Source organism: Arthrobacter sp. B3I4, from assembly GCF_030816855.1.
Taxonomy (GTDB): domain Bacteria; phylum Actinomycetota; class Actinomycetes; order Actinomycetales; family Micrococcaceae; genus Arthrobacter.
Window position 1 is genome coordinate 2545438 of record NZ_JAUSYK010000001.1, and the last position, 113469, is coordinate 2658906.

The window sequence follows — 113469 nt, forward strand, 5'->3', positions numbered from 1 at the left end:
ATCGGCGGTGCGCTTGGCGGCCTAAATCCGGACCTGCACCCGGATCCACGCGCGGACGCCGCACCCGGCACCCCGGACACCGCCGTCTCTCCCCAGATCTAGGCCCGACCGCGCCCCGCCCCCGGCGCCCCGGCTTTACCTGGGCTCCGGAACCCGTATACTTGAGTATTTGTCCGGACGGTTCAGCCAGCCGGAACAATTACTCTTCGCGGGGCGTTGTATCCATTGACGATTTGTGCAGTGGGGAATGCACCGCAAACAGCAGCCGGGTGGTCCTCGCGGACCTCCGGCTGACGCAGGGTCCGGCCCTGCGAACCGATTCTAAGGGAGAAATGATGAGCGATCGCAGCCTGCGGGGTATGCGCCTTGGCGCACAGAGCATGGAGACGGAATCGGGCGTTGAGCCCGCTCCGCGCCAGCGGGTCGAGTACCGCTGCGCGGACGGCGAGCAGGTTTTCGTCACCTTCTCCTCCGAGGCGGAGATTCCCCCGGTATGGGTTTCCAAGACCGGCAAGGAAGCGCTGCTGGTAGACGGCGAACGCCCGGTCAACAGCAACGAGAAGGCCGTCCGCACGCACTGGGACATGCTCCTGGAACGCCGCTCGCTGCCTGAGCTGGAGCAGATCCTCGAAGACCGCCTCACCATCCTGCGCGAACGCCGCGGAGAGCGCCGCTCCGCTTAAGCGCCCGGCAGCCAGCAACGCAAAGAGCCGGTCCCGCGCCTTAGAGAGGCGCCGGACCGGCTCTTTTTTGCGTCCGCGGGCTCCTGCCCGCCGCGGTTTCCTACTTGCGGCCGAGTTTACGGCTCAGGGTGTTCCAGCGCGCGGTAAGGCCCCACCGGGTCACGTTGATCATCGCTTCGATGACGATGTTGCCGCTCATTTTCGAGGCACCGAGTTCGCGTTCCACGAACGTGATGGGGCGCTCCACGATGTTCAGGCCGAGCTGGGCCACGCGCCAGGCGAGATCCACCTGGAAGCCGTAACCGACCGAGTCGACCGAATCCAGGTTGAGTTTTTCCAGCGTGCTCCGGCGGAAGGCGCGGAAACCGCCGGTGACGTCCTTGATGCTGACGCCGAGCATGATGCGGGCGTAGGTGCTGCCGACGCGTGAGATGGCCTGGCGGTACAGCGGCCAGTTCACCACGCTGCCGCCCGGGACCCAGCGGGACCCCATGGCGAGGTCCGCGCCCTGCTCCACGGCTTCGATCAGCTGCGGCAGCTGCTCCGGCTTGTGGGAGCCGTCGGCGTCCATCTCGACCAGGATGTCGTAGCCGGCCTCCAGCCCCCATTTGAAGCCGGCGATGTAGGCGGCGCCGAGACCGGCCTTGCCTGCGCGGTGCAGGACGTGGACCTGGCTGTCTTCGGCGGCGATGCTGTCCGCCAGCTGGCCCGTGCCGTCGGGGCTGTTGTCGTCAACGACCAGCACGTCGGACGTCGGCACGGCAGTGCGGAGGCGTCCAAGCGTCTTGGGCAAGGATTCCAGCTCGTTGTAGGTCGGGATGATCGTGAGGACACGCACAGCGGGGCCTTTCCTTAAAGGGAGCGTCGAACGGCCGGGACGGCCGGCGGTTAGCCGACGGCAGGCACAGCTTCCCATTATAGACAGCCGGCTGCGCGCCGCCCGGCGGCACCGCGTCGCCGGTGGAGCGGTTAGCTTCCCAGCGAACCGCTGGAGAAGAGCTCGACGCCGTCGCGCACCGTTTGCAGGCAGACAGGGTCGTTGCCGGTATCCAGCGCCGGCAGCAGGGGCGTGCGGGCGCGCGGGTCGGTGCTCCAGGACTGGACCCTGCCGTCGGCCACCTGGACCATGAGCTCTTCGACTTCCCAGACCGCGAAGCTGGCCGGGGCGCCGGGAACCAGCTGGCCCGCCATCGGATTGCGGTACCGGGCGGCGCGCCAGCCGGCCCGAGTGTGGCCCAGGAAGGCTGCGCGGGCGGAGATCCGCTCCGCCGCGTTGGAGTGCTCCAGGCAGGCGCGCACCCCCGCCCAGGGCCGAAGCGGCGTGACCGGGCTGTCGCTGCCGAAGCAGACCGGCACGCCGGCGGAGTAAAAGGAACCGAAGGGGTTCATGGCAGCGTGACGGGATCCGAGCCGCCGGGCATAGAGGCTGTCCTCCCCGCCCCACAGGGCGTCGAAGACAGGCTGCGCACTGACCGTGACCGAGTATTTGGCCAGCCGCGCGATGGCGTCCGGGTCGGCGAGCTCCACATGTTCCAGCCGGTGGCCGGCCGCGCGTACGCGCTGTTCCCCGACCTCCGCGGCGGCCCGGTCCAGGGCGTCGAGGGCGGCGTCGAGGCCGGCGTCGCCAATCACATGGAACCCCGCCTGGATACCGAGCAGCGAGCAGGCCGCCAGATGCGCGGCGGCCTCGTCGACGGAAAGGTACCGGTTGCCCCGCTCCCCCGCCGCGTCACTGTAGTCCTCCCGCAGCGCCGCCGTGCGGGACCCGATCGAGCCGTCCATGTTCAGGTCCCCGGCCAGGCCGAGCACCGGCACACCCAGCCCGTCAAGGATGGAGCGGGCCTGTTCCTCCGACGCCGCCAGTTCACCCCAGTACGGCAGGATCTCCGGGGCCGCCGGTCCGCTCCGCCCGGGGGCGTTCCATCCGGCCGCGAGCCGCAAATCCTCGACCCCGCCGATGTGCGGAGCCGCCATTTCAGCCAGTGCCACGTAACCGTTGGCGGCAGCTTCGGCCAGGGCTGCCTGCTGGTAGCGGCGCAGCTCCCCGGCGGGAAGTTTGCGTGCCGCGAGCCGCGCGGCGATGTGGGCGTCCCGCTTGACCTGACCGTCGCCGGCACAACCGTCCAGGCCGTCAAGGCTGGAGGCGGCCGCGAGGGAGGACGAGACCAGCGCCGAATGTACGTCCACCCGGGACAGGTACACCGGCCGGCCGCCGGCCGCGCGGTCCAGTTCTTCCCGGCTGGGCAGGGCCGGATCGGTCCAGAGGGTTTCGTCCCAACCGTGCCCCAGCACGGTGCCGCCGGTGCCGGCGGAGGCGCTGTACCGGGCGATGGCGTCGAGCAGTTCGGCGGCCGAACGCACCCCGCCCAGCTGCAGCGAATCCAGTGCGATGCCGGTTTCGGTCAGGTGCACGTGGGAGTCGACGAAGCCGGGGGCAAGGAGCGCGCCGTGCAGGTCAACGATGTCCATCGTGGCGTCCGCGATGGACGTGGCGGCCTGCTCGGAGCCGACCCAGGCCACCGTGTCGCCGTCCACCAGCATGGCGGTCGCGAACGGGTCCGCCGCCGTGTAGACGGAGCCGTTGCGGTACAGCGTCACCTTGCGTTCTGCCTGGGCTGCGTTGGCTGGCTTGGGTGCCCCGGACGGTGAAACGGTCATCGTGGAAAACTCCTTGTGCTGAAAGTACGGGGGTTGCGGGCCGGGTTACGCCGGGCCGGGTCAGGCCACGGCCGAGTAGGCGACGACGCCGCGCTTGACCAGGTTGATCGCGTCGGAGCAGAGCCGCGCGACCCGGGGGTCCAGGCCCGGAATCTTGGCCAGCTGGTCAAGCAGGTCGATGACCTGCTTGACCCACCGGACAAAGTCGCCGGCCGCCAGGTCCGTGCCGCTGAGGACCTCCTGGAGGTGCCGGCCCTTGGCCCACTTGAAGACCGGCCAGACCAGGCCCAGCTCCGGCTCGCCGGTGAGCGGCAGCTTGCTGGCTTCTTCGATGTCCTCCAGGGCGGACCATTCACGCACGACGATGTCGACGGCGGACTCGAGCGAAACGCTCGGCATCTTTGGCCGCAGGCCCCGGTCCTCACGCTTGGCCTGGTACACCAGGACGCTCGCCAGCGCCGCGATCTCCGCGGCGTCGAGGTCGTTGAAGGCGCCGAGCCGCAGCGACTGCGAGATCAGCAGGTCCTTTTCACCGTAGATCCTCCGCAGCCGCTGGCCGTCAGGGCTGATGGAGAGTGCCCCGGACTCCGTCGCCTCAAGGTAGCCGTAGCCGGACAGGACGCCGCAGACCCGGTCGAAGGTCTTGGCGATGGTGTTGGTACGGCCCTGGATCTGCCGGATCAGGCCGTCGGTTTCCTGCCGGAGCTTCCACCAGCGCTCGGACCAGCGGGCGTGGTCCTCACGTTCGCTGCAGCCGTGGCACGGATGGGCCCGGAGCTCACGGCGCAGTTCGGTGATCTTTTTTTCCATGTTGGGCAGGGCCGCGGCCCGGCCGAAGTCCTCGTTCCGGCTCGGAGGTGCCGGTGGCCGGCTCTCGCGGATGGCGTTGCGGACCGAGGACGCCAGGTCGCGGCGGGACTTCGGCACCTTGGCGTTGAAGGATTTCGGGATCCGGATCCGGGTGATCGGGGCCAGCGGGCCCTCAACGTCCTGCAGGCCGATGCGGCGCAGCTGGTTGTCCAGCGTCATGACGGCCGGCCGCGGCTCGCGGGAGTGGTGGTCGGAACTAAGCACGACGGCGAGTCCTGGCGCCCGGCCGGACGGGACCTCCACAACGTCGCCGGGCAGCAGCCGGCTCAAGGAATCCTCGGTCAGTGACTTCCGGGCGCGGGAGGTGCCCTTCGAGGCGTTGCGTTCGGCGTCGGACAAGGCCCGCCGCAGCCTCGCGTACTCGGTGAAGTCGCCCAGGTGGCAGCTCATTGCCTTGCTGAAGCCGGCGAGTGACTCTTCGCGGCTGCGGACCTGCTTCGCCAGTCCGACGACGGAGCGGTCCGCCTGGAACTGGGCGAAGGACGATTCGAGGATCTCGCGGGCACGGGACCGGCCGAACTGCGCGACCAGGTTGATGGACATGTTGTAGGTGGGCCGGAAGCTGGAGTTCAGCGGGTACGTGCGCCGGGAGGCGAGGCCCGCGACGGCCGCCGGATCGGTCCCCGGCTGCCACAGGACTACAGCGTGGCCCTCGACGTCGATTCCCCGGCGCCCGGCCCGGCCGGTCAGCTGGGTGTACTCCCCCGCGGTGATATTGACGTGGGCCTCACCGTTGAACTTGTCGAGCTTTTCCAGCACCACGCAGCGGGCGGGCATGTTGACGCCCAGGGCGAGGGTCTCGGTGGCGAAGACGGCCTTGACCAGGCCGTCGGCGAACAGTTTCTCCACCACTTCCTTGAAGGTGGGCAGCATGCCGGCGTGGTGGGCGGCGAGGCCGCGCAGCAGCCCGTCACGCCAGCTCCAGAAGCCCAGCACGTCCAGGTCGTCGGAGGGAATGTCCTGGGCGGCCTCGTCGACCCGGCGGGCGATGATGAGCTGCTCCTGCTCGGTGGTCAGCCACAGCCCGGCGGAGACGCACTGCGCCACCGCGGCGTCGCAGCCGGCGCGGGAGAAAATGAAGGTGATGGCCGGCAGCAGGTCCATCCGGTCGAGGCTGGCGACGACCTGCGGCCGGCTGGCTTTGCGGACAGGGCTGCGCTGGCCGCGCTGCGGTGCCTCGTCCCGCTGGTTCCGGTGCCGGCGCTGGCTGCGGCCGCCGTGGCCGAAACGGCCGCTGAAGTTCATCTGGCTCTCGGCCCGCGCCATCGAGAGCAGCTCCGGGTTGACCTCGAAACCGGCCCGCTCGGTGATCACCTTCGCGGTTGCCGTACCCGGTGCGGCGGCGGCGGCCAGGGCGCCGGCGGTGGCGGTGGCGTTGTCCTCGCCCGCGGGGGCGATCTCGTCGAAGGTGGTGTCGCCGGCGAACAGGTCCACTATTTTGCGGCCCACCATGACGTGCTGCCAGAGCGGGACGGGACGGTGTTCGGAGACGATGACGTCGGTCTGGCCGCGGACGGTGTCCAGCCAGGCGCCGAATTCCTCGGCGTTCGAGACGGTGGCGCTTAGTGAGGCCACCTGGACTTCGCTGGGCAGATGGATGATGACTTCTTCCCACACGGCGCCGCGGAACCGGTCAGCCAGGTAGTGCACCTCGTCCATCACCACGAAGCCCAGATCTGCCAGGGTGTCCGAGCCGGCGTACAGCATGTTGCGGAGCACTTCGGTGGTCATCACCACCACCGGGGCCTCGCCGTTGATGCTGGTGTCACCGGTCAGCAAACCCACCTGGGCTGCACCGTATTTCTCCACCAGCTCGGTGTACTTCTGGTTGCTCAAGGCCTTGATCGGCGTCGTGTAGAACGCCTTCAGGCCGCGCTGGAGGGCCAGGTAGATGGCGAACTCCCCGACGATGGTCTTTCCGGCGCCGGTGGGCGCCGCAACCAACACGCCGCGCCCGGCCTGGAGGGAAAGGCACGCCTCACGCTGGAAGGGATCGAGGTCAAAGGCGAGCGTGCGGGTGAATCCACCCAGATAGGTTTTCGCTTCCGCCGCCCGCTCGGCGCTGGCACGGTAGCGCTCGGACGGCGACTCGGGCCCGGGTTGGAAAGACATGATCCCAGCCTAGTGGGCGCAGGCCTAGAGATTCTCCAGCTCGGAACTGGGAGTGCCCTGGTCGGCGGTGGCTTCGGTCTCGGCGGCCACCTTCGCGGCGCGCTTCTCGCGCCGGCGGTCGTTGAGCAGGCACAGCCCGATGGCGGCGAAGAAAAGCGCGAGCATGGGCACCGCGAGGTAGAACATGCTCATCGCGTCGGCGCCGGGCGCGGCCATGGCCGCGAAGAGACAAACGAGGAACACGGTGATCCGCCAGCTCTTCAGCAGCTGCTGGCCCTTGATCAGTCCGGCCAGGTTCAGCCCGAACAGCACCACCGGCAGCAGGAACGCGATCCCGAAGGCAAGCAGCAGGCGCAGCACGAACGACAGGTACACCTGGGCGCTGATGAAGTTGGAGCCGCCCGAGGGGGTGAAGTCCGTGAGCACGCGCACGGCGTTGGGCAGCACCAGCCACGCGAGCAGCACGCCGCCCACGAAGAGCGGAACGGCGGCGGCGACAAAGGACAGCGCGAGGCGCCGTTCGTTCTTGTGCAGTCCGGGAACGATGAAGGCCCACAGCTGGTAGAGCCAGACCGGGCTGGCGACGATCAGACCCAGGAACACGGAAACCTGGATCATCAGGTCAAAGGAGCTTGCCACGCCGTCGAAGTTCAGCGACGCCTGCCGGCCCTCGTGGACGTTGAGGTCCCGGATCGGCTTGATCAGGGCCGCGAGCATGGGCTGGTAGACGAGGAAACCGACGACTGTCCCGAGGACGACGGCAATGGCCGACTTAAAGAGCCGGGTGCGCAGCTCCTTAAGGTGATCGAGCAGGGCCATCCGGCCCTCGGGGTTCGATCGGCGGCTCATGGTTGCAGCCATGTGGTTTTAGGCGCGGTTCGGCGGCGGAACGTCGGTTCCCTCGCCCGGGCGGCTTTCGGTGCCGGCGGACCGGGGGTGGTTCACGACTTTGCCTTCGACGGCGTCGGAGTCGGCGCCCGCCTCGGGCGTACCGTCCTTCTTCATTTCGCGGACCTCGGACTTGAAAATCCGCATCGACTGGCCCAGACTGCGGGCCATTCCCGGCAGCTTCGGCGCAGCAAAAAGCACCAGTGCCAGGACGATGATGATGATGAGATGCCAGCCTTCAAGCCTCATGCTGGGTGGTCCTTTCGTTTGTATACATCCTATGGCTAACGCGGATCGATGTCGCGCAACGCCTGGGGCTGCCCGCGTTCGGCTTTACGTTCGACCCGGCGGATCCGGCGGGCTTCCTGCCGGGCCGCCTTGGATGCATGGTAATTCTGTCGCATCGTTTCGGGCGGAGCAAAAACCGCCGACCCCGGTTCTGCCGGAGCGCCGGTTCCGCTGCTCCCGGCGCCGCTGTCCGAACCTACCGAAGCGGCCTGAACAACAGCTGAACCGGAGGTGGCCGGCACCGAACCAAGGGTTGAGAAGCGGTCCCCGGCCTGCGCGAGTTCTTTGGTCACCGCCATGAACTGCCGGAACAACCGGACGCCGAGCACGCCGATAAAGAGCAGGGACAGTGCGACGAGCGCTATCCAGATTACGATCCAGGACCACCAAGGCATGCTGACCAGTCTAACGGGGATGCTGCCTGGTCCCCGTACCGGCGCCTGTAGCTGTCGCCGTACCGGCACCGTACCGGTTCAGGGCGGCGGCGAGCCACTCCCGGGTGGCGTCCGCCAGAGCCCGGGGCTCCAGGACCCGGATCGCACCCCCGTGCTGGGCCACAAACATCGGCAGCCAGTCCGCGCTGCCGAACCGGATCTCGGCGAGCATATGCCCGTTCGGAAGCAGCGCGGTCCGCTCCGCGTAGTACTCGTCCGCCAGCCCGGCGCCCTGCCTGGTCAGCTCCAGCACCACGACGGCGTCATCATCGTTGGGCGTGAACAGTTTCACCGGGAAGTCCCCGGCAGGGTCCGCGGCCGAGGACGGCGGAAGCCCGTTGGGCTGCAGGCTCTGAATCCGGTCCAGCCGGAAGTTCCGCAGGCCGCCGGCGGTGTGGCAGTACGCCTCGAGGTACCAGGTGCTGTCCAGCGAGTAGAGCCGGTGGGGGTCGATGTCGCGTTCGGAGACGGCGTCGCGTTGCGGCGCGAGGTAGCTGAGCCGCAGTTGGGCGCCGGTTCGGATGGCCTCGCGTGCGGTGGCGAGGACCGCGGAGTCCTCGGGAGCGACTTCGGGTCCAGACAGGGCGGCGGCTTTGAGGCCTTCCTCCCCCGCTGCGGCCATGAGTTTAAGCGTGACGGATTCGAGGTCACCGCCCTCGGCGAGTCCGGGCAGGCCGTTGAGGGCTTCCAGGCCGGTCAGCAGCGCGCATGCCTCGTCCACCGTGAAGCGGACCGGCCGGTTCAGGTCGAGGTCCTGGATGATGTAGACGTGGTCGTCGTCCCACCGGATGTCCAGCAGGTCGTCAGGGTAGCCCTCGGGCAGGCCGGAGCAGATCAGGATCCGCAGGTCGTCCTCGAGTTCTTTGCGGGTAATGCCGAAGCGCTCGGCCACCTCGCTGATGTGCAGCCCCTGGTGGTGGACCAGGAACGGGACCAGCTGCAGCATCCGTTTGAGCTGGTCCTCGGACGTGCGCTTACGGCTGCGCTTTGCCGGACCGGTACGGGGGAAGTCGACCGGCGGAGCCGGTGCCGCGGCGAAGTCGGCTGCGGCAGCCAGGCGGCGCAGCACGGCTGCGTGCAGGCCGGGCGGCGCCACCACCACGGCTTTCGGTCCGTAGGAGGCAAGTTCGGCGGCGAGGGTCTCGGCGTCCCGGTAGGGCACGGTGAGCCGGTCAAAGCCGGCACGGGCTGGTACCGGGGCGCCGCCGCCGTCGTTGCCGTCAGCGCTACCTCCGTCGTTGCCGCTGGCGGCGGAAGTGCCGGCGGGCACGGCGTGCTTGCGCAACCCCAGGAGCGCACCGCCGGCGACGTCGACGATAGCGTGCTGCACGGGCAGTTCGGGCAGGGCGGCAAGTTGTTCCCGGACGTTGAAGGACGGCGGCGGCGTAAAGCTCTCACCGTCCAGCACACTCACCGCCGAGGTGAAGCGTGAAAGCCGGAAGAAGCGTTTGTCCCCGCGGGCCCGGTCGTAGCCCACGAGGTACCACTGACCGAAGCGGCTGCCCAGGCCCCAGGGCTCGACGGTGCGCAGTTCCTCCTGGCCGGTGCTGCCGGCCAGGTAACTGAAACTCACCGGATGCTGGCGGTGAATGGCGCCGACCAGGTCCTCGAAGGCCTGCCCTGCCGGCCGAATCCGGGGCTGGACCCCGGCCGGCAGTTCCGCCTCGGCCAGACCGCCGGCCGCCTGCAGCTTGCGCACGGCGTTCCGGGCCGCGGAGCCCAGGGCGGCCTGTTCCCACAACTGGGCCGCGAGGATCAGGACCGTGCACTCCGCCGGGGTGAGACTGACGTCCGGCAGACGGTTGGATTCCTTGCCGATCCGGTACCGCGTGGTCGCCGGGTCATCGGAGCCCCAGCCCTTGTCGGTCACGGTTTCGACCTCGAAGCCGAACTGCCGAAGCTCGCCCTTGTCGCGTTCAAACATCCGGCCAAAGGCAGCCTCGGAGCTCGTGGTGTCGTGGTAGACCTTCTGGCGCAATTCGCTGCGGCGCAGGCCGTACCGGGTGTTGAGCAGCGCGATGAGCAGGTTCAGGAGGCGTTCAGTACGTGAGGCGGGCACCCGGCAAGGTTACTAAAGTTCCAGGCGTCGAAACGGCGAAAGCGCGGCAACAGCCGGAAGAACTTTCCGATTGTTACCGCGCTTCACTTGACGGGGCGTCAGCCGCGCTGCCGCCCCGCGCGGGGGCCCACGCCCGCGGGGTTCCCTGTCCGAGCTTGCGAGGATAGGGGGCGGGTGGGGATCAGCGGACGGCGACGAGGTCGACGACGAAGATCAGGGCTTCGTTCGGGCCGATCGCTCCGCCGGCGCCCCGGGAGCCGTAGGCCAGCTCGGAGGGGATCTCCAGGCGGCGGCGGCCGCCGACCTTCATGCCCAGCAGGCCCTGGTCCCAGCCCTGAATGACCTGGCCGACGCCGACCCGGAAGTCCAGCGGAGCGCCGCGGCCCCACGAGGCGTCAAACTCTTCGCCGGTGGACCAGGCGACGCCAACGTAGTGCGTGGAGACGGTGTCGCCGGCTTTGGCTTCGGGGCCGTCGCCTTCGATCAGGTCAGTGATCACGAGTTCGGTGGGAACGTCGCCCTGCGGGAAGTCAATTTCGGGCTTTTCACGGTCGAGGTTGCGCTGTCCAAATGACATGGTTGCTCCTTCTTGGGGTGGCTGGGTTGGTGATGTTTACTTGACGCCGAGAATATCGACGACGAAGACGAGGTCGCCCTTGGCGTCGCCCTGGCCCTGGTCGCCGTAGGCGAGGTCCTTGGGGATGACCAGGAGGACGCGGGAGCCGACGGTCTTGCCGGCAAGTCCCTGGGTCCAGCCCTTGATCACGCCGTTGAGCGGGAATGTCGCCTTCTTGCCGCTGTCGTAGCTGGAGTCGAACACCTTGCCGCTGGCAAGCGCGACGCCGACGTAGTTGACGGTGACGGTGTCGGTTTCCTTCACGGCCTGGCCCTTGCCCTTGATCAGGTCCTGGGAAACCAGTGCCGTGGGGGCGGCTACGCCCTCGACGGAGATAACCGGAACACCCTTGTCGTTTTCCTTCACGGTCGGCAGGCCGGCGGGCGGGGTCACGGCGTCGCCCTCGGGCTTGTCCAGGACCTTGGGAGCATCCTTGGCCGCGAGGATCTTGATGACGATCAGCTGCGAGGGCTGGGCGGGAGTTTCCGGGGCGCCGGCGCTTGCCGGGGCCGCGGCCTTGCCCGGAACAGCCAGGGCGAGGTGGGAGCCGACCTTGGCACCGACGAAGGCGTTGTAAATGACGGCACTGCCGGTCTTGAGCTCATCATTCAGCTCGAGTTTCTCGGCATCCTTCGGGAAGGTGTCCTCGACGGTGGAGCCGTCCTTGCCGTTGAACGCAACGATCGAGATGTCCGCGACCTGGTTGGCCTTCACGCGGTCGCCGTCGCCTTCCTTGACCACCTTAATGGTGGGGTCCTTGACCTCAAGCGGCTTGGTGAATTCGACGCCGGGTGCTTTTTTGTCGCCGTTCTCGGTCAGCTTCAGGGAGTCGAGTTTCGCTGTTTCACCGGCGGACTGGCTGGTGGGCTCCGGGGCCGCCGGTTCGCCGCCACCACAGGCGGTGAGCAGCAGCAGTCCGGGAAGAAGAATTGCTAATAGTCGGCGCACGTAAGAACTTTCGTCGGGGCAGGATGGACGCTTCGCCGGACCGTGGCCAGCGGCAAAGCAGGCGGTAGCCGGGAAACGGCACCTTTCCCAGCGTAACCCGGAAAGCTGGGTATCAGCCCATAGAGTCCAGCAGCGCGTCAACGCGGTCATCGACGCTGCGGAACGGATCCTTGCACAGAATGGTCTGGTGGGCGCGGTCGTTGAGTTTCAAATGGACCCAGTCCACGGTGTAGTCGCGGCCCAGTTCCTGCGCCCGCCGGACAAAGTCGCCGCGCAGCTTGGCGCGCGTGGTCTGCGGCGGGGCGTCGACGGCGTCCTTCACCGCGGTGTCATCGACGACCCGGCGGGCCGCGCCGCGTGCCTGGAGCAGGTAGAACAGTCCGCGGCTTCGTGAAATGTCGTGATAGGTAAGGTCAAGCTGGGCCACCCGCGGCGCATCGAATTCCAGGCCGTGCCGCCTGCAGTAGTTATCCATCAGCTTTTTCTTGATCGCCCAGTCCACTTCAGTGTCGATGGTGCTCGTGTTGCCGCTCTCAATTGCGTCGAGTGTGCGTTCCCAGAGATCCAGGATGAGCGGGACGTGGGCGTTGTGCGCGCCGCGGTCTGCCACGAATTCGGTGACTTTATTCAGGTACTCCCGCTGGATCTCCAGGGCGGTGAGCTGCCGGCCGTTGGCGAGCCGCACCACCGCACGCCCGGTCAGGTCGTGGGAGATCTCGCGGATGCTGCGGATGGGGTTTTCCATCCGCATGTCGCGCATAATGACTCCGGCTTCGATCATGCGCAGGATCAGGTCGACGGTGCCCACCTTGAGCAGTGCCGTGGTCTCGGACATGTTTGAATCCCCCACGATCACATGCAGCCGCCGGTAAAACTCGGCGTCGGCGTGCGGCTCGTCGCGGGTGTTGATGATCGGCCGTGAGCGGGTGGTGGCGGAGGAGACGCCTTCCCAGATGTGGTCCGCCCGCTGGGAGAAAGCGAACGTGGCACCGTGGGGTGTCTTGAGGATCTTGCCGGCGCCCGCAATCAACTGCCGCGTGACGAGGAACGGGATGAGAATTTCAGCCAGCCGGGAGAACTCGCCGCGGCGGGGTATCAGGTAGTTCTCGTGGCTGCCGTAGGAGTTGCCGGCCGAGTCGGTGTTGTTCTTGAACAGGTAAACCGTTCCGTTGAATCCCTCGCCCCCGAGGCGTTCCTGCGCCTCGTCCACGAGGTCGTCCAGGATAAGCTCGCCGGCCCTGTCGTGGGCGATGAGCTGGGCCAGGTCGTCGCATTCGGCGGTGGCGTACTCGGGGTGCGAACCGACGTCCAGGTAAAGCCGGGAACCGTTGGTCAGGAACACGTTCGAGGAGCGGCCCCAGCTGACCACCTTGCGGAAGAGGTAGCGGGCCACCTCCTCCGGCGCCAGCGGCCGGGACTCCGGGCTGGAGTAGGAAATTCCGAATTCGGTTTCGATGCCGAAAATGCGCTTGTCCATCTCAACTCTCCTCAGCCAGCAATGCCGCTACGTCGGCGTCGTCGAGCCGGCGGAACGCCCGCCGCGTGCCGCGGCTGCTTTCCGAGCCGCGGTCCAGCACGGCGACTTCAACGGCCGACACGGGCAGCGTAGCGGTCTCCTTGTCGGCGACCAGGCCGGCCAGGGCCAGCCGGACCGCCCCGGCAAAATCAAGGTCACCGCGCCAGCCGTCGGCGACGGCTTCGGAGACCTTGTCGGCCTGGCCGCCCATCACAATGAATTCCTGTTCGTCCGCGATGGAACCGTCAAAGGTGAGCCGGTAGAGGTGGTCCGTTTTCGGGCCGGGACCCACTTCAGCGACTGCCAGTTCGACCTCGAACGGTTTCTGTTCGGCCGTGAACACTGCTCCCAGACTTTGTGCGTAGACGCTGGCCAGGCCCCGGGCGGTGACGTCCTCACGGTCGTAGGAGTAGCCGCGGACATCGGCGTACCGCACCCCGGCCTGGCGGAGGCTTTCAAATTCGTTGTATTTCCCGACGGCCGCGAAAGCAATCTTGTCGTAGATCTCACCGATTTTGTGCAGCGAGGGCGACGGGTTCTCGGCCACCAGGGCAATCCCGTCCCGGCAGCTGATCACCACCACTGAGCGGCCGCGGGCAATTCCTTTCCGGGCGAAGTCCGCCCGGTCCTTCATCAGCTGTTCGGGAGAGACATAGAACTGCTGGGTCATGTCAGGCCTCCCGCTGGGCCGCGGCCCGTGCTTCGATGATGGCGCCGGCCACGCCCGCGAGCTCGAGCTCAGGCACCCGCGCGGCACCGGCCCGGCTGACCGTGTAGACCACGGGCCACAATTGCCGGACCGGGTCCGGGCCGCCGGTGGCGGAGTCGTCGTCGGCGGCGTCGTACAGCGCTTCAACCGCCACCCGGACGGCCTCCGCTTCGGAGAGGTTGGGCCTCCACAGCTTTTTCAGCGCACCACGGGCGAACATGGAGCCCGAGCCGACCGTGTGGTGCTCCTGTTCCTCGTAGCGGCCGCCGGTGACGTCGTAGGAGAACAGCCTGCCGGTGCCGGTGGCCCGGTCGAAGCCTGCGAACAGCGGGATCACGGCGAGGCCCTGCATCGCCATGGGCAGGTTGCCGCGGATCATGGCGCCGAGCCGGTTGGCCTTGCCGTCCAGGCTCAGCTGGGTGCCTTCGATTTTTTCGTAGTGTTCCAGTTCGACCTGGAACAGCCGGGTGATGTCCAGCGCTACGCCGGCAGTCCCGGCGATCCCCAGGACGGAGTACTGGTCTGCGGGAAACACCTTCTCGATATGCCGGCTGGCAATGATGTTGCCCATGGTTGCGCGCCGGTCACCGGCCATCAGTACTCCCCCGGCGTAGGCCAGTGCGACGATGGTGGTGGCGTGCGGCGTCGGTGGCACCGGGGTTCCTGCACCGGTGCCGGGACCGCCGCCTGCGCCGGGCTGCAGGGCGTTGTAGGGCAACAGTTCGGGCCGTGAGCGTTGCAGGTGCTCGGTGAAGGATGACGTCGCGTTCGCCGCTACCTGGTTGGCTGATGTTTCCTGCACTGGTGCACTCCCTCAACGTAGTGGATCAACGGCTTTCGACGCTCAGCCCTGTGTCTGCTCAGTGGGTCTCCTAAGTGTGCTCCTCGCCTGCGCCGGTTCGGCGGGTGCGCCTACTGGCCGCCCTTTTGCACGAAGGCGCGGACGAACTCCTCGGCGTTGGATTCCAGGACACCGTCGATCTCGTCGAGCAGATCGTCCACCCCCTGGGTGGAGGCGGAAGCCTGGGCTTCGGGCGGCGCCGGCGGGGCGGCAACTTCCTCGTCGACTTCGGTGTCGCGGGACTGCGGCTGCTGCTGCTCCTGGCCTGCCATCATCTTCTCCTTGTCGCTGTCTGTCCCATCGTGCACAGGACATCCTGTAAGCCATATTGCCACGCCCGGGCCCCGCGCGGGGGTCTTTCCAGCTACGAACCGGGGCTTAGGCCCAACAGCTCAGCCAGGAACGGTCCGGCCTCCCGGTGCCGGGCGAACAAGCCGCCGGTGAGAGCCTCGGTGCCGCGCAGCGGTTCGCGTGTAGGTACCCGCTGAAGCTTGCCGCGGCCGGGCAAATCGAAGATCACGGAGTCCCAGCTTGCGCCCACCAGGTCCTTGCCGAAGCGGCTGACGCAGCGGCCGCGGAAGAAGGCCCTGGTGTCCGACGGCGGTTCCAGGACCGCGCGGGCGATGGCCCCGTCGTCGGCGATGCGCTGCATCCGGCCGCGGGCCAGCAGCCGGTGGTAGAGGCCCTTCTCGGGGCGGATGTCCGCCCATTGCAGGTCTACCAGTCCCAGCCGGGCGTCCGACCAGTCCAGTCCGTCCCGCTGCCGGTAACCCTCCAGCAGGGTGAGTTTTGCGAGCCATTCAACAGTTGAGGCGGCCGCCGCGCGGTCGCCGCCCAGTTCGGTCAAAGTCGCGGACCAGCGTTCCAGCACGGCGTGCGTGTGCCCGTCGCCGTCGACGGCGTCGGCGACCCCGGTGTCCTGCGCGAGCTTGGCGGCCGCTTCGAAGTACATCCACTGCAGGTCCAGCGCGGTGACGCGCCGGCCGTCGACCAGGCGCAGGGTGGCTGTCAGGGAGGTGTCGTGGCTGACCGTCTGGAGGGCCGCCACCGGCTCGTGGACTTCCACTTTCGGAGTAAGGCCCGCCTCGATCAGGCTGAGAACCATCGCCGTGCTGCCAAACTTGAGGAAGTTGGCTACCTGGCTCAGGTTCGCATCGCCGATGATGACGTGCAGCCGGCGGTACTTGTCCGCGGTGGCGTGCGGCTCGTCCCGGGTGTTGATGATGGGGCGCCGGATGGTGGTTTCGAGGCCGACTTCGGTTTCAAAGAAGTCGGCCCGCTGGCTGATCTGGTAACCGGGCCGGGAGCTGTCCTGGCCCAGGCCGACGCGGCCGGCGCCGCACATGATCTGGCGGGTGATGAAGAACGGTGTCAGGCCGCGGGCGATCTCGCCGAACGGCACCGAACGGGGCATCAGGTAGTTTTCGTGCGAGCCGTAGGACACGGATTTGTTGTCCGTGTTGTTTTTGTAGAGGTTGATCGGCGGGAGGTCCGGATCCGCGGCCAGCCGCCGGACCGCGGCAAGGGCCACCAGGTCTCCGGCAGCATCCCAGATGACGGCGTCGCGCGGGCTGGTGACTTCCGGGCTGGAGTACTCCGGGTGGGCGTGGTCGACGTAGAGCCGTGCGCCGTTGCCCAGCACCATGTTCATCAGCAGCGAGCCGGACTCATCCTCGCCGTCGTGGTCCAGTTCAGCGCGGCCGTAGGCCAGGGCGACGGCCTCGGCGTCGAGCACCGGGGGACGGTCGGTGAGCTGCTCTGGATCGGCCGAAGCCCGTTCCAGCGTCCAGCCGCGGGCATCGTGCAGCGGCTCTTCGTCGGTGTAGTCCCAGCGTGTCTCAGCACCTCCGGCGGCCCGCTGCCGGGTTACCTGGGCGTAGGCCTGGATGACGCGGGCGGACATCATGGTGGCGTTGGCGCCCGGTGCGGAGGGCGCGTGGATGCCGTACTCGGTCTCGGAGCCCATCACCCGCATCGCACCGCCGGTGGGAAGGCCTCCGGAACCGGCCGAAGGACCGGCCGTCACAGGTACTGGCCCGTGCTGGGCATCGTCTCGATGGACTTCCCGGGCTCCTGGCCGGCCTTACCTTGAACGATGGTGCGGATGTAGGTGATGCGTTCACCCTTCTTGCCCGAAATCCGTGCCCAGTCGTCGGGGTTCGTGGTGTTCGGCATGTCCTCGTGCTCACGGAACTCGTCCACCACGGCGTGCAGCAGATGGTCGATGCGCAGCCCCTTCTGGCCGGTGGTCAGCAGGTCCTTGATGGCGGATTTCTTGGCGCGGTCCACGACGTTCTGCACTACGGCACCGGAGTTGAAGTCCTTGAAGTACAGCATTTCGGTGTCGCCGTTGGCGTACGTCACCTCGAGGTACTCGTTGGACTTCTCGGTGGAGTACATGGCCTCCACCGTCCGCTGCACCATGGCATCCACGGTGGCCTGGATGTCGCCGTTGTGCTCGGCGAGGTCCGACTCGTGGAAGGGCAGGTCCCTGGTGATGTACTTGTTGAAGATGTCGGCCGCGGCTTCGGCGTCGGGACGCTGGATCTTGACCTTCACGTCCAGCCGCCCGGGCCGCAGGATGGCCGGATCGATCATGTCTTCGCGGTTGGACGCGCCGATCACGATGACGTTGTCCAGCCGCTCGACGCCGTCGATCTCACTGAGCAGCTGCGGCACGATGGTCGTTTCGACGTCCGACGAGATGCCGGTGCCGCGGGTGCGGAACAGTGAGTCCATCTCGTCGAAGAACACCACCACGGGGCTGCCCTCGGAGGCCTTCTCCCTGGCGCGGGCGAAGATCAGCCGGATGTGCCGTTCGGTTTCGCCGACGTACTTGTCCAGCAGTTCCGGTCCCTTGATGTTCAGGAAGTAGCTCTTCATGTCGGTCTTGCCGGCCCGTTCGGCGGCGCGGGCCGCCAAAGAATTGGCCACCGCCTTGGCGATCAGGGTCTTGCCGCAGCCCGGCGGGCCGTACAGCAGGATGCCCTTGGGGGCCTTGAGCCCGTGCTCCCGGTACAGGTCCGGGTGCAGGAACGGCAGTTCTACGGCGTCGCGGATCTGCTCGATCTGCGGTCCCAGGCCGCCGATGTCCTGGTAGGTGATGTCCGGGACTTCCTCGAGGACGAGGTTCTCGACCTCGGAACGGGGAATCTTCTCCAAGGCGTAGCCGGTGCGGGTGTCGACCGAGAGCGCGTCGCCCACGCGAAGCTTTTGCGCGAGCAGAGCCCCGGAGAGCCGGATGACCCGTTCTTCATCGGCCCGGCCCACCACGAGGGCGCGGTCCGAACCCAGCAGCTCCTTCAACGTGACAAGGTCCCCGGCGCGTTCATAGCCGAGCCCGGCAACCACCATCAGGGCCTCATTGAGCAGGACTTCCTGCCCGGCGGCGAGCTGGTTGATGTTCACGAGCGGGCTGATGCCCACCCTCATCTTGCGGCCGGCATTGAAGATGTCCACGGACTCTTCGGTGACGGCCTGGCCGCTGCCGGGGGCTGAGTGCCGCTTGGGGTTCAGCTGCAAAACGGTGCCGAAGCTGTACGGCGGCTGCCCCTCCTGGTCCAGGGCGTTTTTCAGCCGCAGGATCTCCGCTTTGGCCGTCTCGAGCATCCCGACGAGCTTGGCGTTGTTCTGCGTGGCCGCCGCGAGCTGGCGGTCGATGTGGCGGAGTTTGTCGCGCAGAATATTGACCTGCCGTTCCGCGACGGAAAGTTCGTTGGCCGCGTAACGCTCGGCGTCGGCCGTGCGCTCGGGCACACCGGCAGCGGCTACCGGAGCATCGTTGTCCGCGCCCGTGCGGCCGTGGTCGTTGTTCGGAGTCTCCATCATGCATCAGCCCCTTCAGTCCATCTATTAAGACCATAGCCCCAAGAGGGCGGGTGCTGCTGAAGACTTCCGAAATACGGACTAGTTCGTGACGTCCGGAGCGTCGACGACGTTCGTCCCGGCAAGCGCGTCGCGGGCCGCCCGCCGAAGCTTCTTATCGGACACCGCCCGTTCTCCCACCGCGCCGGGCGTCCAGGCATTGACATCCTCGGCGTCGAACTCGGTCTTGGAGGGCCGGCGCTTAACGGAGATGCCGGTGACGCCGTCGGCGAGCCTCCGGGTGACCAGCAGGAAGCCGGTGTGCGCCACCATCCGGTGGTCCGGGCGGACAGCCAGGCCTTCAAGGTGCCAGCCGCGGACCATGGATTCCCAGCCGTCCGGCTCCGTGAAACGGCCGTCGGCGCGGATGGCCTCGGCGGTGCGCGACAGCTGCGTCACGGTCGCGACGTAGTTGATCCAGACGCCGCCGGGCGCCAGCACGGTGGCCACGGCGTCGAGGCACTCCCAGGGGGCGAGCATGTCCAGCACCACGCGGTCCACCGAGCCAGGTTCTTCAGTCTGCAGGACCTGCTCCTGGAAGTCGCCGAGCGTGATCTGCCAGGCCGGGTGCGGGCCGCCGAAAATTGTCTCGACGTTGCCGCGGGCAATGTCGGCAAACTCGGCCCGCCGCTCGAAAGAGTGCAGGTAGCCGTTGTCCCCCACGGCACGCAGCAACGAGATGGACAGCGCGCCGGAACCGACGCCGGCTTCGACGACCCGGGCGCCCGGGAAGATGTCCGCCATCGTGACGATCTGCGCGGCGTCCTTGGGGTAGACCACGGCCGCGCCGCGCGGCATGGAGAGCACGAAGTCGGAGAGCAGCGGCCGCAGCGTCTGGTACTGCTGGCCGACATTGTTGACCACCACCGAGCCGTCCGGTTTCCCGATGATCTCGTCGTGGTTGAGGAAACCGCGGTGGGTGTGGAAGGCCCCGCCTGCCTCAAGGCTGATGGTGTTCATCCGGCCGCGCTCATCGGTGAGCTGCACCCGCTCACCCTCCCGGAACGGTCCGCGTCGCCGGTTGGCGCCGGTCGGTGCGGCCGCTGTTGCCGGGACGGCAGGCGCTGGGGCGGCAGCCGTGGCTGGGGCGCCATGTTCGGTGGCGCTGTCCACGCTGTCCACGCTGTTCCCTGCCGTGCTGTTCCCGGCGGTGGTGTTTCCCGCTGGCGTGCCGTCGGCGGCAGTGTCGTTCGCGGCAGTGTCGCTGCTCATGGAATGTTCCTCGCTCCTGTAAAGCTTCGGTTGCCGCGGATACGGCGGCGGGTAGCCGGCCGTGCCGGTGTGCCGGGGAATTCACGGCCGGCAGGTAACTCTACCGGTTTTCGTCCCGCTCATGGTTCTCACGGCGGCGCATGGCAGCGGTCCTAGCGCTCCGGCCGGGCGCCGGCGCGGCGGAGTTGGCGCTTGCCGGTGATGGTGTTCAGGACGGTGAGCTGGCGCAGCAGGCCGGTGATGGCTCCGGCGTCGTTGACCACCGCGTAGTCGGATCCTTCGAGCTGGGCGAGGTACGCGAGCAGTTCGGCGCCACGGTCGGAGTCCTTGACGTAGGCGCCGGCTGCGAGCGGGTAGGCCACCGCCGTTGCCGGGGTTCCGGGGGCCAGCTCGGGACGAACTTCCGCGGCGGATGATGCGTCGACGACCGCCACCGGCCGCCCGTCCTCGCTGCAGAGCAGGACCGCGGGCACGCCGGCCGGGGAGTGCCGCAGCACGTCCGCGACGCTGGCGGTATTGGGAAGGCCGACGGCGGGCTCGGCCAGTGCGGCCGCGTCGACCAGGTGCAGCCGGCTCCGGTACCGGGCCTGCTGGATGGAGGCTGTGGCGCCCAGCCAGAGGAAGCTTCCCACCAGGACCGTGATCAGCATCAGCGAGGTGTCCGGCCGGTTGCCGCTCAACAGGGGCAGCACCACGAACCAGACGGCGAGGGCGATGACGATGATCCTGCCGGCCCAGCCGGCCGCGATGGTGCCCCGCTCGTGGCTGCCGGTGGCCTTCCAGACCGCGGACTCCACCAACCGTCCGCCGTCGAGCGGCAGCCCGGGCAGGACGTTGAAGACGCCGATCAGGAGGTTGGCCCAGACAAAGATGTTCGCCAAGGGGTCCGCAAGGCCGGGAAGCGGGCCGGGCGCGACTACGAGCCAGCCCGCCCCGGCCAGGACCAAGTTCGCGGCCGGGCCGGCCATGGCCACCAGCACGGACTTCCCAGGCGAGGCGGTGAAGTTCTCGAACTGCGTGTGGCCGCCCCAGAGGTTCAGGACAATCTTGCTGGTGGGCCAGCGGTACAGCCGGGCGGTCAGGGCGTGAGCCAGTTCGTGGACCAGCACGGAGAGCAACAGCAGCACGGCGTACGCGAACGCAGCGAGGTAGGCGGTGGCCCCTGTCCCAGGGTAGTTATGGGTGAGGACCGGACCGTAGGCGACCACGGTGAATGCGGCGATGACGAACCACGAGTAGGCCAGGATGACGGGGATGCCAGCGATCCGGCCGAGCGGGATGCCGCCCCGCAGCGAGAACGGCTTGTCCTCGGCAGGCTTGTTGGTCCGCTGTCTTCCCGCTGCGCTGCCCGAGGGTTCAGTCATTGCGGCCACCGCCACTAAAGGGCGGGGGCGGCGCCGGGGCGGGTTCGTGGCGGAGCGTCAGGAGCTCTTCGAGGTCCGCAACAGTTCGCCCGGCCAAGGTCTCCCAGGTGGCGCGGCGCGGGTCGTGCGGCAGCGGAACAATGTGCGGAATGGCCACCGTGGCCACGCCGGACGCGACCGCCGCCGCAACCCCTGGAGCTGAGTCTTCGAGCGCGACGCAGTGCCGGTGCTCCAATTCCGGGTCGCTCTGCTGCAGGAGCTCCACGGCCGTCAGGTAGGCCTCGGGGTGCGGCTTGCCTTCCAGGACGGTGTCCCCGGTGACCAGGAATTCGAAATAAGGCTTGGGCAGGCTGGCGACGATTTCGCGGGCCAGCGGGGCCTCTGACATCGTCACGAGGGCGCAACGGATCCCTGCGGTGTGCAGCTCTTCCAGCAGTTCGCGGGCTCCGGGCCGCCACGGCACGGATTCCCGGACCAGGCTGACGACATGCCCGGTAAGGGTGTCGATGATCTCCCGGACTTCCAGCCCGACACCGGCCTCCTGCAGGATGCCGGCTGAGAACACCAGGGACTGGCCCACCAGCTGCATCGCCTTCTCGTGCGACCACTCGCCGCCGTGGGCTGCCACGAGGGCGTGTTCGGCTGCAATCCAATACTGTTCGGTGTCCACGATCGTGCCGTCCATGTCCCACAGCGCGGCTTTGAGCAGGGGCTGGGAAGCTGGCGATCGCATGCCCTCCAGTCTACGGTGCTGCGCCGGCGGGGCGCCCGGGGCTACGCCCGTGGCGAAGTTCAAGGGACTTGCGGCGCCCGCCTGCCTGCGCTCCCCCGGGTCTTCGTCGTAGGGTGAACACATGAATAGCTTCGAGCCAGAGTCCACGGAAACGGGCGCCGTGCCCGAGCCCGAGCGGCTGTTGCAGCCCGTGCCCGAGGGCCAGCGCATTACGGTAATGCTTGCGGCGTTCGAAGGCTGGAACGACGCCGGTGAAGCCGCGAGCGATGCCCTGCGCTACCTCAACAAGCTGTGGGGCGGGAAAAAGGTCGGTTCGATCGACGCCGACGAGTACTACGACTTCCAGTTCACCCGGCCCATGATCCGCCGCACGGCCGCGGGCGAGCGGAAGATCAAGTGGCCGTCGACCCGGATCTTCAAGGCCAGCGTCCCGGGCTCGAATGTGGATGTGATCTTCGTCCAGGGCACGGAGCCGTCCTACAAGTGGCGCGCCTACACAGCCGAACTGCTGGTCCACGCCGAAGCGCTGAAGGTCGATTACGTCATCCTGGTCGGCGCCCTGCTGGCCGATGTGCCCCACAGCCGGCCGATCCCGGTCAGCGCCTCGACGGACGACGCGGCCCTGCGCGAGCGGATGGATCTGGAAACTTCGCAGTACGAGGGGCCGGTCGGTATTGTCGGTGTGCTGGGGGAAGTGGCCCTGCTAGCCGGGTTGCCCACCATTTCGCTGTGGGCGGCGGTACCGCATTACGTGGCCCAGGCGCCGTCGCCGAAAGCCCAGCTGGCCCTGCTCCACCGGATCGAGGAACTGCTGCAGGTGCCACTGGACACCCAGGAACTGGTCGAGGACGCCGACGCCTGGGAACGGGGCGTTGACGAACTTGCTACCGAAGATCCCGAGATCGCCGCCTACGTGCGCCAACTCGAGGAAGCAAAGGACACCGTTGACCTGCCCGAGGCCAGCGGCGAATCAATTGCGCGCGAATTCGAGCGCTACCTCAAGCGCCGGGGCAAGGACAAGCCCTAAGAAGGGACACTTGCGGACGCTCGTCTGCCCAGGCGCTACGCAAGCGCTGGCGCCCCCGGAATTCCGGTATCGCCAGCGCTTTTTCGTGTCGCCGGGGAGTTTGCGCCTCGCCGGGGCCTGCCTAAAGTTCGACGCCGAGCAGCGCGTTGACGGCGTCGCCCACAAGGGCGGCGTCAGCGGCGGAAGCGGCGGAGGGCCCGGATGCAAGCGCGGCGGCAGCCCAGGCGTCCACGGCCGCGAGGGCGCGCGGGGCGTCCAGATCGTCGGAGAGGGCTGCCCGGAGCTCCTCGACGAGCGCTGCGCCCGAGCCCGACCGGGCCCGGTCCAGGGCTGAGCGCCAGCTGCGGAGCCGGTCCTTTGCCGCAGTGAATCCGTCCTCGGTCCAGGACCAGTCGCTCCGGTAGTGGTGCGCCAGAATCGCCAGCCGGATCGCGGCGGGTTCTTCGCCGGCAGCGCGCAGCTTGGACACCAGGACCAGGTTGCCCTTGGACTTGCTCATCTTTTCGCCGTCGAGACCCACCATGCCGGCGTGCGCGAAGTGCTTGGCCAGCGGGACGCCGGTCAGGGAGTAGGCGTGGCCCGCTCCCATTTCGTGGTGCGGGAAGACGAGGTCGGATCCGCCGCCTTGGACCGTGAAGGGCGCAGGCAGGTACTGCTGGGCGATGACGGTGCACTCGATGTGCCAACCCGGGCGGCCGTCGCCCAGTTCGCCGCCGGGCCAGCTCGGCTCACCTTCGCGGGCCACGCGCCAGAGCAGCGGGTCCAGCGCCTGCCGTTTGCCGCTGCGGCCGGGATCTCCGCCGCGCTCTGCGAACAGTTCGAGCATTTCGGCGTCGGACAGGTGCGAGACTGACCCCAAGGTCCAGGCGTCCCGGGCCTCCGCTGAGTGCTTGCCGGCCGCTTCGACGTCGTAGTAGACGTCGCCGTCGGACTCTCCAGCGGTACCGGAGACCCGGTACGCGAGGCCGCTGCGCACGAGAGATTCGATCGCGGGGACAATGCGCGGGATGGCCTCGACGGCGCCGACGTAGTTGTCGGGGGCCAGGACGTTCAGGGCTTCCATGTCGGTCTGGAACAGCTCGATCTGGCTCGCGGCGAGGTCACGCCAGTCCACGCCGGTGGCTGCTGCGCGCTCCAGCAGCGGATCGTCGACATCGGTGACGTTCTGGACGTAGGCAACCTGCTGCCGGCCGTCCCGCCAGGCCCGGTTGAGGAGGTCGAAGGCGACGTAACTGGCCGCATGTCCCATGTGGGTTGCGTCGTACGGGGTGATGCCACAGACGTACATGGACTGCTCCCCCGTCGCTTCAAGGGTGGCGAGGCCGCCCTGGGCGGTGTCGAAAAGTCGCAGCGCGGGCATGCGGCCCGGCAGCTGGGGAACAGGGCGGGAGGTCCAGGATTTCACCCTCCAAGCCTAGTGCTAGGCGCTGATGACATTGAAACCGAGCAGCAGATACAGCGCAAGGCCCAAGAAGATCCGGTACCAGACGAACAGGCGGTAGCTGCGGGTGGAGACGTACCGGAGGAACCAGCCGATGATGATGTAGCCCACCACGAAGGCAATCACCGTGGCGAGGCCGGTCTCGGGCAGGCCGTAGGGACCGGTGATCCCTTCCTTGCTGACCACCTTATACAGCTGGTACAGACCGCTGCCAAACACCGCCGGAATGGCCAGCAGGAAGGAGTACCGGGCTGCGGCTTCGCGGGTGTAACCCATCAGCAGGCCCGCGGTGATCGTGCCGCCGGAGCGGGATACCCCGGGGACCAGAGCCAGCGCTTGCGCCAGGCCGTAGAGGATGCCGTGCTTGTAGCTGAGCCTGGTAAGGTCGCGTTCCTGGCGGCCGACGGCGTCGGCGACGGCGAGAATCATGCCAAAGGCGATCAGCGTCGTGGCGACGATCCACAGGCTCCGGAGCACCGATTCGATCTGGTCCTGGAAGAGCAGGCCCAGCACGATGATGGGGAGGCTGCCCAGGATCACGAGCCAGCCCATGCGGACGTCGGGATCCTGCCGGGACACCTTGCCGGTGAGCGAGCCGAACCACGCTTTGACGATCCGCACAATGTCGCGCCAGAAGTAAACGATCACCGCGGTCTCGGTGCCCAGCTGGGTAATGGCTGTGAATGCTGCCCCGGGGTCTGCGGCGTCCGGCAGGAACGCCCCCACGATCCGCAGGTGGGCGCTTGAGGAGATGGGGAGGAATTCTGTCAGTCCCTGCACAAGGCCCAGAAAGGCCGCTTCTAACCAGTTCACGCTTATAGACCCTACGTTATGGAGTTCCGAAGCATCGTAAGCTTGCAGGCATGCAGCAGCGTTATGTCGGCAACAGTGGTTTGCGTGTCTCGTCCGTGTCCCTTGGCACCATGTCGTGGGCCGGTGAGACCGATGAGCAGGATGCCTCGGCCTTGCTCCGGGCGTTCCTCGACGGAGGCGGTACGCTCATCGACACCGCGGCCTCCTATGCCGGCGGCCGGGCTGAGGCAATGCTCGGCAGCATGCTCGGCGACGTCGTCGCCCGCTCCGAAGTTGTGGTCTCCACCAAGGCCGGACTGACGACGTCGGCGGGGCGCCGCAGCGTTGATACTTCGCGCAACGGAATGCTCTCCGGTCTGGATGCGAGCCTGGCACGGCTTGGGACCGACTACGTGGACATCTGGTTCGCCCACGCCTGGGACCCCAACGTGCCGTTGGAAGAGACACTCTCCGCCCTCGAGTACGCGGTCCGTTCAGGCCGCGCCCGCTACGCCGGCGTCTCCAATTTCAACGGCTGGCAGACTGCCAAGGCAGCCGCCATCGCCGGTTTCCCGCTGGTCGCCTGCCAGGCGGAGTACTCCCTGGTGCAGCGCAAGGCGGAGGCAGAGCTGATTCCCGCCGTGGAAGACGCGGGGCTCGGTCTGATGGCCTGGGCGCCACTGGGTCGCGGCGTGTTGACGGGCAAGTACCGCGGACACATCCCCGCCGACTCGCGGGCTGCGGACCAGAAGCTGGCCAGCTACGTGGAACCGTACCTTGAGGGCAGCGCGTCCAGGGTGGTTGAGTCCGTCGCGATGGCGGCCAAGGGGCTGGGCCGGAGCGCCTTGGACGTGTCGTTGAGTTGGCTGCTGTCACAGCATGGAGTCGCCACCGCGGTGGTCGGCGCCCGGACGCCCGTCCAGTTGAAGGAGATCCTGGACGCGGTGCTGACGCCGTTGCCGCCGGAGATCGCCGTGGCACTCGAGGACGTCTCAAGCCCAGCCTGATCAAGGCGGCACCGGCTGCCTCCGCCCGAGGAGCCTCGAGCGCGGCGTGAGAACTCCGCCCACAGGCCCACGGCGCGCTGCCCGTCATGAGCGGAAGTAGTGGTTTTGTCTTGGTGTTTGGCGTGGGTCGAGGTGGGGTGCGGGATGAACCATGGGACGCCGCTTCTTAGTTGGATGGTCCAGGCTTCTTTGTGGATTAGATGGTCGTGGTGGGAGCAGAGGAGTGTTCCGTTGTCGGTGCTGGTGGTGCCGCCGCGGGACCAGTAGGTGATGTGGTGGGCTTCGCACCAGGACGCGGGGATGGTGCAGCCGGGGAAGGTGCAGCCCTGGTCGCGGGCGGTGAGGGCTTTGCGGATGTGGGGCGGGAAGACCCGGCTGGTGCGGCCGATGTCCAGGACCCGGCCCTGGGAGCCGAGCAGGACGGGGATGATGTCCGCGTCGCACGCAATTTTGCGGATGGTTGAGGCGGCGACGGGTCCGGTGAAGGCCAGGGTCCCGGTTCCGGTGAACCCTAACGGCCCGGCCCCGCCGCAGCTGACCCGGGGCCCCAAGCCGGTGGTGTTGCCGCCGTTGCGGAAGCTGAATTCCTTACCACCCTCGGCGCTTTGGCCGGTGACCCACCCGAAGCCTTGGCCGAAGCTGAATCCGTTACCGCTCTCCGCGTTGGTGGTGGTGACGCTGTTGCCGAAGCTGAATCCGTTAGCGCCGGTCTCGGCGTCGGCGCCGCCCCAGGCCCCTGTCCCGGCTGTGGCTGTTGTGGCGGCAGCTGTATTGGTGGTGGTGTTTTGGAGGCGGTCGAGGAGGTCGCGGTAGTCGATGGTGACCATGACCTGGGGTCGGAGTCCGCCGGTCGCGGGCATGCCGCCGGAGGCGAGGGCGACTTTGGATGCGCCGACGAGGCCGTCGAGGAGTTTCTGCGGCCGGGACCGCCAGTCCAGACCCGGAACGAATACCTCCTGCTCGGCCGCGTCACCCGGGTTCCCGGCCGCGAGGGTTCCCCCGCCGTTGCTCCCCGCAGTGACGGTTGCGGCGGTGCCTTCTGTGGCGGCGCCCTGGCTGCCAACTCCTGCTGTTCCCCTGGTGCCGGGGGTGCTGGTGGCGGGGTTGGGGGTGCGGGGGTTGGTGGCGGTGTTCATTGCGGTGAGGAGGTGTTCGAACTGTTCGTTGGTCGCGAAGATTTCCAGGTGCTGCAACCCGTGGCGGGGCCGGCGGATGAACACGCCCTGAAGCTGGCGCAGGAGCTCCTCGGAAGGTTCTCCGCCGTCCTGGTCGATGCCGTCCACCCAGCGCCGGGCCAGCCGGGACAGGAAGTCCGGGTCATGCTCGGCCGCGGCCAGGGTCAGGGAGTGTTCCATCCGCGCCGCGGTCTCCGCATCGCAGAGGGGCCGGACCCGTTCCAGGGCCTGGTTGATGATCGTCGCTGACCGGGTCGGGACATCCCCGGCAGCGAACGCGTCGGCGAGTTCCTCGTGCACCGGCGGCAGCCGGTCCCCGGTGATGCCGGTGCGCGGCAGCACGGTGCGGGCCAGGGACAGGCGGCGGTGCGCTTCGGCGGCGCTGATCTGCAGCCGGTCCCGCAGGAAGTCCTCGGTCCGGCGGTACCCGTCTTCCCCGGCCGGGACCGCGTCCGGGGCGGACGTCCGGGTCCGGTCCACCGCGCCGGCGGCCATAACCTGCAGGTACTCCAGGGCACGGCCGGCTTCCTCGATCTGCCCGGCGTACGCCGCCGCGTCGCGGAAACCCAGCCCCGCGGTGTCCGTGGCAGCGGTTGCCGTCAGCTCACGCAACTGGCCCAACACATCATCCAACAATGGAGTCGTCGGCCCGGTCTCCAGCGGCGGGGCGCATCGGCCATCAGCGTCCGGCCGGGTGGCCGGTGAAGAGGTGACCGCTGCGCTGGTTCCCATGAACTAATCCTGCCGCAGACCTATGACAATTAACTGTGCTGCAGAATGATCGGCCGCCGGCACACCGGGTTCGGCGCCGGGCAACGGAACCCGGCGGCCGTCAGCGTCCGGCCGGGTGGCCGGTGAAAAGGTGACCGCTGCGCAGGTTCCCATGACCTAATCCTGCCAGGGACCTCAGACAATCATCGCCGAACAGGAGGCCGGACATTTGATGGGGTGAACGGGCAGTGGCTGAAAGTAACGCCGAGTCCCGGAAATGACGCTGCGGCCAGGGGGCGCGAAAGTAACCGGCCGATCCCCCATGTGGCTTTAGTCCTGCAGCAGTTCGAGGTCTTCCTCGTCGTCGACCTCTTCGCTCTCTTCTTCGTCATCTTCTTCATCGATGACCTGAAGCGGCGTCACTTCGCCATACGCTTCGTAAAGAGAGTCGTCGTAGACTTCAAAGGCATCGGCCACCGCAAAATAGGCCGCTTCGACCGCGGGGTCGCCATCGCTGCGCCGCGCCGCCGCAGCAGCGAGGTGTTCCTCCATGGCGGCGGTGAGAGACTCAAGCGCGACACGCGGATCGATGCTCATGACTTCACGTTAGCCCGAATAAGACGAAAATGGAGAGCAATGAAGGAACATTTTCTCAGCAGCTCAGTCCGTCGGGAACGGGACTATGCCAGGCAGTACGAGTACCTCGTGCTGACCGTCAGCCCTGAAGATTCCCTGCCCGAGGCTCGCCGCCTCCTGGCCGCCCACTCCGAGTACGGCAAGTGGGAACTGGAGCGCAGCGTGCTCTACGTAGGCGGCGGGCGACGCTTTTGGCTCCGCCGAAAGGTGATCCAAGTCCAGCGCACCGTCTAGACCGCTGCAGGCCCCCGGAGGCCCCGAATCGCGGGAGACGCCGAAGCGCAAGCCCTCAGGGCTCGATGGGACCCAGCCACGCGTTGGCCACTGTTCCGTGCGCCGACTCGTCGTCGGACGGGTGGAACATGCCAGCGAGCACGTCCCGGTAGAGGCGTTCAAGTTCGGCGCCGCGGAAATAACTGGAGCCGCCGGAGACCCGGATCGCGAGGTCCACCACCGTGCGCGCGGTTTCCGTGGCGCGCACCTTGACCCCGACGAGCTTCGGGAACCACTGCCCGCCGTGGTCGGCGAGGGCGTCGACGTCGGCCGTTACTGCCGCGAGATAGGGATAAAGCGCGTCCATGGCCATGGCCGCCTCTGCAACCTTCCACCGGATGTCCGGGTCCTGGGCGTAGCTGCGGCCGCCGTTCTTGAATGAGGTGCGACGCTTGACTGCCGCCACACCGAGCTGCAGCGCGCGTTCCCCGATCCCTGTATAGACCGCCGCCAGCAACGTTTCGAAGCACGCGAAAATCGCGAAGATCAGCGGGTCGGCGTTCGGCCCGACCGGCAGCTTGCGGAAGATCCGCTCGGGCGGCACGACGGCGCCCTTCAGCAGCGTGGTGTTGGACTGGCTGGCCCGCATCCCCAGCGTGTCCCAGTCGGAGAGGATTTCGTACCCGGGTGTTTCGCGGTCGATGAACCCGTGGACGAGTTCGCCCTGGCCGTTCCGGGCGTCGCCGTCCTTGCCGAAGATCCCCAGCCTGGTCCAGGCGGGCGAAAGGCTCGTGAAAATCTTCCGTCCGGTGAAGCGGTAGCTTCCGTCGGGCAGCGGTGCGGCCTCGGTCCGGGAATCGAAGAGCACGGAATCGTTCCCGGCCTCAGAGTTGCCGAAAGCGAAGATCTCCCCCTGCGCGGCCTCCTTCAGGACGAAGTCCAGAGAGGTGTCGCCGCGGGCGGCCAGGACATGCGCGACGCCGGTCCAGACCAGGTGCATGTTGATGGCCAGTGCCGTGGCCGGGGCTGCGGTGGCCAGCCGCCGCTGCAGCTGCGCCGCTCCGGCGAGTCCGAGGCCCAGGCCGCCGTCGGACTCCGGGACGAAGATCTTCAGGTAGCCTGCTTCGTCCAGTTCGTGGAGGTCGTCGGTAAAGAAGGCGTTGTCACGGTCGTAGCCGGCGGCGCGGCCGCGGATCCGCTCCATCAGCTCAACGGGCAGGATCTCTTCGGGCGTCATGTCGTGGGGAACCGTTTCTTGTTGCGTTCTGCTCAGTAGTTGGTGAGGAGGGTGTTCAGCACGCGCGCCCCGAACTTCAGCGAGTCGGCCGGCACCCTCTCGTCGACGCCGTGGAACATGCCGGTGAAGTCCAGCTCATCGGGCAGCATGAGCGGTGCGAAGCCGTAGCCGGTGATGCCGAGCCGGCTCAGGGACTTGTTGTCCGTGCCGCCGGAGAGCGTATACGGAAGGACCTTCGCTTCCGGGTCCTCGGAGTGCAGCGCGTCGATCATGGAGTCGACGAGGTTGCCGGCGAACGGGACCTCCAGTGAAACGTCCTGGTGGACGTAGCTGACGTCGACGCCGGTGCCTGCCAGTTCGCGCACGATCTCCAGGACCTGCTCCTGCTGGCCTGGCAGTGTCCGGCAGTCCACCAGCGCCTCGGCGGACTCGGGGATGACGTTGTGCTTGTAGCCGCCCTTGAGCAGCGTGGGGTTAGTGGTGTTCTGCAGGGTGGCGCCGACGAAACGGGCCACCGTCCCGAGTTCCTTCAGGATCTTGTCCGGGTCGTCGGGATCGAATTCCACGCCGGTCAGTTCCGTCACGCCGTCGAGGAACTGCCGGGTGGTGGGGGTCAGCTCCACCGGCCAGCGGTATTCGCCGATCCGGGAGACAGCGCTGGCGAGCCGGGTTACGGCGTTGTCAGTGTTGATCTGGGAACCGTGCCCTGCCCGGCCGTGCGCCACCAGGCGAAGCCAGGAAAGACCCTTCTCGGCGGTTTGCAGCAGGTAGGTGCGCTGGCCGCCGATGGTGGCGGAGAAGCCGCCCACTTCCGAGATCGCTTCCGTGGCGCCGTCGAAAAGTTCGCGGCGGTGCTCGACGGCGTAGCCGGCGCCGAACTTGCCGCCAGCTTCCTCGTCGGCAAAGAAGGCAAAAATGATGTCGCGCTTTGGCTTGCGTCCGGTGCGGGCAAAGTCGCGTAGCACCGAGAGGATCATGGCGTCCATGTCCTTCATGTCGACGGCGCCGCGGCCCCAGATCAGCCGCGTCCTTAAGTTCGGCACCGAAGGGATCCACCGACCACTGCTCACGCAGCGCGGGAACGACGTCGAGGTGACCGTGCACCACCAGGGCGCTGGCCGAGGGATCCTCGCCCGCCAATCGCGTGACGACGTTGGCCCGCCCCGGCGCCGACTCGAAAATTTCGGCCTCGAGTCCGACTTCCGTGATGAGTCCGGCCGTGTACTCGGCGGCTGCGCGCTCCCCCGGGCCGGAGCCGTCACCGTAGTTGGAGGTGTCGATCCGGATCAGTTCCTGGCAGATCCGAACGACTTCATCTTCGGGCCGAACTTCAGTCATAGCGCTCCTCGTGGCAGTGGCTCAGTGCTACTTCAGCCTACCCACTCGCCCCGATTATTTGTTTCCCGAATCTCCGTGCTAGAGTCTTTCTCGCTGCTTCCGAGAAAAGCAAAACGCTGAAAGGCGAAATTCTTCCCGGAAATACCACCTGCGCGGGTGGCGGAATGGCAGACGCGCTAGCTTGAGGTGCTAGTCCTCGAAAGGGGGTGGGGGTTCAAGTCCCCCTCCGCGCACAAGGGAAAGGCCCCGGAATTCAACGATTCCGGGGCCTTTTGCGTGTCCCGGCTGGTCACACCGCGGTGTATCCCCCGTCGATCAGGTAGTAGCCGCCGGTGACGAAGGAAGCCTCCTCGGAGAGGAGGAAGCACACTACATGGGATACCTCCTCGGCCGTCCCAAGCCGGCCAAGCGCATGCTTGCCGGCGAGTGCGTCCATGATGTCGGGCGTGAGGTTGTTCTCCAAAAGCGGTGTCCTGATGTAGCCGGGACCAACACAGTTGATGCGCAGGCCCTGCAGACCGTACTCAGCGGCGGCATTCTTGGTGATACCCACGACCCCGTGCTTGGCGGCAGTGTAGGCTCCGTTGCCCGGAGCAGCGACGGTGCCGTGGATCGAGGCCATGTTCACAATGGCGCAGTTCTGCGCACCGGCCTGGAGCATCTGCGGGATCTGGTACCGCATGCCGTAGAGCACACCGTTGAGGTTGATACCGATGACCTTGTCCCACTCATCGAGGTCTGTTTCGCCGGCCGGGGCGGCCTTCCCGCCGATGCCGGCGTTGTTGACCGCCAAATGCAGTCCGCCGTAGGTGTCCACGGCGTGCCGGACCGCCATCTCGGAATCCTCCTTCCGAGCGGTGTCCTGCCGTACCGCGGACGCGGTCCCGCCCGATGCGCCGATCTCCTCGACGACCCGCTGGGCGGCATCAAGGTTGATGTCCGTGACGACCACGCTGGCACCTTTGGCGGCCAACTCCTTGCTGATGGCTTCGCCAAGACCGGACCCTCCCCCGGTAACGAGCGCGACCTTATTCGTGAACTGAGCCATGTTTGTACCTCCCGGTCCGCACCGCGGCGGCGCCGCAGTGACCACGGCTTACGCTACCGCTGCGCCCCTGCCGGGTGAAGTGCCTGCTGGACCGTCCGCAGCAGGGAACAGAACCTGGCGTTCTCCGGCAGTTCGTCCAAGAGGACGACGCCGTCCGGTCCGGCAAGCGGGATGCGCCAGTTGGGGTACTCCGTGCTGCTGGTCCCCGGCTGGTTCTGGGTGCGGGTCTCCCCCACGGCATCAACCAGCGCCACGCCCAGCAGCGATGATGGCGTGAGGGCGGTGAACGCATACAGGGCTTCGACGGTTTCCTGCACCCCTGCCGCCTTCGGCGACGCGCCCTGAGGCGCGCCCAGCAGCCCGCGCTGCCGGACCAGTGCCAGCACCGCTTCCTGCTCCACGGCGTCGGCGGCCCGTTCTTCCTCGACCGGACGCCGCAGCAGGCCCAGGGATTCGCGCAGGGTGACGTGTTCGCCGGCCAGGTAGCCGGCGGTGGGCGGCAGATCGTGGGTGTTCACGCTCGTGAGGCATTGCTGCCGGTAGCGCTCCGGGGCCAACGGGCCGGCGTCGTCGCGCTCAAACCACAGGATGGAGGTGCCGAAGACCCCCCGTTCGGCCAGATAGTCCTGTACCCACGGTTCGAAAACCCCGAGGTCCTCTCCGATGACTATCGCCCCTGCGCGCTGCGCCTCCAACGCGAGGATGCCGATCAGGGCTTCGTGGTCGTAGTAGACATAGGTTCCCTCGCCTGGTTCCCCGCCCTCGGGAATCCACCACAGCCGGAACAGACCCAGGATGTGATCCACCCGGATGCCGCCGGCATGGCGCAGGACGGTGCGCAACATGTCCCGGTAGGCGGCATAACCGGAGTCGGCCAGCTTCGCCGGGTGCCAGGGCGGCTGGGTCCAGTTTTGGCCCTGCTGGTTGAACATGTCCGGCGGCGCACCGACGGTGATGCCCTGGGCGAGGACTCCGGACAGCGTCCAGGCATCGGCGCCGGCGAGCTGGACCCCGACGGCCAGGTCCTGAATGACGCCGATGCCCATGCCGGCCCGCTGCGCCTCGTGCTGGGCCGCCTCAAGCTGCTGGTCACAAATCCACTGCAGCCAGCGGTAGAACTCGATCCGGTCCCCGAGCGCTGCCCGTTGCGCTGTGCAGAACCCGGTATCCGGGGACGTTGCGGCTTCGGCCCACTCCGGCGCCGAAGGAGAATATTTCTCCGTCAGCGCGCACCACAGGGCGAAGTCGTCGAGTCCTTTTCCCTGGGTGGCGCAGAAGTTCCGGAACCGGCGTTCGCGGGCCGGACCGCGGCGGACGAGGAACACCTGCTCAAGGGCGGTCAGCTTGGCCGCGTAGCTGGCGTTCCGGTCCAGCAGTCCCGCGTCCCGGTTCGCAGCCTGCAGGCGGGATGCTTGTTCCTGCGTGCCCGCCAACGCCGCTGCATCAAGATAGGCGTATTCCGGTATGTCCTCCACGCGGATGTACAGCGGGTTGAAAAACCGTCTCGTCGTCGGCAGGTAGGGCGAGTCCTCGACCGGTGGTGTGGGTTCGGCGGCGTGCAGGGGGTTGACCAGCACGAATCCTGCGCCCTCCGCAGCGGATACCGCTGCCAGATCGGCCAGATCGGCGAAGTCGCCGATCCCCCACGACCGGGAGGACCGCAGCGAGTAAAGCTGCGCCGTGAGGCCCCAGCTGCGGCGGCCGGCCAGTTCTTCGGTGGTCCGCAGCCGCTGCGGAGTCACGACCAGCGGGCACTCGGCGCGGCCTGCGTCCGTCTCCGCGACGATCGTATGCCAGCCAAGGTCAAGAGCGCCGGGAACGGTGAAACCTGCGCGGGCGGTGGTGACGCCGTCGACGTCCCTCGGCTCCGCCGGGCTCTCCACCTGGCGGACCTCGTGACGGGTTCCGTCTTCCGCGACGACGGTGACACTCACCGCTGCCCCCTGCGGTGCATGGACGTTGAACGAGGCCGGCATGCCCTCCCGTGCCATCACGACGGGCGGCAGGAGCCGGCGCCAGGGTGCCAGGCCGGCGTCTGTCAGCGAGCGCCGGAGCTCGTCCGGGCCTGCGCACGGCATGTCCAAGGCGCTGAGGACGTGCCGCAGCGTGGCGGCCGATACTGCTCGTTCGGACCCGTCCCAGCCTCGGTAGGAGGTGCCCACCCGGTGCGCCGCGGCCAGCTCACGCAGCAGCGTGTCGGCGTCGTTCGCCGTACCGGGAACGATGGTCGGGCTGTCCCCTGCTTCTTCCCCGCCCGTTTCCCTGACGAACTCTCCCCGGGGCGCGTCAGCCATTGACCGCGCCGGGCTTGTGGCGGTGGGCGTCATGGACGTGGGCTTCCCCGACCAGTTCGTGCAGACCCGCGACGGCGGTGGCAAGGCTCAGGTCGGGTGACTCGACGATGAATGGCATCAGCAGCCGGTTCTCCTTGTCCAGGTGCAGGGCGAAGATCTGGCCGATCGCTCCGGCGGCGACGGCAGCATCGACGCCCGCCGAGGCCCGCAGCTTTTCCACCAGCCCAACGATCACCTGATGCTCGGCCAGCATGCCCGCCACCAGCAGCCGACCTTCCGGAGCGGCGGCCGGTCCGCCGTACAGCGGGCCTTCCTCGGCGAGCGCATGGGGAACGAGCTCCGTCTCGCACCACTCGACCAGCACGCCGTGGGCGTCATGTTCCGCTACGGCGTCGCCGGCTTTCACTGCATGGGTGAGGGCGGCGACGAGCGCGTTGAGGCGGGTGAGCATCCCCGCATGGTGTGCCTCAACCGCGGCGAGCGCGTGCGCTTCCTCGCCGGCGTCCTTGGCATTGGGCGTGGTCATGGCGTCTCCTGCCCCGGGGAAATTCGGTCCCGTTAGATCTAGTTGCCACCGTATGCGCTTCACACTACTGGCGGTCCGGCCGCAGGCATAGGCCCGGTCCAGCCGGAGCGCCCGGCCCCGGGCTGGCGGAGGCAGGCGTTTCGTCTCTGCGCGGGACGCCGCGCTAGCCTTGCACCCTATGGTTGACGTCGAACGGTTCCGGGACCTGCTGTTGCAGGAGCGGGAACGGAAACTTGCCCTGCTGCCCGCCCTCCGCCGGGACATCACCTCGGTGAACGCCGCCCGGCAGGACTCGAACGTCGACGACGAGCACGATCCCGAAGGCTCGACGATCGCTTTCGAACTCTCGCAGGCTGCCGCGTTGCTGGCACAAAGCAGGGCCGGACTCACCCAGATCGAGGCCGCATTGGCCCGGATCGACGCCGGTACCTACGGCATCTGCGCGGTCTGCGGCGGCCAGATCGCCGAAGGCCGGCTGGAAGCACGGCCGTCGACCCCGTACTGCATCCTCCACTCCGCCGGAAAGGCTTAGAGCAACGATGAGCACCGGCTCGTGAAGAGCGCCGTGATGACACTGTCCGCTGAGGACCTGGCCGGGACGTGGTGGCAGCGTATTCTCGCCGGCTTCAGCCACGCCCCCGTCCCGGTCGTGACAGGCACCGAGTTGCTGGTGGTGGCCGGCCTCGCGGTGGCCCTGTCTTTGCCCCGGGCCAGTTGGCGGTATTTCGGGCTGCTGGCCACCGTGACCCATGAGCTGGGCCACGCCTTCGCAGCGCTTCTCACCGGCCAGCGGCTTGGCGGCATCCGGCTCAGCCTGGACCACTCCGGGACGACCACGAGCTACAGCCGGCGTCCGCTCGCGGCTGCCTGGTCCACGTTCTGGGGCTACCCTGTTCCCGCCGTGGTCGGCGCAGCCATGGTGTGGTCCGGCTTCAACGGCTGGGGCCCCGCGGCCATGTCCATCGGCACGCTGGTCCTGCTGGCCTCGTTCCTCTTCCTGCGCAACGGGGTCGGCGTGCTCATCACGGCAACGGCAGTGCTGGCGGCGGCACTCCTGGTGTTGTTCGTCCCGGCCGGCTTCATCGGGCACGTGATGATCGGCCTGGGCCTGGCGCTGCTGGTGGCGGCGGTGCGGGACCTGGCCAAGCTGGTCGCTGTCCATACCCGGCACCGCAGCCGGCTGTCGACGTCGGACGCGTACCTGCTGTCACGGTCGACGCGGCTGCCGGCGTTCGTCTGGATTGCCCTGTTTACCGCGGTCGTCGGTGCCGCCTGGTGGGTTGCGTGGCAGCCGATGGCAGTCGTCGTCGCCGGCCTGCTCGGTTAGCGGCGGTTGCGTTGCGGCCCTGGCCGCTCCGGGTTTGGTGTTCGGCATAGGCTGGGAGCATGAGCGAGCAAACGAACACGGACCAGGCTTTCAGCACCCGCGGCGCCTACGTCACCGGCGGGGCGGAGTTCAACCGGGACACCAACTACATCGAGGACCGGATTACCCGCGACGGCGCCCCGGGCGCCAGCGGTGAACCCGGCTGGCCGGTGGAGCCGGGACGCTACCGGCTGATTGCGGCCCGCGCGTGCCCCTGGGCCAACCGCACGGTGATAGTGCGGCGGCTCCTGGGCCTCGAGGACGTCATCTCGCTCGGCCAGCCCGGCCCCACCCATGACGCCCGCTCCTGGACGTTCGACCTTGACCCCGACGGCAAAGACCCGGTTCTGGGCATTGAACGGATCCAGGAAGCCTACTTCCGCCGGTTCCCGGACTATCCGCGCGGCATCACGGTGCCCGCCATCGTCGACGTCCCCACCGGCGCGGTCGTGACCAACAACTTCCCGCAGATCACGCTGGACTTCTCTACCGAGTGGAGGGAATTCCACCGCGAAGGCGCCCCTGACCTGTACCCCGAGGCGCTCCGGGAGGAAATCGATGCCGTCAACAAACGGGTCTTCACCGAAGTGAACAACGGTGTCTACCGCTGCGGGTTCGCCGGTTCCCAGGAAGCCTATGAAGCGGCCTACGACCGGCTGTGGACGGCACTGGACTGGCTGGAGGAACGGCTCACCGGGCAGCGCTACCTCGTGGGTGACACGATCACCGAAGCAGATGTGCGGCTGTTCACCACGCTCGCACGCTTCGACGCCGTCTACCACGGTCACTTCAAATGCAACCGGCAAAAACTCAGCGAAATGCCGGCGCTGTGGGCCTACGCGCGGGACCTGTTCCAGACCCCCGGCTTCGGGGACACCACCGACTTCGTCCAGATCAAGCAGCACTACTACATCGTCCACGAGGACATCAACCCGACCGGTATCGTCCCGAAGGGACCGGACCTGGCCAACTGGCTCTCCCCGCACGGACGCGAGGCGCTGGGTGGCCGGCCGTTCGGCAACGGCACACCGCCCGGCCCGGTCCGGCCCGGCGAAGAGGTCGCTGCCGGGCACGGCGCGCGGTAGGCAGGGGTGATGGGTCTTTCGACCGGTCCGTGCACCGACACGCCGGCCCCGGCCCTGTCAGTCGGAACGGCCGCCCCGGAGTTCGAAACGGTCCGCAACCTCTTTGACTCGTTCCTGGCCCAGGACCGGCAGTACAGCGCGCAACTTGCCGTCTATCGGAACGGCAGCAAGGTGCTGGACCTCAGCGGCGGTCCCGGCCTCGGCCCGGGGGACATTACCGGGACCTACTCCTGTTCCAAGGGTGCCGCCGGCTTGGTTATCGCCTTGCTGGTCCAGGACGGACTGCTCGACCTGGACGCCACCATGGCGTCCTACTGGCCCGAGTTCGGGGCGCACGGCAAGGACCGGGTCACCGTCCGCGAGGCGCTCGCCCACCAGGCCGGCGTGCCGGGCATCGCCGGCGGCCTGGCGCTGGAGGAGTTCCCGACGCCGGAGGCCGCCCGCCGCCTCGCCGCCCTGACCCCGCTCTGGCGGCCCGGCAGCGCTTTCGGCTACCACGCGCTGACGATGGGCATCCTGATGGAGGAGCTTTGCCGCAGAGTCGCTGGCCGCAGCCTGCAGGAACTGTTTGATGAACGCCTCCGCCAGCCGTACGCGGTCGACTTCTTCCTGGGCCTGCCGGAAGACGAGGAACCGCGCTTCCGGGGGGTGCTGTTCACCACGGTTCCGGACAGTGCGTTCCCCGACAGTGAGGTGCCGGACAACGGCTGGCTGGATCCGCTCAGCCTGGCCGGGGTGTCCGGCAACGCGCCGGTGAGCAGCATCCTGGAACTCCCCAACCACCGCGTGATCCGGGCCGGCGGAATGAGCAGCGCCGGCGGGATCGGTTCCGCGGACGGACTCGCACGGCTGTACGCTGCCGCCACCACCGGGGTCGAGAAACTGCCCGCCTTCCTGACACCGGCCACCATCGACGCGATGACCGAGGAACAGGTCTGGGGCCTTGACCGCTGCTCCGGGCAGGACGACGCCTTCGCCGTGGTCTTCATGAAGCCGCACCCGGGCCGCGATTTCGGCAGCCACCTGGCGTTCGGCCACGAAGGAGTCAACGGCGCCCTCGGCTTCGCCGACCGGGGCTACGGAATCGGCTTCGGCTACGTACCCCGGCGCAGTGAGGAAGGACGCACCAACGGCAGGGCGCAGCGGCTGTCCGCCGCGGTGCGCCAGGCCTGCGCGGAGTCCGCGTGACCCCTGCCCGGCGCCGCAACTGGGGCCGCGGCAGGGTTCGTCCAGTTGTAGCAGCAACGCCGCGGCCCTAGGGTGGGCCGGATGGCTAACGATACTGAACACGACGGCGCTGGCCATCCAGCCCGGCTGCGCAGGCTGACCCGCACCGTCGGCGCAAGAGTCTCATCGGCCTTGTTGTGGCCGCGGCTTCAGCTGGCCACCAAAGCCGCCCTCGCAGCGGGCATCGCGTTCTACATCGCGCCCTTCATGCCGGGCTCCGCGTCGAACTATCCGTACTACGCCCCGCTCGGCGCCCTCGTGGCCATGTATGAAAACGTCTCCGGCTCCATGCGGCAGGGCTTCCAGACGCTTGTCGGGCTCGCGATCGGCATCGGGCTCGCGTTCATGTTGTTCAGCCTCGGCGAACCGTCCCCGGTGACCGTCGCCATTGTGATGGGGCTCGGCGTTATCCTCGCCGGCCTGCCCCGGATCGGCTCCGGCAGCGACTGGATCCCGACCGCGGCCCTGCTCGTCCTGCTGGTCGGCGGACATAACCCGGACCAATTCTCGTTCGGCTACCTGCTCCAAATGGGCGTCGGCGTCACCGTCGGGATCGTGGTGAACCTGCTGGTGTTCCCGCCGCTGCATTTCAAGGCGGCGGCGCTTAGCCTGGCGGAGCTCCGGCTGACGCTCGCCCGGCAGCTCGGGGACATGGGTATGGCCCTGCAGGAGAACTGGCCGCCGGAGCACGAGGATTGGTCGCGGCGTTCGGAATCCCTGACGGCGCACACCCGTTCGGTCCGTGCCGCGGTGGAAAAAGCGGACGCGAGCCGGCGGGCCAACCCGCGGCGGCGGTTGCATCCGCGCGACGTCGAAGAGGATTACCGGAACCTGCGGGACCTGGAACGGCTCACCTTCCACATCCAGGACGTGACCCAGGTGCTCTCTGACGTCATCTGGGCCAGTGACCACCCGTTCGTAATCCCGGACGGACAGTCTGAACCGCTCGCCCGGGCCATGACCCTGGTGGGCGACCTGCTGCGCGCCATCGAAGAGGACACACCCGAGCGGCAGGCCGAGCTTCTCAAGGAGGCCGAAGCCGCCGTCAAGGACCTCAGCGTCCTCGCCGCCTCCGGACATCAGCCCGGATCGGCCCCGAGCGCCGTGGAGTCGATCTCACTGAGTCTGCACCGCATGCTGCGGGTGGTCAAGAAAGTTGACCCCACCCGCGAACCGGATGCCTCATCCACCGGCGCGAACTAGGCGGACCGCATCCCAGCGCCACGCCCCACGCGACAAGGGCCGTCTCCGGTACTTCCCGGAGACGGCCGTTGCCGCGCGCGGACGAGTCCTACTTCAGCGGGGAAACCGACCCGCTGAAGTGTTTGCGCCCCGCGTGCGGGCTCCAGGCGACATACTCGGAGCCCCGCCACGCACCGTCCTCGCCCTGGACGGTGCTGATGTCCAGTGCCACCCGGGCAGGCAGGAAGACCGGCGCATCAAAGGCCACCTCCCACCTGAACGCCTCCCCCTTGGCGGCCCCGACATCGGCCAGGGCGCGGGACGCCAGATACATGCCATGGGCGATGGAGCGTCGCAGGCCGAGGGCCTTGGCACTGAGGACACTGAGGTGGATCGGGTTAAAGTCACCGGAAACGGATGCGTAGGCCCGTCCGGTGTCGACGCCGAGCTGCCACAACGCCGTCGGATCGGGGGCCGTGAAAGGACCCGGCGCCGCCGCGACGGAGGGCTTGTCGATTCCGGGAAGGAACACCGCCTTGGCGAGGTAAGTGGAGACGCCGCGCCACCGGACCAAGTCTTCTCCCGCGCCGCGGACCTCGGCGACGAGGTCCAGCTGGGTGCCGGACCGGTGGCCGCGCAGGTTCTCGGCCCAGGCTCGGATGTCCAGCGCCTCCGTAAACAGCACCGGAGCGGACTGCACGACGCTGTTGTTGAGGTGGATCATGCCCAGCAGCGGCAAGGGAAAGTCATCCCGGTTCATGACCGACATGGACAGTGGAAAGGCCAGGGCGTGGAGAAAACCGGCGGGCAGGATATCGCTCGCCGTTTCACCGATCAGGTGCTGGTAGGCCGTCAGGTTCTCCACCCCGGCCCGCACGCCGCGGACCTCGTGCGCGCTGCCGGGCAGTTCCGTGCCGGCATGGTCGCCAAGCAGCCGCCGGCGGGCCGCCATGGCGGCAGCATTGACGTAAAGCTTGGAGAGCGACGGCATTTCAGCCAGCAGAACAGGTTCGGGAACGCTCATGCGCCCACCAGGTTCTGGCCGCAGACGCGCAGGACCTCTCCGGAGATGCCGCCGGCCGCGTCGCTGGCCAGGAAAGCAATCGCCTCGGCCACGTCAGCGGGCCGGCCGCCCTGCTGCAGCGAGTTGAGCCGGCGCGCCACCTCCCGGGTGGCGAACGGGATCTTGGCGGTCATCTCGGTTTCGATGAAACCCGGAGCGACGGCGTTAATAGAGCCGCCGTGCGCTGCGAGCAGCGGGGCGGTTGCCCGGACCATGCCCATGACGCCGCCCTTGGACGCGGCGTAGTTCGTCTGGCCGCGGTTGCCGGCGATACCGCTGGTGGAGGCGACGGAGACAATCCGCGGTGAGTTCCGGAAATGTTCCGAGGCCAGCAGCGCCTCATTGATCCGCAGTTGCGCTGCGATGTTGACGGCAATCACCGAGTTCCACCGGCCCTGGTCCATATTGGCCAGCAGCTTGTCCCGGGTGATGCCGGCGTTGTGGATCACAATGTCGAGCCTGCCGTGGCGCTCCACGGCGTGGTCGATAATCCGCTGCCCGGCGTCTTCCCGGCTGATGTCGAGTTGCAGGGCGGTGCCGTGCACTTCGTTGGCGACGTTGGCGAGGTGGTCCCCCGCGGCGGGGATGTCGACAACGACGACCGTAGCGCCGTCGCGGTAGAGCGTGCGGGCGATCGCCGCGCCGATCCCCCGGGCGGCACCGGTTACGACTGCGACCTTGCCGGCGAGCGGCTTCTCCACGTTCGGCGGCAGCGACCCGGACTCCGAGGTGACGGTGAGGAACTGCCCGTCGACGAACGCCGAACGCCCGGACAGGAAGAACCGCAGCGCGCCCAGGGTGCTCGGGCTCGTGGTCGTGGCGCCGTCAGCGAGGACGATGCCGTTGCCGGTGGCACCGGCGCGCAGTTCCTTGGCGAGGGAGCGCAGCAGTCCGTCCACGCCCTGCCGGGCCGCCGCGGCCGCGGGGTCCGGCGCGCCGGCTGCGTCGCGGGAGACGGTGATGACGCGGGCGTTGGCGGACAGGTCGCGGAGCGAGGCCGCGGCTGCCAGCACCGGCTTTTCGAGGTCCTCCGGCCGGCCGGCCTCGTCCAGCACCAGAATGATGGCACCGAGTTTCTCGCGCGGCACTGCGTGGCGGCGGACGTCGACGTCCCAGGACAGCAGCGTGGCGGCAAGCTCCTCGGCGCCGCTGCCGATGCCCTGGACCAGGATGGGTCCCCGTACCAGCGGCTGGCCCGGTTCGTACCGCCGGAGCGCGACGGGCTGCGGCAGCCCGAGCTTCCTGGCGAGGTCCCGGCCGAAGCCCTTGCTTACGAATTGGGTGTATTTGTCAGTCATCCGGTCCCCCTAGTGTGCTTCGAGAATGGCCACGACGCCCTGGCCGCCGGCAGCGCAGATGGAGATGAGCCCGCGTGCGGGGCGGCCGTCCACCTGCCCCTTGGCGTGCAGCATCTTTGCCAGTGAGGCCACGATCCGGCCGCCCGTTGCGGCGAAGGGATGCCCGGCGGCGAGCGAGGAACCGTTGACGTTGAGTTTGGCCCGGTCGATGGTGCCCAGGGCGCCGTCGAGGCCGAGCCGGGTGCGGCAGAATTCCTCATCCTCCCAGGCAGCCAGCGTGCTGAGCACTGTGCCGGCGAAGGCCTCATGGATTTCGAAGAAGTCGAAGTCCTCAAAGCCCAGGCCGTTCCGGGCGAGCAGGCGCGGAACGGCGAAGGCCGGAGCCATCAGCAGGCCGTCCTTGCCGTGGACAAAATCGACGGCGGCGGCCTCGCCGTCGAGCACGGTGGCCAGTTTGGGCAGGTCGTGCGCGTCGGCCCACTCCTCCGAGGCGAGCAGCACGGCGGCGGCGCCGTCCGTGAGCGGGGTGGAGTTGCCGGCCGTCATGGTGGCTTCTGCTCCGAGGTTCTTGCCGAAGACCGGCTTGAGGGTGGCGAGTTTCTCCAGCGTGGTGTCGGGGCGCAGGTTGGAGTCCCGGCTCAGCCCGCGGTACGGCGTGAGCAGTTCATCGAAGAAGCCGGCGTCGTAGGCGGCGGCGAGGTTGCGGTGGCTGTTGTAGGCCAGCTCGTCCTGGGCTTCGCGGGTAATTTTCCATTGCGCCGTGGTCAGCGCCTGGTGTTCGCCCATCGACAGGCCGGTGCGGGGCTCGCCGGTGTTCGGGGCGTCGGGAGCGAGGTCCTTGGGCCGGATCCGGCTGAGCACCTGGAGCCGCTGCGGCAGGGTCTTGGCCCGGTTCAGGTCCAGCAGGATTTCGCGCAGACCCTCGCTGACAGCAATCGGGGCGTCGGAAGCGGAATCGACGCCGCCGGCGATGGCGGAATCGATCTGGCCCAGCTTGATCTTGTTGGCCAGGCCCAGCACGGTCTCGAGTCCGGTGGCGCAGGCCTGCTGGAGGTCGTACGCGGGGGTCTCGGCGGAGAGCGCCGAGCCGAGGACCGCTTCGCGGGTGAGGTTGAAGTCGCGGGAGTGCTTGAGCACGGCGCCGGCGGCAACTTCACCGATCCGTTCGTCCTGCAGCCCGAAGCGGGCGATCAGCCCGTCGAGCGCCGCCGTCAGCATGTCCTGGTTGGAGGATTTGGTGTAGGCGCCGCCGGTGCGGGCGAACGGGATGCGGTTGCCGCCGACGATCACGGCCTTGCGGAGCTGCGGCGCTGCGGCGGATCCTGCGGCCGGCGTGGCGGTGTCTTTCGGTCCGGGCGCTGGCGTTCCGTTTTCAGGCATGTGCTGTCTCCTTTGATCCAACCGATGGGCGATCGGTGCGGTTACTGATACTTAGCGTACCTGATACGCTGGGTATCGTGAACATCCTCAAGGCGGCCCCGTCCGCAGCCGACAGTACTGTCCGCGCTGCAGTTGACGGCCGCGCCTCGCGCTGGCAATCACACCGCGAGGAACGGCGTCGTGAACTGATCAAGGCGGCCCGGAAAGCGGTCCACGCGCTCGGCAGCGAAGCCTCGATGGAAGACATCGCTGCGGCCGCCGGGACCTCCAAGTCCGTCTTCTACCGCTACTTCGGCGACAAGGCCGGGCTCCAGCAGGCAGTAGGCGAAGTGGTGCTCAGCCAGATGCAGCGCCGGATCCAGGAAGCCGCGCAGAGCGCCCAGAGCCCGCGGGAAGGGCTGTATGCCATGGTCTCGGCGTATCTGCAGATGGCCGAGACAAGCCCGAACGTCTACACCTTTGTTACCCGCTACGCACCCGGAGAGCCGGAGAGCCACAACGGCGCGATCGCCGCGGCCGGAGCGCTGGGCCACTTCTTCGATTCGATCAGCGACATGATCGCCATGCCCATGCGGCAGCAGCTGCGGGCCGCCCCGGGCAAGGAAGCCGTGATCGGCTTCTGGCCCAATGCCGCGATCGGACTGGTCCGCAATGCCGGTGAGCAATGGCTCGCCAGCCCCGACTCTGCCGCCAAGCCCGGGCAGGAAGCCATGGCACGCCAGATCACGGACTGGCTGTGCTTCGGCATCGCCCCGGAACTCCAAGAACCACCGGTCCCCTGACCGGACCGCTGTCCCCCGACCCCTTGCCAGATATCCAATGTCAGTGCCAACGAAGGAATCGACATGACTGAATTAGCGGACCGCACCGCGGGCCACACCACTTCCCCGGCAGCTAAGCCGGGAACCGCAACGGCGCCGGCGCGCGCGGGCGGCACCCCCGCCGTCGACGTCGCCGCCCTGGGCGAACAGCTGCTCGGCAAATGGGCAGCGGTCCGCCGGCAGGCCCGGGAACTCGCCGGCCGGCCGGAACTGCACAAAATTGAAGGCCTGACCCACACCGAGCACCGCGAGCGTGTCTTCGGCCAGCTCAAGGTCCTCGTCGACAACGGTGCCGTGCACCGCGCCTTCCCCGCGGAAGTCGGCGGTTCGGACGAGCACGGCGGCAACGTGGCCGGTTTCCAGGAGCTGGTGATCGCGGACCCCTCGCTGCAAATCAAAGCCGGTGTGCAGTGGGGCCTCTTCGGCTCCGCCGTGAACCACCTCGGCACCGAGGAGCACCACCGCAAGTGGCTCCCCGGCATCATGAGCCTGGAGATCCCGGGCTGCTTCGCCATGACGGAGACCGGCCACGGCTCGGACGTCGCCAGCATCGCCACCACCGCCACCTACGACGCCGCGACCGAGGAATTCGTCGTGCACACACCGTTCCGCGCGGCCTGGAAGGACTACATCGGCAACGCCGCCAACGACGGCCTGGCCGCCGTCGTCTTCGCCCAGCTGATTACCAACGGCGTCAACCACGGCGTGCACGCCTTCTACATGGAGCTCCGCGACCCGGACACCAAGGAGTTCCGGCCCGGCATCGGCGGCGAGGACGACGGCGTCAAGGGTGGACTGAACGGCATCGACAACGGCCGGCTGCATTTCAACCAGGTGCGGATCCCCCGGACGAACCTGCTCAACCGCTACGGCAATGTCGACGCCGACGGCACCTACAGCTCACCCATCGCCAGCCCGGGCCGCCGCTTCTTCACCATGCTCGGCACCCTGGTCCAGGGCCGCGTGTCGCTCGACGGCGCCGCGGTGACGGCATCCAAGCTCGCCCTCAAGACGGCCATCCAGTACGCCTCCGAGCGCCGGCAGTTCAACGCTTCCTCGCACACCGAGGAGGAAGTCCTGCTGGACTACCAGCGGCACCAGCGCCGGCTGTTCACCCGGCTCGCCACCACCTACGCCGCGAGCTTCGCCAGCGAACAGCTGCTGCAGAAATTCGACGACGTTTTCTCCGGCCGGGCCGACACCGACGAGGACCGGCAGGACCTGGAAACCCTCGCCGCGGCGCTGAAACCGCTCAGCACCTGGCACGCCCTCGATACCCTGCAGGAATGCCGCGAGGCCTGCGGCGGCGCCGGTTTCCTGATCGAGAACCGCTTCGCCTCGCTGCACGCCGACCTTGACGTCTACGCCACCTTCGAAGGTGACAACACGGTGCTGCTGCAGCTGGTCGCCAAGCGCTTGCTGGCCGACTATGCCAAGGAGTTCCGGAACGCTGACTTCGGCGTGCTGGCGCGGTACGTCGTGGGGCAGGCAGGCGGAGCCGCGATCCACCGCACCGGCCTTCGTGGCGTCGCGCAGTTCGTCGCCGACTCCGGTTCGGTGCAGAAGGCCGCCAGCGCCATCAAGGATGAGGCGGGCCAGCGGGCCCTGCTCACGGAGCGCGTCCAGGCCATGGTGGCCGAAGTCGGCAGTGCCCTCAAGGGTGCGAACAAGCTGCCGCAGCAGCAGGCGGCCGCGCTGTTCAACAGCCACCAGAACGAGCTCATCGAAGCTGCGCAGGCGCACGCTGAACTGCTGCAGTGGGAGGCCTTCACCGAGGCGCTGGGCAAGGTCGCCGATCCGGGCACCAAGGCCGTGCTGACCTGGCTGCGGGACCTGTTCGGCTTGTCCCTGATCGAGAAGAACCTGTCCTGGTACCTGATGCACGGCCGGCTCTCGATGCAGCGCGCCCGTACCGTCGGCGACTACATCAACCGGCTGCTGGTCAAGATCCGCCCGCATGCCCTGGACCTGGTGGACGCGTTCGGCTTTGCCCCTGAGCACCTTCGGGCCGCGATTGCCAGCGGAGCGGAAAAGTTCCGCCAGGACGAGGCCCGCGAGTTCTTCCGGCAGCAGCGTGCCAGCGGCCAGGGGCCGGTGGATGAGAAGATCCTGCTCGCCCGCGCGCCCCGCGGTGACAAGCCGCATGCCGGCAAGTCCGGTAAGTCCGGTAAGTCCGGCAAGTCCGGCAACCCACAGAAGGGCCGGTCCCCGCGCGGCTGAGGCCTTCGGCTGGCGCCCGCGCCGGACACGACGACGGCGCCGCCTCCCACGGGGGCGGCGCCGTCGTCGTTACTGCCAGCCGGCGTCGATACTGCGGCCAGCGTCGTTACTGCGGCAGCACTGAGCGGTAGACCTCGAGCGTCGTTTCCGTGATGGATTCCCAGGAGAAGTGCTCCTCGGCGCGCTGCCGGCCGGCCCGGCCCATCGCCCGCGCCCGCGCCGGGTCGGAGACGACCTCGGTCAGGGCGGCGGCGAACTCGGTCACGAACTTCTCCGGATCCAGCGGGGTGCCGGTTCCGTCGGTGACCTGCTCGAGCGGCACCAGCAAACCGGTCTCGCCGTGCTGGACGACCTCCGGGATGCCGCCGGTGGCGCTGGCCACCACTGCGGCCCCGCAAGCCATGGCCTCCAGGTTCACGATGCCGAGCGGCTCATAGATGGAGGGGCAGGCGAACGCGGTGGCGTGGCTGAGGACCTGGATCAGTTCATGCCGTGGCAGCATCCGTTCCACCAGGATGACGCCGCTGCGTTGCGCCTGCAGTTCCTCGATCAGCCGGGCGGTCTCCGCGGCGAGCTCGGGCGTGTCCGCAGCACCCAGGCACAGCACCAGCTGGACATCGGCGGGCAGCTTGGCTGCGGCGCGGAGCAGATAGGGAACGCCCTTTTGCCGCGTGTTCCGGCCCACGAAGACGACGCTGGGCAGCGACGGGTCCATTCCGAGGGCCCGGACGGCGTCCTCGCCCTCGTCCCGGTTCCAGAGGCTGACGTCGATGCCGTTGTGCACTACCCGGACCTTCGCGGGGTCCACGTCGGGGTAGCTGCGGAGGATGTCCTGCCGCATTCCTTCCGACACGGCGATGATCGCGGCGGCAGCCTCATAGGCGGTTTTTTCCACCCAGGAGGACAACGCGTAGCCGCCGCCGAGCTGCTCGGCCTTCCACGGCCGAAGCGGTTCCAGGCTGTGCGCGCTGAGCACGTGCGGAATGCCGTGCAGCAGGGCGGCGATGTGCCCGGCCATGTTGGCGTACCAGGTGTGCGAGTGCACGAGGTCAGCGCCCGCAACGTCGGGGACGATCCTCAGGTCCGTGCCGAGGGTCTGCACCGCGGTGTTGGCCCCGGCCAGATCCTCCGGTACGGCGTAGGACGTCACGGTAGCGCCGTGGTAGTCGGGATCGCGTGGCGCACCGAAGGCCCGCACCTTCAGGTCCACCTTCTGGGCCAGCACCCGGCTGAGTTCGGCCACGTGGACGCCGGCGCCCCCATAGATTTCGGGCGGGAATTCTTTCGTCACTATGTCTATTCGCACAAACCCCAAGGTAGTCGTTCCAGCTGATCTGTTCTAGTGTGAAGAGGTCCGGGCACACCGGACGGTTTTGGGGAGATACGAAGGCGTTCAGGAGCGATCATCATGCCGCAGCAGAAAAAAGTCTTGGCCATCGTCCTTGCAGGTGGCGAGGGAAATAGGCTGATGCCGTTGACGGCCGACCGGGCCAAGCCCGCCGTACCGTTCGCCGGCAGTTATCGCCTCATTGATTTCGCCCTTTCCAACCTGGTGAATTCGAATTACTTGCAGATTGTCGTCCTGACGCAATACAAATCCCACAGCCTGGACCGTCACATTTCCGAGACGTGGCGCATGTCCACGCAGCTGGGCAACTACATTGCCTCCGTTCCCGCCCAGCAACGTGTCGGTAAGAGCTGGTTCCTGGGCAGTGCGAACGCGATTTACCAGTCCCTGAACCTGATCCATGACGCCAACCCCGACATCGTCGTCGTCGTCGGCGCGGACCACGTCTACCGGATGGACTTCGCGCAGATGGTCAGCCAGCACGTTGCCAGCGGGGCCAAGGCAACAGTTGCGGCAGTCCGGCAGCCGCTGCACATGGCGGACCAGTTCGGCGTGATCGAGGTGGACCCGGACAACCCGGAGAAGATCGCGGCGTTCGTGGAGAAGCCGTCCTCCACACCGGGGCTCGCGGCGGACCCCAGCCAGTTCCTGGCCTCCATGGGCAACTATGTCTTCGACGCCGATGCCCTCGTCGCGGCGCTCCACGTCGACGCCGAACGGCTCGACACCAAACACGACATGGGCGGTGACATCATTCCGTACTTCGTGGACCAGGGCGAGGCGGGGGTCTACGACTTCACCCTCAATGACATCCCCGGTTCCACCGAGCGGGACCGCACGTACTGGCGCGACGTCGGCACCATCGATTCCTTCTACGACGCCCACATGGACCTGATCTCCCCCGTGCCGGTGTTCAACCTCTACAACTCCCAGTGGCCCATCTACACGCGCCAGAGCATCTCCCCGCCGGCCAAGTTCGTCCGCGGCGAGGGCAACACCGTCGGCACCGCGCTGGACTCGATCGTGGCCGGGGGCGTCGTGATCTCCGGCGGCATCGTGGAGGGCTCGGTACTCGCCAACGACGTCTACGTCAGCACCGCCAGCCGGGTCCTCGACTCCGTGCTGATGGACAAGGTGCAGGTGGGGGCCGGGGCCGTCATCAAGCGTGCCATCATCGATAAGAACGTGCGGATCCCGGCCGGTGCCGCGATCGGCCTGGACGCCGAACTGGACCGTGCGCGCGGCTTCAAGGTCACCGATTCCGGCATCACCGTCCTTGCCAAGGGACAGCAGGTGCCCGAGCCCGGCGATGACGAGCGGGCCCTCTCGGCCGCAAACCTCTACCTGGTGCCCGATGCCGTGCGCACCGCCACCGAGAACTGGCCCGCCGGCAGGGAGTCCGTGGAAAAGGTGGGCGAGGTGCACGCCGCCGCCGTCGGCGTCGAGCTGCCCGGCAAGGCCACTACCAAGGCGGACTAACCGGCCCGGCGCAGGCGTCGTGGCGCGCGCCGGGCAGACTGTAAAATTGGGCCAATGAGCTCTCCCCATCTGCCCAACGAACCCGCGCCTGCGGCCCCTGCACTGACCCCGGCAGAAATCGCAGCCTGCCTCAAGGTGCTGAACAGCATCCACGTCTACGACGAGGAACACCCTGACTACGTCTCCATCCGGCGGGCGACCGGCAAGATGTTCAAAGCGGTTAAGCGCCACCGCAGGGTCACCAAACGGGATCTCATCGCCGAGGCGGACCGCGCCGTTATAGCCCAGACCGCAACCGCGGCACCGGACCGGATCGACGATGAGACGCGCGGCAACAAGCTGGCGCCGTCCGCCACCGGTGAAGTGGCCGGGCACCTGCTCCGCTCGCGGCCGTGCTACATCTGCAAGCAGCACTACACCCAGGTGGATGCCTTCTACCACCAGCTGTGCCCGGAATGCGCGCACTTCAGCCACAGCAAGCGCGACGCCCGCACCGACCTGAACGGCCGCCGCGCCCTGCTGACCGGCGGCAGGGCCAAGATCGGCATGTACATTGCGCTGCGGCTGCTCCGCGACGGCGCCCACACCACCATCACCACCCGCTTCCCGAAGGACGCCGCTCGGCGCTTCGCCGCGATGGAGGACAGTGCCGACTGGCTGCACCGGCTGCGGATCGTCGGGATTGACCTGCGCGACCCCTCGCAGGTGATGGCCCTGACGGATTCCCTCGACGCTGCGGGGCCGCTGGACATCATCATCAACAACGCCGCCCAGACCGTCCGCCGCTCAGGGAACGCCTACCAGCCGCTCGTGGACGCCGAAGATGAGCCGCTGCCGGCGGAACTGCAGGTGGCCAACGGCGGGCCGGAGCTTGTCACCTTCGGGCACGCCCACGACAAGCACCCGCTGGCTCTGGCCAGCTCCGTGCTGGACCACCCGGTCCTGGCCGGTGACGCGATCACCTCGCTGGCGCTGTCGACCGGTTCCGCCTCCCTGGAGCGGATTGCGTCCGGTACCGCCATCGACGCCGGGGGCCTGGTTCCGGACCTCGCCACGATCAACAGCTGGACCCAGGTGGTGGACGAAGTCGATCCTTTGGAGATGCTCGAGGTGCAGCTGTGCAACGTGACCGCGCCGTTCCTGCTGGTCAGCCGGCTGCGCGGGGCGATGAAACGGTCCACGGCGCGGCGGAAGTACATTGTCAACGTCAGTGCCATGGAAGGCCAGTTCTCCCGGGCCTACAAAGGGCCCGGGCACCCGCACACCAACATGGCCAAGGCCGCGTTGAACATGATGACCCGCACCAGTGCCAAGGAGATGCTGGAAACCGACGGCATCCTGATGACCGCCGTCGACACCGGCTGGATCACCGACGAGCGGCCGCACTACACCAAGGTGCGGCTCATGGAGGAAGGCTTCCACGCCCCGCTGGACCTCGTTGACGGGGCTGCCCGGGTCTATGATCCGATCGTCATGGGCGAGGCCGGCGAGGACCAGTACGGCGTCTTCCTGAAGGACTACAAGCCGAGCCCCTGGTAGGCCTCTGCTTAGCAGGCCGGTGGCGGTCCGGCCACGGGCCGATTGGCCCTAATGTGGCCGGGGGGCGGTCCGTAACGTGGAGTTGTGACTACGACGACGCCTCCCCCCAATTTCCAGCTGTCCATGGACCAGTGCTGGGTGCTGCTCGATAGCGAAGTCGTCGGCCGGATAGCGCTGATCGTGGACGGCCACCCGGAGGTTTTTCCGGTGAACTTCGTGCTGCAGCGCCGGTCGATCGTGTTCCGCACCGCCGGGGGCACGAAACTGTGGGGCGCCATCACCGCCAAGCCGGTGGCGTTTGAGATCGACGGTTATGACGAGCACGAGCAGACTGCCTGGAGCGTCGTCGCCCGCGGCGAAGCGGAACTGGTCGAGGACCAGGCGGAGAAGGACGCGGTGGACGAGCTGCTCCTGGAGCCGTGGCAGCCCGGTGAGAAAAACTACTATGTGCGGTTGGCCCCCAAGGCCCTCACGGGCCGCCGGTTCAAGGTCAACAGTCCGGACGTCTGGCGGACCAGGCTTTCAGACCCGCGCCGGTCCTCGTTCGAGTAGCCGGTTCTCTTGGTCGGCACGCCGTCGGGCACGCAGGCACCGTCGGCACAGAGACGCAGTCGAGCACAGGCGCCGCTTTCCGGTGAACCGGTGTAACGGCCTACCGCTGCTCCGGCTGCTCGGGCGTGTGGACCACCAGAACGGGGCAGTGCGCGTGCGCGACCAGGGCTGAGCTGACCGAACCCAGCAGCAGGCCGCCGAACCCGCCGTGGCCGCGCCGGCCCAGGACGATCATGTCGGCACGGCGGCTCTCATCGATGAGGACCCGCCGCGGATGACCCTGGACCAGCCGGGTCTCGACATAGTCGGGCATGCTCTCGCCGAAGGCCTTATCCACGGTTTCCTGCAGGATCTCCGACGCCCGGACATCGAAGTCGTCGATGCCCATCGCCACGTAGCCGTCGTAAACGGGCGGGATATCCCAGCATGCCAGCGCCACGATTTTGGCCGACAACGCAACTGCCAACTCCCGGGCCCGGCGGAGCGCCTCCACCGAAGCATCCGAACCGTCCACTCCGACCAGTATCGTCCGGATGCCCGTTGCCTCGCCCATGTGTAGTCCCTTCGTGTGCCCCGCAGCTAGCCTCAACCCTTGTGCCCGTCCCCGGGGGTGGCTAGGGCCGAAAGTCACGGCCTTGGAGCGGAAACCGCCGGGAATCCTCCGGGGCCCAACGGCCCTTCCCCGGCGCCGCGCCTGGGACAGAATATTGCTGTGCGCCGGAAAGAAATATCCGGATTTCGCGGCCATTAAGGGCGTGGGGGTTTCACAATGGAAGAACGATGTCGAAGGGGAGAAACATGTTCGCCTGGTCAGATGCCGGTCTTACACCGGCCGAGGAGCACCACGCGGTGATCCGGGTCTTTATCCTCGATGACCATGAGCTGGTCCGCCGTGGCCTTCAGGAGCTTTTGGAAGGCGAGGGTTTCTTGGTGGTGGGCAGCTCAGGGTCAGCGGTGGAGGCGACCCGCCGTATTCCTGCCCTGCACCCCGATGTCTGCGTGCTTGATGCCCGGTTGCCGGACGGCACCGGAATCGAGGTCTGCCGGGACGTCCGCTCGGTTGATCCGGCGCTGAACTGCATAATACTGACCAGTTACGACGACGAACAGGCGCTGCGCGGGGCCGTCCTCGCCGGCGCTTCAGGCTACGTTCTGAAGGAAATCGGTGGGACCGACCTGATCGGCGCGTTGCGGCGTGCGGCTGCTGGCGAAAGCCTGTTCGACGACGGCGTGGCCGCGGGCATCGTCGACAGCATGGTCGAAACCCAGGAGCTGGATCCGCGGACCGCAGCCCTTACACCGCAGGAACGCCGGGTGCTGGAACTGGTCGGCAACGGCCTTACCAACCGCCAGATTGCGGCCGAGATGTTCCTCGCCGAGAAGACGGTCAAAAACTATGTGTCATCCCTTCTTGCCAAGCTGGGCTTCGAGCGCCGCACACAGGCGGCGGTCTTCATCGCCAGCCCGGCCGGGCCGGCGACCACACCCCTGCCCGTGACAGCTGAGGCCGGGCGTCAACACGAAGGCCGGCAGCACAGCGTCCGCTAGGACGACAACGAGGAGCGGAACGGGCTAGAGCGGAACTGACCACTCCACGCTCGTGCCCTCATCCGGCGCCGACACGATGTTGCACTCGCCGTCGAGCATCCGCGCCCGGTCCTCCAGGTTCGCCAGCCCGTTGCGTGGTGTAGCCGCGGGAAACCCCGACCCGTTGTCGGTAACCACCACCGTGATCCGGCCGTTGATGGCGGCGACGGAGACCGAGATGGCGTCTGCCCCGGAGTGCCGGACAGCGTTGCTCAATCCCTCAGAAACAACGGCCACAACATTGTCCGCTTTCTCCGAGGGCACGGCGTCCACCGGGCCGGTTAGGGTCAGCCGCGGGGTGAAGGGCATCGACTTGGCGGTACTGCGGGTGACCCGCCGGATCCGGCCGCTGAGGAGTTCAGCTTCACCACTGCTGCTGCGCAGCGAGTAAATCGTGTCACGCAGGCTGCGGATCGCTTCGTCCAGCTCACCGGTGATGTTGCGGATCCGCTCGGTGGCGAGGTCATCCTTCGTGAAGCGGGCCAGGCTTTGGACGCTCAGCCCCGCGGCGAAGAGCCGTTGAATGACCAGGTCGTGCAGGTCACGGGCGATCCGGTCGCGGTCCGTGAACACCAACAGTTCTTCCCGGAGCCGGTGCACCCGGGCCAGCTCGAGGGCCAGGGCGACGTGCGAGCCGTAAACAGCGCCCATCTCAACGTCGGTGCGCGCGTAGTGGCGGGCTTCCGGCGTGCGGGCCAGCAGGAGCAGGCCGTGGTGTGCGCCCTGCGTGCTCAGGGCGACCGCGAGCAGGGGCCCCGAGCTGCCGGCGTCGAGCACGTCCAACACCGCGGCGGCGTTGTCAAAGGTGACGGGTTCGCCACCCGCGAGCACTTCCTGCAGCTCACTTGAGTCGAGAGTCAGCGTCCTACCTCTGAACTCCCTGGCCATACCGCCCGCAGCGCCTGCGACGATGTGGCCCTCCCCCGACGGGGCGGGCGCCACAATGAGTGCCAGCTGCGACTCGGATTCCTGAAGTGCCCGGGCGGCGACGGGATCCAGCCCGACGGCGGTGTAGTCCCGGTCGCTGGCCAGCATCAGACCGGCGACGTCCATGCAGGCTTCCAGCCACCGTGCACGGCGCCGCGCGTCGTCGTACAATTTCGCGTTTTCGACCGCGACGCCGGCAGCTGCCGCCAGCGCGACCGCAAGTCCCTCGTCGGCGTCGCTGAAGTCACCGCCGTCCTCCTTTTCGGTGAGGTACAGAATACCGAACACCGTGTCGCGGATGCGGACCGGTACGCCGAGGAAGGAACGCATGACCGGGTGGTGCTCGGGAAACCCCTGAAATTCCGGATGAGTGCGCAGGTCCCGCATCCTCAACGGCCGTGGCTCGGCGACCAGCAGTCCCAACACGCCCTTGCCGGTCGGCACCAGGCCAATCTTGTGGCCGAGTTCGTCATCGATTCCGACGGTGATGAAATGGCTCAGGGCGCCGTTGTCCCCCATCACGCCCAGGGCTCCGTAGCTGGCGTGCAGGAGATCGCAGGCGGAGCGAACCACCCGCTCCAGGACGGCCTCCAGGCTAAGGTCCTCGGCCAGTGCGACGACAGCTTCCAGCAGGCCGGCCATCCGCTCCTGGGACTGCAGCAGCTCACCTCCCCGGGACACGAAATCCCGCAGCAGGTCCTCCACTTTGGGGGTGCCCGGCCTGACTGGGCCCGGGTCGTTGTCTATCGACTGCACTATGCCCCCCCCAACTCCATGACGTTCATCCGCACCGATGACGTGCTGTCAGAATACGCCCGTTCGGGCCGCTGGGACCCTCCCGGCGGCAGGATTATTACGCCGGCAGGCCGTTATGCCCTATCTCTTCGGACGCTGGCTGCCGTAAGCTCGGCGCCATGAGTGATCCGAAGCCGGTCGGCAACCCGCCCCACGACGTCGAGAACCTGGACAACCACGAGTGCTGGCGGATGCTCCGCACCGTCAGCGTGGGCAGGCTGGCGGTCTGGGTGGACGACCATCCCGATATCTTCCCGATCAACTACAAGGTGGACCACGGGACGCTCGTGTTCCGTACCGCGGACGGCACCAAGCTGCAGGCCGCGACCGGTGACACCCCGGTGGCCGTTGAGGCTGACGGCGTCGACTCGGACACCGGTGTTGCCTGGAGTGTGGTCATCAAGGGCCAGGCCGCCGCGGTGAAGAACCAGGAAGAGGTTCTGGACACGGTGGGTCTGTTGCTGTTCCCCTGGCAGGCAGGCAAGAAGGAGCACTTCGTCCGGATTACGCCGGAGTCCGTGACCGGCCGGCGCTTCAAGATCGTCCCGCCGTTGACCTGGTGGACGCCGCTGGACGACGCCACCCGCTCCGGGCTCGAATAACCGCAGAAGCCGGGAACGCGCCCCCGCCGGCGGGAACGCGCCCGGGATCAAGCCGGGGATCACCAGGCGGAATCAGGCCAGCCGGGTGATCTCCACCGTGACGGACAGCGTGGAGCCGCCGCCGCCGGACAGGATGCCTTTCAGCGGCGGCACATCGCGGTAATCGCGGCCGCGCGCCACCGTCACGTGGAAGTCGCCGGCCGGTTTGTGGTTGGTCGGATCCCAGCTGCGCCACTCGCCGTCCCACCATTCCAGCCACGCGTGCGACTGTCCGGCGACCGTCTCGCCAAGCGCCGCCGTCGAACGCGGGTGCAAGTACCCGGACACATACCGTGCCGGGATACCGCAGCTGCGCAGGGCCCCGATGGCGAGGTGCGCGAGGTCCTGGCAGACCCCCTGGCGCTGGTTCCAAGCCTGCTCGGCGTTGGTCGTCACGCCGGTGGAGCCCTTCATGTACGTCATTTCGCCGCGCATCCATTCAAAGACCGCCATGGCGGCCTCGTGCGGGTTGCGCCCTTCCACGACGTCTGGCACGAGGCCCAGCACTTCGGCGCCGGGGCCGGTCAGCTGGGACTGCGGGATCCAGTCGCTGAACTGGTTGAGGGTCTCGGGCGCGGACAGCACGTCCCAGCCGACGATGTCGGCCTCTGCGGGAATGCGCTCCACCCGGTGCACCTCGACGGTCGTGGTGGAAAGGACCTCAAGGTGCTCGTGCGGCATCTGCATGTCGAACGCGGTGACGCGGGTGCCCCAGTAGTCGCGGTAGCTGCTGAGTGCCGCCTGCGTGGGCGAGACCTTCATCGAGGATTCCAGCACCACCTGCTGCGGATCGGTCAGCGGCGTCATCCGCGCCTCGTTGTAGGAGAGCGTCACGCGCTTGTTGTACTTGTACGCGGTTTTGTGGGTGATGCTGAGCCGGGTCATGAAACTTCTCCCACCCAGGCCAGTTCGTCTGCCTGATTGAAGTACTTACGGGAAATAGCATCCGAGGCCTGGGAGACGGCTTTCTGCACCCGTTCCATGTGCTCGGGCAGTTCGGACATCAAGTCATCGGTGCGGTGGAACTCCAGGAACGTCCGGGCCTGGCCCACGATCCGGCGCGCATCGTTGATGAATCCGACGCGCTGGGCTGAGGGGTCCAGTTTGGCGAGGCAGTCGTCTGCGTCACGCAGTGCGTAGACGATGGAGCGCGGGAAGAGCCGGTCCAGCAGCAGGAACTCGGCTGCGTGCTGGTCGCCGAACGCTGCCCGGCGGGTCCGCAAAAAGGACTCGTAGGCGCCGGCGCAGCGGAGCATGTTGACCCAGGACATGCCGGCGGAGAGCACGTCCCGGGTGGAGAGCATCCGCGCGGTCATGTCGGCCCGCTCCAGCGAACGGCCCAGCACCAGGAACAGCCAGCTCTCGTCGTGGCTGACCGTGGTGTCCGCCAGGCCGCTGACCATCGCGGTGCGCTCGAGCACCCAGTTGCAGAAGCGGTAGGTTCCCACGACGTCCTTGCGGTGCTGGTTCAACCCGTAGTACGTGGTGTTCAGGCTCTCCCACAGGCCGGAAGACACGGTTTCGCGGGCCCGCCGGGCGTTCTCCCGGGCGGCGCCGAGAGAGCCGGCGATGGAGGTGGCGCTGGTCTTGTCGTAGGCCAGGGCGTGCAGCAGCTCATCGAGGCCGAAGTCCTCGGACTGCGGCCGGGCGCCCATGACGGCGAGGAGTTCCCGCGCGACGCTGCGCTGCTCCTCCATCGGCAGGTGGTTCAGCCGTTCCAGGTGGACGTCCAGGATCCGGGCGGTGCCGTCGGCCCGCTCCACATAGCGGCCGATCCAGAACAGTGATTCGGCAATACGGCTAAGCATGCGCGGCTACCTCCTGCGCGTCGGAAATCTGCTGCTGTTGCTGTTCTTTCTGGCTGTCCCGCCAGTTGCTCTCCACCGGCCAGACCGACACGCGTTCGCGGACCGCGATGGCGGGACGCGGGAGGACCTCCACCGGCACCTGCGGGGAATCGGCCAGCACCCAGGTGTCCTTGGAACCGCCGCCCTGGCTGGAGTTCACGATCAGGGAACCCTCTTTCAGCGCCACCCGGGTGAGGCCGCCGGGCAGGACCCAGACGTCGTCGCCGTCGTTGACCGCGAAGGGGCGCAGGTCCACGTGCCGCGGACCGAACTTGTCGCCGCTAAGCGTCGGCACCGTGGAGAGCTGCAGCACCGGCTGGGCGATCCAGCCGCGCGGGTCCGCGATGATGCGCTTGCGCAGGGCATCGAGTTCGTCCCGGGACGCGTCCGGACCAATCACCAGGCCCTTGCCGCCGGAACCGTCGACCGGCTTGACCACGAGTTCGTCGAGGCGGTCCAGGACGTGTTCCCGGGCGTCCTTTTCCTCAAGCCGGAAGGTGTCCACGTTCGCGATCACCGGCTCTTCGTTGAGGTAGTAGCGGATCAGGTCGGGCACGTAGCTGTAGACCAGTTTGTCGTCAGCGACGCCGTTGCCGACGGCGTTGGCGATCGTGACGCCGCCGGCGCGCGCGGCATTGACCAGCCCGGGGCAGCCCAGCATCGAGTCGGAGCGGAACTGCAGCGGGTCAAGGAACTCATCGTCGATGCGCTTGTAGATCACGTCCACGCGCTGCTCGCCGGCGGTGGTGCGCATGTAAACGCGGTTGCCGCGGCAAATCAGGTCACGGCCCTCGACCAGCTCCACGCCCATCAGACCGGCCAGCAGGGTGTGCTCGAAGTAGGCGCTGTTGAACACACCCGGGGTCAGGACCACCACGGTGGGATCGTCGACGCCGGACGGCGCGGTTTTGCGCAGTGCCGACAGCAGCCGGCGGGGGTACTCCTCCACCGGGCGGATGAGTTGCTGCCCGAACGCCTCGGGCAGGCCTTTAGCCATCGCGCGGCGGTTCTCGAGCACGTAACTGACGCCCGACGGGACCCGCACGTTGTCTTCCAGGACCCGGAACGTTCCCGCCGCATCCCGGACGACGTCGATGCCGGAGATATGGACCCGCACCCCGCCGGCGGGCTCGAAGCCCTGGACCTGGCGGTGGAAGTGCGCGCTGGTGGTGACGAGCTGGCGCGGGATCACACCGTCGGAGACCACGGTCATCTTGTCGTACACGTCGTTGAGGAAAGCCTCAAGAGCCTTGACCCGCTGCGCGACGCCGCGCTCCAGGACGGCCCACTCGTCGGCCGGGATCACCCGGGGCACGATGTCCAGCGGGAAGGGCCGCTCCTCCCCCGCGAAGTCAAAGGTGACGCCCCGGTCCAGGAAGGTCCGGGCCATGGAATCGGCGCGGGCGGTGACGTCGGCCAGCGACAGCTCCCGCAGCGCACCGGCGACCTGGCCGTAGGAGCGCCGGGCCTGCTGGCCCGGCGCAAACATCTCGTCGTAGGCGCCGCTGCGGCCGGCTGCCTCTGAGTAATCCTGGAAAAGGTCAGACATGCCCACTAGCCAACCATATTTTTCCGTGCGAAATCACCTCCGTCCACCCGGCGGGGCGTGTTGCGGCGCACGCCGGAACCCCCGGGTACGGCAGAGTAGAAAGCGTGCCTCCTTCCCACCCAGCGCTCCTGCCAGCGTTCCTGCCACGAGCCCGCCGGCTGCGGCCGTTGCTGCCTGGCCTGCTCGCCTGCGCCGCCGCGGTCGGCGTCGCCCTCGCCGTCCACGCCGCCCTGCCCGCGCTGCCGGCCATGACAGTGGCGGTCCTGCTGGGCCTGTTCACCGCCAATGTGCCCGGGCTGTCCGCTTGGAGCGCCGGTCCCGGCCGGGCCGGATTGGGCTTTGCCGGCAAACACCTGATGCGCAGCGGCATCGTGGTGCTGGGACTCAAAGTCAGCGTGGTCGACGTGCTGGGCCTGGGCTGGCCCGCGCTGCTGCTGATCACGGGGGTGGTGCTGGCGGCGTTTGCGGGGACCTACGGCATCGGCCGGTTGTTCCGGCTGCCGGCTCCGGTCCCCCTGCTCATGGCGACCGGGTTTGCCATCTGTGGGGCCTCTGCGATCGGGGCGATGGCCGCGGTGCGCCGCATCAAGCCGCAGGACACCGTGTTGCCGGTAGCGCTGGTCACGCTCTGCGGCACGCTCGCGATCGGGGTGCTGCCGCTCGTGGCCGTGCCGCTGGGGCTGGGGGCCGAGACGTTCGGTGCGTGGGCCGGGGCCTCGGTGCACGACGTCGGGCAGGTTGTCGCCACCGCCCAGACCGCGGGGGCGTCGGCGCTCGCCGTCGCCGTCATCGTCAAGCTCACCCGCGTGCTGCTGCTGGCGCCCATGGTGGCCGCCGCCGGCGTCCACCACCGGGCGGGCGCCGCTGCGGACGGAAAACTCCCGCCGGTGGTGCCGCTGTTTGTTGTCGGGTTTCTTGCCGCGGTGGTCCTGCGGTCCACCGGCTGGCTCTCCCCCGGGGCGCTGGAGGCCGCCGCCGTGCTGCAGGACCTGCTGCTCGGCATGGCCCTGTTCGGTCTCGGCTCGGCGGTGCGCGTGCGGCACCTGCTCCGCACCGGCACCCGTTCCCTGCTGGCCGCGCTGGCCGCCTGGGCTCTGATCGCCGCGCTGGGCCTGGGCGCCGCCGTCGTCCTGGTCGCGGGCCGCTGATTCCGCTCCGGGGCGTGCCGGACCGCGCCACGGGCAGCGCCGCCGTCCGGCGGTGCTGCCCGTGGTTAGATAGCGGAGTGCCGAACCAGAACCTGAGCCGCGACGAAGCGGCGACCCGCTCAGCCCTGATCACCACCCACAGCTACGACGTCACCCTGGACGTCCGGCAGGCGGCTGATCCCGGCGTCGCAGGCTACCCCAGCCGCAGCGTCATCACCTTCTCCGCGAGCGAACCGGGCACGTCCACGTTCCTTGACTTCATCGCCGGCGAGGTGCACAGCGTCGTCCTCAACGGCACCGACCTGCCGGTGGCGGACGTGCTGGACGGTTCCCGGATCCGGCTGGAGGACCTGCAGTCCGAAAACCAGGTCATGGTGACCGGGACGGCCCTGTTCAGCACCTCCGGGGAGGGCATGCACCGGTTCTTCGACCCCGCCGACGGGCAGTGCTACCTCTACACCCAGTATGAGCCCGCCGACGCGCGCCGCGTCTTCGCGAACTTCGAACAGCCCGACCTCAAGGCCGAGTTCACCTTCCACGTTCTGGCACCCTCCGGCTGGCAGGTGGCCTCCAACGGCGTCGAATCCCAGCGGACCCAGCTGGGCAGCGACCCGGAAACCAGCCGCTGGGACTTCGCCCCGACGAAGCCGATGTCCACCTACGTCACCGCTGTCCTGGCCGGGCCGTACTTCAAGGCCGAAGACACCTGGCACGGCACGCTCGCGGACGGCTCTGCACTGGAGGTGCCCCTGGCGCTGTACTGCCGCGCCTCGATGGCGCCGTCCTTCGACGCTGAAGAACTGTTCCGGCTGACCCGGAACGGCCTGGCCTTCTTCAATGAACTCTTCGATTTCCCATACCCCTGGGGCAAGTACGACCAGGCGTTCGTGCCGGAATACAACCTGGGTGCGATGGAGAATCCCGGCCTCGTCACCTTCACGGAAAGCTACGTCTTCACCTCCCGCGCCGCCGACTCCCAGTACCAGGGCCGCGCCAACACCCTGCTGCACGAAATGGCGCACATGTGGTTCGGCGACCTCGTCACGATGCAGTGGTGGAACGACCTGTGGCTCAAGGAGTCCTTCGCCGACTACATGGGCACCCTGGGGGTGGACCGCACCACCGGCTGGGAAACCGCGTGGGTTAACTTCGCCAACAACCGCAAGGCCTGGGCGTACGTCCAGGACCAGCTGCCCACCACGCACCCAATCGTCGCCGACATCCCGGACCTTGAGGCCGCGAAGCAAAACTTCGACGGGATCACCTATGCCAAAGGTGCCTCGGCGCTCAAACAGCTGGTCGCGTACGTGGGATTCGAAGCCTTCATCGCCGGGTCACGCCAGTACTTCCGGAAGCACGCCTACGGGAACACCACCCTGCAGGACCTGCTCGCCGCACTGAGCGACGCCTCGGGCCGGGACCTTGGCACCTGGGCGCGGCAGTGGCTGCAGACCTCCGGCATTTCAACGCTTTCGGCTGATATTGCGGAACACGACAGCGTACTGGGCTCCGTGGCCGTGGTCCAGCAGGCCGAGGACCCGATCACCGGCCGGCAGGAACCGCGGCCGCACCGGCTGCGGATCGGCCTCTACAACGTCGACACCGCCGGCGCGCTGGTCCGCACGGACAGCGTGGAAACCGACGTCGAAGGGGGCCGCACCCTCGTCCCCGGGCTGGCCGGCAAACCGCGGCCGGCGCTGCTGCTGGTCAATGACGATGACCTGAGCTACGCCAAGGTCCGGCTCGATCCGCAGTCCGAAGCCACCGTCCGCAGCTCGCTGGGCAGCATCAGCGACCCGATGGCCCGTGCCCTGTGCTGGACCGCGCTGTGGGATTCCGCCCGGGACGCCGAGACCCCGGCGGCCCGCTACGTCGACGCCGTGCAGCGTTTCGGCCCGGCCGAATCAGGCATCGGCGTGCTCTTGAACGTGCTGGGCAACGCTTCCACCGCCATCGAGCGCTACGTCCCCGCGGACCGGCGTGGCGCCGTACGCCGCGGCTTCCTGGACACCGCCGCCGCAGAACTCGAAAAGGCCGGCCCGGGTTCCGACCAGCAGCTGGCCTGGGCCCGTTCGGCCGCCGCCACCAGCCGGTTCGACGACGGACGGCTTGAGCTCCTGAAGGGCCTGCTGGACGGCAGCACCGTGGTCCAGGGGCTCTCGGTGGATCCCGAGCTCCGCTGGAACCTCTGGCACGCCCTCGCCGCGAACGGACAGGCCGACCCGGAAGACCTGCATACCGAACTGGCCAGGGACAACACCGCTTCGGGCAGGTCTGGGCACGCCACAGCCATGGCGGCCCGGCCCGACCCGAAGGTCAAGGCCGCCGCCTGGGACGCCGCCGTCGAGGGCACGGCGCTGTCCAACCAGCTGCTCAGCGCCACCATCGCCGGCTTCACCACGGCCCCGGCCGACCTGTTGTCGGGCTATGTGGAGCCGTACTTTGACTGCCTCGAGCGGGTCTGGGCGGACCGCAGCATCGAAATCGCCAGCCGGATCGTCCGCGGGCTCTACCCGTCCGGCCAGGACCTCGACGGCGGCGTCCCCGCGGAGCACCCGGTCATCGTACGCACCGACGCCTGGCTGGCGGAGCACCCGGGGGCACCCCGGGCGCTGCGGCGCATCATCATCGAACAGCGCAGCCAGCTGCTGCGCGCCCTGACGGCACAGGCCCGCACCGCGTAGCCCATCGGCTGCTGAGTCCCGCCCGCGGCCCGGCTCCGGCGCCAGTTACGGGACGCGGTGCAGCCACTCCTGGGTGCCGAACTTGGCCTGCACCCGTTCGCGGGCGGCATCCAGTTCGGCCTCAGTCAGCTCCGCCGGCGTGGCCGCGTAGCGTTCGGTGAAGACCTCCATCATGGCCGCGACGATCTCGGCGCGGGCCAGGCCGGTTTGCCGGCGGAGCGGGTCGACGCGTTTCTTGGCGCTCGTGGTGCCCTTGTCGGAGAGTTTCTCCTTGCCGATCCGCAGCACCTCGACCATCTTGTCGGCGTCGATGTCGTAGCTCATGGTCACGTGGTGCAGCATACCGCCGTTGGCGAGGCGTTTCTGGGCGGCGCCGCCGATCTTGCCCTGGTCGGTGGCGATGTCGTTCAGCGGCACGTAAAACGCGTTGATCCCGACCTTTTCAAGTGCCGCCATGACCCAGGCGTCCAGGAAGCCGTAAGAGTCGGCGAAGCTGAGCCCGTCCACGAGGGTCTGCGGCAGGTAGAGCGAATAGGTGATGCAGTTGCCTGCCTCCATGAACATCGCGCCTCCCCCGCTGATCCGGCGGACGACGCTGATGCCGTGCCGGCTGACGCCCTCGGGCTGGACCTCGTTGCGGACGGACTGGAAACTGCCGATGACGACCGAGGGTTCCTCCCAGTCCCAGAACCGCAGAGTCGGGTTGCGGCGGCCGGCGCCGACCTCTTCGGTGAGCAGCTCGTCCAGCGCGACGTTGACGTGGGTGGGCAGCACCGAGGGGCCGATGATGTTCCAGTGGTGGTCGCCCCAGCCGGTCGCTTTGGCCAGCGCCCGGCGGACCGCGACGGCGACCGCGTCGGCGGAAAAGCCGAAGAGCACGGCGTCCTCCGGAAGCGCTGCCCTGACGGCGGCGGCCAGGTCGGCGGCGCCGGTGTCCGCGGGAAGGCCGGTGAGGCTGCGGTTAATATCCAGCAGGGCCTCGTCGGGTTCCAGGAAAAAGTCCCCGCTGATTGAGACGGCCGCCAGCGCACCGTCCACGACCTCGACGTCGGCCACGATCAGTTTGCCGCCGGGGACCTTGTACTCGCCGTGGCGGCGGCCGCCGTCGTCCTCTGGAATCGCTGCGGGGGAAGGGAAGGAAGTCATACCGTCAATCCTGCCCCACTGCCCGGGTCAAACCTAAGCCGGGCCCACAGCCGACGGCGGCAACGGAAACCGGCCGGAATGCAAAAAGCCCGCACCGTTGCCGGTGCGGGCTTTTCCAGATGACTTGGGGAAGAAGTTACTTCTTGCCGCCGAAGCCCTTGAAGCGAGCGTTGAAGCGCTCGACGCGGCCTGCAGAGTCCATGATGCGCTGCTTGCCCGTGTAGAACGGGTGGGACTCGGAGGAGATTTCGACGTCGATGACCGGGTAGGTGTTGCCGTCTTCCCACTCGATGGTCTTCGAGGAAGACACGGTGGACTTGGTCAGGAACTTGACGCCGGAAGCCAGGTCGTTGAAAACAACAGCTTCGTACTTCGGGTGGATATCAGACTGCATAATTGGACCTTTGTTCGCGCAACTGGATTTTGCCAGCTGCCAGGTATGAGTGGGATGGCTGACTGCGCCGAAAGACGCAGAACGGCCAGCTACCAATAGTAGCCCAGATCCGCGGGCGGGACGAACCGCCGCGTCCGCGTCCCTCGCGCTTTGCCGGCCGTCGCCCGGTTGCCGCTAGTCGCGGGGCCGCAGCTCCCAGAACGCGACGGCGGAGGCGGCGGCCACGTTCAGCGAGTCGACTCCGGGGCGCATCGGGATCTTCACGGCGAGGTCGACGGCGGCCAGGGTCTCGTCGCTCATCCCGGCGCCCTCGGTGCCCAGCACGAGCGCGAGTTTCTCCGGATTGCGGGCGGCGAGCTGGTCGACGTCCACCGCGTCGCCGGTGAGTTCCAGGGCTGCCACGACAAAGCCGTGCTCCTTCAGCACCGGCAGGTCTGCGGGCCATTCCGCGAGCCGCGCCCACGGCACCTGGAAGACGGTGCCCATGCTGACCCGCACGCTGCGCCGGTAGAGCGGGTCACCGCAGCGCGGGGAAACCAGCACGGCGTCGACCCCCAGCGCGGCTGCGGAGCGGAAGATCGCCCCTACGTTGGTGTGGTCCACGATGTCTTCCAGGACGGCCACCCGGCGCGCCCCGGCGAGCAGCTCCGGCAACGGGACAGGGGCCGGCCGCTGCATGGCGGCCATGGCTCCGCGGTGCAGGTGGAAGCCGGTGATTTCCTCCAGCAGTGCGGCCGAACCGATGTAGACCGGCACGTCCGGGTGCTGCTCGAAGACATCGGCGAGGTCCGCCAGCCATTTCTCGGCCAGGAAGAAGGAGCGCGGCCGGTGCCCGGCGGCCAGGGCCCGGCGCAGTACCCGGGAGGATTCGGCAATGTACATGCCCTCGGCGGGTTCGCGGAGCTTGCGGAGGTGGACGTCGGTGAGCTGGGTGTAGTCGGTGACGCGCGGGTCGGCCGCGGATTCGAGGTAGTGGAAGTTCACGGCGCGGTCACTGCAGCAGCTTGGCGATCATGAAACCCAGGGCCACGAGTCCCAGGGTGAAGATGACCCCGCGGAGCACCGGGGGTGAGAGGCGGCGGCCCACCTTGGAACCGACCAGCCCGCCGATCAGCGAGCTCACCGCGATCAGCCCGACGGCGGTCCAGCTGATCCGTTCGAAGGCGAAGAGCAGGTAGGAGACGGCCGCGACGATATTCACGCCGAGGACCAGGATGTTCTTCATGGCGTTGGCGTTCTGGATGGTTCCGGCCATGAACACCCCTAGGATGCCGACCAGCAGGATGCCCTGCGCCGCAACGAAGTAACCGCCGTAGACGCCGGCGAAGTACACCAGCACCACGAGCAGGACGCCGTGCCGTTTGTCCCTGATGGCGTGCTCCGGGTTTTCCTCCCGGTTCTGCACCCAGCGCTGCAGCCGGGGCTGGAACACCACCATGAGCAGGGCGACGACAATCAGGACGGGCGCGGCGTAGTGGAAGACCGTCTCCGGCAGGTGCAGGAGCAGGTAGGCGCCCGTGATCCCGCCGAGCAGCGAGGCGGGAAGCAGGCGGAGGAGCTGGCTGCGCCGCCCGGCGAGTTCCTTACGGTACCCCCAGGCACCCGCCGCGCTGCCGGCCACCAGGCCCATGGCGTTGCTGATGGAGGCGGTGACGGGCGCGTAGCCGAGGGCGATGAGCACCGGAAAAGTGACCAGCGTGCCGGAACCCACCACGCTGTTGATGGTGCCGGCCCAGAGCCCGGCGAAGAAAATGAGGACGCTGCTGAAGAACTCCACGTGCTGTCGGGAGCCTCTAGCGGCGCGCGGTGGCGCTGTAGCGGCCGGCGGACTCGCTGACGTCCAGGTCAACGCCGAACGTCTTGCTGAGATTCTCCGCGGTCAGCACTTCCTGCAGCGGGCCGGAGGCAACCACACCGCCGTCGCGCATCAGCAACGCGTGGGTGAAGCCCGGCGGGACCTCTTCGAGGTGGTGGGTGACCAGCACGATCGCGGGGGCGGTCTCGTCGCGGGCCAGCTCACTGAGCCGGTGGACCAGGTCCTCACGGCCGCCCAGGTCAAGGCCGGCCGCAGGCTCGTCGAGGAGCAGCAGTTCGGGGTCCGTCATGAGGGCCCGTGCGATCTGCACCCGCTTGCGTTCGCCTTCAGAGAGCGAGGCGAACGGACGGTTGAGCAGCGGCCCCATGCCCCACTCGTTGAGCAGGGCGAAGGCGCGGCGCTCGTCGTCCTTTTCGTAACCCTCACGCCAGCGGCCGGTGACACCGTAGGCGGCGGTAACGACGACGTTAAGCACCTTTTCGTGCTCCGGAATCTGGTTCGCCAGGGCGGCGGAGGACAGCCCGATCCGGGGGCGGAGTTCGAACACGTCCACGGCGCCGAGGATCTCTTCAAGAATCCCGGCCATGCCGGACGTGGGGTGCAGGCGGGCGGCGGCTACCTGCAACAAAGTGGTCTTGCCGGCGCCGTTGGGACCCAGGATCACCCAGCGCTCACCCTCCTTGACCTGCCAGTCAACCTTGTCGAGGAGCGTCTTCGCCCCGCGTACAACGCTGACGGCGGCCAATTCAAGAACATCACTCATAGGAGTAGACACTAGGACAAAAAAGCTGACGACTGATAACCGCCAGCCGTGGGCCTGCCCGGCCGGCCCTGGACGGTGTCACCGGCGGGTCACCGGCGCGTCACCGGCGCGTCACCGGCGCGCAACGAATTCCGGGCCGGATGCCGCCGCTCGCTAGGATTGGGCCCATGAGTTCGAACGTGACCGCGGTCAGTTATGGCGTGCATCTGTCCGCTCCCGACGTGCAGCAGCTGCGGCAGATGCTTACCGGCGCGGGGCTGGCGGTCGGTGCGGAGAGCACCGCCGGCGACGGCCGCTTCTCGGTCCACACCGCCGAGTGCACCATGCCGGGGTCCCTGACCGGGGCCGGGCTGGCCGGGCTGCGGGAGGCTGCCGCCGCGGCCGGCGTCGAAGGCGTTGATACGGTGTTTGTTCCGGCGGCCTTGCGGCAGGCTCCGCGGAAGTTCCTCATCATGGACGTGGACTCCACGCTGATCCAGCAGGAAGTCATCGAACTTCTGGCGGCGTACGCCGGCAAGCGCGAAGAAGTGACGGCCGTGACCGAGGCGGCGATGCGCGGCGAACTGGACTTCGCCCAAAGCCTGCACGCCCGGGTGGCGGTGCTCGCCGGGCTGCCGGCAGGCGTCGTCGAATCCGTCCGCGCCGAGGTGGTTTTGAGTGAGGGCGCTGCTGACCTGGTCGCAGCGTTCAAGGCCGCAGGGCATGTGGTGGCCGTGGTTTCCGGCGGCTTCAACCAGATCCTGGCGCCCATCGCGGAGGGCCTGGGGCTGGACTACTGGATTGCCAACGAACTGGAAATCGTCGACGGCGCCCTGACCGGCAAGGTTTTGGGTGACGTGATCGACCGGGCCGCCAAGGAGAAGTACCTGCGCGAGTGGGCCGCCGCCGAAGGTATCCCGATGGAACACACCATTGCGGTGGGCGACGGTGCCAATGACCTGGACATGCTGGGCGCGGCCGGGATCGGCATCGCGTTCAACGCCAAGCCGGCCGTCCGCGCGGCGGCGGACGCGGCCATCAACATGCCCTACCTTGACGCCGTCCGGCATATCGCCGGCGTCTAAGGCCTTTTGACGCGCTTTTGACGCGAAAAGGCATTGGACGGCAGTGTCAGCCGGCGACACTGCCGTCAAATGCGCACTCGTTCGTCCTAGTTGCTGGTGCCGCTGGCCTTGTCGAAGTAGTCGGCGCCGCCGACGTACTCGGTGTGGCCGGTCTCGACGTCGGCGGTGGCCATCTTGGCGACCTCCGCGGCGAATTCCTTGACCGAGTAGAGCTTGCCTGCCTCGGCGCGGCGGGCCTCGATGGCTCCGGGGTTGGAGCGGTCCAGCAGGGTGGCGGTGACCGTGCCTTCGATCATGTCGCCGGAGACGACGACCAGCGAGATGCCCTTGTCCGCCAGGGCCGGCACGAGCTCGCGGAGCGCATCCTCGCCGGCGCGCTTGCTGCGGGCGACGGGTTCGTACTCGGGCATGGTGGGGACCGAATCGATGAAGTGCGCCTGGTGGCTGGTTACGAAGACCACCCGTGAGCCCTCGGGCATGAGCGGCACCGCGGCGTTGAGCATGTTCACCTGGGCGTCGCGGTTGAGCTTGAGCGCGTAGCCTTCTTCCATGCCGGACTCCATGCCGCCGGAGGCGTTCAGGACCAGCAGGTCCAGCGAGCCGAAGTTCTCCATCGCTGCGCTGGCGAGAGCCTGAACGCCTTCCTGGGTGGTCAGATCCGCGCCCACAGCGGCTGCACGGCCGCCGGCGGCTTCGATTTCGGTGACAACCTTGTTGGCCCGCGGCGCCTTCTGGCGGTAGTTGACGACGACGGCTGCCCCCTCTGCAGCGAGGAATTTGGCTACTTCAGCGCCGATACCGCGCGATGATCCGGTGACAATCGCGGTCGTGTTATCCAGCATTCCCATACGAGCTCCTTTGTTCCATTCATCCAAAACCGGTGGGGTCTGCTGTCCATCATGCCAGCGGACTGCGGCATTTCAGTTGTTCAGGAGCCACAAAGAAGCCGCGGGGAGGTAGTTTTGTTAAGGTCCGCCGGAAAGCGGCGACGTAGGCTCGCCGGATGGGGAGCAAGGGTAATGCGCCGACGCTGGAAGCTGGCTGAACGGCGGGAGGGGCGGTGCTTGGTGCGGTGACGCTCACGCTCAGCTGGCTCCGCCCCTGCCCTGCCGCGTCAGCCGCGGTCGACCCGAATCTTCTTGGAGGTCTCGCCCGCCGGCGCGGCGGCCGGGGCTGGTGCGCGGACTTCGAGGACGCCGTCCTTGTAGCTGGCCGTGATGTCTTCTTCCTTCGCGCCGGGCGGCAGGGCGACGCTGCGCGTGAAGGAGCCGTAGCGGAACTCGGAGCGGTAGCCGTCCTTGCTCTTGTGCTCCGATTTTTCTTCCCGCTCGGCCCGGATGTGGAGCATGCCCCCGCTGACCGACACGTCGACGTCCCGGTCCGGATCAATGCCGGGAACTTCGGCACGGACCACCAGCGTGTTTCCGTCCTGGAACTGCTCAACCTTGATGGACGACGCCATCGTGAGGTCGCCGTCAAGGAACCGGCGGACAGGCTCCAGCATGTCCGAAGGCGCCCATTTGCTCAGATCAGCCATGATTAATCCTCCTCGGTCCACGCCCCCGCCGTGGCGTGGCCAGGGCTGTGGCTCCATTACACGCCTCCGCCGCAGACGCCGCCTAGGGCCAAAGGCCCGCCGTCGCGGGCCTCCGCGTCAGTGCCCCATGCCGAGACCGCCGTCAACCGGGATCACAGCACCGGAGATGTACGCCGCCTCGTCGCTGGCGATCCAGCGCACGACGTCGGCGACCTCGGATGCTTCGGCGAACCGGCCCGCCGGGACCTTCGACAGATAGTCCTTCTGGGTGGCCTCCGGCAGTTCGGCGGTCATGTCAGTGTTGATGAAGCCGGGCGCCACGACGTTCGCGGTGATGCCGCGGCCGCCGAGTTCCCGGGTCAGCGAACGGGCGACGCCGACGAGGCCGGCCTTCGAGGCCGAGTAGTTGATCTGCCCGGGTGCACCGTAGAGTCCGGACACCGAGGAAATCAGCACCACGCGCCCCTTGCGCGCCCTGATCATCCCCTTGGACGCTCGCTTGATTACGCGGAATGCGCCGGTGAGGTTGGTGTCGAGAACCGAGGTGAAGTCGTCCTCACTCATCCGCATCAGCAGCGTGTCCTTGGTGATCCCGGCGTTGGCCACCAGGACCTCGACCGGGCCGTGCGCCGCCTCGACCTCGGCGAAGGCGGCGTCGACGGAGGATTCGTCGGTCACATCGGCCTTGACGCCGAGGATGCCTTCCGGAAGGGCCGTCTCGCTCCGGTAAGTGACAGCCACCTTGTCGCCGTTGGCCAGGAACGACTCCGCGATGGCCAGGCCGATGCCGCGGTTGCCGCCGGTAATGAGGACGCTGCGGCCGGTGCTCTTTGGCGTAGGGGAGGTTGCGTCAGACATGGTGGGCTCCGGGATTCTGCGGCTCAGTCGCGCCGCGCTGGGGGCTGGATTTTCCTGCCTCCGATCTTAGCGTCCGGCAGCACCTCCTCCGCCCGGGCCGGCCCGCCGTTTGGGCGGCTCCGCCGATGGTGAGAGAATTGGAGGAAGCCTATGGAGCGTGATCTGACAGCTGTGACTAACAAGAACCGACCCGGTGAGCGGACGTCCGGGGAGTATGCCGGCGACACCGAGATCCACAGCATTACCGACGCCGCCGCCGCGCACTCCGAAGAGATGCGCCAGCGGATGATCAAGTACGCCGTGGCCATGGGCATCCGCATGGTCTGCCTGGTGCTCGTGTTTGTGGTGGACGGCTGGTTCAAGGTCCTCCCCGTCATCGGAGCGGTCTTCCTGCCCTGGTTCGCGGTCATCATCGCCAACGGCGGCGACCACGCCGAAGTCCACAGCGAGTCGCTGATCGACTACGTTCCGCTGGCTGAGCTGGATGCACCGAGGCCCGACGTCGACTCCGGCCAGGGCCCCCCAACGTCGGGCGAGGAGCCAGTGACCCTGCTGCAGGGTGAGCTTGTTGATGACGACGACGAAGACCAGAGACGGGCAGCTTCATGAACCTTTTCGACCTGGCCGGCTCCGCTGCCGCGCCGGCCACAGCCGTCTGCTCCCGCAAAGCCTGCCGCGCCGACGCGCAATGGCAGCTGCTGTGGAACAACCCCAAGATCCACGCCCCGGAACGCCGCAAAATCTGGCTCGCCTGCCCCGAGCACCGCGCCTGGCTGGAGGACTACCTCCAGACCCGCGGGCTGTGGAAGGAAACCGTCGCACTCACCGAGGCTACGGTAAGGTCCGAGTCGGGCATCGGGCCGGGCAGGGCCGGCTGAATGTACCGCTTTCTCTTTTCCAGCAAGTGGCTGGGCTATCTGTTGCTGGCCGCAATCTTCGCCACCGGCTGCGTGCTCCTGGGCCGCTGGCAAATGGACCGCCGCGCAGAGACACTCGCCGAGATCAACCGGGTCGTCTCCAACTACTCCGCCACCCCGGTTCCGTTCGCCGACGTCCGGGACCAGTTCGTCCGCCTCGACCCGCAGCGGGAATGGACCCAGGTGGAACTGCGCGGCAGCTACGACGTCGCCGGCCAGCGGATCGTCCGCAACCGCCCGCTCAACGGCCAGCCCGGCTACGAAGTCGTGGTCCCGTTCAGGCTCGAGTCAGGCGAGACGGTGGTGATCGACCGGGGCTGGCTCCCGATCGGCAACAAAACGCCCGGCAGCCCGGACCTGATTCCGGCACCGCCGACGGGGAAGGTCACGGTGGTGGCCCGGCTCAAGCATTCCGAGCCCGAACTGCAACGCGGCGCCCCGGACGGCCAGTTGGCCTCCATCGACCTCGACGCCTACTCGGCGCAGCTCGGTTATCCGGTGCTCACCGGAGCCTACGGCCAGCTTGCCTCAGAGACCCCGCCGGCGGCGGACATGCCCATCGGTTTCCCCAAACCGTCCACCGAAGAAGGTACGCACCTGTCCTACTCGCTGCAGTGGTTCGCCTTTGGCGTGCTGATGTTCGTCGGCTTCGGCTACGCGGCGCGCCAGCAGGCCCGGAACGCCGCAATCGACGCCGAAGACGCCGAATATGAGGACACGGGGGCCGCGGACGTGGAACCCGGCGACGCCGGGTACCTGCACACCAGCCGCGCCGTGCCCCGCCGTCGTCCGGCTCCCCGCAAGCGGAAGACCGCGACGGCGGAGGAAGAGGAAGACGCCATCCTCGACGCCCAGGGATTCTGAGCGGGCACCGCATGGATTCTGACGCCGTAGCGACCGTCCGGCACGCCCTGCTCGCGGCGGGCGCCGCGGACACCGTGGCTACCTTCGACACGGCCGTGCCGACCGCGGCGGCGGCAGCGGCCGCGCTGGGTTGCGACGTCGCGGCGATCACCAACAGCCTCATCTTCGAACTTGACGGCGCTCCCCTGCTGATCCTGGCCAGCGGTGCGGCAAGGGTTGATGTCGGGAAAGTCGCCGCTCAGCTGGGCACGGGCAAAATCCGCCGCGCCTCCCCCGGCTTCGTGCTCGAACACACCGGCCAGGAAGTGGGCGGCGTGGCCCCTGTCGGCCACCCGGCGAAGATCAGGTCGCTGCTGGACGAGTCCCTGTCGGTCCACCCCGTCCTCTGGGCCGGCGCGGGCGACCACCGCTCGATGTTCTCGATCAGCTACGAACAACTGCAGCGCATCACCGAAGCCGAGGAAATGCCCGTCCGCTAAACCACGTCGCGGGGCTATCCTCGCCCATTCGCCACGAATGGCCGCTAACCCTCCCCGGTTAGCGGCCATTTACGTCAACCAAAAGGTTAGCTGGCCCCCAAGCGCGGCGGTGCGGGTGATTTGTGTAGCTTGCGTCAAAGGCGAGGAACGAGCCAGCAAGCGGCAAATCTCCCGCGCCGCGGCGCGAAGGCGACCACGGCCACCGAAAGGCTCTACGCCAGCGTGATCAAATCCAGGTAGTCCTCGTTCCAGTGGTCCTCAATGCCGTCGGGCAGCAATACGACGCGCTCCGGGTTGAGGGCCTCGACGGCGCCCTCGTCGTGGCTCACCAGGACGACGGCGCCGGTGTAGTTGCGCAGCGCGCCGAGGATTTCGGAGCGGCTGGCGGGGTCGAGGTTGTTGGTCGGCTCGTCCAGGAGCAGCACGTTGGCGCTCGACGCCACAATGGTGGCCAGCGCCAGGCGGGTCTTCTCACCGCCGGAGAGCACACCGGCAGGCTTGTCGACGTCGTCGCCGGAGAACAGGAACGAACCCAGGATCCCGCGGACCTCTGCGTCGTTCATGTCCGGCGCCGAGGACCGCATGTTCTGCAGCACGGTGCGGTCCACGTCGAGGGTTTCGTGTTCCTGCGCGTAGTAGCCGACCTTCAGGCCGTGGCCGGGGATGACCTTGCCGGTGTCGGGCTTGTCGACGCCGGCAAGCATGCGCAGCAGGGTGGTTTTGCCGGCGCCGTTCAGGCCCAGGATGACGACCTTGGAGCCGCGGTCGATCGCGAGGTCGACGTCGGTGAAAATCTCCAGCGACCCGTAGGACTTGCTGAGGCCGTCGGCGGTCAGCGGGGTCTTGCCGCAGGGTGAGGGGTCCGGGAAGCGCAGGGCGGCGACGCGATCGTTTTCGCGGACCGCTTCCAGTCCGCCGAGCAGCCGCTCCGCACGTTTGGCCATGTTCTGCGCGGCGACGGCCTTCGTGGCCTTGGCGCGCATCTTGTTGGCCTGGTCCATCAGGACCTGGGCCTTCTTTTCGGCGTTGGCGCGTTCCCGCTTGCGGGCCCGCTCGTCGGTTTCGCGCTGGGTCAGGTAGCGCTTCCAGTCCATGTTGTAGATGTCGATCTGCGCACGGTTGGCATCCAGCAGGAAGACCTTGTTCACCGTCGCCTCGAGCAGTTCGGTGTCGTGGCTGATCACGATCAGACCGCCCTGGTGGTTCTTGAGGAACTCGCGCAGCCACGCGATGGAATCGGCGTCGAGGTGGTTGGTGGGCTCATCGAGCAGCATGGTCTCGGCATCGGAGTACAGGATCCGGGCCAGCTCCACGCGGCGGCGCTGGCCGCCGGAGAGGGTCTTCAGCGGCTGGTTCAACAGCCGGTCCGGGAGCGCGAGGTTGGAGCAGATGGACGCCGCTTCGGCCTCGGCGGCGTAGCCGCCCGCGGCCAGGAACTCCGACTCCAGCCGGTCGTAGCGGTTCATCGCCTTGCGCTGGACGTTCGCGTCCTCGCTGGCCATTTCCTCGTGCGCCACCCGCAGCTTGCCGACGGCGATGTCCAGGCCGCGGGCGGACAGGATGCGGTCCCTGGCCAGCTGCTCCATGTCCGGGGTGCGGGGGTCCTGCGGCAGGTAGCCGATCTCGCCGCTGCGGGTGACCTTGCCGGCCGCGGGCAGACCCTCACCGGCCAGCACGCGGGTCAACGTGGTCTTGCCTGCACCGTTCCGGCCGACGAGGCCGATCTTGTCTCCCTTGTCGATCCGGAAGCTCACCTGGTCCATAAGCAGACGGGCGCCGGCGCGCAGTTCGAGATCCTGGACGGTAATCAATGCAGGTAAGGCCTTTCACAACAGGGAACGCCGCGGCACAACGGATGGAGTCTGGACGGGGCCGGGGCAGGAGGGCCGAGACGACGGCCTTTACCAGTCTACCGGCACCTCCCCGGGCGGGCGGCATCGGGGATGGTTTGGCGGGGATATCCAGTGCGGGGCGCACCGCTTAGTGGGAGGCCTACAAAATGCCGGTACTGCAGGCACCGTAACGTCGATATCAAGACCCGCGTGCCTTGCGGCCGCACACCTCCTTCCTGACAGGACGATCATGAACAACGACAACGCCGTCACCGCAGCCGCTTCCGAGGACCAGAGTTCCGAGGGCGGGGCGGCCGGCAGCCTTCGGCGGTTTCCTTCCGGCGCCGCACGGAAGCGCTGGGACGCCACGGACCTGGGTCTGATCGCCGTTTTCGCCGCCCTCCTGGCCGCTTCGGCCCTCGTTGCCGCCATCCCGGTGGGCGGCCTGGGCGTACCTATCACCCTGCAGACCCTCGCCGTGATGCTCACCGGACTTGCCCTGGGTCCTGGCCGGGCCTTCGCCGCCGTCGGGCTCTACCTGCTTCTGGGCCTGGCCGGCCTGCCGATCTTCAGCGGCGGCCGCGGCGGCCTCGGTGCGCTGGCCGGCCCGTCGGCCGGATACCTCGTCGGGTTCCTGCTGGCCGCGACGGCGGCCGGTGCGCTGACCGTCGTCGTCCTGCGCCGGACGGCCGGCCGTTCCGGCAGGATCCGGGCCGTGCTGCTCTTTTGCGCCGCGATGGTGAGCAGCATCATCTTCGTGCACGGGCTCGGCATCCTCGGCATGGTGCTCAACGCCAAGCTCAGCATCTCCGCTGCCTTCTTGGCCGACCTCCCGTTCTACCCTGGCGACGTGCTGAAGAACATCCTTGCCGTTGCGGTCGCGCTGGCGCTGCACAGGGCGTTCCCGGACCTGCTGGTCCGGCGCGTCCGGGGCGGGACCGAGCTGCGTCCGAGTAAACGCGCGTGAGTATCGTCCTTGAGCGTGCGTCCGTCCGGGTGGCGGTTGAGGGCCGGGCGGACCCCAAAGTCCTGCTCGATTCCATCTCGCTGAGCCTGCCGGAGCGCCGGATCGGCGTGATCGGGGCCAACGGTTCGGGCAAGTCCACGCTGCTGCGGCTGCTGAACGGCCTGGTGCCGCCGAGCTCCGGAACGGTCACGGTGTCCGGTTCCGACACGGTCCGGGACGTCCGCGCTGTCCGCAGGCGTGTCGGCTTCGTCTTTACCGATCCGCTGTCACAGCTGGTGATGCCGACGGGGCGCGAGGACGTGGAACTCTCGCTGCGCCGGTCGGTGCGGAACCCACGGGAACGGCGGGCCCGGGCCGAAGCGGTGCTGGACCGCTTCGGGATGCTGGGACTCGCTGACCAGAGCGTCTACGAGCTCTCCGGCGGGGAACGCCAGCTGGTGGCGCTCGCGGCGGTGCTGGCCGTCGGCCCGGACGTCCTGGTTCTGGACGAGCCGTCCACCCTGCTGGACCTGCGGAACCGGGAGCTGCTGCGGCGCACCCTCGCCGGCCTGGACCAGCAGGTCATCCTCTCCACCCACCACCTTGAACTGACCCTGGACCTTGACCGGGTGCTGGTCGTCGACGGCGGCAGGATCGCGTTCGACGGCGCCGCGGCGGCCGCCGTCGCGCATTACCGGGCGTTGTGCGCACTGCAGCCGGCTGCCGGGGCGGCGGCGGCTGCCGGGCAGCCGGCTACCGGGGAAACGGCGGCCGGGGAAACGGCGGCCGGGGAGGCGGGGCGGCCGTGAGGGGCCACGGCTTCCTGCTCGCGACCTACGTGCCGGGCGCCTCGCCGGTGCACCGGGCTCCGTTGTGGGTGAAGTTCCTGCTGGTGCTCGCGTGCGGCATGGCGTCCTTCCTCATCGTTGACTGGGCTGTGGCTGCCGCGGGCCTGACCCTGCTCTGCGCGGTCTACCTGTGGAGCGGCGCCGGTTTTCGCCGCCTCATCGGGGCCGTCCGGCCGGTCCTGCCGGTGCTCGCGGTGATCGGATTGTTCCAGTGGTGGCAGCTCGGCGGAGCGGTGGCAGCCCGGATTGTCCTCAACGTCCTGGTCGCCGTCGTGGCGGCATCGATTCTGACGGCCACGACGCCGGTCCAGACCCTCCTGGATGGCGTAGCCTCGCTGGCCCGGCCCTTTCGCCGGTTCGGCGCCGACCCGGAACGCTTCGCGCTGACCATCGCGATCATGCTGCGGAGCATCCCGTTCATTGCCGGTGCCTACGCCGACGTTCGCGACGCCGCCCGCGCCCGCGGCCTGGAGCGCAACCCCCGCGCGCTGGTCCTCCCCGTCTTCATCACCACGGTGGCCTTCGCCCGGCAGACCGGCGAAGCACTCGCGGCCCGCGGCCTCGGCGAGCCGGAGGGCCGGCAAGAATAGGCCCCCGGCGTCAGCCGAGTCGCCGGACCCGCGGGTCGCCGCCGGTAATCCACTCGAGCAGCAGCGCCCGGCTCAGCTTGCCGCGGTCGGTCAGCGGCAGCTCCGCCAGGAGGTAATAATCCAGCGGCCGTTTGTTCCGGGCCAGGACCTCCTCCACACCGGTTTTCAGTTGCGTGCAGGTCAGTCCGCCGTGGGCGGGCAGCACTGCCGCCATGACGCGCTGGCCGTGGAGCTCGTCCGCCCGGCCCGCGGCGACGGCGGCCGCGACGCCGGGAACGGAGGCCAGGGCGAGCTCCACCTCGTGCGGGTACACGCGGGTCCCGGCGGTGAGGATCATGTCCGAGCCGCGGCCCAGCAGGTGCAGCACCCCTGCGGACAGATAGCCCTGGTCCCCCACGGTGAACCAGCCGTCGAAGCTCTGAAGCGTTGCGCCGCCGTCGTCGTCACGGAGGTATCCGTCGCTGACCATGCCGCTGCGGACGCAGACGTTGCCGTCGCGCCCCTCCGGCACGGGCGCGCCGCCGTCGTCGAGAATCCGGATCTCGACGCCGGGGAACGGCTTGCCGATTCCTGTTCCGCCGGGGTCCGGGGACCGGCCCGGCGGGAGGCCGGCGCCGGCCACGAAGCTGAGCTCGGCGGCGCCGTAGTACTCGAAGATGGTCGCCTTGGGCGCCCAGCGGCGGGCAGCTTCGAGCGTCCGGGCGTCGAGCTTGGAGCCGGCGCAGATGATGCTTCGCACACCGGAGGCGTCGACGCCACCGGCCAGCCCGCGCTCGCTGAGCAGCCGGAGCATCGCGGGAACCAGGACCAGGCGGGTGATGCCGTCGTGGCTGACGGCAGCGTGGGCGTCCCCGACGTCGAACGATTCCAGGGTGTGGAACTCGGACCCGGCGTACAGGCATTCGGCCAGGGCATAGAGGTTCAGCCCGGCGGCGAGCGGACCAGGCGCGAGCGTTTTGTCGTCCGGGCGCAGGCCGAAGAACCGGACCGAGGATTCGAAGGAGAGCTGCCAGGAGCGCCGCGACCTGCTGAACGCCTTGGGCAGCGCCGTGGTGCCGGAGGTGAGTCCGATCAGGAATGGTGAGTCGGGCGGCCCGTCGGCGAGTCCACTGCCCAGGCAGCCAGCCGGCACTGTTTCAGCAATCCGGGCGGTGAGCGCGTCCCGGAGCGGCTCCGGCCAGGAGGGGTCCAGCACGGCGCATTGCCGCTCCCCCGCGATGGCGGCAGCGAACGCAGCCACAAAGTGCGTGGAGTTCGGTTCGGCCAGCACCGTGAGGGCCGGCGCCGCCGTCGCCAGGGACGCTGCGGCGTCCCGAAGTTCCGCCCAGCCCAGACGCTTGCCGGCCACGACGACGGCGGTATCGTCCGGGCGCTCATCGGCCCAGCGCTGAAGTCTGTCGAGGAAAGGCATCGGATCAACTTTACCGGCAGGCACCGCCCGCCGCACCGGGACGGGATAATGTGACTGCATGAGTTTCAATGACAACGTCCAGCTGGACCCGTCCCAAGTCCAGAGCCGCGGCGGCATGGGCCGCGGCACCAAGATCGGCGGCGGCATCGGCGGCGGCATCGTGCTGCTCCTGGCCGCGCTGTTCGGCATCAATCCGCAAATGCTCGAAGGTCTGGGCGGCGCCACCCAGGACCAAACGCAGAGCCAGAGCACTGCGCCGGCGTGCAAGACCGGCGCCGACGCCGACGCCCGGCTTGAGTGCCGGATCGTGGGCACCGTCAACAGCCTGAACGCTTTCTGGCCGGAGTACCTGGCGCAGTACGGCCGGCAGTACCCGCGGCCGAAGACCGTCCTGTTCAGCGGCGGGACCAGCACCGGCTGCGGCAGCGCGACCTCCGAGGTGGGGCCGTTCTACTGCCCGGCGGACCAGACCGCGTACTTCGACCCCGGTTTCTTCCAGGAACTCGTGGACCGGTTCGGCTCCTCCGGCGGCCCGCTCGCCCAGGAGTATGTGGTGGCGCACGAGTTCGGCCACCACATCCAGAACCTGCTCGGCACCATCGACCGGGCGCAGCAGGATCCGCAGGGCCCGGAGTCCGGCGCCGTGCGGGTGGAGTTGCAGGCGGACTGCTATGCGGGTCTGTGGGTCCGGTACGCGACCACCACCAAGGACCCCAACACCGGCCAGCCGTTCCTGGAACCGCTGAAGACCCAGGACCTGCAGGATGCTCTGTCCGCGGCGTCCTCGGTGGGCGACGACCGGATCCAGAAGGCCGCCACCGGCCGGGTCTCACCCGAGTCCTGGACCCACGGCTCCAGCGAACAGCGGCAGAAGTGGTTCTACCAGGGCTACAAGACCGGCGACATCAACCAGTGCGACACCTTCAAGGTCGCCACCCCGTAGCCCGGCGCGGAACAACCGATGAAACGACGGAGGCGGGCCCGCCTCTGGGAGGTGGGCCCGCCGTCGTCGTATCCCGAGGCCGGGGTGCTGGGACCTGGATGGTGAAGCTCTAGATGTTGAAGCCCAGGGCGCGCATCTGGTCGCGGCCGTCTTCGGTGATCCGCTCCGGACCCCACGGCGGCATCCATACCCAGTTCAGCCTCCACTCGTCGACGATGCCGTCCAGGGCCTGGCCAACCTGCTCCTCGATCACGTCGGTGAGCGGGCACGCTGCCGTGGTGAGGGTCATGTCGATCAGCAGGGCGCCGTCGTCATCCGAGTACTTCAGGCCGTAGAGCAAGCCCAGGTCAACGATGTTCACGCCCAGTTCCGGGTCGATCACATCCTTGAGGGCCTCTTCGACGTCCTCGAGGCCCGTCCGGGCCGTATTGGTTTCGGTCATGGCGTAGTCCTAACTAGGCCTGTGCTGCGGCGTCGGCGGCAGCGATGGTGGCGGCTCCGGCGCCCTGGAGGTAGCGGTCGTAGCCTTCTTCTTCGAGGCGGTCGGCCAGCTCCGGGCCGCCTTCCTCGACAACCTTGCCGTCCACGAAGACGTGCACGAATTCCGGCTTGATGTAGCGCAGGATCCGGGTGTAGTGGGTGATCAGCAGGGTGCCCATGTTGCCGCCGGACTGGGGCGCGGTTGACGCCCTCGGAGACGACCTTGAGCGCGTCGACGTCGAGGCCGGAGTCGGTCTCGTCGAGGACGGCGAACTTCGGCTTGAAGAGCTCCAGCTGGAGGATCTCCACGCGCTTCTTCTCGCCGCCGGAGAAGCCCTCGTTGACGTTGCGCTGGGTGAAGTCGGCGTCGATGCGCAGCTGCTCCATGGCGGCCTTGACGTCCTTGGTCCAGGTGCGGAGCTTGGGGGCTTCGCCGTCGATCGCGGTTTTCGCGGTGCGCAGGAAGTTGGTCATGCTGACACCGGGAACCTCGACCGGGTACTGCATGGCCAGGAACAGGCCGGCGCGGGCGCGCTCGTCGACGCTCATCGCGAGGACGTCCTCGCCGTCGAGCGTGATGGTGCCAGCGGTGACGTTGTAGCGCGGGTGGCCGGCGATGGTGGAGGCCAGGGTGGACTTCCCGGATCCGTTCGGCCCCATGATGGCGTGCGTTTCGCCGGTCCTGATGGTCAGGCTGACGCCCTTCAGGATTTCCTTGGTGCCCTGCTCGGTGTCAATGCTGACGTGCAGGTCCTTGATCTCAAGAGTGGACATGTATCTTGTTCTCCTCTGCACCGTGCCTCCCGGCGGTGGTGCGTCTTCTGGTCGATAAGTTGTCTGGGCCGGCTGATACCGGCGGGCAGTGACATGCCCGCCGGCCTCAGCCGAAGTTGGGAGCTTCCGCGCCGTTCAGGACCGTGCTGACGTCCACGTAGACGTCACCATCCTGGACGGTCACGGCGAAGACCGGGACGGGGTCGTAGGCGGGCAGCTGCAGCGGCTGGCCGCTGCGCAGGTCGAACTGGGAGCCGTGGCCCCAGCACTCGATCGTGCAGCCTTCCACCTCGCCTTCGGAGAGCGAGATGTCCGCGTGCGAGCAGGTGTCGCCGATCGCGTGGATCTCCCCCATCGAGTCCTTCACGACCGCTACCGGGTAGTCATCGATCAGGATGCGCAGGGCCTGCTTGAGCTGGATCTCACTGGCGCTGCAGACCAGTTCACCCTTTGGCTGTTCCGTCATGTTCGTCGTCCCGTGCCGTCTAGTTGTCCGTGGCGGCGAGCTCGCGCTCGACGGCGGCCGTGAGCCGGTCCTCGATCGCGGGTACCTTGATCTGCTGGATGATCTCGTTCAGGAAGCCGCGGACCACCAGGCGGCGGGCCACCTTTTCCGGAATGCCGCGGGCCATCAGGTAGAACAGGTGCTCGTCGTCGAACCGGCCGGTGGCGCTGGCGTGGCCGGCGCCGGCGATCAGGCCGGTTTCGATCTCCAGGTTGGGCACGGAGTCGGCGCGGGCGCCGTCGGTGAGGACCAGGTTGCGGTTGGCCTCGTACGTGTCGGTGCCTTCTGCTTCCTTGCGGATCAGGACGTCGCCTACCCAGACGGTGTGCGCGTTCCGGCCCTGCAGCGCGCCCTTGTAGAGCACGTTGGACTTGCAGTTGGCGACAGCGTGGTCGACGAACAGGCGCTGCTCGAGGTGCTGGCCGGCGTCGGCGAAGTAGAGGCCGAACATTTCCGCTTCCGCGCCGGGGGCGGTGAAGCGTGCCGACGGCGTGACGCGGACCAGGTCCCCGCCGAGGCTGACGACGATGTGCTTGAACTTGGCGTCACGGCCGAGCTTCGCCTGCTGCGAGGAGGCGTGCACGGCGTCGTCGTCCCATTCCTGCAGTGAGATGACGGTGAGCTGCGCGCCGTCCTCGACGAGGATCTCGATGTTTTCCGAGACGACAGCACTGCCCTGGTGGTCCAGCACGACGACGGCCTTGGAGAACTTCTCCGCGATGATCACGACGTGCTGCGCCGACGGCGCGGGACCCTGGCCGGTGAGTACCACGTTGACCTGGCCCACGGCCTGGACCTCGGCGGGAACCGTGATGACGGTGGCCTCGGTGAAGTTTTCCCAGGCGTTGGCGGACACCCGGTCCTCCGGGATGGCGGCGGAGCCGATGCGGGCATCATCCCGGCCGACGGTTTCGATCCGGACGCTTTCCGGGCCGGTGACGGCCACGGCGGGGGCGGCGCCGGTGAGCGCCTCCGTGTGCAGGCCGCGGAGCCGCTTGAGCGGGGTGAAGCGCCAGTCCTCCTCCATGCCGGTCAGCGGCTTGAAGTCCGCCAGGTTGTAAGAGGTCAGTCGTCCCGCGCGGGAGCTGTCCGGGATGCCGACGCCGCCGCCATGCGAGTGTGCCTTGACGGCGTCGCCAGCCAGCGGGGCCTTGGACTTCGCCGAGTTCAACGGCGACAGGTTTTCGCCTTCCTCGGTGAAACCGTCAATCAGCGGCTGGGTCGACGGCGCGCCGATGCGCGCCTTTTCCGTAGTGATGTCAGTCATTAACCGACCGATCCTTCCATCTGCAGTTCAATCAGGCGGTTCAGCTCGAGGGCGTATTCCATCGGCAGTTCACGGGCGATCGGCTCGATGAAGCCGCGCACGATCATGGCCATGGCCTCGTCTTCACGCATGCCGCGGGACATCAGGTAGAAGAGCTGCTCTTCGCTGACCCGGGAGACGGTGGCCTCGTGGCCCATTACGACGTCGTCCTCGCGGATGTCGATGTACGGGTAGGTGTCCGAGCGGCTGATGGTGTCCACCAGCAGCGCGTCACAGCGCACCGTGTTGGCCGAGTGCTTCGCGCCTTCCCGGACCTGGACCAGGCCGCGGTACGCGGCGCGGCCGCCGCCGCGGGCCACCGACTTGGAAATGATCGAGCTCTTGGTGTTCGGCGCGATGTGGACCATCTTGGAGCCGGTGTCCTGGTGCTGGCCCTCGCCGGCGAACGCGATCGACAGGGTTTCACCCTTGGCTCCCTCGCCGACCAGGTAGACGGCCGGGTACTTCATGGTGACCTTGGAGCCGATGTTGCCATCGATCCACTCCATCGTGGCGCCCTCTTCGCAGATGGCGCGCTTGGTGACCAGGTTGTACACGTTGTTGGACCAGTTCTGGATGGTCGTGTAGCGGACGCGGGCACCCTTCTTCACCACGATTTCGACGACGGCGGAGTGCAGCGAGTCGGAGGTGTAGATCGGCGCGGTGCAGCCCTCGATGTAGTGGACGTAGGAATCCTCGTCCGCGATGATCAGGGTGCGCTCGAACTGGCCCATGTTTTCCGTGTTGATGCGGAAGTACGCCTGCAGCGGGATGTCGACGTGGACGCCCTTGGGGACGTACACGAAGGACCCGCCGGACCAGACGGCCGTGTTCAGCGACGCGAATTTGTTGTCGCCCACCGGGATGATCGTGCCGAAGTACTCCTGGAAGATCTCCGGGTGCTCGCGCAGCGCCGTGTCGGTATCCAGGAAGATGACGCCCTGGGCTTCCAGGTCCTCACGGATCTGGTGGTAAACGACCTCGGACTCGTACTGGGCGGCGACGCCGGAGACGAGGCGGCTGCGCTCGGCTTCCGGGATACCGAGCTTCTCGTACGTGTTCCGGATGTCCTCGGGCAGGTCCTCCCAGGTGGCGGCCTGCTTCTCGGTGGAACGCACGAAGTACTTGATGTTGTCGAAGTCGATGCCGGACAGGTCCGCACCCCAGGTGGGCATGGGCTTGCGGTCGAAGTACTTCAGGCCCTTCAACCGCAGGTCCAGCATCCATTCCGGCTCGTTCTTCTTGGCCGAGATGTCACGTACGACGTCCTCATCGATGCCACGGCGGGCGTTGGCGCCGACGTCGGTCTTGTCGGCCCAGCCGTACTCGTAGGTGCCAATTCCGTGCAGCTCGGGGTTCTTTTCCAGAATCTCCGAAATCACAGTGGATTCAGCAACCTTCTTCTCTGATAGTTGGTCCGTCATCACGGCCTTTCTTGCAGATGGTTGGATACTTCGTCCGGGCTGTCCGGGTCCGCGGGGCTGGCAGCCCCGACGGCGGCCGGACGGCCCGTAGGTATGTGGGTGGTGCAGACGTGGCCGCCGCGGGCCAGGGTGGAGAGCCGGCGCACGTCGACGCCGACCAGCCGGGCAAAAACCTCGGTCTCCACGTCGCAGAACACCGGGAACTGCGCGGCAAGCTGCTGGATCGGGCAGTGGCCCTGGCACAGCTGCACACTCGACAGCGCGGCGGGCAGCGGCGCCTTGGCCTCGATGGACTGCGCCGACGCGACGAATCCGTCCCGGCTCAGCAGCTCCGACAGCGCCCGTGCGCGGGCGGTGATGTCGGTTCCGGCCTGTTCGATCACCGGCGCATAGCGGCGTTCCATCTCGCCGAACCGCTCGGCGGCGAACTCCCGCACCGCTTCGGAACCCGCCATTTCACCGAGCCGCCGGAGGGCGGAGGAGGCGATGTCAAGGTAGTCGTTGCCCAGCGTGGACTGGCCCTGCGAGCTCAGCACATAGCGCCGGGCCGGCCGGCCTGCACCGGCTCCCGCACGGGCCACCCGCTTAACCTCGATCACGCCGTGGCGCGAGAGGTGGTCCAGGTGGCGGCGCACCGCGGCGGGGGTGAAGCCGAGCAGTTCGCCCAGTTCCGCGGCGCTGATCGGGCCATGTTCCAGTACCGCGGCCAGGACACGGTCGCGGGTGCGTTCCTCGGCGTCGGCGGCGGCTGCCGACGGCGCTGCCGCGGGTCCTGCTCCGTCCCCGACCGGCGCCGCCGACTCCGCGCGCACGGAAGGCGCGGCAGAAGTAGTTGGGCTCATGGAATACACAACACAATCATGTCGTAATTTAGTCCCGTGATCCAGTAAGGCATGGCTTTGCTGGCGCCGGCTCCGGATCGGGTCCGGGCGTACTACATCGCGTAGAATGCTCTGGTGCGATCCCCCCACTCCCCCGCCCTGACCATCAGCGGGCTCATCAAGGATGTCGGCCCGCTGCCCAGCCTTGACGGCAAGATGCTGCGGGTAGTCAGCGGCGTCTCCCTCACCGCCGAACGCGGCCAGGTCACCGCCCTGCTCGGTGCCAACGGGGCGGGCAAGACCACCACCATCGAATGCGCCCAGGGGCTCCAGAAGCGCACCGCCGGCAGCATCCGGCTGCTGGGAGAGGACCCGGACAGCGCGGGCGCGGAGCTGCGCGCCCGCGTCGGCGTGATGCTGCAGGACGGCGGCCTCCCGCCGTCGGCCCGGCCCATCCCCCTGTTGCGGCACATCGCGGGCATGTACCAGGACCCGTGGCCGGTCGATGAACTGATTGCCCGGCTGGGAATCGACACGTTCAGCCGGACCTCCGTGCGGCGCCTCTCCGGCGGCCAGAAACAGCGGCTGGCCCTGGCCGCGGCCCTGGCGGGCCGGCCCGAGGTGCTTTTCCTCGACGAGCCGAGCGCAGGCCTGGATCCGCAGTCCCGGCAGCTGGTGTTCGACCTGATCGGCGAGCTGCGGGACCGCGGGATGGCCATCATCCTCACAACGCACCTGATGGACGACGCCCAGCGCCTCGCTGATTACGTCTACATCATCGATGCCGGCCGGAACGTCGCCGAAGGCACCGTCGCCCAGCTGCTGCGGCACGAACTGACCGGCGCCGAGCAGCACATCCGGACGCTGCTCTTTGAAGCCGAACCCGGCCTTGACCTGGCCGGCGTCCTGCCGCCCGGGGTCGAGGTCCGGGAAACCCGCGCGGGCAGCTACAGCGCCACGGGGGCGCTGACCCCTGCGGACCTCGCCGCCGTCGCAGCCTGGTGGTCCGCGCGGGACATCATGCCCGCGTCGATGAGCCTGGCCGCCCGCAGCCTCGAGGACGTCTTCCTCGACATCTCCGGAAGGGAATCCCGATGAGCACCGCCCCCGCATCCGTTCCCGCCGGCACGACGCTCGGCAGCGCTCCGGCTCCGCTGCTGCGCCGGGTCCTGCTGCAGGGCCGGTACGAGACTCTCACCATGCTCCGCAACGGCGAGCAACTGATCCTCGCGGTCATCCTGCCGCTGCTGGCCCTGGTGGGCCTGGCCGTCACGCCGCTGCTGGACGGCCTCGGTTCCAGCCGGGTCAACATCGCTGTGCCGGGCATCCTGGCGCTGTGCGCCATGTCCACGGCCTTCACCGGGCAGGGCATCGCCACCGGCTTCGACCGGCGCTACGGCGTGCTGCGTTTCCTCTCCACCACGCCCCTGGGCCGTACCGGCCTGATCCTGGGCAAGGTGCTCGCCGTGCTCGCGGTGCTGGTGATCCAGGTGCTGGTGGTCACCGTTGTTGCACTCCCGCTGGGCTGGCAGCCCTCGCTGCCGGGGCTGCTGCCCGGACTCGTGCTGCTGGTCCTTGGCGCGGCGGCCTTTACCGCCCTCGGCCTGCTCGTCGCCGGTACTGTCCGGCCGGAAGCGACGCTGGCCATCACCAACCTGCTGTGGATCCTGCTGGGTGCCCTCGGCGGCATCGTCCTGCCGGCCGAACGGCTGCCCGCCCTCGCCCAGGCGGTGGTCCATTTCCTCCCGTCCGGCGCGCTGGGCCAGGCGCTGCGCGATGCCTTCCTGACCGGCAGCGTCAACCTTGCCGCCGTGATCGTCCTGCTGCTCTGGACGGCGATCGCCGGCCTGGCAGCAACCCGTTGGTTCAAGTGGAATTGAGAAAACTGTGAGTACAGTGTCCCGCCCTTCCCGGATCGTGTCCCGGATTTCGTCCCGGCTGCCCGTCACCGTCGACAAGACGGTCCGGCGGCTGGCCGTGCTGTCCCTGATCGGCCAGACCGTGCTCGTGGTGACCGGCGGCGCCGTCCGGCTGACCGCCTCCGGGCTGGGCTGCCCGACGTGGCCGCGCTGCACCGACAATTCACTGGTCAACACCCCGGAAATGGGTGTGCACGGGATCATCGAGTTCGGCAACCGGCTCCTGACCTTCGCGCTGGCCGCCGTCGCCGTCGCCATGCTGGTCTACCTGTGGAACCTCCGCAAGGAACGCCGCGACCTCTTCCTGCTGGCGCTCGGCCTGCTGGCCAGCATCCCGGCGCAGGCCGTCATCGGCGGCATCACCGTCCTCACCCAATTGAACCCGTGGGTGGTGGGCCTGCACTTCCTGGTCTCGATGGCGCTCGTGGTCCTGGCGACGCTGCTCGTCAACCGCGCCTACGGCCGTACCGGCAAGGCCCGGACCCGCGAACTGCCCGTCCTGCCGGCCACGGCACGCCCGGTGCTGACCGCCGTCGCGCTGTTCTCGGCCGTGGCCGTGTGCCTGGGTGTCGTGGTGACCGGCGCCGGTCCGCACGCCGGTGACGCGAACGCCCCGCGCAACAACCTCGACTGGGACCTGTTTTCGCACATCCACGCGGTGCCTGCGTACCTGGTGACGGCCGGCACGCTGTTCGGCATCTACCTGGTACTGCGAGGCCGGATCTCCGGGCCGTTCCGCACCGCTGTGTTCATGCTGCTGGCCGTCACTGTGCTGCAGGCCGTCATTGGCTTCACGCAGTACTACAACGGCATTCCGGCGCTGCTGGTGGCCGCGCACATGCTCGGTGCGGCGCTTCTGATGAGTGCGTCAACGAACGCCGCCGACATCGCCCGCAGCAGCCCGCTGAAGTAGTTCCCGGTAGCCTGACTCTGTCGAGAGAAAGGCGCCGCCGTGAACGCGATCGTCGAGGGCCTGCTGAACATGAGTCCCGCGCTGGCCTTCACTCTCGTCGCCTGCCTGGTGTTCGCCGAGGACGCGGTCTTCGTCGGCTTCGTGATCCCGGGCGAGACGGCCGCGGTCCTGGGCGGTGTGATCTCGAGCCGCGGCGAGGTGCCCTTATGGGGCATGGCGGCGGTCGTGGTGGCCGCGGCCATCGCCGGGGACACCGTGGGCTACGAAGTGGGCAAGCACGTGGGGCCCGGGCTGCTGGACTTCCGGCTGATGAAGCGCCGCCGCCGGGGCCTGGCGAAGGCGCAGGCGTTTCTCCGCAAAAGGGGCGGTTCGGCCGTTTTCCTGGGCCGCTTTGTGGCGTTCTTCCGGGCAGTCATGCCGGCCCTCGCCGGCGCCTCCCGGATGCCCTACCCGCGTTTCCTGGTCTTCAACGCGGCCGGCGGACTGGTGTGGGGAACCGGTTTCGTCCTGCTGGGCTTCTTCGCCGGGAACTCCTACGACGCCGTGGCAAAGGTGGCCGGCCGGGACATCACGGCGGTGGTGGTGCTGCTCGGTGTGCTGGGGCTGGTCATCTGGCATCTGCGCCGCGACCGCCGGGAACCGGAGCAAGCGGTTGACCGCAAGAGCCCGGACGGCCCGGCAAGCTCCTGACGGCGGGTGCCGGCTTAGCCGCCGACGATGGCCGATCCGATGAACGGATCGACGGCCAGCGCCAGGAAAAGCAGGGTGAGGTAGCTGATCGAACCGTGGAAGACCTTCATCGCGCCCTTGTTGGAGACGTCGCCGCCCTGGGCCCGGTTGTACAGCGCATGCGACTCGTAGAGGAACCAGGCGCCGGCACCGACAGCGGTAAGGGTGTACACCCAGCCGGCGCCGCCGATCGGGATCAGCAGCAGCGAGCAGGCCACCATGGCCCACGCGTAGAGCACCACCTGCACCGAGACGACCTTGGCGCCGGCAATCGCGCCGAGCATCGGCACGTTGGCGTTGCGGTAATCCTCGCCGTAGCGCATCGACAGCGGCCAGTAGTGCGGCGGGGTCCACAGGAAGATCACCATGAAGAGGACGACGGCGGGCCACTCCACGGTATTGGTCACGGCGGCCCACGCGATCAGCACGGGGAAGCAGCCGGCTGCCCCGCCCCAGACAATGTTCTGGGCGGTGCGTCGTTTGAGGATGATCGTGTAAATGACCACGTAGAAGACGATGGCACCCAGCCCCAGCCAGGCTGACAGCGGGTTGGCGCCGAACCAGAGGATGGCGATCGCGGCGGCGCCCAGGACCCAGGAAAACACCAGCGCCTCGCGCGGAGTGACTTCGCCGGTGACGAGCGGGCGGTTCTCCGTCCGGTGCATAAGCTTGTCGATGTCCCGGTCGATGTAGCAGTTGAACGAACCCGCGCTGCCGGCGGCGAACGCGCCGCCGACCAGGGTTGCCAGGATCAGGCCGAGGGACGGGAAGCCGCGCTCGGCGTAGATCATCGTGGGCAGGGTGCTGACCAGCAGCAGTTCGATCACCCTGGGTTTCGTGAGCGCCAGGTAGGCCTTGGCCTTGCGGGCGAAGCCGATCCGGCCCGGAACCCGGGTCTGGGAGGCGTTTAGCGGCGTATCTGTTGTGCTCACGGCGGCAGTCACTCTGTTCTGTCTGGCTGTTCAGTCCGGCTGGTTATCGCGGTGCGACCCCGCTGAGCACGGACGGTTAAGTACGGCGCCCGGTGCGGGACACTGCCTCCGGAGGGGGCCACGCGCGGCGCACAGGCATGTCCTCGCCCCCGTTGGTAGCCACGCACCATCATACCGCGGCGGTGCCGGCGGCGCTGTCGCCCGGAGCAGGGGCGGGTCCGGGCCGAACCGGCAGTACGGGCGCCGCCGCGGACCCAGTGATTCAGCTAAGCGGATAACCCGTCCATTTCCTGAGATTCACGCTGCCCGGCAGGTGGAATGGGGCTAAGCTGGCAAGCAGATCAGCACGCGCGGGCAGCCGCCCCACGGCGTTCCCTGCCCGGCGCATGCGACTGAATGATTGATCAACGTTTCGATGGTGAACGGCTGGTACAGACCACTGCGGGCACCTTGCTGTGCCCCGGCGGAAACGCCCGGGAGGGAAACCTCAAGGGAAAGCACTGTGCCTCCGGCCGTCAGCACAGAGAGGGGCCGGTTTACGTGCCACATTTGGAAGAGCAGGAACTGTCATGGACGTCCACGGACCAGCGGGCCGTGGACACTGTCCGGGTCCTCGCCGCCGACGCGGTGGAGAAGGTCGGTAACGGCCACCCCGGGACGGCGATGAGCCTGGCTCCGGCCGCTTACCTGCTCTTCCAGAAGGTGATGCGCCACGACCCGGCGAACCCGCAGTGGCCGGGCCGGGACCGGTTCGTCCTCTCCCCCGGGCACACCTCCCTGACGCTCTACATCCAGCTCTTCCTTTCCGGCTATGGCCTGGAACTGAAGGACCTTGAAGCGCTCCGGACCTGGGGTTCACTGACCCCGGGGCACCCCGAATACAAGCACACCGCCGGTGTGGAGATCACCACCGGCCCGCTCGGCCAGGGCCTGGCGTCCGCGGTCGGCTTCGCGTACTCGCAGCGCCGGATGCGCGGCCTGTTCGACGCCGACGCCCCCGCCGGCGCCAGCCCGTTCGACCACACCGTCTGGGTGATCGCCTCCGACGGCGACCTGCAGGAAGGCGTGACCTCCGAGGCGTCCTCCCTCGCGGGCCATCAGGAACTGGGCAATCTCGTGGTGATCTACGACGAGAACCACATCTCCATTGAAGACGACACCGACGTGGCGTTCACCGAGGACGTCCTGGCCCGCTACGCCGCCTACGGCTGGCACACCCAGCGCGTCGACTGGACCCGCACGGGCGAGTACAAGGAGGACGTGGCCGAGCTGCACGCCGCGCTGCTCGCCGCCAAGGCCGAGACGGGCAGGCCGTCCATCATTTCGCTGCGCACCATCATCGGCTGGCCGGCGCCGAAGAAGCAGAACACCGGCAAGATCCACGGTTCGGCGCTCGGCGCCGAGGAAGTCGCCGGCCTGAAGGAGATCCTGGGCTTCGACCCGGAGCAGTCCTTCCAGGTCGAGGACGAGGTCCTGGCCCACGCCCGTGAGGGCCGGACCCGCGGTGCCGCGGCCCGCGCCCAGTGGCAGGAATCCTTCGAAGCCTGGCAGTCCGCAAACCCGGAAGCCGCCGCGCTGCTCGAACGCGTCGAAGCCCGCAAGCTGCCGGGCGAGTTCGACGCCGCCCTGCCTATCTTCGAAGCCGGCAAGGACGTCTCCACCCGGGCCGCGTCAGGCAAGGTGCTGAACGCCATCGGCCCGGTCATGCCCGAGCTGTGGGGCGGCTCGGCGGACCTGGCCGAGTCGAACAACACGACCATCGAGGGTTCGGCCTCGTTCATCCCGGCGTCCCGGCAGACCGACGCGTGGAAGGGCAACCCGTATGGCCGGGTGCTGCACTTCGGCATTCGCGAGCACGCCGCGGCGTCGATCGTGAACGGCATCACGCTGGCCGGACCGACCCGGGCGTTCTCCGGGACGTTCCTGATCTTCTCCGACTACCAGCGCCCCGCCATCCGGCTCGGCGCGCTGATGGGCGTGCCGTCGCTGTACGTCTGGACGCACGACTCGATCGGCCTCGGCGAGGACGGGCCAACGCACCAGCCGGTCGAGCAGCTCGCCGCCCTGCGTGCCATCCCGGGACTGGACGTTGTGCGCCCCGGTGACGCGAACGAGGTCGCCGCGGCCTGGCAGGCCATGCTGGAGAACCACGCGAACCCGGCCGGGATCGTCCTGACCCGCCAGAACATCCCCACCTGGGAACGCGGCACCGGCGACGCAGCGGGTGACACCTTCGCCTCAACCGCCGGCGTTGCCAAGGGCGGCTACGTCCTGGCCGAAGCCTCAGCCAACGGACAGACCGCCGAGCCGCAGGTGATCCTGATCGGCACCGGTTCCGAGGTCCAGCTCGCCGTCGCCGCCCGTGAAGCCCTGCAGGCCGACGGGATCCCCACCCGGGTCGTCTCGATGCCCTGCGTGGAATGGTTCAACAAGCAGGACCCGGCGTACCGCGAAGCCGTGCTCCCCGCCGCGGTGAAGGCACGCGTCTCCGTCGAGGCCGGTCTTGCGCTGGGCTGGCGGGACTTCGTCGGCGACGCCGGCCGCTCCGTCAGCCTCGAGCACTTCGGCGCTTCCGCCGACTACAAGCGGCTCTTCCAGGAATTCGGCATCACCGCCGAAGCCGTCACCGCCGCCGCCAAGGAATCGCTCTCCGGCCTCGGAGCCTGACCCCAACCTTCCACTCCCCCGGGCCGCCGCCCGCCGGCGGCGGCCCCAGAACCCAGGAGACACCCATGAACACCACCCCCACCGCTACCCCCACCCAGCAGCTCTCCGACGCCGGCGTCTCCATCTGGCTCGACGACCTCTCCCGCGGCCGCCTCGACTCCGGCACGCTGCGCAAGCTGATCGAAGAGAAGAACGTCGTCGGTGTCACCACGAACCCGAGCATCTTCCAGGCAGCCCTCGCGGTCGCCCACGACTACGACGCCAAGATCAAGGAAAAGGCCGACGCCGGCGCCAGCGTCGAGGAGACTGTCTTCTCGATCACCACCACCGACGTTGCCGACGCCTGCGACCTGTTCGCCCCCGTGGCGGCCGCCACGAACGGCGTCGACGGCCGGGTCTCGATCGAGGTGGACCCGCGCCTGGCCTGGGACGCCGCCGGCACCATCGCCGAGGCCAAGGAACTGTACGGCCAGGTCAACAAGGACAACGTCCTGATCAAGATCCCCGCCACCGTGGAGGGCCTCGAGGCCATCACCGCCACGCTGGCCAGCGGCATCAGCGTCAACGTCACGCTGATCTTCTCGCTGGAACGCTACCGCGCCGTCGTCAACGCCTTCCAGAGCGGGCTCGAGCAGGCCAAGGAAAACGGCCACGACCTGTCCAAGATCCACTCCGTGGCGTCGTTCTTCGTCTCCCGCGTGGACACCGAGATTGACAAGCGGCTCGACGCGATCGGCACCGACGAAGCCCGGGCGCTCAAGGGCAAGGCCGGCCTGGCCAACGCCCGCCTCGCCTATCAGGTGTACGAAGAGCTCTTCGCCACCGAGCGCTGGGCATTGCTCGCCGACGCCGGCGCCCGGCCGCAGCGCCCGCTCTGGGCCTCCACCGGCGTCAAGGACCCGGCGTACCCGGACACGCTCTACGTGACCGGCCTCGTCGCCCCCGGTGTGGTGAACACCATGCCGGAGAAAACCCTGAACGCCACCTACGACCACGCCGCCGTCACCGGCGACACCGTTACCCGCAGCTACGACGACGCCAATGCGACCCTCAATGCGCTCGACGCGCTCGGCATCTCCTACAACGAGGTCGTCGCCCTGCTCGAGACCGAGGGCCTGGACAAGTTTGTGGCAAGCTGGAAGGAACTGCTGGCCGACGTCGAGGCCGCCCTCGCCGCTGCACGGAAGGACGCATAGTCCCCCATGACCACTCTCAGCTATGACGCCACGGGCGCCGCCCGCCAAGCCCATGAACAGCACCTGCCCGCCCTGCTTGAGGAACGGGTAGCGACCCGGATCTTCGCCAAGGACGCCACCTTGTGGGGGCCCGACGCCGAAGCCGAGTCCTCGGTCCGGCTTGGCTGGGTGGAGGCGCCCGCCGTCTCCCAGCCGCTGGTGGCCGACATCCTGGCACTCCGCGACGCGCTCCGCGCCGAGGGCGTCAGCCGCATTGTCCTGTGCGGCATGGGCGGCTCCTCACTGGCGCCTGAGGTCATCGCCGGAACCGCGGGCGTCGAGCTGACCGTGCTGGACAGCACCGACCCGGAACAGGTCTCCGCTGCCCTCGCGGACCGGCTGACCGAGACCGCCATCGTGGTGTCCTCCAAGTCCGGTTCCACCCTCGAGACCGACTCCCAGCGCCGGGTCTTCGAACACGCGTTCACGGAGGCCGGCGTGGACGCGAAGAGCCGGATCATCATTGTCACCGACCCGGGGTCTCCGCTGGACAAGTCGGCCCGCGAAGCCGGCTACCGTGCCGTCTTCAACGCCGATCCCAACGTCGGCGGCCGCTACTCAGCGCTCACGGCCTTCGGCCTGGTGCCCTGCGGACTGGCCGGCGTGGACATCCAGGCGTTCCTGGATGAAGCCGAGGAGACCGCCGAAATCCTCAATGACGACAGCGAGGAAAACATCGGCCTCGCCCTGGGCGCGGCCCTGGGCGGGACGAACCCGCTGCGCAACAAGATCGTCATCGTCGAGGACGGCTCCGGCATCGCGGGCTTCGCCGACTGGGCCGAGCAGCTGATCGCCGAATCCACCGGCAAGCTCGGCACCGGCGTGCTGCCGGTCGTCGCCGGCCCGGGCGCGCCCGAAGTCACGGGCGGCGCGCCGGACGTGCTGGTGGTCCGGCTGGTCGCGGCCGATGCCGACGTCGAACTGGGCGCGAACGAGGCGGCCATTGCGGGCGGTCTCGCGGCGCAAATGATGACATGGGAGTTCGCCACCGCCGTCGCGGGACGGCTGCTCGGCATCAACCCGTTCGACCAGCCCGACGTGGAGGCCGCGAAGGTTGCCGCCCGCGGATTGCTTGACGCGCAGCCGGAACCCACCCCGGCGGACTTCACCGACGGCGCCATCGAAGTCCGCGGCGGCGACTGGCTGGGCGGCGCCACCACGGCGGCCGACGCTGTCAGCGCACTCCTGGGCCAGCTTGGCACCGACGGGTACCTCAGCGTGCAGGCCTACTTCGACCGGCTCAGCTACGCCCCGCTCGAGGGCATCCGGGATGAACTGGCCGCGGTCAGCGGCCGCCCGGTCACCTTCGGCTGGGGCCCGCGGTTCCTGCACTCCACCGGACAGTTCCACAAGGGCGGCCCGGCCATCGGCGTGTTCCTGCAGGTCACTGCCGCATCCGCCACGGACCTGGCCATCCCGGACCGGCCGTTCAGTTTTGGCGAGCTGATCTCGGCGCAGGCCGCCGGCGACGCGCAGGTCCTCAGCGAGCACGGCCGGCCGGTACTGCGGCTGCACCTCACGGACCGCGCCGCGGGCGTCCGGCAACTGCAGCAGCTCGTTCCATCGCTGGCCGGCACCACCCCAGCCGGCCAGGCCGCGTCCTCCACCGAAAACTAAGGCACTCCAACAACCATGGCATTTTCGCAAAACGGCGGGCACCGCCCTGCGGGCCGGGGGCGCAATCCGCTCCGGGACCCGCGGGACCGCCGGCTCAACCGCATCGCCGGCCCTTCATCCCTGGTGCTTTTCGGCGTCACCGGTGACCTTGCCCGCAAGAAACTCATGCCCGCCGTCTATGACCTGGCCAACCGTGGCCTGTTGCCGCCGAGCTTTGCGCTCGTCGGGTTCGCCCGGCGGCAGTGGGAGAACCAGGACTTCGCCGCCGAGGTGAAGGCGGCGGTCAAGAGCTACGCCCGCACTCCCTTCGACGAGACCGTATGGAAGCAGCTGTCCGAAGGCATCCGTTTCGTGCAGGGCGAGTTTGACGACGACGACGCCTTCGAAAGGCTCAGCGAAACGATCGATGAGCTCGACGAGCAGCGCGGCACACGCGGGAACCACGCGTTCTACCTGTCGATTCCGCCCAAGGCCTTCGAACTGGTCTGCCGGCAGCTCTCCAAGCACGGCCTCGCCCAGGCCGAGGGCGACAAGTGGCGCCGCGTGGTGATCGAGAAGCCGTTCGGCCACGACCTCGAATCAGCCCGGCAGCTGAACGACATCGTGGAATCGGTGTTCCCGCCGGACGCGGTGTTCCGCATCGACCACTACCTCGGCAAGGAGACAGTCCAGAACATCCTGGCCCTGCGCTTCGCCAACCAGCTGTTCGAGCCGCTGTGGAACGGCAATTACGTGGACCACGTCCAGATCACCATGGCCGAGGACATCGGGACCGGCGGGCGCGCCGGCTACTACGACGGCGTGGGCGCGGCCCGCGACGTGATCCAGAACCACCTGCTGCAGCTGCTGGCGCTGACCGCGATGGAGGAGCCGATCTCCTTCAACGCCGATGACCTGCGCGCCGAAAAGGAAAAGGTCCTCGCGGCCGTCCGGCTGCCGGATGACCTGTCCACCCACTCGGCGCGCGGGCAGTTCGCCGGCGGCTGGCAGGGCGGCGAGCAGGTCCTGGGCTATCTGGAAGAGGAAGGCATTCCCGCCGACTCCACCACCGAAACCTTTGCCGCCATCCGGGTTGACATCAACACCCGGCGCTGGAGCGGTGTGCCGTTCTACCTGCGCGCCGGCAAGCGGCTGGGCCGCCGGGTGACCGAAATCGCCGTCGTCTTCAAACGGGCCCCCAACCTGCTGTTCCGTGACCACGGCGAGGACGACTTCGGCCAGAATGCCGTGGTGATCCGGGTGCAGCCCGATGAGGGCGCCACCATCCGTTTCGGCTCAAAGGTTCCCGGCACGCAGATGGAAGTCCGCGACGTGACCATGGACTTCGGCTACGGCCACTCGTTCACCGAGTCGAGCCCGGAAGCGTACGAACGGCTGATCCTCGACGTGCTGCTCGGCGAGCCGCCGCTGTTCCCGCGGCACCAGGAGGTGGAGCTGTCCTGGAAGATCCTTGACCCCTTCGAGGACTACTGGGCCAGCCTGGACGAACAGCCGGAACCTTACCCGCCCGGCAGCTGGGGCCCGGCCTCCGCCGATGAACTGCTTGCCCGCGACGGACGGACCTGGAGAAGGCCATGATCGTAGATCTCCCCGACACCACCACCTCCAAGATCTCCAAGAAGATCATGGCGCTGCGCGAGCAGGGCGGCGTGATTGCCCTGGGCCGCGTACTCACCCTCGTGGTGGTCACCAAGTCCGGCCTTGAAGAGGAAGCCATCGAGGCGGCCAACGAGGCCAGCCGCGAACATCCCTGCCGGATCATCGTGCTGGCCGACGCGGGCGCCGCGGCGCCCACCCGGCTGGACGCGCAGATCCGGGTGGGCGGCGACGCCGGCGCGTCCGAAGTCATCCTGCTCCGCGGCTATGGCGAACTGGCCGAGGAGAGCGAATCCCTCGTCGCGGCGCTGCTGCTTCCGGACGCCCCGATCGTGGCCTGGTGGCCGCACGGCGCACCGCGGAACGCCTGCGAGACGTCGATCGGCCGGATCGCGCACCGGCGGATCACGGACTCCGCCAACGAGGCGGACCCGCAGGCGGCGCTGGACAACATCCGCAGCACCTACAAGGCAGGCGACACCGACCTGGCCTGGACCCGCCTGACGAACTGGCGCATCCAGCTTGCGGCGGTGCTGGACCAGGTGGACGCCTCGCCGGTAACCGCCGTCGCGGTGGAAGGCGCGTCGGACTCCCCCAGCACCCTGCTGCTCGCCGCCTGGCTGACCCTGGCGCTGGACGCGCCGGTGACCATCGTCGCCGACCCGGCCGGTACCGGCATCCGGCGGGTGCGCCTGTGCCGCACCGGCGGTGACATCCAGCTGTTCCGCCCCGGCCTGGCCGTGGCGGAACTGACCCAGCCGGGCCAGCCGGTCCAGCGCATTTCGCTCCCGCGGCGCAGTTTGAAGGACTGCCTTGCGGAGGAGCTCCGGCGGCTTGACCCGGACGAGGTGTTTGGCGAAGTGATTACTATTGGACTGCCCCGTACCAACCTAAGGAGTGTCCGCCCCAGTGAGCGTTGAGCCGAGAGTAAGCATCCATCCTGACTCGACCGTCCTGACGGCCGCGATCGCGGCGCGCCTGATCACCAAGCTCGTCGATCTCCAGGACAGGTACGGCCAGGCGACGGTCGTGCTCACCGGCGGCACGATGGGCATCGGCTCGCTCCGGGCCGTTGCGGACTCCCCCGCGGCCCGGGCGGTGGACTGGTCCAAGGTCAACTTCTGGTGGGGTGACGAACGCTTCGTCGGCAAGGACGACGCCGACCGCAACGCCCGCCAGGCGCAGGAGGCGCTGCTCTCCCGGATCAACGCGGACCCGGCCCGGGTGCACGTCCCCGGCTCAGCCGACGAGTTCGACACCCCCGAGGAAGCCGCCGCGGACTACGCCCGCCGGCTCGCCGAGGCTGCCGCGGCGGAGCACGCCGCTGACATGTCCGATGAGCGCCCCGCCGAGCCGGGCAGCCTGCCGCGGCTGGACATCGTGCTGCTCGGCGTCGGCCCGGACGCCCACGTGGCCTCGCTCTTTCCGGAGCAGGCGGGCATCCGTGAAAAGCAACTCACAGTGGTGGGAGTCCGCAACTCCCCGAAACCGCCGCCGGAGCGGATCTCCCTGACGCTGCCGACGATCAACACCGCGAACGAGGTGTGGATGGTGGTGGCCGGCGATGACAAGGCCGGCGCCGTGGGCCTGGCCCTGGCCGGGGCCAACCCGGTGCAGGTGCCGGCGGCCGGGCCCCGGGGGCGGCTGGAAACGCTGTGGCTGATCGATGAGGAGGCGGCCTCACGCGTCCCCGAGCAACTCGTCCGGAAGAGCCCGTCGGGCGCGTAGCCGCTCAAGCGCTCCGGCCAGCACGTCTTCCGCGTCCTGGCTGGAGCGCCGCTCCTTGACGTATTCAAGGTGGGTTTTGAAGCCTTCGACTGGCCCGTCGTCCAGCCCGAACCGGGATTCGTCGCGGGTCGCCGCGCCCCCGCAGCGGCGGCAGTCCCAGACACCCGGTATCTGCTCCTCCGGGAGCATGGCGAAGACCACGGCCGTTTCGTGGCCTTTCGCGCAGCGATAGTCAACGCAGATCCGCGGCTGGCCGGTGCCGGCGCCGTCCCAGGGCTCGTGGCGGGCCGGGGCGCCGGCGACGGCGCCGACGCGGATGCCCTTGAATCCGGAAGCAGAATGCAGCATCGGGAACTCCTGGCTACTCAAGCTGGTCGAATGGCAGTTGCCAGCGACAGCCTAGTGCGGAAGTCCCCGATGCGGATGGGTCACAAGACCCCTGTATTTGGTTTGGAAAAGAGGCGTCCTAGGAGTCTGCTCCGGTGCTGAAACGCATCAGCAGGCCAAGGGCAATGATGACGACGCCCCAGGTCACGCCCAGGATAACGGTAAACCGGTTGAGGTTCCGCTCGGCGACGCCGGAGGAGCTGAGCCCTGAGCTCATACCGCCGCCGAACATATCGGACAGGCCGCCGCCGCGTCCCTTGTGCAGCAGGATGAGCAGGGTCAGCAGAAGGCTGGTGATACCCAGAAGCACCTGCAGGATGACATGAAGAACGTCCACGACGGCCTTTCGAAAGAGGGGACTGCGGGGGCCAGGCTGCGTACGGACTAGTCCGTCAGCAGGTGACTCTCGAACCTGACAATGTTAGCAAACTCGGCGGCGTCAAGGCTGGCACCGCCGACCAGCAGCCCGTCCACGTCGCGTTCGCGCAAAATGGAGGCCGCGTTGTTGGCCTTGACGGAACCGCCGTAAAGCAGCCGGGTCTTGCCCGCCACGCCGCCGTCGAACAGGCTCGCCAGTTCGGCACGGATCGCGGCGCACATCTCCTGCGCGTCCCCGGGTCCGGCGACTTCGCCGGTGCCGATCGCCCAGACCGGCTCGTAGGCGACGACCAGCTCCGCGGCCTGGTCGGCGGTGAGGCCCGCGACGCCGGCGCGGAGCTGGGCGAGGGTGTGCTCGACGTGCGTCCCGGCCTGCCGGACTTCCAGGCCCTCGCCGACGCAGAGCACCGGCGTGATGCCGTGGCGGAAAGCCGCCTTCGTCTTGGCGTTGAGAACCTCGTCGGACTCCTGGTGGATGGTGCGGCGTTCGCTGTGGCCGACGAGGACGTAGGTGCAGCCGAGCTTCGCGAGGAACTGCCCGGAGATGTCGCCGGTGTAGGCGCCGGAGTCGAACTGGCTCAGGTCCTGCCCGCCGTAGGCGACGTCCAGCTCGTCACCCTGTACCAGGGTCTGGACGCCGCGGAGGTCGGTGAACGGCGGGAACACTGCGACCTCCACCCGGCTGTAGTCGTGCTTGGCGTCGGACAGGGTCCAGGCCAGCTTCTGCAGCAACGTGATGCCCTGGACATGGTCCATGTTCATCTTCCAGTTACCCGCGATGAAGGGCTTGCGGTCGAATTTGCCGTTGGTTGACGTTGTCACGTGATCTCCAAAAGAGTCGTAGCAGAAAGAGAGCCGGCCGGGGCCGCCTTGCGGGCGGCCGCCCGGCCGGCTGGGAGGTCTAGCGGTCCAGCACCGTCAGGCCCGGGAGTTCCTTGCCTTCAAGGTATTCCAGACTGGCGCCGCCACCGGTGGAGATGTGGCCGAACTGGCCGTCGCTGAAGCCGAGGGTCCGGACCGCGGCGGCGGAGTCGCCGCCGCCCACAACGGTGAACCCTGCCGTCTCGGTCAGCGCCCGCGCCACGGCGCGGGTGCCGCCGGCGAAGGCCGGGAACTCGAAGACGCCCATCGGGCCGTTCCAGAACACCGTCTTGGCGCCCTTGATCCGTTCCACGAACGCTGCCGCTGACTCCGGGCCGATGTCCAGACCGATGCCGGAGGCGCCGAAGCTGCTGGCTTCGACCGCGTCGGCCGCGACGGTCTCGTGCTCGGCGTCGGCGGCGAACTTGCTGGCCACCACCACGTCGGTGGGGACCACGAACTCGGTGCCGGCGTCCGCTGCACGCTTCAGATAGTCCTGCACGGCGGGGATCTGGTCCGCTTCCAGCAGGCTGCCGGCCACCTTGTGGCCGGCTGCGGCGAGGAACGTGAACAGCATGCCGCCGCCGACGAGGATGGTGTCAGCCTTGCCGATCAGGTTCGCGATCACGGCGAGCTTGTCGGAGACCTTGGAGCCGCCAAGTACGACCACGTAGGGGCGCTGGGTGTCGGCAGTCAGCTTCCGCAGCACCTCGACCTCGGTGCGGACCAGGTCGCCCTGGTAGGAGGGCAGCCGGGTGGCGACGTCGTAGACGCTCGCGTGCTTGCGGTGCACGGCACCGAACGCGTCGTCGACGAACGCGCCGTCGGAGCCGGTGAGGGCGACGAGCTCGTCAGCGAAGGCGCCGCGTTCGGCGTCGTCCTTGGACGTTTCGCGGGCGTCAAAGCGCACGTTTTCCAGGACCAGGGCCTCGCCGTCGGCCAGCGCGGCGGCGGCCGCCTTGGCGGCTTCGCCTACCGTGTCACCGGCCAGGGTGACCTTGAAGGTGGCCAGCTCGGCCAGCCGGGCGGCGGCCGGCTTGAGCGAATACTTCTCCTCCGGGGCGCCCTTGGGGCGGCCCAGGTGGGCCGTGACCAGCACGCGGGCACCGGCGTCCGTGAGCTTCGCCAGCACTGGCAGGGAGGCCTTGATCCGGCCGTCGTCAGTCACTGTAGAGCCGTCGAGCGGCACGTTCAGGTCGCTTCGAACCAGAACGTACCGCCCGCGGACACCATCAGCGATCAGTTCGTTGAGGGTGTGGAATGTCATGAGTCTTACCCTAGCCCAGCTTCGACGCGACGAGCTCCGTAAGGTCCACGAGCCGGTTCGAGTAGCCCCACTCGTTGTCATACCACGAGACGACCTTGACCTGGTTGCCGATCACCTTGGTCAGGCCGGAGTCGAAGATCGACGACGCCGGGTCCCCGACGATGTCCGAGGAAACAATCGGCTCGTCCGTGTAGGTCAGCAGGCCCTTGAGTTCCTCCGACTCGGCGGCGGCCTTGAGCGCTGCGTTGACTTCCTCGACGGTGGTTTCGCGGGACACGGTGACGGTGAGGTCGGTCGCGGAGCCGGTCGGGACCGGTACGCGGATCGCGTAGCCGTCCAGCTTGCCCTTGAGCTCGGGAAGGACCAGGCCGATGGCCTTGGCCGCTCCCGTGGAGGTCGGAACCATGTTGATCGCGGCGGCGCGGGCCCGGCGGAGGTCCTTGTGCGGGCCGTCCTGCAGGTTCTGGTCCGCGGTGTAGGCGTGGATCGTGGTCATCAGGCCGCGCTCGATGCCGAAGGCGTCGTTGACGACCTTGGCCAGCGGGCCGAGGCAGTTGGTGGTGCAGGAAGCATTGGAGATGATGTTGTGCGCGGCGTTGTCGTAGAGGCCGTCGTTGACGCCCATCACGATGGTGATGTCTTCGCCGGAGGCGGGGGCGGAGATCAGCACCTTCTTGGCACCGGCGTCGATGTGCTTCTGGGCGTCCGCGGCTTTGGTGAAGAAGCCGGTGGATTCGATCACGATGTCGACGCCCAGCTCACCCCAGGGCAGGTTGGCCGGGTCGCGCTCGGCGAGGACCTTGACGGTCTTGCCGTCGACGACGATGTTCCCTTCCTTGACCTCGATGGTCTCGGCCAGGCGCCCGCCAACGGAGTCGTACTTGAAGAGGTGGGCGAGGGCTTCCGGGCTGGTGAGGTCGTTGACCGCGACGATCTCGAGGTCAGCCCCCTGCGCCAGGGCGGCGCGGAAGTAGTTGCGGCCGATGCGGCCGAAGCCGTTGATACCAATACGTGTCGTCACGTTTTCAGTCTCCTTGGTGCTCTCTCAAGCACGATTAGTTGAGTAGGCGTTCAAGCCGACTAACAGATCCCGCACGCCATTGGGCAGAGATGATTACCAGATCGGAGGGCGACCAGCCACGTTGCTGAAGGCTGACCGCCTTCCGTGATCCATCTTACGTTTAACCGGACCCGCCCCCGCAAGTACGGGGGCGGGCCGTCCGCGATTCGGCCCGGATGGGCCCAATCGCGGACTTTGTTACAGCGGTGTTCCGCCTAAAGGCAGCCCAGACTGCCTTTAGAGCGTGATCAGGCCGGTGGCGTTGGCGCGGGCAGCGTCAAAGCGCCGCGCGACGTCGGCCCAGTTGACGATGTTCCAGAACGCCTTGACGTAGTCGGCCTTGACGTTGACGTAGTCCAGGTAGAAGGCGTGCTCCCACATGTCCAGCATCAGCAGCGGGGTGGTGCCCAGCGCGACGTTGCCCTGCTGGTCGTACAGCTGCTCGATCACGAGGTTGCCGCCGATCGGCTCGTAGGCCAGGAAGCCCCAGCCGGAACCCTGCAGGCCCAGGGCTGCGGCGGTGAACTGCGCGCGGAAGGCGTCGAAGGAGCCGAACGCGTCGTCGATCGCTGCCGCGAGTTCACCCTCGGGCTTGTCGCCGCCGTCCGGGGAAAGGTTCTTCCAGAACACGGAGTGGTTGACGTGGCCGCCGGTGTGGAAGGCAAGGTCCTTGGAGAGGCGGTTGATGTTGGCGAAGTCGCCCTTTTCGCGGGCCTCGGCCAGCTGGGCCAGTGCGTTGTTGGCGCCGGCAACGTAGGTGGCGTGGTGCTTGCTGTGGTGCAGCTCCATGATCCGCGCGGAAATGTGGGGTTCCAGCGCGGCGTAATCGTAGTCAAGGTCAGGCAGTACGTATTCGGTCACAAAATCCTCCAATGTCGTGGACGGTTCGTCCGGTTTTGCTAACTCTCGGATTGTGCATCCGGATGGTTGGACACCCGGAAGAATGTGGATGTTGATCCAGTGGGCATAGCCTCCGGTACCGCCGGAGTATTCCCGGCCGCTGGATCCGATTGTGGCCCTGTTCGGCGGGCGTGGCTACTCGTCGAGCATTTCCGGTGTCACGTTGGCGTCGGTGCCCGGGACACCCAGGTCCTGGGCACGCTTGTCGGCCATCGCCAGGAGCCGGCGGATCCGGCCGGCGATCGCGTCCTTGGTCATCACCGGATCCGCGAGCCGGCCGAGTTCGTCCAGGCTCGCCTGTTTGTGCGCGACGCGCAGTTCCCCGGCGTACTTCAGGTGGTCGGGGACGTCGTCGCCCAGGATTTCCAGGGCCCGGTCAACCCGGGCGCCGGCGGCGACGGCCGCCTGCGCGGAACGGCGCAGGTTGGCGTCGTCGAAGTTGGCAAGCCGGTTTGCCGTCGCGCGGACCTCCTTGCGCATCCGCCGCTCCTCCCAGACCATCAGCGCGTCGTGCGCTCCCATCCTGGTCAGCAGCGCGGCGATGGTGTCGCCGTCGCGGATCACGACGCGGTCCACTCCCCTGACCTCGCGGGCCTTGGCCTGGATGCCGAGGCGCCGGGCGGCGCCAACGAGTGCGAGGGCCGACTCCGGGCCGGGGCAGGTGACCTCCATCGCCGAGGAGCGGCCGGGTTCGGTGAGCGAGCCGTGGGCCAGGAACGCACCGCGCCAGACCGCTTCGGCGTCGGCGGCGGAACCGTTGACGACCACGGACGGCAGGCCCCGGACGGGCCGGCCGCGGGCGTCGAGCAGCCCGGTCTGGCGGGCGAGGGCCTCGCCGTCGCGCACCACCCGGACCACGTAGCGGCTGCCACGGCGCAGGCCGCCGCCGGAGACGACGATGATTTCGCTCTGGTGGCCGTACACCTCGGCGATGGCGGCGCGGAGCCGCCGGGCGGTGGAGGCGAGGTCCACCTCGGCTTCGATCACGATCCGGCCGGAGATGATGTGCAGGCCGCCGGCGAACCGGAGCATGGCGGACACCTCGGCCTTGCGGACCGAGGATTTCTTGATGTCCAGCCGGGAAAGTTCTTCCTTGACTGATGCTGTCAGTGCCATGGCACCTTTCCTACCTGTTCCCGAAAATGTCGTGGTACGCCGTTGCCAGACGCAGCGGGTCGTGGATCGGCCGGCGGCTCGACGCCCTAACTTTACCCAAGACCACCTCTGCTCCGAGCATCCCGGCGGCCCGTTCGAAGTCCTGCACGTCCGGCACCGACGCGGGGTCGGCGAGGACGACGTCGACGCCGAAATCCGGGGCGTACTCCCGCAGCACCCGCAGGTGGTCGGCGGCGGACATGCCGAGGGTTTCCTTGGTGTCCGTTGCCAGGTTCATCGTGAGGCAGCGCCGCGCCTCGGTGGTGCACAGCGCGGCACGCATCTCCGGCAGCAGCAGGTGCGGCAGTACCGAGGTGTACCAGGAGCCCGGGCCCAGGACCACCCAGTCCGCCAGTTCAATCGCGGTGAGCGCCTCGACGCAGGCCGGAGCCGATTCGGGCAGCAGCCGGACCCCTTCCAGCGAGCCGGCGACGGCGCATTTGGCCTGGCCGCGGACGGTTTCCAGCACCGGCGTGCCGTCCGGGCCCGCGACCCGTGCCCGGCCTTCGATGGTGAGCGGGGTGGTCGACATCGGCAGCACCTGCCCGCGGGCGCCCAGCAGTGCGCCGGCCCACTGCAGGCCCGCCACCGTGTCCCCCAGCAGTTCCCAGAGCGTGACGATCAGCAGGTTGCCCATCGCGTGCTCGTCGAGGGACCCGCCGCGGCCCGCGCCGGGGCGGAAGCGGTGCTGCATGACGTCGCGCCAGGTCCGGCCCCAGTCGGTGTCATCGCAGAGAGCGGACAGCGCCATCCGCAGGTCCCCGGGCGGCAGGACGCCGTACTCCTCGCGCAGCCGCCCGGAGGAACCGCCGTCGTCGGCGACCGTGACGATGGCGGTCAGCTCGGAGGTGAGCAGGCGCAGTGCCGAGAGCGACGCGGAGAGACCGTGTCCGCCGCCGAGGGCAACCACGGAGGGGCCTTTGTCCTGCTGGCCGGCGGAGACCGCGCTGGCGGCCGGAACCAAGGGCAGCGGCCCGGTAAGGAGCGCCATTACTCGCGGCCCAGATCCCGGTGCGTGGTGGTCACCGTGACCCGGGGGTACTGCGCCAGCCGGCGCGACAGTTCCACGGCCACGGCCACGGAGCGGTGCTTGCCGCCGGTGCAGCCGACCGCGATGGTCGCGTAGTGCTTGTTCTCGCGCCGGTAGCCGTCCAGGACAGGTTCGAGCGCGAGCACGTAGCGTTCCACAAAGTTGCTCACGCCCTCCGCCTCAAGCACGTAGTCGCTGACGTCCTTGTCCAGGCCGGTGTGCGGGCGCAGCTGCGGCACCCAGTGCGGGTTGGGGATGAAGCGGGCGTCGGCGACGAAGTTGGCGTCCACCGGCAGCCCGTATTTGAAGCCGAAGCTCATGACGTTGAGCCGCAGCGCGACCGGGCCTGTTTCGCTGAACAGCTCGGTGATGGCGGTCGCGAGGCCGTGGACGTTGAGCGTGGAGGTGTCCAGGACGATGTCGGAGGAATCACGCAGCTCCTGCAGCAGATCGCGTTCGGCGGCGATGCCGTCGAGGATCCTGCCGCCGCCCTGCAGCGGGTGCGGCCGCCGGCCCTGCTCGAAGCGGCGCACCAGGACGTCGTCGCTGGCGTCCAGGAACAGCACCCGGAAGGTGACGCCGCTGGTCTCCAGGTTGCGCAACGCGGTGCGGATGTCCGCGAAAAGGTCCTTGCTGCGGACGTCCATGACGACGGCGAGCTTGGAGATGGACCCCGGGGCGTGCGAGACGAGTTCCGCGAGGGTTCCCAGCATCTGCGGCGGCAGGTTCTCCACGACGTACCAGCCGTGGTCCTCGAGGGCGTCCGCGGCGGTGCTCCGGCCGGCGCCGGACATCCCGGTCACTACGAGCAGTTCCGCTTCCACCGGCTTGACCGGGGTCAGCCCGTCCGCCTCCGTGCCGGATCCCTCCGTTGACTCTGCCATTCGTCGTGCCCCATCTCTGCTGTGCGCTCTGCTGTCAGCACGGCGCGCGGGGCAGAGGCTGCCGGCCGCGCGTCGTACTTCAGCTTCTTACCCTAGCCAACATTGCCGGAGCTAGCTAAGTTTCGAGGATTTCGCCGGTCGTCATGTTGATCGCAGGCGCCGCCGGTCCGTCCGCCTCGTCCCCGGCACTGAAGTGCCGGACGATGGCACCGGCCAGGGCGGGGCCGATGCCCTTGGCGGCGGTGAGTTCCTCGACGCTGGCGGCCTTGATGCTCTTCACCGAGCCGAACTGGTTCAGCAGCGCCTTGCGCTTGGAGTCGCCGAGGCCAGGGACGCCGTCGAGGGCGGAAACGGTCATGGCCTTGCCACGCTTTTGCCGGTGGAAGGTGATGGCGAAGCGGTGGGCTTCGTCGCGGATCCGCTGGAGCAGGTACAGCCCGGCGGAGGCGCGCGGCAGGATCACCGGGAAGTCGCTGTCCGGCAGCCACACCTCTTCGAGGCGCTTGGCGAGTCCCACGACGAAGACGTCGTCGATGCCCAGTTCCGCCAGGGCGCGCGCCGCCGCATTGACCTGGGGCTTGCCGCCGTCGACGACGACCAGGTTGGGCGGGTAGGCGAACTTCGCCCGCGGGGCCGGCGTCGTCGTGTCCGCCAGGACCGCGGCGGTAGCGGCCTCCAGCGCCGCCTGGTGTGCCGGTTTCGCCGCAGCCGCGGCCTGCGCCGCCTGGTCGTCGAGGTAGTGCCGGAAGCGGCGCGTCAGTACGTCGTGCATGGCCGCGGTGTCGTCGTTTGCGGCGGCGCCGGTGACCGAGAACTTGCGGTAGTCGGATTTCTTGGGCAGGCCGTCCTCGACCACCACCATGGAACCGACCACGTTGGTGCCCTGGACGTGGGAAATGTCGAAGCACTCGATCCGCAGCAGTGCGACAGGAAGGTCCAGCGCCTCCTGCAACTCCTGCAGGGCCTGGGAGCGCACGGTGATGTCGCCGGCGCGCCGGGACTTGTGCAGTTTGAGGGCGTGTTCGGCGTTGTCCCGCACGGTGGAGAGCAGGGCGGCCTTGTCGCCGCGCTGCGGCACCCGGATGTCCACCCGCGCGCCGCGCAGCCCGCTGAGCCACTGGCCAAGCTCCTCGGCGTTGCTCGGTTCTGCCGGGACCAGCACCTCCCGGGGCAACCTGCCCTGGTTCTCGCCCTCTTCGCCGTAGACCTGCTGGAGCAGGTGTTCGACCAGGTCCGGGGTGGTGGTGTCTTCGACTTTTTCGACGACCCAGCCGCGCTGGCCCCGGATCCGGCCGCCGCGGACGTGGAAGACCTGGACCGCGGCTTCCAGTTCGTCCTCGTGCAGGGCGAAGACGTCGGCGTCGGTGTCCTCGGCCAGGACCACCGCGTTGCGTTCGAACACTTTCTTCAGCGCGACGATGTCGTCGCGGACGCGGGCGGCGCGTTCGTAATCGAGTTTCGCCACGGCGGCGGCCATGTCCTTTTCCAGCCGGGACACGAAGCGCTTCGCTTCGCCGCCCATGAAGGCGCAAAAGTCCTCGGCCAGGCCGCGGTGGTCCTCCGGCGAGATCCGGCCCACGCAGGGCGCGGCGCATTTGTCGATGTAGCCCAGCAGGCAGGGCCGGCCGCTGGCTTCGGCGCGTTTGAAGACCCCGGCGCTGCAGCTGCGGACCGGGAAGACCCGGAGCAGGGTGTCCATGGTGTCGCGGATAGCCCCGGCCGTGTACGGGCCGAAGTACCGGGTGCCCTTGCGCCGTTCCCCGCGCAGGACCTGCACCCGGGGGTACTTCTCCCCCATTGTGACGGCGAGATAGGGGTAGGACTTGTCGTCGCGGAACATGACGTTGAACCGCGGCTTGAATTCCTTGATCCAGGTGTACTCGAGCTGGAGGGATTCCAGTTCGCTGCCGACGACGGTCCATTCCACGCTGCTGGCGGTGTGCACCATCGCGTGGGTCTTGGGCAGCAGGCCGGAGGGGTTGGCAAAGTAGGAGTTCAGCCGGGAGCGGAGGTTTTTGGCCTTGCCCACATAGATGACCCGCCCGTGCGGGTCGCGGAAGCGGTACACGCCCGGGTTGGTCGGGATCTCCCCGGTCCGGGGACGGTAACTAGCTGGATTTGCCACTGGTCTATTCTACTGAGCCGACGGCGGGGAACCGAGCCGCGGCCGGCGCCCCGGCCGGGGTGCCCTGGTCAGTCGACGCTCTTGCTCTGGTTGTACGTGGTGGCCCGCTGCTGGCCGCTGAGTTCGGCGATGGCGTCCATGATCCGGTCGGTGACCTGGCGCCGCGCGGGCAGCGAGTGGTCCGGGCCGGTGCGGTCGAAGTAGAGCGGCTCGCCGACCTTCATGGTGAAGTGCTGCGGCCTGACCTTGTTGCTGTCCGCCGGCTGCAGGTTTTCGGTACCGATCAGGCCCACCGGGATGACCGGGGCGCCCGTGGTGAGGGCGAGCCAGCCGACGCCGGTGCGGCCGCGGTACAGGATGCCGTCCCGGGACCGGGTGCCTTCCGGGTAGATTCCGACGCCCTTGCCGGCCTCGAGAATGTCCAGCAGCGTCTTCAGGGCCTGGACGCTCGCCGCCTGTTCGCCGCGCTCCACCGGGATGGAGCCCACGGCCTCGAAGAACGATTTCATCATCCGGCCTTTGGCGCCGCCTGTGGTGAAGTACTCCGCCTTGGCGAAGAAGGCCACCGGGCGGGGCATCAAGGCCTGGACGATCACGCTGTCCAGGAAGGAGAGGTGGTTCGGCGCCACGATGAAGGGGCCCTCGGCGGGCACGTTCTCGAGGCCGATCACGGTGGGACGGCAGGTCGAGGAAATGAGCCCGCGCGTCGTCCAGCGGATCGCGTCAAACATTGCCAATAGTGTGCACCTCATTCAGCTGCGGGGCGTCGGTGGTCAGGGGCCGGGCCTGCCCCAGCCTACTGCGGCGCATCCCGGCGGCCCGGCAGCGGCTCCGGCAATCTGGCGTATTCACCGGTGTAGTTTCTCACGAGCCGGCCGCAGCGGGAAAACCGCATTCCCGCTGCGGCATATATCGGTGGTCCTTAGCTGAGGATTTCGGCGAGGAACGCCGCGGTGTGGCTGTCCTTTGACTTGGCCACCTGCTCGGGCGTGCCGGAGGCGACGATCCGGCCGCCGCCGGAGCCGCCGTCGGGCCCGAGGTCCACGATCCAGTCAGCGCTCTTGATGACGTCGAGGTTGTGCTCGATCGTGATGACGGTGTTGCCCTTTTCCACCAGGCCCTGCAGGACCATCAGCAGTTTGCGGATGTCCTCGAAGTGCAGCCCGGTGGTGGGCTCGTCGAGCACGTAGATGCTGCGGCCGTTGGAACGCTTCTGCAGCTCGGCGGCCAGCTTCACGCGCTGCGCCTCGCCGCCGGACAGGGTGGTGGCCGGCTGGCCGAGCCGCACGTAGCCGAGCCCGACGTCGACCAGGGTGCGCAGGTGCCGGGCGATGGGTGAGAACGCCGCGAAGAACTCCGCGCCTTCCTCGATCGGCATGTTCAGCACGTCCGCGATGGTCTTGCCCTTGTAGTGGACCTCGAGTGTTTCGCGGTTGTACCGGGCGCCGTGGCACACCTCGCACGGCACGTACACGTCCGGCAGGAAGTTCATCTCGATCTTCAGCGTGCCGTCGCCGGAGCAGGCTTCGCAGCGGCCGCCCTTGACGTTGAAGGAGAACCGGCCGGGCTGGTAGCCCCGGACTTTCGCTTCGGTGGTCTCGGCAAAGAGTTTCCGGATGTGGTCGAAGACACCGGTGTAGGTGGCCGGGTTGGAGCGCGGGGTGCGGCCGATCGGGCTCTGGTCGACGTGCACCACCTTGTCCAGGTGCTCGAGGCCCTGGATGCTCTTGTGCCGGCCGGCGACCTGCTTGGCGCCGTTGAGCTTGTTGGCGAGCACCTTGTAGAGGATCTCGTTGACCAGGGTGGATTTGCCCGAGCCGCTGACGCCGGTCACGGCGGTGAACAGCCCCAGCGGGAAGGCGGCGTCGACGTTGAGGAGGTTGTTTTCCTTGGCGCCGACGACCTTCAGTTCACGCTTCTTGTCGTACTTGCGGCGCTTTTTGGGCACCGCGATGGACTTTCGGCCGGACAGGTAGTCACCGGTCAGCGATTCGGTGTTCTTCAGCAGGTCCTGGTAGGAGCCGGAGTGCACGACCTTGCCGCCGTGCTCGCCGGCGCCGGGTCCGATGTCCACGACCCAGTCGGCTTCCTGGATGGTGTCCTCGTCGTGCTCCACCACGATCAGGGTGTTGCCGAGGTCGCGGAGCCGGGTGAGGGTCTCGATCAGGCGGCGGTTGTCGCGCTGGTGCAGGCCGATCGAGGGCTCGTCGAGGACGTAAAGGACGCCGACGAGCCCGGAACCAATCTGGGTGGCGAGGCGGATGCGCTGCGCCTCGCCGCCGGACAGCGTGCCGGAGGGCCGTTCGAGGTTGAGGTACTCCAGGCCGACGTCGAGCAGGAAGGTCAGGCGGGCCTGGATTTCCTTGAGCACCTGGTGCGCGATCTGGGCCTCGCGGCCGGTGAGGACCAGGGTGTCCAGGAAGCGGGCGCATTCGCGCATCGGCAGTCCGGCGACCTCGGCGATGGATTTGCCGTTGATCAGGACCGACAGCGACGCCGGGTTCAGGCGGGCACCGTTGCAGGCCGGGCACGGGACCTGCCGCATGTACTCCTCATAGCGGTCCCTGGCGGAGTCCGAATCGGTCTCGGTGTGCTTGCGGTGCACATACTGGACCACGCCCTCGAAGCCGGTGCTGTATTTGCGCTCCCGGCCGAAGCGGTTGCGGTACTGCACCACGACCTTGTGGTCCTTGCCGTGCAGCACGGTCTGCCGCGCATCCTTGGAAAGCTTCTCCCACGGGGTGGTCATGGAGAAGCCGATGTCCTTCGCCAGTCCGCTGAGCAGCCGGTTCCAGTACTCGGTGGTGGCGGTGCCGAGCGACCACGGTGCGATGGCGCCCTCGGACAGGGACAGCTCCGGGTTGGGGATGAGGAGTTCCTCATCGACCTCGAGCTTGGTGCCGATGCCGGAGCAGGCGGAGCAGGCGCCGAAGGGGTTGTTGAAGGAGAAGGAACGCGGCTCGATCTCGTCGATCGCGAGCGGGTGCTCATTGGGGCAGGCGAGGTGTTCGGAGAACGCCCGGATCCGCTCCGGGTCATCCGCGTCCAGGTCGACGAATTCGGCCAGCACGCGGCCCTCGGCCAGGCCGAGGGCGGTTTCCACCGAGTCGGTCAGGCGCTGGCTGATGCCTTCCTTGACCACGAGGCGGTCCACCACCACCTCAATGGTGTGCTTGAACTGCTTGCCGAGCTTCGGCGGGTCGCTGAGCTGGATCAGTTTTTCGTCCACCCTGGCCCGGGAGTAGCCCTTGGCGGTCAGCTCCTTGAAGAGATCGACGAACTCGCCCTTGCGGCCGCGCACCACCGGCGCCAGGACCTGGAAGCGGGTGCCGTCGGGCAGTTCGAGGAGCTGGTCGACGATTTGCTGCGGGGTCTGCTTGGTGACCGGTTCACCGCAGACCGGGCAGTGCGGGCGTCCCACCCTGGCCCACAGCAGGCGCATGTAGTCATAAATCTCGGTGATCGTGCCCACCGTGGAGCGCGGATTCTTGCTGGTGGATTTCTGGTCGATGGACACCGCCGGTGACAGGCCTTCGATGAAGTCGACGTCGGGTTTGTCCACCTGGCCCAGGAACTGGCGGGCGTACGCCGAGAGCGACTCGACGTAGCGCCGCTGGCCTTCAGCGAAGATGGTGTCGAAGGCCAGCGATGACTTCCCGGAACCGGACAGGCCGGTAAAGACGATCATGGCGTCGCGGGGCAGGTCCAGGTCGACGTTGCGCAGGTTGTGTTCCCGCGCGCCCTTAACGACCAGGCGGGAGAGGTCGGGGCGGACCAGCTCCGCACCCGGTGAGGCGGGGCCGGAGGGCCGGCGGGTGGCCGTTTTTTCGGCCGGTACCGGCATGGCAAGGGGCTGGATATCGACGGCGGGTTCTTCAGCTACGGCTTTAGGCACGCCTCCAATGCTAATCGAAAACTTCTTCGAATCTCCATTCGGGCGGCGAATGTGCTAATGGCGAACGCGTTTATTCAGGTGCCAATGGTTAGCGGCCAATGGTCAGTGCCGGTCGTAGGCGGCGGCCAGCAGTTGGACCGCCTCGGCGAAGCTGGCGCCCTGGGCTTGGGCGGCGCTGGCGAACTGCGCCGCGGCGGCCGCGAGGGAACCCCACGCCTCGTCCCGGGCGCACACAACAGTGCCATTCCTGCCCTGCGTGGCCACGACTCCGGCAGCTTCCAGCTCCTTGTAGGCGCGCGCCACGGTGTGCGGCGCGACGCCAAGCCCGGCTGCGAGGCTGCGGACCGCCGGGAGCCTCGTCCCCGGCGCGAGGGTGCCGTCGTCGGCCCGCTCGATGATATGGAGCCGGAGCTGCTCGAACAGCGGCACCGAGCTTTCGGCGTTGGGTTTCCAGTTGCCGGGGAACGGCCGGGTCCGGTTCGCGTCCGATGTCACAGTTCCGGCTCCAGAATGCCCTCGGGTTGTTCGCGGCCGGCGAACTGGGCGCGGTAAAGCTCCGTGTATACCCCCCGGGAGGCCATCAGCTCCTGGTGGTTCCCCTGTTCGGCAATCCGTCCGTGGTCCATAACGAGAATTAGATCAGCGTCCCGGACCGTGGACAAACGGTGCGCGATCACGAAGCTTGTCCTGCCCTGCCGCAGCGCGGTCATCGCCTCCCGGATCTGCACTTCCGTGCGGCTGTCCACGGAGCTGGTCGCTTCGTCGAGGATCAGGATGCTCCGGCCGGCCAGGTGCGTGCGGGCAATCGAAATGAGCTGGCGCTGGCCGCGGCTGAGCGAGTCACCGTCGTTGCCCAGCACCGTCGCGTAGCCGGCCGGCAGGGCACGGACGAACTGGTCAACGTGGCTTGCCTGCGCCGCGGCGGTGATCTCGGCGTCGCTGGCGCCGGGCCGGCCGTATTCGATGTTTTCCCGGATGGTGCCGGTGAAGAGCCAGGCTTCCTGCATCACGGTCCCGAAGACGGACCGGAGCCGGTCCCGCGGCAGCCCGGCGATGTCCGCGCCGTCGACCGTGATCCGGCCGCCGTCCAGTTCGTAGAAGCGCATCAACAAATTGACCACCGTGGTCTTGCCGGCCCCCGTATGGCCTACGATCGCCACGGTCTGGCCGGGTTCGACGACGAAGGAGAGGTCCTGCACCACGGGGTCGCCGGCGCGGTAGCCGAAGCTCACCCGTTCAAAGGTGACGCGGCCGGGAGCCGAGCCGGCACTCCCCCCGGCTCTCCCGCTGGGGCGCACGGTGCCGGCCGGGATTCCCGCGGCGCCGGCCGGGATTCCCGCGGCGTCGTCGGGGATTCCCGCGGCGTCGTCGGGGATTCCCGCGGCGCCGTCGTAGATTCCCGCGTCGTCGGGGATCTCCGGGGCGTCCAGCAATCCAAAGACTCGATCGGCGGAAGCCAGGCAGGACTGCATCAGGGTGAGCATCCCGCCGATCT

102 protein-coding genes, 1 tRNA gene and 3 pseudogenes (2 of these 106 cut by a window edge) are annotated in these 113469 nt (G+C 68.1%); 39 read left to right on the top strand and 67 right to left on the bottom strand.

The genetic code is table 11. The features are described 5' to 3' along the window. Both QFZ61_RS12130 and QFZ61_RS12135 read left to right on the top strand, forming a co-directional pair. Positions 1-102 carry the final stretch of an SPFH domain-containing protein gene (locus QFZ61_RS12130; RefSeq protein WP_307036350.1) on the top strand. It extends 846 nt beyond the left edge of the window, so only the last 102 of its 948 coding nucleotides appear in the window; the start codon falls outside the window, past its left edge; its stop codon occupies positions 100-102. 233 nt (positions 103-335) lie between these two features. Continuing rightward, the gene (locus QFZ61_RS12135; RefSeq protein ID WP_136322768.1) at positions 336-683 is read left to right on the top strand and encodes an RNA polymerase-binding protein RbpA; all 348 of its coding nucleotides are present in this window, start codon (positions 336-338) and stop codon (positions 681-683) included. A gap of 100 nt (positions 684-783) precedes the next feature. On the opposite strand, the gene QFZ61_RS12140 is transcribed toward QFZ61_RS12135, so the two are convergent. From QFZ61_RS12140 to QFZ61_RS12225, 18 genes are all read right to left on the bottom strand, one after another. Beyond that, complete coding sequence (locus tag QFZ61_RS12140; RefSeq protein WP_307036354.1) at positions 784-1521, bottom strand: polyprenol monophosphomannose synthase; 738 nt, start codon at positions 1519-1521, stop codon at positions 784-786. Positions 1522-1652: 131 nt separating this feature from the next. After that, the gene (locus QFZ61_RS12145) at positions 1653-3341 is read right to left on the bottom strand and encodes an amidohydrolase (protein WP_307036355.1); all 1689 of its coding nucleotides are present in this window, start codon (positions 3339-3341) and stop codon (positions 1653-1655) included. A 60-nt stretch (positions 3342-3401) separates the two neighbouring features. Next, on the bottom strand, positions 3402-6323 hold the full coding sequence (locus QFZ61_RS12150) for an RNA helicase (protein ID WP_307036357.1): 2922 nt from the start codon (positions 6321-6323) through the stop codon (positions 3402-3404). A gap of 24 nt (positions 6324-6347) precedes the next feature. Next, positions 6348-7142 (bottom strand): twin-arginine translocase subunit TatC, encoded by a 795-nt coding sequence (gene tatC, locus QFZ61_RS12155; protein ID WP_307038170.1) that lies wholly within the window; start codon positions 7140-7142, stop codon positions 6348-6350. A 48-nt stretch (positions 7143-7190) separates the two neighbouring features. Next, complete coding sequence (gene tatA, locus QFZ61_RS12160) at positions 7191-7460, bottom strand: Sec-independent protein translocase subunit TatA (RefSeq protein ID WP_307036358.1); 270 nt, start codon at positions 7458-7460, stop codon at positions 7191-7193. 35 nt (positions 7461-7495) lie between these two features. Beyond that, positions 7496-7894, bottom strand: a complete 399-nt coding sequence (locus tag QFZ61_RS12165) for a hypothetical protein (protein ID WP_307036359.1) — start codon at positions 7892-7894, stop codon at positions 7496-7498. Positions 7895-7904: 10 nt separating this feature from the next. Next, the gene (locus QFZ61_RS12170) at positions 7905-9992 is read right to left on the bottom strand and encodes a YafY family protein (RefSeq protein WP_307036360.1); all 2088 of its coding nucleotides are present in this window, start codon (positions 9990-9992) and stop codon (positions 7905-7907) included. A 181-nt stretch (positions 9993-10173) separates the two neighbouring features. Next, the gene (locus tag QFZ61_RS12175) at positions 10174-10569 is read right to left on the bottom strand and encodes an FKBP-type peptidyl-prolyl cis-trans isomerase (protein WP_307036361.1); all 396 of its coding nucleotides are present in this window, start codon (positions 10567-10569) and stop codon (positions 10174-10176) included. 36 nt (positions 10570-10605) lie between these two features. Next, complete coding sequence (locus QFZ61_RS12180; protein ID WP_307036363.1) at positions 10606-11556, bottom strand: FKBP-type peptidyl-prolyl cis-trans isomerase; 951 nt, start codon at positions 11554-11556, stop codon at positions 10606-10608. Positions 11557-11668: 112 nt separating this feature from the next. After that, complete coding sequence (pafA, locus tag QFZ61_RS12185) at positions 11669-13033, bottom strand: Pup--protein ligase (protein ID WP_307036365.1); 1365 nt, start codon at positions 13031-13033, stop codon at positions 11669-11671. A 1-nt stretch (position 13034) separates the two neighbouring features. Beyond that, positions 13035-13742, bottom strand: coding sequence for a proteasome subunit alpha (prcA, locus tag QFZ61_RS12190; RefSeq protein WP_307036367.1), 708 nt, complete (start codon positions 13740-13742; stop codon positions 13035-13037). Position 13743: 1 nt separating this feature from the next. Beyond that, positions 13744-14583 (bottom strand): proteasome subunit beta, encoded by an 840-nt coding sequence (gene prcB, locus QFZ61_RS12195; RefSeq protein ID WP_307036369.1) that lies wholly within the window; start codon positions 14581-14583, stop codon positions 13744-13746. A gap of 110 nt (positions 14584-14693) precedes the next feature. Next, a complete protein-coding gene (locus QFZ61_RS12200) occupies positions 14694-14894 on the bottom strand; it encodes a ubiquitin-like protein Pup (protein WP_307038172.1) in 201 nt (66 codons plus the stop codon). Positions 14895-14986: 92 nt separating this feature from the next. Then, positions 14987-16597 carry a depupylase/deamidase Dop gene (gene dop / locus QFZ61_RS12205; protein WP_307038174.1) on the bottom strand — a complete coding sequence of 537 codons (1611 nt, stop codon included), beginning with the start codon at positions 16595-16597 and terminating at the stop codon, positions 14987-14989. Positions 16598-16644: 47 nt separating this feature from the next. After that, a complete protein-coding gene (gene arc / locus QFZ61_RS12210) occupies positions 16645-18447 on the bottom strand; it encodes a proteasome ATPase (RefSeq protein WP_307038176.1) in 1803 nt (600 codons plus the stop codon). 81 nt (positions 18448-18528) lie between these two features. After that, positions 18529-19698 (bottom strand): tRNA (adenine-N1)-methyltransferase, encoded by a 1170-nt coding sequence (locus QFZ61_RS12215; protein ID WP_307036371.1) that lies wholly within the window; start codon positions 19696-19698, stop codon positions 18529-18531. Positions 19699-19850: 152 nt separating this feature from the next. Then, entirely contained in the window at positions 19851-21062 is a 1212-nt protein-coding gene (locus QFZ61_RS12220) for a site-2 protease family protein (protein WP_307036372.1), read from the bottom strand. Next, positions 21055-21795, bottom strand: a complete 741-nt coding sequence (locus tag QFZ61_RS12225) for an HAD family phosphatase (protein ID WP_307036374.1) — start codon at positions 21793-21795, stop codon at positions 21055-21057. Before QFZ61_RS12225 ends, QFZ61_RS12220 begins: the two co-directional genes overlap by 8 nt. Positions 21796-21916: 121 nt before the next feature. Here QFZ61_RS12225 and QFZ61_RS12230 point away from each other — a divergent pair, with 121 nt between their 5' ends. Next, a complete protein-coding gene (locus QFZ61_RS12230) occupies positions 21917-22822 on the top strand; it encodes a PAC2 family protein (protein ID WP_307036376.1) in 906 nt (301 codons plus the stop codon). A 121-nt stretch (positions 22823-22943) separates the two neighbouring features. Here QFZ61_RS12230 and mshC read toward each other — a convergent pair whose 3' ends face one another. Both mshC and QFZ61_RS12240 read right to left on the bottom strand, forming a co-directional pair. Continuing rightward, entirely contained in the window at positions 22944-24227 is a 1284-nt protein-coding gene (gene mshC / locus QFZ61_RS12235; RefSeq protein WP_307036379.1) for a cysteine--1-D-myo-inosityl 2-amino-2-deoxy-alpha-D-glucopyranoside ligase, read from the bottom strand. 15 nt (positions 24228-24242) lie between these two features. Next, the gene (locus QFZ61_RS12240; protein WP_307036380.1) at positions 24243-25076 is read right to left on the bottom strand and encodes an undecaprenyl-diphosphate phosphatase; all 834 of its coding nucleotides are present in this window, start codon (positions 25074-25076) and stop codon (positions 24243-24245) included. Between the two features lie 50 nt (positions 25077-25126). Between QFZ61_RS12240 and QFZ61_RS12245 the strand changes: the two genes are divergently transcribed. Beyond that, entirely contained in the window at positions 25127-26062 is a 936-nt protein-coding gene (locus QFZ61_RS12245) for an aldo/keto reductase (RefSeq protein ID WP_307036381.1), read from the top strand. 84 nt (positions 26063-26146) lie between these two features. Here the strand turns inward: QFZ61_RS12245 and QFZ61_RS16970 are convergent. Beyond that, a pseudogene (locus QFZ61_RS16970) lies at positions 26147-27969 on the bottom strand (DUF222 domain-containing protein). Between the two features lie 309 nt (positions 27970-28278). Further along, positions 28279-28545 carry a hypothetical protein gene (locus tag QFZ61_RS12255; protein ID WP_307036383.1) on the bottom strand — a complete coding sequence of 89 codons (267 nt, stop codon included), beginning with the start codon at positions 28543-28545 and terminating at the stop codon, positions 28279-28281. Positions 28546-28584: 39 nt separating this feature from the next. Between QFZ61_RS12255 and QFZ61_RS12260 the strand changes: the two genes are divergently transcribed. Next, a complete protein-coding gene (locus QFZ61_RS12260) occupies positions 28585-28818 on the top strand; it encodes a DUF5703 family protein (protein WP_138769332.1) in 234 nt (77 codons plus the stop codon). Between the two features lie 55 nt (positions 28819-28873). Here QFZ61_RS12260 and QFZ61_RS12265 read toward each other — a convergent pair whose 3' ends face one another. Continuing rightward, positions 28874-30034: an acyl-CoA dehydrogenase family protein gene (locus QFZ61_RS12265; RefSeq protein WP_307036386.1), complete on the bottom strand. Its 1161-nt coding sequence runs from the start codon at positions 30032-30034 to the stop codon at positions 28874-28876. A gap of 32 nt (positions 30035-30066) precedes the next feature. After that, positions 30067-31372 (bottom strand): annotated as a pseudogene (locus tag QFZ61_RS12270) (M20/M25/M40 family metallo-hydrolase). Between the two features lie 150 nt (positions 31373-31522). On the opposite strand from QFZ61_RS12270, the gene QFZ61_RS12275 reads away from it, so the two are divergent. After that, positions 31523-31605 (top strand) — tRNA-Leu (locus QFZ61_RS12275). Between the two features lie 56 nt (positions 31606-31661). On the opposite strand, the gene QFZ61_RS12280 is transcribed toward QFZ61_RS12275, so the two are convergent. From QFZ61_RS12280 to QFZ61_RS12290, 3 genes are read right to left on the bottom strand one after another with little or no spacing between them, the layout of a single operon-like run. Beyond that, positions 31662-32420: an SDR family NAD(P)-dependent oxidoreductase gene (locus tag QFZ61_RS12280; protein WP_307036387.1), complete on the bottom strand. Its 759-nt coding sequence runs from the start codon at positions 32418-32420 to the stop codon at positions 31662-31664. Between the two features lie 53 nt (positions 32421-32473). Beyond that, complete coding sequence (gene malQ / locus QFZ61_RS12285) at positions 32474-34714, bottom strand: 4-alpha-glucanotransferase (protein ID WP_307036390.1); 2241 nt, start codon at positions 34712-34714, stop codon at positions 32474-32476. Continuing rightward, complete coding sequence (locus tag QFZ61_RS12290; RefSeq protein WP_307036391.1) at positions 34707-35240, bottom strand: hemerythrin domain-containing protein; 534 nt, start codon at positions 35238-35240, stop codon at positions 34707-34709. The genes malQ and QFZ61_RS12290 overlap by 8 nt, the downstream gene beginning before the upstream one ends. A 178-nt stretch (positions 35241-35418) precedes the next feature. On the opposite strand from QFZ61_RS12290, the gene QFZ61_RS12295 reads away from it, so the two are divergent. From QFZ61_RS12295 to QFZ61_RS12315, 5 genes are all read left to right on the top strand, one after another. Beyond that, the gene (locus QFZ61_RS12295) at positions 35419-35772 is read left to right on the top strand and encodes a TraR/DksA C4-type zinc finger protein (protein ID WP_307036394.1); all 354 of its coding nucleotides are present in this window, start codon (positions 35419-35421) and stop codon (positions 35770-35772) included. Positions 35773-35808: 36 nt separating this feature from the next. Continuing rightward, entirely contained in the window at positions 35809-36567 is a 759-nt protein-coding gene (locus QFZ61_RS12300; RefSeq protein ID WP_307036396.1) for a M50 family metallopeptidase, read from the top strand. A gap of 59 nt (positions 36568-36626) precedes the next feature. Further along, complete coding sequence (locus QFZ61_RS12305; RefSeq protein WP_307036398.1) at positions 36627-37691, top strand: glutathione S-transferase family protein; 1065 nt, start codon at positions 36627-36629, stop codon at positions 37689-37691. A 9-nt stretch (positions 37692-37700) separates the two neighbouring features. Beyond that, positions 37701-38879 (top strand): serine hydrolase domain-containing protein, encoded by a 1179-nt coding sequence (locus tag QFZ61_RS12310; protein WP_307036400.1) that lies wholly within the window; start codon positions 37701-37703, stop codon positions 38877-38879. Positions 38880-38960: 81 nt separating this feature from the next. Continuing rightward, entirely contained in the window at positions 38961-40121 is a 1161-nt protein-coding gene (locus QFZ61_RS12315; protein WP_307036402.1) for an aromatic acid exporter family protein, read from the top strand. A gap of 88 nt (positions 40122-40209) precedes the next feature. Here the strand turns inward: QFZ61_RS12315 and QFZ61_RS12320 are convergent, their stop codons facing one another. The 3 genes from QFZ61_RS12320 to QFZ61_RS12330 are packed head-to-tail and all read right to left on the bottom strand — an operon-like array spanning position 40210 to position 43841. Then, a complete protein-coding gene (locus tag QFZ61_RS12320; RefSeq protein WP_307036404.1) occupies positions 40210-41124 on the bottom strand; it encodes a MaoC/PaaZ C-terminal domain-containing protein in 915 nt (304 codons plus the stop codon). Beyond that, complete coding sequence (locus QFZ61_RS12325) at positions 41121-42461, bottom strand: 3-oxoacyl-ACP reductase (protein ID WP_307036406.1); 1341 nt, start codon at positions 42459-42461, stop codon at positions 41121-41123. The genes QFZ61_RS12320 and QFZ61_RS12325 overlap by 4 nt, the downstream gene beginning before the upstream one ends. Positions 42462-42470: 9 nt before the next feature. Next, positions 42471-43841, bottom strand: coding sequence for an acetyl-CoA C-acetyltransferase (locus QFZ61_RS12330; RefSeq protein WP_307036408.1), 1371 nt, complete (start codon positions 43839-43841; stop codon positions 42471-42473). 77 nt (positions 43842-43918) lie between these two features. On the opposite strand from QFZ61_RS12330, the gene QFZ61_RS12335 reads away from it, so the two are divergent. Beyond that, complete coding sequence (locus tag QFZ61_RS12335) at positions 43919-44623, top strand: TetR/AcrR family transcriptional regulator (RefSeq protein ID WP_307036411.1); 705 nt, start codon at positions 43919-43921, stop codon at positions 44621-44623. 63 nt (positions 44624-44686) lie between these two features. Further along, positions 44687-46882, top strand: coding sequence for an acyl-CoA dehydrogenase (locus tag QFZ61_RS12340; RefSeq protein ID WP_307036413.1), 2196 nt, complete (start codon positions 44687-44689; stop codon positions 46880-46882). A gap of 106 nt (positions 46883-46988) precedes the next feature. Here QFZ61_RS12340 and glgA read toward each other — a convergent pair whose 3' ends face one another. After that, the gene (gene glgA / locus QFZ61_RS12345; RefSeq protein WP_307036415.1) at positions 46989-48188 is read right to left on the bottom strand and encodes a glycogen synthase; all 1200 of its coding nucleotides are present in this window, start codon (positions 48186-48188) and stop codon (positions 46989-46991) included. A gap of 102 nt (positions 48189-48290) precedes the next feature. Between glgA and glgC the strand changes: the two genes are divergently transcribed. The 3 genes from glgC (at position 48291) to QFZ61_RS12360 (ending at position 51800) form a co-directional block, all read left to right on the top strand. Further along, positions 48291-49709 (top strand): glucose-1-phosphate adenylyltransferase, encoded by a 1419-nt coding sequence (gene glgC / locus QFZ61_RS12350; RefSeq protein ID WP_307036417.1) that lies wholly within the window; start codon positions 48291-48293, stop codon positions 49707-49709. Between the two features lie 54 nt (positions 49710-49763). Further along, positions 49764-51248 (top strand): SDR family oxidoreductase, encoded by a 1485-nt coding sequence (locus QFZ61_RS12355; RefSeq protein ID WP_307036419.1) that lies wholly within the window; start codon positions 49764-49766, stop codon positions 51246-51248. 123 nt (positions 51249-51371) lie between these two features. Next, positions 51372-51800 (top strand): pyridoxamine 5'-phosphate oxidase family protein, encoded by a 429-nt coding sequence (locus QFZ61_RS12360; RefSeq protein ID WP_307038178.1) that lies wholly within the window; start codon positions 51372-51374, stop codon positions 51798-51800. Between the two features lie 100 nt (positions 51801-51900). On the opposite strand, the gene QFZ61_RS12365 is transcribed toward QFZ61_RS12360, so the two are convergent. Then, on the bottom strand, positions 51901-52353 hold the full coding sequence (locus QFZ61_RS12365; RefSeq protein ID WP_307036421.1) for a universal stress protein: 453 nt from the start codon (positions 52351-52353) through the stop codon (positions 51901-51903). A 245-nt stretch (positions 52354-52598) separates the two neighbouring features. On the opposite strand from QFZ61_RS12365, the gene QFZ61_RS12370 reads away from it, so the two are divergent. Next, positions 52599-53348 (top strand): response regulator transcription factor, encoded by a 750-nt coding sequence (locus tag QFZ61_RS12370; protein WP_307036424.1) that lies wholly within the window; start codon positions 52599-52601, stop codon positions 53346-53348. A gap of 24 nt (positions 53349-53372) precedes the next feature. Here the strand turns inward: QFZ61_RS12370 and QFZ61_RS12375 are convergent, their stop codons facing one another. Further along, the gene (locus QFZ61_RS12375) at positions 53373-55070 is read right to left on the bottom strand and encodes a GAF domain-containing sensor histidine kinase (protein ID WP_307036426.1); all 1698 of its coding nucleotides are present in this window, start codon (positions 55068-55070) and stop codon (positions 53373-53375) included. Positions 55071-55228: 158 nt separating this feature from the next. On the opposite strand from QFZ61_RS12375, the gene QFZ61_RS12380 reads away from it, so the two are divergent. Continuing rightward, a complete protein-coding gene (locus tag QFZ61_RS12380; RefSeq protein WP_307036427.1) occupies positions 55229-55711 on the top strand; it encodes a pyridoxamine 5'-phosphate oxidase family protein in 483 nt (160 codons plus the stop codon). A gap of 72 nt (positions 55712-55783) precedes the next feature. Here QFZ61_RS12380 and QFZ61_RS12385 read toward each other — a convergent pair whose 3' ends face one another. From QFZ61_RS12385 to QFZ61_RS12395, 3 genes are read right to left on the bottom strand one after another with little or no spacing between them, the layout of a single operon-like run. Next, entirely contained in the window at positions 55784-56635 is an 852-nt protein-coding gene (locus QFZ61_RS12385; protein WP_307036429.1) for a transglutaminase family protein, read from the bottom strand. After that, positions 56632-57558 carry an alpha-E domain-containing protein gene (locus QFZ61_RS12390; RefSeq protein WP_307036431.1) on the bottom strand — a complete coding sequence of 309 codons (927 nt, stop codon included), beginning with the start codon at positions 57556-57558 and terminating at the stop codon, positions 56632-56634. Before QFZ61_RS12390 ends, QFZ61_RS12385 begins: the two co-directional genes overlap by 4 nt. Next, on the bottom strand, positions 57551-59146 hold the full coding sequence (locus QFZ61_RS12395; protein ID WP_307036433.1) for a circularly permuted type 2 ATP-grasp protein: 1596 nt from the start codon (positions 59144-59146) through the stop codon (positions 57551-57553). The genes QFZ61_RS12390 and QFZ61_RS12395 overlap by 8 nt, the downstream gene beginning before the upstream one ends. A gap of 140 nt (positions 59147-59286) precedes the next feature. Here QFZ61_RS12395 and QFZ61_RS12400 point away from each other — a divergent pair, with 140 nt between their 5' ends. Together QFZ61_RS12400 and pepN are read left to right on the top strand one after the other, a co-directional pair. Continuing rightward, complete coding sequence (locus QFZ61_RS12400) at positions 59287-60294, top strand: YeiH family protein (protein ID WP_373427201.1); 1008 nt, start codon at positions 59287-59289, stop codon at positions 60292-60294. A gap of 77 nt (positions 60295-60371) precedes the next feature. Beyond that, entirely contained in the window at positions 60372-62978 is a 2607-nt protein-coding gene (pepN, locus tag QFZ61_RS12405) for an aminopeptidase N (RefSeq protein ID WP_307036435.1), read from the top strand. A gap of 45 nt (positions 62979-63023) precedes the next feature. Here the strand turns inward: pepN and QFZ61_RS12410 are convergent, their stop codons facing one another. The 5 genes from QFZ61_RS12410 to QFZ61_RS12430 form a co-directional block, all read right to left on the bottom strand. Beyond that, on the bottom strand, positions 63024-64124 hold the full coding sequence (locus QFZ61_RS12410) for a biotin/lipoate A/B protein ligase family protein (RefSeq protein ID WP_307036437.1): 1101 nt from the start codon (positions 64122-64124) through the stop codon (positions 63024-63026). A gap of 136 nt (positions 64125-64260) precedes the next feature. Beyond that, entirely contained in the window at positions 64261-64518 is a 258-nt protein-coding gene (locus tag QFZ61_RS12415) for a type B 50S ribosomal protein L31 (protein WP_056739465.1), read from the bottom strand. Positions 64519-64692: 174 nt separating this feature from the next. After that, positions 64693-65502, bottom strand: a complete 810-nt coding sequence (locus QFZ61_RS12420; RefSeq protein WP_307036440.1) for an RNA methyltransferase — start codon at positions 65500-65502, stop codon at positions 64693-64695. Positions 65503-65509: 7 nt separating this feature from the next. Continuing rightward, positions 65510-66295, bottom strand: coding sequence for a sulfite exporter TauE/SafE family protein (locus QFZ61_RS12425; protein WP_307036442.1), 786 nt, complete (start codon positions 66293-66295; stop codon positions 65510-65512). A 16-nt stretch (positions 66296-66311) separates the two neighbouring features. Continuing rightward, entirely contained in the window at positions 66312-67097 is a 786-nt protein-coding gene (locus QFZ61_RS12430) for an ABC transporter ATP-binding protein (RefSeq protein WP_307036443.1), read from the bottom strand. A gap of 167 nt (positions 67098-67264) precedes the next feature. On the opposite strand from QFZ61_RS12430, the gene serB reads away from it, so the two are divergent. Then, entirely contained in the window at positions 67265-68161 is an 897-nt protein-coding gene (gene serB, locus QFZ61_RS12435; protein ID WP_307036445.1) for a phosphoserine phosphatase SerB, read from the top strand. Positions 68162-68247: 86 nt separating this feature from the next. On the opposite strand, the gene QFZ61_RS12440 is transcribed toward serB, so the two are convergent. The 3 genes from QFZ61_RS12440 to QFZ61_RS12450 form a co-directional block, all read right to left on the bottom strand. Further along, the gene (locus tag QFZ61_RS12440) at positions 68248-69009 is read right to left on the bottom strand and encodes an SDR family oxidoreductase (protein ID WP_307036447.1); all 762 of its coding nucleotides are present in this window, start codon (positions 69007-69009) and stop codon (positions 68248-68250) included. 266 nt (positions 69010-69275) lie between these two features. Then, positions 69276-69698: an Hsp20/alpha crystallin family protein gene (locus QFZ61_RS12445; protein ID WP_307036450.1), complete on the bottom strand. Its 423-nt coding sequence runs from the start codon at positions 69696-69698 to the stop codon at positions 69276-69278. Between the two features lie 117 nt (positions 69699-69815). Beyond that, the gene (locus QFZ61_RS12450) at positions 69816-70556 is read right to left on the bottom strand and encodes a beta-ketoacyl-ACP reductase (protein WP_307036452.1); all 741 of its coding nucleotides are present in this window, start codon (positions 70554-70556) and stop codon (positions 69816-69818) included. Positions 70557-70706: 150 nt separating this feature from the next. Between QFZ61_RS12450 and QFZ61_RS12455 the strand changes: the two genes are divergently transcribed. From QFZ61_RS12455 to QFZ61_RS12470, 4 genes are read left to right on the top strand one after another with little or no spacing between them, the layout of a single operon-like run. Further along, positions 70707-71165, top strand: a complete 459-nt coding sequence (locus QFZ61_RS12455; RefSeq protein ID WP_307036455.1) for a DUF3099 domain-containing protein — start codon at positions 70707-70709, stop codon at positions 71163-71165. After that, on the top strand, positions 71162-71434 hold the full coding sequence (locus QFZ61_RS12460) for a hypothetical protein (RefSeq protein WP_307036457.1): 273 nt from the start codon (positions 71162-71164) through the stop codon (positions 71432-71434). The genes QFZ61_RS12455 and QFZ61_RS12460 overlap by 4 nt, the downstream gene beginning before the upstream one ends. Continuing rightward, positions 71435-72337, top strand: coding sequence for an SURF1 family protein (locus QFZ61_RS12465; RefSeq protein WP_307036458.1), 903 nt, complete (start codon positions 71435-71437; stop codon positions 72335-72337). A gap of 11 nt (positions 72338-72348) precedes the next feature. Then, positions 72349-72816 carry a YbaK/EbsC family protein gene (locus tag QFZ61_RS12470; protein WP_307036461.1) on the top strand — a complete coding sequence of 156 codons (468 nt, stop codon included), beginning with the start codon at positions 72349-72351 and terminating at the stop codon, positions 72814-72816. Between the two features lie 212 nt (positions 72817-73028). On the opposite strand, the gene QFZ61_RS12475 is transcribed toward QFZ61_RS12470, so the two are convergent. Continuing rightward, positions 73029-74627, bottom strand: coding sequence for an ABC-F family ATP-binding cassette domain-containing protein (locus QFZ61_RS12475; protein ID WP_307036463.1), 1599 nt, complete (start codon positions 74625-74627; stop codon positions 73029-73031). 271 nt (positions 74628-74898) lie between these two features. On the opposite strand from QFZ61_RS12475, the gene QFZ61_RS12480 reads away from it, so the two are divergent. Genes QFZ61_RS12480 through QFZ61_RS12490 form a run of 3 tightly spaced genes read left to right on the top strand, consistent with a single transcriptional unit; the run spans position 74899 to position 77032 of the window. Then, a complete protein-coding gene (locus tag QFZ61_RS12480) occupies positions 74899-75615 on the top strand; it encodes a biotin transporter BioY (RefSeq protein ID WP_307036465.1) in 717 nt (238 codons plus the stop codon). Beyond that, positions 75612-76403: an energy-coupling factor ABC transporter ATP-binding protein gene (locus QFZ61_RS12485; RefSeq protein WP_373427156.1), complete on the top strand. Its 792-nt coding sequence runs from the start codon at positions 75612-75614 to the stop codon at positions 76401-76403. The genes QFZ61_RS12480 and QFZ61_RS12485 overlap by 4 nt, the downstream gene beginning before the upstream one ends. Continuing rightward, entirely contained in the window at positions 76400-77032 is a 633-nt protein-coding gene (locus tag QFZ61_RS12490; protein ID WP_307036468.1) for an energy-coupling factor transporter transmembrane protein EcfT, read from the top strand. The genes QFZ61_RS12485 and QFZ61_RS12490 overlap by 4 nt, the downstream gene beginning before the upstream one ends. Before the next feature lie 10 nt (positions 77033-77042). Here the strand turns inward: QFZ61_RS12490 and QFZ61_RS12495 are convergent, their stop codons facing one another. Beyond that, complete coding sequence (locus QFZ61_RS12495) at positions 77043-78443, bottom strand: class I adenylate-forming enzyme family protein (protein ID WP_307036470.1); 1401 nt, start codon at positions 78441-78443, stop codon at positions 77043-77045. Between the two features lie 58 nt (positions 78444-78501). Between QFZ61_RS12495 and QFZ61_RS12500 the strand changes: the two genes are divergently transcribed. Continuing rightward, positions 78502-79386, top strand: coding sequence for a neutral zinc metallopeptidase (locus QFZ61_RS12500; RefSeq protein ID WP_307036471.1), 885 nt, complete (start codon positions 78502-78504; stop codon positions 79384-79386). Between the two features lie 109 nt (positions 79387-79495). Here QFZ61_RS12500 and QFZ61_RS12505 read toward each other — a convergent pair whose 3' ends face one another. From QFZ61_RS12505 to QFZ61_RS12530, 6 genes and pseudogenes are all read right to left on the bottom strand, one after another. Further along, entirely contained in the window at positions 79496-79828 is a 333-nt protein-coding gene (locus tag QFZ61_RS12505) for a metal-sulfur cluster assembly factor (protein ID WP_307036473.1), read from the bottom strand. Positions 79829-79841: 13 nt separating this feature from the next. Further along, a pseudogene (gene sufC / locus QFZ61_RS12510) lies at positions 79842-80640 on the bottom strand (Fe-S cluster assembly ATPase SufC). A gap of 106 nt (positions 80641-80746) precedes the next feature. Continuing rightward, the gene (locus QFZ61_RS12515) at positions 80747-81106 is read right to left on the bottom strand and encodes a non-heme iron oxygenase ferredoxin subunit (RefSeq protein WP_307036475.1); all 360 of its coding nucleotides are present in this window, start codon (positions 81104-81106) and stop codon (positions 80747-80749) included. A 19-nt stretch (positions 81107-81125) separates the two neighbouring features. Then, positions 81126-82412, bottom strand: a complete 1287-nt coding sequence (gene sufD / locus QFZ61_RS12520; RefSeq protein WP_307036477.1) for a Fe-S cluster assembly protein SufD — start codon at positions 82410-82412, stop codon at positions 81126-81128. Beyond that, the gene (gene sufB / locus QFZ61_RS12525) at positions 82412-83875 is read right to left on the bottom strand and encodes a Fe-S cluster assembly protein SufB (protein WP_307036479.1); all 1464 of its coding nucleotides are present in this window, start codon (positions 83873-83875) and stop codon (positions 82412-82414) included. The genes sufD and sufB overlap by 1 nt, the downstream gene beginning before the upstream one ends. Beyond that, a complete protein-coding gene (locus tag QFZ61_RS12530; RefSeq protein WP_307036480.1) occupies positions 83875-84717 on the bottom strand; it encodes a metalloregulator ArsR/SmtB family transcription factor in 843 nt (280 codons plus the stop codon). The genes sufB and QFZ61_RS12530 overlap by 1 nt, the downstream gene beginning before the upstream one ends. 114 nt (positions 84718-84831) lie before the next feature. Here QFZ61_RS12530 and QFZ61_RS12535 point away from each other — a divergent pair, with 114 nt between their 5' ends. From QFZ61_RS12535 to QFZ61_RS12550, 4 genes are read left to right on the top strand one after another with little or no spacing between them, the layout of a single operon-like run. Further along, entirely contained in the window at positions 84832-85794 is a 963-nt protein-coding gene (locus tag QFZ61_RS12535; RefSeq protein WP_307036482.1) for an ABC transporter ATP-binding protein, read from the top strand. Continuing rightward, entirely contained in the window at positions 85791-86576 is a 786-nt protein-coding gene (locus tag QFZ61_RS12540; protein ID WP_307036484.1) for an ABC transporter permease, read from the top strand. The genes QFZ61_RS12535 and QFZ61_RS12540 overlap by 4 nt, the downstream gene beginning before the upstream one ends. Positions 86577-86583: 7 nt before the next feature. Continuing rightward, complete coding sequence (locus tag QFZ61_RS12545; RefSeq protein WP_307036486.1) at positions 86584-87528, top strand: heme A synthase; 945 nt, start codon at positions 86584-86586, stop codon at positions 87526-87528. A gap of 39 nt (positions 87529-87567) precedes the next feature. Further along, a complete protein-coding gene (locus tag QFZ61_RS12550) occupies positions 87568-88218 on the top strand; it encodes a DedA family protein (RefSeq protein ID WP_307036488.1) in 651 nt (216 codons plus the stop codon). 14 nt (positions 88219-88232) lie between these two features. On the opposite strand, the gene QFZ61_RS12555 is transcribed toward QFZ61_RS12550, so the two are convergent. Further along, the gene (locus QFZ61_RS12555) at positions 88233-89201 is read right to left on the bottom strand and encodes a heme o synthase (RefSeq protein WP_307036490.1); all 969 of its coding nucleotides are present in this window, start codon (positions 89199-89201) and stop codon (positions 88233-88235) included. Between the two features lie 537 nt (positions 89202-89738). Between QFZ61_RS12555 and tkt the strand changes: the two genes are divergently transcribed. The 6 genes from tkt (at position 89739) to pgl (ending at position 98032) form a co-directional block, all read left to right on the top strand. After that, a complete protein-coding gene (gene tkt / locus QFZ61_RS12560) occupies positions 89739-91856 on the top strand; it encodes a transketolase (RefSeq protein ID WP_307038185.1) in 2118 nt (705 codons plus the stop codon). Positions 91857-91921: 65 nt separating this feature from the next. Continuing rightward, the gene (gene tal / locus QFZ61_RS12565) at positions 91922-93052 is read left to right on the top strand and encodes a transaldolase (RefSeq protein ID WP_307036492.1); all 1131 of its coding nucleotides are present in this window, start codon (positions 91922-91924) and stop codon (positions 93050-93052) included. 6 nt (positions 93053-93058) lie between these two features. Beyond that, the gene (locus tag QFZ61_RS12570) at positions 93059-94708 is read left to right on the top strand and encodes a glucose-6-phosphate isomerase (protein WP_307036495.1); all 1650 of its coding nucleotides are present in this window, start codon (positions 93059-93061) and stop codon (positions 94706-94708) included. Between the two features lie 15 nt (positions 94709-94723). Then, a complete protein-coding gene (gene zwf, locus QFZ61_RS12575) occupies positions 94724-96286 on the top strand; it encodes a glucose-6-phosphate dehydrogenase (RefSeq protein ID WP_307036497.1) in 1563 nt (520 codons plus the stop codon). Continuing rightward, positions 96283-97224 carry a glucose-6-phosphate dehydrogenase assembly protein OpcA gene (locus QFZ61_RS12580; protein ID WP_307036499.1) on the top strand — a complete coding sequence of 314 codons (942 nt, stop codon included), beginning with the start codon at positions 96283-96285 and terminating at the stop codon, positions 97222-97224. The genes zwf and QFZ61_RS12580 overlap by 4 nt, the downstream gene beginning before the upstream one ends. Beyond that, on the top strand, positions 97214-98032 hold the full coding sequence (gene pgl, locus QFZ61_RS12585; protein WP_307036501.1) for a 6-phosphogluconolactonase: 819 nt from the start codon (positions 97214-97216) through the stop codon (positions 98030-98032). Before QFZ61_RS12580 ends, pgl begins: the two co-directional genes overlap by 11 nt. On the opposite strand, the gene QFZ61_RS12590 is transcribed toward pgl, so the two are convergent. From QFZ61_RS12590 to QFZ61_RS12655, 14 genes are all read right to left on the bottom strand, one after another. Beyond that, on the bottom strand, positions 97985-98380 hold the full coding sequence (locus tag QFZ61_RS12590) for an RNA polymerase-binding protein RbpA (protein ID WP_307036503.1): 396 nt from the start codon (positions 98378-98380) through the stop codon (positions 97985-97987). The two genes, pgl and QFZ61_RS12590, sit on opposite strands and share 48 nt — an antisense overlap. Before the next feature lie 118 nt (positions 98381-98498). Then, the gene (secG, locus tag QFZ61_RS12595; protein WP_175323316.1) at positions 98499-98756 is read right to left on the bottom strand and encodes a preprotein translocase subunit SecG; all 258 of its coding nucleotides are present in this window, start codon (positions 98754-98756) and stop codon (positions 98499-98501) included. A 47-nt stretch (positions 98757-98803) separates the two neighbouring features. After that, positions 98804-99619, bottom strand: a complete 816-nt coding sequence (gene tpiA, locus QFZ61_RS12600; protein WP_307036506.1) for a triose-phosphate isomerase — start codon at positions 99617-99619, stop codon at positions 98804-98806. A 79-nt stretch (positions 99620-99698) separates the two neighbouring features. After that, complete coding sequence (gene pgk / locus QFZ61_RS12605; protein WP_307036508.1) at positions 99699-100925, bottom strand: phosphoglycerate kinase; 1227 nt, start codon at positions 100923-100925, stop codon at positions 99699-99701. Between the two features lie 10 nt (positions 100926-100935). Then, on the bottom strand, positions 100936-101946 hold the full coding sequence (gene gap, locus QFZ61_RS12610) for a type I glyceraldehyde-3-phosphate dehydrogenase (RefSeq protein WP_307036510.1): 1011 nt from the start codon (positions 101944-101946) through the stop codon (positions 100936-100938). 276 nt (positions 101947-102222) lie between these two features. Next, positions 102223-102846 carry a superoxide dismutase gene (locus tag QFZ61_RS12615; protein WP_307036512.1) on the bottom strand — a complete coding sequence of 208 codons (624 nt, stop codon included), beginning with the start codon at positions 102844-102846 and terminating at the stop codon, positions 102223-102225. A gap of 174 nt (positions 102847-103020) precedes the next feature. Continuing rightward, positions 103021-104001 (bottom strand): DNA-binding protein WhiA, encoded by a 981-nt coding sequence (whiA, locus tag QFZ61_RS12620; protein ID WP_307036514.1) that lies wholly within the window; start codon positions 103999-104001, stop codon positions 103021-103023. Between the two features lie 10 nt (positions 104002-104011). Continuing rightward, positions 104012-105031 carry a uridine diphosphate-N-acetylglucosamine-binding protein YvcK gene (gene yvcK / locus QFZ61_RS12625; protein WP_307036516.1) on the bottom strand — a complete coding sequence of 340 codons (1020 nt, stop codon included), beginning with the start codon at positions 105029-105031 and terminating at the stop codon, positions 104012-104014. Then, positions 105031-105954, bottom strand: a complete 924-nt coding sequence (gene rapZ, locus QFZ61_RS12630; RefSeq protein ID WP_307036518.1) for an RNase adapter RapZ — start codon at positions 105952-105954, stop codon at positions 105031-105033. The genes yvcK and rapZ overlap by 1 nt, the downstream gene beginning before the upstream one ends. Positions 105955-106069: 115 nt before the next feature. Continuing rightward, the gene (gene uvrC / locus QFZ61_RS12635; RefSeq protein WP_307036521.1) at positions 106070-108079 is read right to left on the bottom strand and encodes an excinuclease ABC subunit UvrC; all 2010 of its coding nucleotides are present in this window, start codon (positions 108077-108079) and stop codon (positions 106070-106072) included. A 68-nt stretch (positions 108080-108147) separates the two neighbouring features. Further along, complete coding sequence (locus tag QFZ61_RS12640; RefSeq protein WP_307036523.1) at positions 108148-108816, bottom strand: 1-acyl-sn-glycerol-3-phosphate acyltransferase; 669 nt, start codon at positions 108814-108816, stop codon at positions 108148-108150. Positions 108817-109001: 185 nt separating this feature from the next. Further along, the gene (uvrA, locus tag QFZ61_RS12645) at positions 109002-111974 is read right to left on the bottom strand and encodes an excinuclease ABC subunit UvrA (protein WP_307036525.1); all 2973 of its coding nucleotides are present in this window, start codon (positions 111972-111974) and stop codon (positions 109002-109004) included. Positions 111975-112076: 102 nt separating this feature from the next. After that, on the bottom strand, positions 112077-112469 hold the full coding sequence (locus QFZ61_RS12650; protein WP_307036527.1) for a GntR family transcriptional regulator: 393 nt from the start codon (positions 112467-112469) through the stop codon (positions 112077-112079). Next, positions 112466-113469 carry the 3' portion of an ABC transporter ATP-binding protein gene (locus QFZ61_RS12655; RefSeq protein WP_307038187.1) on the bottom strand. The gene runs 835 nt beyond the window's last position, so only the last 1004 of its 1839 coding nucleotides appear in the window; the start codon falls outside the window, past its right edge; the stop codon is at positions 112466-112468. Before QFZ61_RS12655 ends, QFZ61_RS12650 begins: the two co-directional genes overlap by 4 nt.

What these genes read in the sequence shown, in the direction of transcription:
- QFZ61_RS12515 (WP_307036475.1), bottom strand. Translation starts at nt 81,106, where the DNA reads ATGACGGAACAGCCAAAGGGTGAACTGGTCTGCAGCGCCAGTGAGATC.
- QFZ61_RS12390 (WP_307036431.1), bottom strand. Translation starts at nt 57,558, where the DNA reads ATGCTTAGCCGTATTGCCGAATCACTGTTCTGGATCGGCCGCTATGTG.
- QFZ61_RS12580 (WP_307036499.1), top strand. Translation starts at nt 96,283, where the DNA reads ATGATCGTAGATCTCCCCGACACCACCACCTCCAAGATCTCCAAGAAG.
- QFZ61_RS12305 (WP_307036398.1), top strand. Translation starts at nt 36,627, where the DNA reads ATGAGCGAGCAAACGAACACGGACCAGGCTTTCAGCACCCGCGGCGCC.
- QFZ61_RS12310 (WP_307036400.1), top strand. Translation starts at nt 37,701, where the DNA reads ATGGGTCTTTCGACCGGTCCGTGCACCGACACGCCGGCCCCGGCCCTG.
- QFZ61_RS12340 (WP_307036413.1), top strand. Translation starts at nt 44,687, where the DNA reads ATGACTGAATTAGCGGACCGCACCGCGGGCCACACCACTTCCCCGGCA.
- QFZ61_RS12245 (WP_307036381.1), top strand. Translation starts at nt 25,127, where the DNA reads ATGCAGCAGCGTTATGTCGGCAACAGTGGTTTGCGTGTCTCGTCCGTG.
- dop (WP_307038174.1), bottom strand. Translation starts at nt 16,597, where the DNA reads ATGCGGGTGATGGGCTCCGAGACCGAGTACGGCATCCACGCGCCCTCC.
- rapZ (WP_307036518.1), bottom strand. Translation starts at nt 105,954, where the DNA reads ATGGCAGAGTCAACGGAGGGATCCGGCACGGAGGCGGACGGGCTGACC.
- QFZ61_RS12215 (WP_307036371.1), bottom strand. Translation starts at nt 19,698, where the DNA reads ATGAGCAGCGACACTGCCGCGAACGACACTGCCGCCGACGGCACGCCA.
- QFZ61_RS12300 (WP_307036396.1), top strand. Translation starts at nt 35,809, where the DNA reads ATGACACTGTCCGCTGAGGACCTGGCCGGGACGTGGTGGCAGCGTATT.
- QFZ61_RS12370 (WP_307036424.1), top strand. Translation starts at nt 52,599, where the DNA reads ATGTTCGCCTGGTCAGATGCCGGTCTTACACCGGCCGAGGAGCACCAC.
- QFZ61_RS12145 (WP_307036355.1), bottom strand. Translation starts at nt 3,341, where the DNA reads ATGACCGTTTCACCGTCCGGGGCACCCAAGCCAGCCAACGCAGCCCAG.
- tal (WP_307036492.1), top strand. Translation starts at nt 91,922, where the DNA reads ATGAACACCACCCCCACCGCTACCCCCACCCAGCAGCTCTCCGACGCC.
- QFZ61_RS12440 (WP_307036447.1), bottom strand. Translation starts at nt 69,009, where the DNA reads ATGGGAATGCTGGATAACACGACCGCGATTGTCACCGGATCATCGCGC.
- QFZ61_RS12460 (WP_307036457.1), top strand. Translation starts at nt 71,162, where the DNA reads ATGAACCTTTTCGACCTGGCCGGCTCCGCTGCCGCGCCGGCCACAGCC.
- QFZ61_RS12330 (WP_307036408.1), bottom strand. Translation starts at nt 43,841, where the DNA reads ATGCCTGAAAACGGAACGCCAGCGCCCGGACCGAAAGACACCGCCACG.
- sufD (WP_307036477.1), bottom strand. Translation starts at nt 82,412, where the DNA reads ATGACTGACATCACTACGGAAAAGGCGCGCATCGGCGCGCCGTCGACC.
- zwf (WP_307036497.1), top strand. Translation starts at nt 94,724, where the DNA reads ATGGCATTTTCGCAAAACGGCGGGCACCGCCCTGCGGGCCGGGGGCGC.
- QFZ61_RS12430 (WP_307036443.1), bottom strand. Translation starts at nt 67,097, where the DNA reads ATGAGTGATGTTCTTGAATTGGCCGCCGTCAGCGTTGTACGCGGGGCG.
- sufB (WP_307036479.1), bottom strand. Translation starts at nt 83,875, where the DNA reads ATGACGGACCAACTATCAGAGAAGAAGGTTGCTGAATCCACTGTGATT.
- arc (WP_307038176.1), bottom strand. Translation starts at nt 18,447, where the DNA reads ATGGAGACTCCGAACAACGACCACGGCCGCACGGGCGCGGACAACGAT.
- QFZ61_RS12395 (WP_307036433.1), bottom strand. Translation starts at nt 59,146, where the DNA reads ATGTCTGACCTTTTCCAGGATTACTCAGAGGCAGCCGGCCGCAGCGGC.
- QFZ61_RS12470 (WP_307036461.1), top strand. Translation starts at nt 72,349, where the DNA reads ATGGATTCTGACGCCGTAGCGACCGTCCGGCACGCCCTGCTCGCGGCG.
- malQ (WP_307036390.1), bottom strand. Translation starts at nt 34,714, where the DNA reads ATGGCTGACGCGCCCCGGGGAGAGTTCGTCAGGGAAACGGGCGGGGAA.
- QFZ61_RS12255 (WP_307036383.1), bottom strand. Translation starts at nt 28,545, where the DNA reads ATGAGCATCGATCCGCGTGTCGCGCTTGAGTCTCTCACCGCCGCCATG.
- QFZ61_RS12280 (WP_307036387.1), bottom strand. Translation starts at nt 32,420, where the DNA reads ATGGCTCAGTTCACGAATAAGGTCGCGCTCGTTACCGGGGGAGGGTCC.
- QFZ61_RS12200 (WP_307038172.1), bottom strand. Translation starts at nt 14,894, where the DNA reads ATGGCAGGCCAGGAGCAGCAGCAGCCGCAGTCCCGCGACACCGAAGTC.
- tatC (WP_307038170.1), bottom strand. Translation starts at nt 7,142, where the DNA reads ATGGCCCTGCTCGATCACCTTAAGGAGCTGCGCACCCGGCTCTTTAAG.
- QFZ61_RS12495 (WP_307036470.1), bottom strand. Translation starts at nt 78,443, where the DNA reads ATGCCTTTCCTCGACAGACTTCAGCGCTGGGCCGATGAGCGCCCGGAC.
- glgC (WP_307036417.1), top strand. Translation starts at nt 48,291, where the DNA reads ATGCCGCAGCAGAAAAAAGTCTTGGCCATCGTCCTTGCAGGTGGCGAG.
- whiA (WP_307036514.1), bottom strand. Translation starts at nt 104,001, where the DNA reads ATGGCACTGACAGCATCAGTCAAGGAAGAACTTTCCCGGCTGGACATC.
- QFZ61_RS12295 (WP_307036394.1), top strand. Translation starts at nt 35,419, where the DNA reads ATGGTTGACGTCGAACGGTTCCGGGACCTGCTGTTGCAGGAGCGGGAA.
- QFZ61_RS12220 (WP_307036372.1), bottom strand. Translation starts at nt 21,062, where the DNA reads ATGACTGAACCCTCGGGCAGCGCAGCGGGAAGACAGCGGACCAACAAG.
- QFZ61_RS12175 (WP_307036361.1), bottom strand. Translation starts at nt 10,569, where the DNA reads ATGTCATTTGGACAGCGCAACCTCGACCGTGAAAAGCCCGAAATTGAC.
- QFZ61_RS12355 (WP_307036419.1), top strand. Translation starts at nt 49,764, where the DNA reads ATGAGCTCTCCCCATCTGCCCAACGAACCCGCGCCTGCGGCCCCTGCA.
- QFZ61_RS12385 (WP_307036429.1), bottom strand. Translation starts at nt 56,635, where the DNA reads ATGACCCGGCTCAGCATCACCCACAAAACCGCGTACAAGTACAACAAG.
- QFZ61_RS12570 (WP_307036495.1), top strand. Translation starts at nt 93,059, where the DNA reads ATGACCACTCTCAGCTATGACGCCACGGGCGCCGCCCGCCAAGCCCAT.
- pgk (WP_307036508.1), bottom strand. Translation starts at nt 100,925, where the DNA reads ATGACATTCCACACCCTCAACGAACTGATCGCTGATGGTGTCCGCGGG.
- QFZ61_RS12365 (WP_307036421.1), bottom strand. Translation starts at nt 52,353, where the DNA reads ATGGGCGAGGCAACGGGCATCCGGACGATACTGGTCGGAGTGGACGGT.
- QFZ61_RS12455 (WP_307036455.1), top strand. Translation starts at nt 70,707, where the DNA reads ATGGAGCGTGATCTGACAGCTGTGACTAACAAGAACCGACCCGGTGAG.
- pafA (WP_307036365.1), bottom strand. Translation starts at nt 13,033, where the DNA reads ATGGACAAGCGCATTTTCGGCATCGAAACCGAATTCGGAATTTCCTAC.
- tatA (WP_307036358.1), bottom strand. Translation starts at nt 7,460, where the DNA reads ATGAGGCTTGAAGGCTGGCATCTCATCATCATCATCGTCCTGGCACTG.
- QFZ61_RS12540 (WP_307036484.1), top strand. Translation starts at nt 85,791, where the DNA reads ATGAGCACCGCCCCCGCATCCGTTCCCGCCGGCACGACGCTCGGCAGC.
- QFZ61_RS12465 (WP_307036458.1), top strand. Translation starts at nt 71,435, where the DNA reads ATGTACCGCTTTCTCTTTTCCAGCAAGTGGCTGGGCTATCTGTTGCTG.
- serB (WP_307036445.1), top strand. Translation starts at nt 67,265, where the DNA reads ATGAGTTCGAACGTGACCGCGGTCAGTTATGGCGTGCATCTGTCCGCT.
- QFZ61_RS12445 (WP_307036450.1), bottom strand. Translation starts at nt 69,698, where the DNA reads ATGGCTGATCTGAGCAAATGGGCGCCTTCGGACATGCTGGAGCCTGTC.
- QFZ61_RS12450 (WP_307036452.1), bottom strand. Translation starts at nt 70,556, where the DNA reads ATGTCTGACGCAACCTCCCCTACGCCAAAGAGCACCGGCCGCAGCGTC.
- QFZ61_RS12380 (WP_307036427.1), top strand. Translation starts at nt 55,229, where the DNA reads ATGAGTGATCCGAAGCCGGTCGGCAACCCGCCCCACGACGTCGAGAAC.
- QFZ61_RS12135 (WP_136322768.1), top strand. Translation starts at nt 336, where the DNA reads ATGAGCGATCGCAGCCTGCGGGGTATGCGCCTTGGCGCACAGAGCATG.
- QFZ61_RS12260 (WP_138769332.1), top strand. Translation starts at nt 28,585, where the DNA reads ATGAAGGAACATTTTCTCAGCAGCTCAGTCCGTCGGGAACGGGACTAT.
- QFZ61_RS12320 (WP_307036404.1), bottom strand. Translation starts at nt 41,124, where the DNA reads ATGAGCGTTCCCGAACCTGTTCTGCTGGCTGAAATGCCGTCGCTCTCC.
- QFZ61_RS12325 (WP_307036406.1), bottom strand. Translation starts at nt 42,461, where the DNA reads ATGACTGACAAATACACCCAATTCGTAAGCAAGGGCTTCGGCCGGGAC.
- prcA (WP_307036367.1), bottom strand. Translation starts at nt 13,742, where the DNA reads ATGACCCAGCAGTTCTATGTCTCTCCCGAACAGCTGATGAAGGACCGG.
- QFZ61_RS12315 (WP_307036402.1), top strand. Translation starts at nt 38,961, where the DNA reads ATGGCTAACGATACTGAACACGACGGCGCTGGCCATCCAGCCCGGCTG.
- QFZ61_RS12410 (WP_307036437.1), bottom strand. Translation starts at nt 64,124, where the DNA reads ATGACTTCCTTCCCTTCCCCCGCAGCGATTCCAGAGGACGACGGCGGC.
- QFZ61_RS12290 (WP_307036391.1), bottom strand. Translation starts at nt 35,240, where the DNA reads ATGACCACGCCCAATGCCAAGGACGCCGGCGAGGAAGCGCACGCGCTC.
- QFZ61_RS12165 (WP_307036359.1), bottom strand. Translation starts at nt 7,894, where the DNA reads ATGCCTTGGTGGTCCTGGATCGTAATCTGGATAGCGCTCGTCGCACTG.
- QFZ61_RS12230 (WP_307036376.1), top strand. Translation starts at nt 21,917, where the DNA reads ATGAATAGCTTCGAGCCAGAGTCCACGGAAACGGGCGCCGTGCCCGAG.
- QFZ61_RS12505 (WP_307036473.1), bottom strand. Translation starts at nt 79,828, where the DNA reads ATGACCGAAACCAATACGGCCCGGACGGGCCTCGAGGACGTCGAAGAG.
- QFZ61_RS12360 (WP_307038178.1), top strand. Translation starts at nt 51,372, where the DNA reads ATGGACCAGTGCTGGGTGCTGCTCGATAGCGAAGTCGTCGGCCGGATA.
- QFZ61_RS12530 (WP_307036480.1), bottom strand. Translation starts at nt 84,717, where the DNA reads ATGAGCCCAACTACTTCTGCCGCGCCTTCCGTGCGCGCGGAGTCGGCG.
- QFZ61_RS12590 (WP_307036503.1), bottom strand. Translation starts at nt 98,380, where the DNA reads ATGCTGCATTCTGCTTCCGGATTCAAGGGCATCCGCGTCGGCGCCGTC.
- QFZ61_RS12265 (WP_307036386.1), bottom strand. Translation starts at nt 30,034, where the DNA reads ATGACGCCCGAAGAGATCCTGCCCGTTGAGCTGATGGAGCGGATCCGC.
- QFZ61_RS12415 (WP_056739465.1), bottom strand. Translation starts at nt 64,518, where the DNA reads ATGCAGTCTGATATCCACCCGAAGTACGAAGCTGTTGTTTTCAACGAC.
- QFZ61_RS12150 (WP_307036357.1), bottom strand. Translation starts at nt 6,323, where the DNA reads ATGTCTTTCCAACCCGGGCCCGAGTCGCCGTCCGAGCGCTACCGTGCC.
- yvcK (WP_307036516.1), bottom strand. Translation starts at nt 105,031, where the DNA reads ATGGCGCTCCTTACCGGGCCGCTGCCCTTGGTTCCGGCCGCCAGCGCG.
- QFZ61_RS12225 (WP_307036374.1), bottom strand. Translation starts at nt 21,795, where the DNA reads ATGCGATCGCCAGCTTCCCAGCCCCTGCTCAAAGCCGCGCTGTGGGAC.
- QFZ61_RS12480 (WP_307036465.1), top strand. Translation starts at nt 74,899, where the DNA reads ATGAACAACGACAACGCCGTCACCGCAGCCGCTTCCGAGGACCAGAGT.
- QFZ61_RS12500 (WP_307036471.1), top strand. Translation starts at nt 78,502, where the DNA reads ATGAGTTTCAATGACAACGTCCAGCTGGACCCGTCCCAAGTCCAGAGC.